This is a genomic window from Campylobacter concisus (assembly GCF_002913765.1).
GTDB lineage: Bacteria > Campylobacterota > Campylobacteria > Campylobacterales > Campylobacteraceae > Campylobacter_A > Campylobacter_A concisus_BB.
The window spans coordinates 1-115,343 of the sequence record NZ_PPCH01000022.1; the positions used below are offsets into that span (position 1 = coordinate 1).

Annotated in this window: 102 protein-coding genes, 3 tRNA genes and 3 pseudogenes (1 of these 108 running past the window's edge); 58 read left to right on the forward strand and 50 right to left on the reverse strand. The window is 38.8% G+C overall.

Annotation, left to right across the window (positions count from 1 at the left end):
- The first annotated feature begins 324 nt into the window (after positions 1 to 324).
- The 3 genes from CYO89_RS05815 to lpxD are packed head-to-tail and all read left to right on the forward strand — an operon-like array spanning position 325 to position 3,439.
- On the forward strand, positions 325 to 2,019 hold the full coding sequence (locus CYO89_RS05815) for an acetolactate synthase large subunit (protein ID WP_258032544.1): 1,695 nt from the start codon (positions 325 to 327) through the stop codon (positions 2,017 to 2,019).
- A 5-nt stretch (positions 2,020 to 2,024) separates the two neighbouring features.
- Entirely contained in the window at positions 2,025 to 2,486 is a 462-nt protein-coding gene (gene ilvN / locus CYO89_RS05820) for an acetolactate synthase small subunit (RefSeq protein ID WP_223227413.1), read from the forward strand.
- On the forward strand, positions 2,486 to 3,439 hold the full coding sequence (gene lpxD / locus CYO89_RS05825; RefSeq protein WP_103597522.1) for a UDP-3-O-(3-hydroxymyristoyl)glucosamine N-acyltransferase: 954 nt from the start codon (positions 2,486 to 2,488) through the stop codon (positions 3,437 to 3,439). Before ilvN ends, lpxD begins: the two co-directional genes overlap by 1 nt.
- Before the next feature lie 481 nt (positions 3,440 to 3,920).
- On the opposite strand, the gene CYO89_RS05830 is transcribed toward lpxD, so the two are convergent.
- Genes CYO89_RS05830 through CYO89_RS05855 form a run of 6 tightly spaced genes read right to left on the reverse strand, consistent with a single transcriptional unit; the run spans position 3,921 to position 8,785 of the window.
- Positions 3,921 to 4,595 (reverse strand): lysophospholipid acyltransferase family protein, encoded by a 675-nt coding sequence (locus CYO89_RS05830; protein WP_258032540.1) that lies wholly within the window; start codon positions 4,593 to 4,595, stop codon positions 3,921 to 3,923.
- Positions 4,576 to 5,883: an SH3 domain-containing protein gene (locus CYO89_RS05835; RefSeq protein WP_103597526.1), complete on the reverse strand. Its 1,308-nt coding sequence runs from the start codon at positions 5,881 to 5,883 to the stop codon at positions 4,576 to 4,578. Before CYO89_RS05835 ends, CYO89_RS05830 begins: the two co-directional genes overlap by 20 nt.
- A complete protein-coding gene (purQ, locus tag CYO89_RS05840) occupies positions 5,877 to 6,542 on the reverse strand; it encodes a phosphoribosylformylglycinamidine synthase I (RefSeq protein ID WP_103597528.1) in 666 nt (221 codons plus the stop codon). Before purQ ends, CYO89_RS05835 begins: the two co-directional genes overlap by 7 nt.
- Positions 6,539 to 6,775, reverse strand: coding sequence for a phosphoribosylformylglycinamidine synthase subunit PurS (gene purS / locus CYO89_RS05845; protein WP_002941745.1), 237 nt, complete (start codon positions 6,773 to 6,775; stop codon positions 6,539 to 6,541). Before purS ends, purQ begins: the two co-directional genes overlap by 4 nt.
- 8 nt (positions 6,776 to 6,783) lie before the next feature.
- Positions 6,784 to 7,494 (reverse strand): phosphoribosylaminoimidazolesuccinocarboxamide synthase, encoded by a 711-nt coding sequence (gene purC, locus CYO89_RS05850; RefSeq protein WP_009293856.1) that lies wholly within the window; start codon positions 7,492 to 7,494, stop codon positions 6,784 to 6,786.
- Positions 7,495 to 7,510: 16 nt separating this feature from the next.
- Positions 7,511 to 8,785: a S41 family peptidase gene (locus CYO89_RS05855; RefSeq protein ID WP_258032545.1), complete on the reverse strand. Its 1,275-nt coding sequence runs from the start codon at positions 8,783 to 8,785 to the stop codon at positions 7,511 to 7,513.
- A 252-nt stretch (positions 8,786 to 9,037) separates the two neighbouring features.
- Between CYO89_RS05855 and CYO89_RS05860 the strand changes: the two genes are divergently transcribed.
- A complete protein-coding gene (locus tag CYO89_RS05860; protein WP_103597532.1) occupies positions 9,038 to 11,611 on the forward strand; it encodes an ATP-dependent Clp protease ATP-binding subunit in 2,574 nt (857 codons plus the stop codon).
- Between the two features lie 49 nt (positions 11,612 to 11,660).
- Here the strand turns inward: CYO89_RS05860 and CYO89_RS05865 are convergent, their stop codons facing one another.
- Positions 11,661 to 12,359 (reverse strand): CorA family divalent cation transporter, encoded by a 699-nt coding sequence (locus CYO89_RS05865; protein ID WP_103597533.1) that lies wholly within the window; start codon positions 12,357 to 12,359, stop codon positions 11,661 to 11,663.
- Complete coding sequence (tgt, locus tag CYO89_RS05870) at positions 12,349 to 13,479, reverse strand: tRNA guanosine(34) transglycosylase Tgt (protein WP_103597535.1); 1,131 nt, start codon at positions 13,477 to 13,479, stop codon at positions 12,349 to 12,351. The genes CYO89_RS05865 and tgt overlap by 11 nt, the downstream gene beginning before the upstream one ends.
- A 79-nt stretch (positions 13,480 to 13,558) precedes the next feature.
- On the opposite strand from tgt, the gene CYO89_RS05875 reads away from it, so the two are divergent.
- The 10 genes from CYO89_RS05875 (at position 13,559) to mog (ending at position 24,463) form a co-directional block, all read left to right on the forward strand.
- Positions 13,559 to 14,665 (forward strand): MlaE family ABC transporter permease, encoded by a 1,107-nt coding sequence (locus tag CYO89_RS05875; RefSeq protein ID WP_012001686.1) that lies wholly within the window; start codon positions 13,559 to 13,561, stop codon positions 14,663 to 14,665.
- Positions 14,662 to 15,402 (forward strand): ABC transporter ATP-binding protein, encoded by a 741-nt coding sequence (locus CYO89_RS05880; protein WP_103558128.1) that lies wholly within the window; start codon positions 14,662 to 14,664, stop codon positions 15,400 to 15,402. Before CYO89_RS05875 ends, CYO89_RS05880 begins: the two co-directional genes overlap by 4 nt.
- Positions 15,403 to 16,338 carry an MlaD family protein gene (locus CYO89_RS05885; RefSeq protein WP_103597537.1) on the forward strand — a complete coding sequence of 312 codons (936 nt, stop codon included), beginning with the start codon at positions 15,403 to 15,405 and terminating at the stop codon, positions 16,336 to 16,338.
- Entirely contained in the window at positions 16,335 to 16,895 is a 561-nt protein-coding gene (locus tag CYO89_RS05890; RefSeq protein ID WP_103597539.1) for an ABC-type transport auxiliary lipoprotein family protein, read from the forward strand. The genes CYO89_RS05885 and CYO89_RS05890 overlap by 4 nt, the downstream gene beginning before the upstream one ends.
- 93 nt (positions 16,896 to 16,988) lie before the next feature.
- Positions 16,989 to 18,407 (forward strand): COG3400 family protein, encoded by a 1,419-nt coding sequence (locus CYO89_RS05895; RefSeq protein WP_103597541.1) that lies wholly within the window; start codon positions 16,989 to 16,991, stop codon positions 18,405 to 18,407.
- Positions 18,408 to 18,409: 2 nt separating this feature from the next.
- Positions 18,410 to 19,447: a 3-dehydroquinate synthase gene (gene aroB, locus CYO89_RS05900; RefSeq protein ID WP_103597543.1), complete on the forward strand. Its 1,038-nt coding sequence runs from the start codon at positions 18,410 to 18,412 to the stop codon at positions 19,445 to 19,447.
- A complete protein-coding gene (locus CYO89_RS05905; RefSeq protein ID WP_103597545.1) occupies positions 19,444 to 21,033 on the forward strand; it encodes a mechanosensitive ion channel domain-containing protein in 1,590 nt (529 codons plus the stop codon). Before aroB ends, CYO89_RS05905 begins: the two co-directional genes overlap by 4 nt.
- On the forward strand, positions 21,033 to 22,271 hold the full coding sequence (mtaB, locus tag CYO89_RS05910) for a tRNA (N(6)-L-threonylcarbamoyladenosine(37)-C(2))-methylthiotransferase MtaB (protein WP_103597546.1): 1,239 nt from the start codon (positions 21,033 to 21,035) through the stop codon (positions 22,269 to 22,271). Before CYO89_RS05905 ends, mtaB begins: the two co-directional genes overlap by 1 nt.
- Entirely contained in the window at positions 22,258 to 23,910 is a 1,653-nt protein-coding gene (locus CYO89_RS05915) for an ATP-dependent metallopeptidase FtsH/Yme1/Tma family protein (RefSeq protein WP_103597714.1), read from the forward strand. Before mtaB ends, CYO89_RS05915 begins: the two co-directional genes overlap by 14 nt.
- A 13-nt stretch (positions 23,911 to 23,923) precedes the next feature.
- Entirely contained in the window at positions 23,924 to 24,463 is a 540-nt protein-coding gene (mog, locus tag CYO89_RS05920; RefSeq protein WP_002940911.1) for a molybdopterin adenylyltransferase, read from the forward strand.
- 110 nt (positions 24,464 to 24,573) lie between these two features.
- Here the strand turns inward: mog and CYO89_RS10385 are convergent, their stop codons facing one another.
- Positions 24,574 to 24,729 (reverse strand): hypothetical protein, encoded by a 156-nt coding sequence (locus tag CYO89_RS10385; protein ID WP_180999405.1) that lies wholly within the window; start codon positions 24,727 to 24,729, stop codon positions 24,574 to 24,576.
- 49 nt (positions 24,730 to 24,778) lie between these two features.
- Between CYO89_RS10385 and CYO89_RS10390 the strand changes: the two genes are divergently transcribed.
- Both CYO89_RS10390 and htpG read left to right on the forward strand, forming a co-directional pair.
- A complete protein-coding gene (locus CYO89_RS10390) occupies positions 24,779 to 25,033 on the forward strand; it encodes a hypothetical protein (protein WP_181001894.1) in 255 nt (84 codons plus the stop codon).
- A gap of 472 nt (positions 25,034 to 25,505) precedes the next feature.
- Positions 25,506 to 27,362 (forward strand): molecular chaperone HtpG, encoded by a 1,857-nt coding sequence (gene htpG / locus CYO89_RS05935; RefSeq protein WP_103597549.1) that lies wholly within the window; start codon positions 25,506 to 25,508, stop codon positions 27,360 to 27,362.
- 105 nt (positions 27,363 to 27,467) lie between these two features.
- Here htpG and CYO89_RS05940 read toward each other — a convergent pair whose 3' ends face one another.
- The 3 genes from CYO89_RS05940 to rpmB form a co-directional block, all read right to left on the reverse strand.
- Positions 27,468 to 27,674, reverse strand: coding sequence for a DUF465 domain-containing protein (locus CYO89_RS05940; protein ID WP_021089071.1), 207 nt, complete (start codon positions 27,672 to 27,674; stop codon positions 27,468 to 27,470).
- Positions 27,675 to 27,800: 126 nt separating this feature from the next.
- Positions 27,801 to 28,931 carry a potassium channel family protein gene (locus tag CYO89_RS05945; RefSeq protein ID WP_009293929.1) on the reverse strand — a complete coding sequence of 377 codons (1,131 nt, stop codon included), beginning with the start codon at positions 28,929 to 28,931 and terminating at the stop codon, positions 27,801 to 27,803.
- Positions 28,932 to 28,953: 22 nt separating this feature from the next.
- A complete protein-coding gene (gene rpmB, locus CYO89_RS05950; protein ID WP_002942221.1) occupies positions 28,954 to 29,145 on the reverse strand; it encodes a 50S ribosomal protein L28 in 192 nt (63 codons plus the stop codon).
- 151 nt (positions 29,146 to 29,296) lie between these two features.
- On the opposite strand from rpmB, the gene CYO89_RS05955 reads away from it, so the two are divergent.
- From CYO89_RS05955 to CYO89_RS05970, 4 genes are read left to right on the forward strand one after another with little or no spacing between them, the layout of a single operon-like run.
- Positions 29,297 to 30,043, forward strand: coding sequence for a hypothetical protein (locus CYO89_RS05955; RefSeq protein ID WP_103597550.1), 747 nt, complete (start codon positions 29,297 to 29,299; stop codon positions 30,041 to 30,043).
- Complete coding sequence (locus CYO89_RS05960; protein ID WP_103597552.1) at positions 30,040 to 31,413, forward strand: prephenate dehydrogenase; 1,374 nt, start codon at positions 30,040 to 30,042, stop codon at positions 31,411 to 31,413. Before CYO89_RS05955 ends, CYO89_RS05960 begins: the two co-directional genes overlap by 4 nt.
- 9 nt (positions 31,414 to 31,422) lie before the next feature.
- Complete coding sequence (rpe, locus tag CYO89_RS05965; protein ID WP_009293926.1) at positions 31,423 to 32,070, forward strand: ribulose-phosphate 3-epimerase; 648 nt, start codon at positions 31,423 to 31,425, stop codon at positions 32,068 to 32,070.
- Positions 32,067 to 32,870, forward strand: coding sequence for a 3'-5' exonuclease (locus CYO89_RS05970; RefSeq protein ID WP_021093221.1), 804 nt, complete (start codon positions 32,067 to 32,069; stop codon positions 32,868 to 32,870). The genes rpe and CYO89_RS05970 overlap by 4 nt, the downstream gene beginning before the upstream one ends.
- A 436-nt stretch (positions 32,871 to 33,306) precedes the next feature.
- Here the strand turns inward: CYO89_RS05970 and CYO89_RS05975 are convergent, their stop codons facing one another.
- The 4 genes from CYO89_RS05975 to CYO89_RS05990 all read right to left on the reverse strand — a co-directional run bounded on the left by CYO89_RS05975 (position 33,307) and on the right by CYO89_RS05990 (position 38,703).
- Positions 33,307 to 35,424, reverse strand: coding sequence for an RNA degradosome polyphosphate kinase (locus tag CYO89_RS05975; protein ID WP_258032546.1), 2,118 nt, complete (start codon positions 35,422 to 35,424; stop codon positions 33,307 to 33,309).
- A 163-nt stretch (positions 35,425 to 35,587) separates the two neighbouring features.
- Complete coding sequence (locus CYO89_RS05980) at positions 35,588 to 36,172, reverse strand: NUDIX domain-containing protein (RefSeq protein ID WP_103597555.1); 585 nt, start codon at positions 36,170 to 36,172, stop codon at positions 35,588 to 35,590.
- Positions 36,157 to 37,524, reverse strand: a complete 1,368-nt coding sequence (mgtE, locus tag CYO89_RS05985) for a magnesium transporter (RefSeq protein WP_103597557.1) — start codon at positions 37,522 to 37,524, stop codon at positions 36,157 to 36,159. The genes CYO89_RS05980 and mgtE overlap by 16 nt, the downstream gene beginning before the upstream one ends.
- Before the next feature lie 9 nt (positions 37,525 to 37,533).
- Positions 37,534 to 38,703, reverse strand: a complete 1,170-nt coding sequence (locus CYO89_RS05990; RefSeq protein ID WP_009293916.1) for a peptidoglycan DD-metalloendopeptidase family protein — start codon at positions 38,701 to 38,703, stop codon at positions 37,534 to 37,536.
- Between the two features lie 114 nt (positions 38,704 to 38,817).
- On the opposite strand from CYO89_RS05990, the gene CYO89_RS05995 reads away from it, so the two are divergent.
- Complete coding sequence (locus CYO89_RS05995; protein ID WP_002942758.1) at positions 38,818 to 39,540, forward strand: plasminogen-binding N-terminal domain-containing protein; 723 nt, start codon at positions 38,818 to 38,820, stop codon at positions 39,538 to 39,540.
- Between the two features lie 3 nt (positions 39,541 to 39,543).
- Positions 39,544 to 40,365 carry a YihY family inner membrane protein gene (locus tag CYO89_RS06000; protein WP_103597559.1) on the forward strand — a complete coding sequence of 274 codons (822 nt, stop codon included), beginning with the start codon at positions 39,544 to 39,546 and terminating at the stop codon, positions 40,363 to 40,365.
- A 75-nt stretch (positions 40,366 to 40,440) separates the two neighbouring features.
- Here CYO89_RS06000 and CYO89_RS06005 read toward each other — a convergent pair whose 3' ends face one another.
- The 7 genes from CYO89_RS06005 to CYO89_RS06035 form a co-directional block, all read right to left on the reverse strand.
- On the reverse strand, positions 40,441 to 41,466 hold the full coding sequence (locus tag CYO89_RS06005) for a hypothetical protein (protein WP_103597561.1): 1,026 nt from the start codon (positions 41,464 to 41,466) through the stop codon (positions 40,441 to 40,443).
- Positions 41,453 to 42,169: a metallophosphoesterase gene (locus CYO89_RS06010; protein WP_103597563.1), complete on the reverse strand. Its 717-nt coding sequence runs from the start codon at positions 42,167 to 42,169 to the stop codon at positions 41,453 to 41,455. Before CYO89_RS06010 ends, CYO89_RS06005 begins: the two co-directional genes overlap by 14 nt.
- A gap of 125 nt (positions 42,170 to 42,294) precedes the next feature.
- Positions 42,295 to 43,770: an aldehyde dehydrogenase family protein gene (locus CYO89_RS06015; protein ID WP_103597564.1), complete on the reverse strand. Its 1,476-nt coding sequence runs from the start codon at positions 43,768 to 43,770 to the stop codon at positions 42,295 to 42,297.
- 126 nt (positions 43,771 to 43,896) lie between these two features.
- On the reverse strand, positions 43,897 to 45,066 hold the full coding sequence (locus tag CYO89_RS06020) for a sensor histidine kinase (protein WP_103597566.1): 1,170 nt from the start codon (positions 45,064 to 45,066) through the stop codon (positions 43,897 to 43,899).
- Positions 45,059 to 45,721: a response regulator transcription factor gene (locus CYO89_RS06025; RefSeq protein WP_002940533.1), complete on the reverse strand. Its 663-nt coding sequence runs from the start codon at positions 45,719 to 45,721 to the stop codon at positions 45,059 to 45,061. Before CYO89_RS06025 ends, CYO89_RS06020 begins: the two co-directional genes overlap by 8 nt.
- A gap of 9 nt (positions 45,722 to 45,730) precedes the next feature.
- Positions 45,731 to 46,078, reverse strand: a complete 348-nt coding sequence (locus CYO89_RS06030) for a pyruvate kinase (RefSeq protein ID WP_103597568.1) — start codon at positions 46,076 to 46,078, stop codon at positions 45,731 to 45,733.
- 63 nt (positions 46,079 to 46,141) lie between these two features.
- Entirely contained in the window at positions 46,142 to 47,047 is a 906-nt protein-coding gene (locus CYO89_RS06035) for an AEC family transporter (RefSeq protein WP_021088201.1), read from the reverse strand.
- A gap of 463 nt (positions 47,048 to 47,510) precedes the next feature.
- Between CYO89_RS06035 and CYO89_RS06040 the strand changes: the two genes are divergently transcribed.
- Complete coding sequence (locus tag CYO89_RS06040; protein WP_087578710.1) at positions 47,511 to 48,689, forward strand: site-specific integrase; 1,179 nt, start codon at positions 47,511 to 47,513, stop codon at positions 48,687 to 48,689.
- A gap of 22 nt (positions 48,690 to 48,711) precedes the next feature.
- Here the strand turns inward: CYO89_RS06040 and CYO89_RS06045 are convergent, their stop codons facing one another.
- Both CYO89_RS06045 and CYO89_RS06050 read right to left on the reverse strand, forming a co-directional pair.
- Complete coding sequence (locus tag CYO89_RS06045; RefSeq protein WP_087578711.1) at positions 48,712 to 49,329, reverse strand: hypothetical protein; 618 nt, start codon at positions 49,327 to 49,329, stop codon at positions 48,712 to 48,714.
- Positions 49,330 to 49,367: 38 nt separating this feature from the next.
- Complete coding sequence (locus CYO89_RS06050) at positions 49,368 to 50,600, reverse strand: HNH endonuclease signature motif containing protein (RefSeq protein ID WP_087578712.1); 1,233 nt, start codon at positions 50,598 to 50,600, stop codon at positions 49,368 to 49,370.
- Between the two features lie 95 nt (positions 50,601 to 50,695).
- Between CYO89_RS06050 and CYO89_RS10595 the strand changes: the two are divergent.
- Positions 50,696 to 51,727, forward strand: a pseudogene (locus CYO89_RS10595) (DNA cytosine methyltransferase); the annotation flags it as partial.
- 78 nt (positions 51,728 to 51,805) lie between these two features.
- Positions 51,806 to 52,483 (forward strand): DNA-methyltransferase, encoded by a 678-nt coding sequence (locus tag CYO89_RS10600; RefSeq protein WP_223155820.1) that lies wholly within the window; start codon positions 51,806 to 51,808, stop codon positions 52,481 to 52,483.
- A gap of 32 nt (positions 52,484 to 52,515) precedes the next feature.
- Here the strand turns inward: CYO89_RS10600 and CYO89_RS06060 are convergent, their stop codons facing one another.
- From CYO89_RS06060 to CYO89_RS06105, 10 genes are all read right to left on the reverse strand, one after another.
- Positions 52,516 to 53,133 carry a YagK/YfjJ domain-containing protein gene (locus CYO89_RS06060; protein ID WP_087578713.1) on the reverse strand — a complete coding sequence of 206 codons (618 nt, stop codon included), beginning with the start codon at positions 53,131 to 53,133 and terminating at the stop codon, positions 52,516 to 52,518.
- 124 nt (positions 53,134 to 53,257) lie between these two features.
- A complete protein-coding gene (locus tag CYO89_RS06065; protein WP_087578714.1) occupies positions 53,258 to 53,530 on the reverse strand; it encodes a hypothetical protein in 273 nt (90 codons plus the stop codon).
- A 102-nt stretch (positions 53,531 to 53,632) separates the two neighbouring features.
- Positions 53,633 to 54,298 (reverse strand): Rad52/Rad22 family DNA repair protein, encoded by a 666-nt coding sequence (locus CYO89_RS06070; protein ID WP_087578715.1) that lies wholly within the window; start codon positions 54,296 to 54,298, stop codon positions 53,633 to 53,635.
- A gap of 10 nt (positions 54,299 to 54,308) precedes the next feature.
- A complete protein-coding gene (locus CYO89_RS06075) occupies positions 54,309 to 54,899 on the reverse strand; it encodes a siphovirus Gp157 family protein (RefSeq protein ID WP_087578716.1) in 591 nt (196 codons plus the stop codon).
- A gap of 11 nt (positions 54,900 to 54,910) precedes the next feature.
- Positions 54,911 to 55,726, reverse strand: coding sequence for a DUF932 domain-containing protein (locus tag CYO89_RS06080; protein WP_087578717.1), 816 nt, complete (start codon positions 55,724 to 55,726; stop codon positions 54,911 to 54,913).
- Positions 55,727 to 56,199: 473 nt separating this feature from the next.
- Positions 56,200 to 56,415 carry an FAD-binding protein gene (locus CYO89_RS06085; protein ID WP_087578718.1) on the reverse strand — a complete coding sequence of 72 codons (216 nt, stop codon included), beginning with the start codon at positions 56,413 to 56,415 and terminating at the stop codon, positions 56,200 to 56,202.
- 419 nt (positions 56,416 to 56,834) lie between these two features.
- Positions 56,835 to 58,259, reverse strand: coding sequence for a hypothetical protein (locus tag CYO89_RS06090; RefSeq protein ID WP_087578719.1), 1,425 nt, complete (start codon positions 58,257 to 58,259; stop codon positions 56,835 to 56,837).
- Between the two features lie 164 nt (positions 58,260 to 58,423).
- Positions 58,424 to 58,510, reverse strand: a tRNA-Leu gene (locus CYO89_RS06095).
- Positions 58,511 to 58,582: 72 nt separating this feature from the next.
- Complete coding sequence (locus CYO89_RS06100) at positions 58,583 to 58,885, reverse strand: HU family DNA-binding protein (protein ID WP_012001719.1); 303 nt, start codon at positions 58,883 to 58,885, stop codon at positions 58,583 to 58,585.
- Positions 58,886 to 59,009: 124 nt separating this feature from the next.
- The gene (locus CYO89_RS06105; protein WP_103597570.1) at positions 59,010 to 59,756 is read right to left on the reverse strand and encodes a YaaA family protein; all 747 of its coding nucleotides are present in this window, start codon (positions 59,754 to 59,756) and stop codon (positions 59,010 to 59,012) included.
- Positions 59,757 to 59,897: 141 nt separating this feature from the next.
- On the opposite strand from CYO89_RS06105, the gene CYO89_RS06110 reads away from it, so the two are divergent.
- From CYO89_RS06110 to CYO89_RS06120, 4 genes and pseudogenes are all read left to right on the forward strand, one after another.
- Positions 59,898 to 62,213 (forward strand): flagellin, encoded by a 2,316-nt coding sequence (locus CYO89_RS06110; RefSeq protein ID WP_103597571.1) that lies wholly within the window; start codon positions 59,898 to 59,900, stop codon positions 62,211 to 62,213.
- 143 nt (positions 62,214 to 62,356) lie between these two features.
- Positions 62,357 to 62,713 (forward strand): annotated as a pseudogene (locus tag CYO89_RS10740) (DNA translocase FtsK 4TM domain-containing protein); the annotation flags it as partial.
- Positions 62,714 to 62,986: 273 nt separating this feature from the next.
- Positions 62,987 to 64,450 (forward strand): annotated as a pseudogene (locus CYO89_RS06115) (DNA translocase FtsK); the annotation flags it as partial.
- 135 nt (positions 64,451 to 64,585) lie between these two features.
- Entirely contained in the window at positions 64,586 to 65,212 is a 627-nt protein-coding gene (locus CYO89_RS06120; protein WP_258032541.1) for a tyrosine-type recombinase/integrase, read from the forward strand.
- A gap of 47 nt (positions 65,213 to 65,259) precedes the next feature.
- On the opposite strand, the gene CYO89_RS06125 is transcribed toward CYO89_RS06120, so the two are convergent.
- The 4 genes from CYO89_RS06125 to CYO89_RS06140 form a co-directional block, all read right to left on the reverse strand.
- Positions 65,260 to 65,334 (reverse strand) — tRNA-Met (locus CYO89_RS06125).
- A gap of 27 nt (positions 65,335 to 65,361) precedes the next feature.
- Positions 65,362 to 65,436 (reverse strand) — tRNA-Gln (locus CYO89_RS06130).
- Positions 65,437 to 65,631: 195 nt separating this feature from the next.
- Entirely contained in the window at positions 65,632 to 66,063 is a 432-nt protein-coding gene (locus tag CYO89_RS06135) for a GatB/YqeY domain-containing protein (RefSeq protein WP_009293851.1), read from the reverse strand.
- A gap of 30 nt (positions 66,064 to 66,093) precedes the next feature.
- Positions 66,094 to 66,996, reverse strand: coding sequence for a disulfide bond formation protein DsbA (locus CYO89_RS06140; protein ID WP_103597574.1), 903 nt, complete (start codon positions 66,994 to 66,996; stop codon positions 66,094 to 66,096).
- Between the two features lie 130 nt (positions 66,997 to 67,126).
- Between CYO89_RS06140 and CYO89_RS06145 the strand changes: the two genes are divergently transcribed.
- The 23 genes from CYO89_RS06145 to CYO89_RS06255 all read left to right on the forward strand — a co-directional run bounded on the left by CYO89_RS06145 (position 67,127) and on the right by CYO89_RS06255 (position 90,156).
- A complete protein-coding gene (locus CYO89_RS06145) occupies positions 67,127 to 68,665 on the forward strand; it encodes an inorganic phosphate transporter (RefSeq protein WP_103597576.1) in 1,539 nt (512 codons plus the stop codon).
- 182 nt (positions 68,666 to 68,847) lie between these two features.
- On the forward strand, positions 68,848 to 70,071 hold the full coding sequence (locus CYO89_RS06150; RefSeq protein WP_103597578.1) for an argininosuccinate synthase: 1,224 nt from the start codon (positions 68,848 to 68,850) through the stop codon (positions 70,069 to 70,071).
- A 23-nt stretch (positions 70,072 to 70,094) separates the two neighbouring features.
- Positions 70,095 to 70,541 (forward strand): 50S ribosomal protein L9, encoded by a 447-nt coding sequence (gene rplI / locus CYO89_RS06155; protein WP_087583215.1) that lies wholly within the window; start codon positions 70,095 to 70,097, stop codon positions 70,539 to 70,541.
- A complete protein-coding gene (hslV, locus tag CYO89_RS06160; protein WP_002940451.1) occupies positions 70,542 to 71,075 on the forward strand; it encodes an ATP-dependent protease subunit HslV in 534 nt (177 codons plus the stop codon).
- A gap of 8 nt (positions 71,076 to 71,083) precedes the next feature.
- Positions 71,084 to 72,406 carry an HslU--HslV peptidase ATPase subunit gene (hslU, locus tag CYO89_RS06165; protein WP_012001741.1) on the forward strand — a complete coding sequence of 441 codons (1,323 nt, stop codon included), beginning with the start codon at positions 71,084 to 71,086 and terminating at the stop codon, positions 72,404 to 72,406.
- The gene (era, locus tag CYO89_RS06170; RefSeq protein ID WP_103597580.1) at positions 72,403 to 73,272 is read left to right on the forward strand and encodes a GTPase Era; all 870 of its coding nucleotides are present in this window, start codon (positions 72,403 to 72,405) and stop codon (positions 73,270 to 73,272) included. The genes hslU and era overlap by 4 nt, the downstream gene beginning before the upstream one ends.
- Before the next feature lie 60 nt (positions 73,273 to 73,332).
- On the forward strand, positions 73,333 to 74,853 hold the full coding sequence (locus CYO89_RS06175) for a C4-dicarboxylate ABC transporter (protein WP_103597581.1): 1,521 nt from the start codon (positions 73,333 to 73,335) through the stop codon (positions 74,851 to 74,853).
- Positions 74,850 to 75,497, forward strand: coding sequence for a hypothetical protein (locus CYO89_RS06180; RefSeq protein ID WP_012001744.1), 648 nt, complete (start codon positions 74,850 to 74,852; stop codon positions 75,495 to 75,497). The genes CYO89_RS06175 and CYO89_RS06180 overlap by 4 nt, the downstream gene beginning before the upstream one ends.
- Positions 75,497 to 75,907 (forward strand): hypothetical protein, encoded by a 411-nt coding sequence (locus tag CYO89_RS06185; RefSeq protein ID WP_021084606.1) that lies wholly within the window; start codon positions 75,497 to 75,499, stop codon positions 75,905 to 75,907. Before CYO89_RS06180 ends, CYO89_RS06185 begins: the two co-directional genes overlap by 1 nt.
- The gene (gene mshL / locus CYO89_RS06190; RefSeq protein WP_103595346.1) at positions 75,885 to 77,411 is read left to right on the forward strand and encodes a pilus (MSHA type) biogenesis protein MshL; all 1,527 of its coding nucleotides are present in this window, start codon (positions 75,885 to 75,887) and stop codon (positions 77,409 to 77,411) included. Before CYO89_RS06185 ends, mshL begins: the two co-directional genes overlap by 23 nt.
- Positions 77,404 to 78,231, forward strand: coding sequence for an ATP-binding protein (locus tag CYO89_RS06195; protein WP_012001747.1), 828 nt, complete (start codon positions 77,404 to 77,406; stop codon positions 78,229 to 78,231). Before mshL ends, CYO89_RS06195 begins: the two co-directional genes overlap by 8 nt.
- Entirely contained in the window at positions 78,224 to 79,099 is an 876-nt protein-coding gene (locus tag CYO89_RS06200; RefSeq protein WP_103597583.1) for a CDC27 family protein, read from the forward strand. Before CYO89_RS06195 ends, CYO89_RS06200 begins: the two co-directional genes overlap by 8 nt.
- The gene (locus CYO89_RS06205; protein WP_012001749.1) at positions 79,096 to 79,635 is read left to right on the forward strand and encodes a hypothetical protein; all 540 of its coding nucleotides are present in this window, start codon (positions 79,096 to 79,098) and stop codon (positions 79,633 to 79,635) included. The genes CYO89_RS06200 and CYO89_RS06205 overlap by 4 nt, the downstream gene beginning before the upstream one ends.
- Entirely contained in the window at positions 79,635 to 81,386 is a 1,752-nt protein-coding gene (locus tag CYO89_RS06210) for a GspE/PulE family protein (protein ID WP_103597585.1), read from the forward strand. The genes CYO89_RS06205 and CYO89_RS06210 overlap by 1 nt, the downstream gene beginning before the upstream one ends.
- Complete coding sequence (locus CYO89_RS06215; protein WP_012001751.1) at positions 81,383 to 82,618, forward strand: type II secretion system F family protein; 1,236 nt, start codon at positions 81,383 to 81,385, stop codon at positions 82,616 to 82,618. The genes CYO89_RS06210 and CYO89_RS06215 overlap by 4 nt, the downstream gene beginning before the upstream one ends.
- A gap of 27 nt (positions 82,619 to 82,645) precedes the next feature.
- Complete coding sequence (locus CYO89_RS06220) at positions 82,646 to 83,146, forward strand: PAS domain-containing protein (RefSeq protein WP_103597587.1); 501 nt, start codon at positions 82,646 to 82,648, stop codon at positions 83,144 to 83,146.
- 493 nt (positions 83,147 to 83,639) lie between these two features.
- Positions 83,640 to 84,404, forward strand: coding sequence for a methyl-accepting chemotaxis protein (locus tag CYO89_RS10745; RefSeq protein ID WP_374220071.1), 765 nt, complete (start codon positions 83,640 to 83,642; stop codon positions 84,402 to 84,404).
- A 182-nt stretch (positions 84,405 to 84,586) separates the two neighbouring features.
- Positions 84,587 to 86,683, forward strand: coding sequence for a TonB-dependent receptor domain-containing protein (locus CYO89_RS06230; RefSeq protein WP_103597591.1), 2,097 nt, complete (start codon positions 84,587 to 84,589; stop codon positions 86,681 to 86,683).
- Entirely contained in the window at positions 86,677 to 87,504 is an 828-nt protein-coding gene (locus CYO89_RS06235) for an alpha/beta hydrolase (protein ID WP_103597592.1), read from the forward strand. The genes CYO89_RS06230 and CYO89_RS06235 overlap by 7 nt, the downstream gene beginning before the upstream one ends.
- 33 nt (positions 87,505 to 87,537) lie before the next feature.
- Positions 87,538 to 87,783 carry an RNA-binding S4 domain-containing protein gene (locus CYO89_RS06240; protein WP_002940508.1) on the forward strand — a complete coding sequence of 82 codons (246 nt, stop codon included), beginning with the start codon at positions 87,538 to 87,540 and terminating at the stop codon, positions 87,781 to 87,783.
- On the forward strand, positions 87,783 to 88,181 hold the full coding sequence (gene tsaE / locus CYO89_RS06245; protein WP_103572319.1) for a tRNA (adenosine(37)-N6)-threonylcarbamoyltransferase complex ATPase subunit type 1 TsaE: 399 nt from the start codon (positions 87,783 to 87,785) through the stop codon (positions 88,179 to 88,181). The genes CYO89_RS06240 and tsaE overlap by 1 nt, the downstream gene beginning before the upstream one ends.
- Positions 88,174 to 88,902, forward strand: coding sequence for an LPS export ABC transporter ATP-binding protein (lptB, locus tag CYO89_RS06250; RefSeq protein WP_009293825.1), 729 nt, complete (start codon positions 88,174 to 88,176; stop codon positions 88,900 to 88,902). The genes tsaE and lptB overlap by 8 nt, the downstream gene beginning before the upstream one ends.
- 3 nt (positions 88,903 to 88,905) lie before the next feature.
- The gene (locus CYO89_RS06255) at positions 88,906 to 90,156 is read left to right on the forward strand and encodes an RNA polymerase factor sigma-54 (RefSeq protein ID WP_258032547.1); all 1,251 of its coding nucleotides are present in this window, start codon (positions 88,906 to 88,908) and stop codon (positions 90,154 to 90,156) included.
- Here CYO89_RS06255 and CYO89_RS06260 read toward each other — a convergent pair whose 3' ends face one another.
- Complete coding sequence (locus tag CYO89_RS06260; RefSeq protein ID WP_103597595.1) at positions 90,157 to 90,915, reverse strand: hypothetical protein; 759 nt, start codon at positions 90,913 to 90,915, stop codon at positions 90,157 to 90,159.
- Between the two features lie 115 nt (positions 90,916 to 91,030).
- Here CYO89_RS06260 and CYO89_RS06265 point away from each other — a divergent pair, with 115 nt between their 5' ends.
- Positions 91,031 to 91,765, forward strand: a complete 735-nt coding sequence (locus CYO89_RS06265) for an imidazole glycerol phosphate synthase (protein ID WP_103597598.1) — start codon at positions 91,031 to 91,033, stop codon at positions 91,763 to 91,765.
- Here the strand turns inward: CYO89_RS06265 and murG are convergent.
- The gene (gene murG / locus CYO89_RS06270; protein WP_103597600.1) at positions 91,757 to 92,779 is read right to left on the reverse strand and encodes an undecaprenyldiphospho-muramoylpentapeptide beta-N-acetylglucosaminyltransferase; all 1,023 of its coding nucleotides are present in this window, start codon (positions 92,777 to 92,779) and stop codon (positions 91,757 to 91,759) included. The genes CYO89_RS06265 and murG overlap by 9 nt on opposite strands.
- Positions 92,776 to 93,936, reverse strand: a complete 1,161-nt coding sequence (locus tag CYO89_RS06275) for an FtsW/RodA/SpoVE family cell cycle protein (protein WP_009293817.1) — start codon at positions 93,934 to 93,936, stop codon at positions 92,776 to 92,778. Before CYO89_RS06275 ends, murG begins: the two co-directional genes overlap by 4 nt.
- 91 nt (positions 93,937 to 94,027) lie before the next feature.
- On the opposite strand from CYO89_RS06275, the gene murI reads away from it, so the two are divergent.
- The gene (gene murI / locus CYO89_RS06280) at positions 94,028 to 94,816 is read left to right on the forward strand and encodes a glutamate racemase (protein ID WP_103597601.1); all 789 of its coding nucleotides are present in this window, start codon (positions 94,028 to 94,030) and stop codon (positions 94,814 to 94,816) included.
- Between the two features lie 69 nt (positions 94,817 to 94,885).
- On the opposite strand, the gene CYO89_RS06285 is transcribed toward murI, so the two are convergent.
- From CYO89_RS06285 to pbpC, 8 genes are all read right to left on the reverse strand, one after another.
- On the reverse strand, positions 94,886 to 95,476 hold the full coding sequence (locus CYO89_RS06285) for a DedA family protein (protein WP_035169914.1): 591 nt from the start codon (positions 95,474 to 95,476) through the stop codon (positions 94,886 to 94,888).
- Between the two features lie 158 nt (positions 95,477 to 95,634).
- Complete coding sequence (locus tag CYO89_RS06290; protein WP_103597604.1) at positions 95,635 to 96,414, reverse strand: MetQ/NlpA family ABC transporter substrate-binding protein; 780 nt, start codon at positions 96,412 to 96,414, stop codon at positions 95,635 to 95,637.
- Positions 96,415 to 96,489: 75 nt separating this feature from the next.
- Complete coding sequence (locus CYO89_RS06295) at positions 96,490 to 97,272, reverse strand: MetQ/NlpA family ABC transporter substrate-binding protein (RefSeq protein ID WP_087581668.1); 783 nt, start codon at positions 97,270 to 97,272, stop codon at positions 96,490 to 96,492.
- Positions 97,273 to 97,530: 258 nt separating this feature from the next.
- A complete protein-coding gene (locus CYO89_RS06300) occupies positions 97,531 to 98,205 on the reverse strand; it encodes a methionine ABC transporter permease (protein WP_002940443.1) in 675 nt (224 codons plus the stop codon).
- Positions 98,205 to 99,161, reverse strand: a complete 957-nt coding sequence (locus CYO89_RS06305; protein ID WP_103597606.1) for a methionine ABC transporter ATP-binding protein — start codon at positions 99,159 to 99,161, stop codon at positions 98,205 to 98,207. The genes CYO89_RS06300 and CYO89_RS06305 overlap by 1 nt, the downstream gene beginning before the upstream one ends.
- Positions 99,161 to 101,785 (reverse strand): valine--tRNA ligase, encoded by a 2,625-nt coding sequence (locus CYO89_RS06310; RefSeq protein ID WP_103597607.1) that lies wholly within the window; start codon positions 101,783 to 101,785, stop codon positions 99,161 to 99,163. The genes CYO89_RS06305 and CYO89_RS06310 overlap by 1 nt, the downstream gene beginning before the upstream one ends.
- 123 nt (positions 101,786 to 101,908) lie before the next feature.
- Positions 101,909 to 107,032 (reverse strand): alpha-2-macroglobulin family protein, encoded by a 5,124-nt coding sequence (locus tag CYO89_RS06315; protein WP_103597609.1) that lies wholly within the window; start codon positions 107,030 to 107,032, stop codon positions 101,909 to 101,911.
- A 1-nt stretch (position 107,033) separates the two neighbouring features.
- Positions 107,034 to 109,202: a penicillin-binding protein 1C gene (gene pbpC / locus CYO89_RS06320; protein WP_103597611.1), complete on the reverse strand. Its 2,169-nt coding sequence runs from the start codon at positions 109,200 to 109,202 to the stop codon at positions 107,034 to 107,036.
- 65 nt (positions 109,203 to 109,267) lie between these two features.
- Between pbpC and CYO89_RS06325 the strand changes: the two genes are divergently transcribed.
- The 4 genes in view from CYO89_RS06325 to CYO89_RS06340 are tightly spaced (at most 53 nt apart) and all read left to right on the forward strand, a layout consistent with a single transcriptional unit that may run on beyond the window.
- The gene (locus CYO89_RS06325; RefSeq protein ID WP_103597613.1) at positions 109,268 to 111,301 is read left to right on the forward strand and encodes an ATP-dependent helicase; all 2,034 of its coding nucleotides are present in this window, start codon (positions 109,268 to 109,270) and stop codon (positions 111,299 to 111,301) included.
- A 53-nt stretch (positions 111,302 to 111,354) separates the two neighbouring features.
- A complete protein-coding gene (locus tag CYO89_RS06330) occupies positions 111,355 to 112,551 on the forward strand; it encodes an efflux RND transporter periplasmic adaptor subunit (RefSeq protein ID WP_103597615.1) in 1,197 nt (398 codons plus the stop codon).
- A complete protein-coding gene (locus tag CYO89_RS06335) occupies positions 112,552 to 114,480 on the forward strand; it encodes a MacB family efflux pump subunit (RefSeq protein ID WP_103597617.1) in 1,929 nt (642 codons plus the stop codon).
- 1 nt (position 114,481) lies between these two features.
- A protein-coding gene (locus CYO89_RS06340) for a TolC family protein (protein ID WP_103597618.1) crosses the window boundary here: on the forward strand, positions 114,482 to 115,343 show its 5' portion. It continues 485 nt past the right edge of the window; only the first 862 of its 1,347 coding nucleotides appear in the window; the start codon lies at positions 114,482 to 114,484; its stop codon lies off the right edge, out of view.

Below are 115,343 nucleotides of genomic sequence, written 5' to 3' on the forward strand. Positions count from 1 at the left end.
TGGATTTGCTGGATTGGCTGGATTGGCTGGATTGGCTGGATTGGCTGGATTGGCTGGATTGGCTGGATTGGCTGGATTGGCTGGATTGGCTGGATTGGCGCCCCTCCGCTTTTTTAAATTTTGCTCTAAATTTGCCAAATTTATTAAAATACTAAAAATAATATGTATAAATATATGTAAAATATTTTGTATTTTTCGCTTTTTTAACTCAAAATTTTTTCAAAAAAATTAAGATAACGCCCAAATTTCGCTAAAAAGTTAAAATGGATTTAAAATGCTTTGGGATATAATTTGCGATAAATTTATCAAAAGGCTAAAGTGATGATAAAACAAATTTCTGGTTCGCAGATGATAAGCGAGGCCTTGCACGAAGAGGGCGTTGATATAGTCTTTGGCTATCCAGGCGGCGCAGCCTTAAATATCTACGATGAAACATACAAACAAACTTACTACAAACACGTTTTGGTTCGCCACGAGCAAGCAGCCGTGCACGCAGCAGACGGATACGCAAGGGTTAGCGGCAAAGTGGGAGTTGCATTTGTAACAAGCGGCCCTGGCTTTACAAACGCAGTCACAGGCCTTGCCACAGCCTACAGCGACAGCATACCGATCGTGCTTATAAGCGGTCAGGTGCCGACATTTATGATCGGTACGGACGCCTTTCAGGAGATCGACGCAGTCGGCATTTCGCGTCCATGTGTCAAGCACAACTTTTTAGTAAATAGCGTCGAGGAGCTGCCTCGCATCATAAAAGAGGCCTTTTACATCGCAAGATCAGGCCGCCCAGGACCAGTTCACATCGACATCCCAAAAAATATCACATCAAAGCTTGGCGACTTTGTATATCCAAAAGAAATTTCTATCCCAAGCTACAAGCCGACATATAAAGGCAACTCTAAGCAGATAAAAAAGGCGGCAGCTGCGATAAATGAGGCTAAAAGGCCGCTTCTTTATATAGGCGGCGGCGCGGTCGCGTCAAATGCGAGCGAGATCATCCGTAAATTTATGCAAAAAACAGGCATTCCAGCAGTCGAAACGCTGATGGCTCTTGGCGTGCTTGACGCAAAAGATGAGCTAAATTTAGGCATGGCGGGCATGCACGGCAGCTACGCTTCAAACATGGCTCTTAGCGAGTGCGACCTTCTTATCTCGCTTGGCGCTAGATTTTGCGATAGGGTCACAGGTAAAACTGACGAGTTTGCCAAGCACGCTAAGATCATCCACGTAGACATCGACCCAAGCTCTATTTCAAAGATCATAAACGCGCACTATCCGATAGTTGGCGACCTTGCAAACGTGCTAAATGAGCTTTACGACGAAGTCAAAGCAAAGCCTGAAAACTACGCGCCTTGGAGAGAAATTTTAGATAGATATTCAAAGCTAAATCCACTTAGCTACACAGACAGCGACACTGTGCTAAAACCACAATGGGTCGTCGAGGAGACTGCAAAAATAGCAGGCCCTGAGGCTATCATCTCGACAGACGTCGGTCAGCACCAAATGTGGGTGGCGCAGTTTTATCCATTTAATCGCGCAAGGCAGTTTGTCACAAGTGGCGGCCTTGGCACGATGGGATATGGCCTCCCTGCAGCGATCGGCGCAAAGTGCGCTATGCCGGATAATCTAGTCATAAATTTCACAGGCGACGGCTCGATACTTATGAATATTCAAGAGCTGATGACTGCTTATGAGACAAATGTCCCTGTTATAAACATCATCCTAAATAACAACTTCCTTGGCATGGTGCGCCAGTGGCAGACATTTTTCTATGAGAAGCGCTACTCATCGACTGACCTTAGCCTTCAGCCTGATTTTACAAAGATCGTTGAGGGATTTGGCGGCGTTGGCTTTGTTTGTAAGAGCAAAGATGAGTTTAAAAAGGCTTTAAAAGAGGCGATCAAGAGTAAAAAATCAGCACTTATCGACGTGAGGATAGACCGCTTTGAAGACGTGCTTCCTATGGTTCCAGCTGGGGCTGCGATTTATAATATGATATTAAAGAGCAAGGAAGAAAAATGAGCAGTATAAGAAGAACGATATCGGTTATAGTTTTAAATGAACATGGTGTTTTGGCTAGGATTTCTGGGCTTTTTGCGGGCAGGGGCTACAACATCGACACGCTCACAGTTGCTCCGATACCTGAGAGCAACTTCTCAAGGCTAAGCATCGTAACAAGCGGCGATGAGAGGGTTTTAGAGCAGATCGTAAAACAGCTTCATAAGCTCATCCCAACATACAAAGTCATAGAAAGTGGCGAATTTGTCGAAAAAGAGATGGCCCTTGTGAAAATCCCACTTGGCGAAAATTTCGCCGGCCTTGAGGCGATACTAAAGACATACAATGGCATCGTCACAAACACAAACGAAAACTACATCGTTGTCATGGTGGCTGATGATGCGAGCAGAGTAGAGAGCTTTTTAAAATCGATAAAGAAATTTAACCCAGTTGATGTCGTGCGCGGCGGATCTGTGATAATGGATATATGATGAAACTAAGCGAAATAGCCTTAAAAGTAGATGCTACTTTTAGCGGAGAAGATCTTGAAATTTTTGCTCTAAATTCTTTAAAAAATGCAAATAAAGCTGAGCTAACATACTGCGATGGCGAGAAAAATGCCAAATTTATAAGCACTTCAAACGCTGGAGCTATCTTGGTGACAAAATCGCTTTTGGACTTAGTGCCAGCTGGCATGGTAGCGCTTGTGTGCGACAACCCGCACCTTGCATTTGCTATCCTTAGTAAAATTTACGCTAAGCCGCTTTTTTGCGAGCCAAAACCATCAAATATCGCCAAGAGCGCCACTATAATGCCAAATGTCTATATAGGCTCAAACGTGAGCGTTGGCGAAAATACGATAGTGATGGCCGGGGCTTTTTTGGGCGATAACGTAACTATCGGCAAAAACTGCATCATCCACCCAAACGTCGTCATCTATAATGACTGTGTCATCGGCAATGAGTGCCACCTGCTAGCAAACTGCGTCATCGGCAGCGACGGCTTTGGCTATGCGCATACAAAAACTGGCGAGCATGTAAAAATTTATCACAACGGCAACGTTGTTTTGGGCGATTTTGTCGAGATCGGCGCTTGCACGACGATAGATCGTGGCGTCTTTGAAAGCACGATGATCGCAAACTACACAAAGATAGATAATCTCGTTCAAATAGGCCACAACTGCGAGCTTGGAAATGGCTGCCTCATCGTCTCACAAACTGGACTTGCTGGCTCAACAGTGCTAGGCAGAAATGTCGTCATGGGCGGACAAAGTGGCTCAGCTGGGCACGTAAGCGTCGGAGACTTCGCTCAGATCGCGGCACGCGGAGGTGTGAGCAAAGACCTACCTGGTGGCAAAAAATACGCTGGAGCTTATCCGATAATGGAGCTTTCAGAGCAGTTTAAACTACAAGCAAAGATATTGAGATTTTTTAAGAAAAACTAAATTTGGCGGAGCTCTCCGCCAAATAGTTGTCATATCTATATAATTTAAATTTTTCTTTTATTTTATTTCACCGCAATCCCAAACCATATTTATGGCTAATAAAAATAGCCAGCAAGAGATCTAATTTAAGCATTAGATTTAAATAAAATTTAACGCTCATAATAAAATGGCTGAACTAATATGAGCAAAGTGTTATAAGATGTAGTCATTTTTGTGTTAAATGATGTAGAGAGCAGCCCATCTACTAAAGCTTGTTTGCTCGTGGCGGTAAAAAGCAAATTTGGATACATGCTTTGATATATAAAAACTTCTAAAAGATATTAGCAAAACGCTGGTGGATAAAATTCTTTTTTACTAATATGATTTGCCTAAATTTATAAGGTAATATCACACCAACACTTGTTTTATCGCTTATTAATTTTAACTCTTTATGTGGTTGCTTAAAATGTGAAATCTAGAAAAGAAATTTACAAAGCTAAATTTATTTTCTATTTTCGTCTAGGACTTTTTGCATGCTCTCTCTAGTCGCCTCTAGCCAGTTTTCTTTCGAGGTATCGACTAGATCAAGACAAAAGAGCTTGATGTCAGCTTTTTTAAAGCTAAATTCTTTCACTTTCATCGCATCGCTTCCGACGATTACGATAGGCTGAACCTTTAAATTTAGCTTTTCAACTAGCAACTTTGCGCCACCTTTAAATGGCAAGAGCTCTTTGGTTTGAGACCTTGTGCCTTCTGGAAATATCGCTAAAACACGGCCATTTTCTACTCTGTCTTTTGCTTCGCTTAAAAGCTTTATTAGCGAGTGCTTATTTTCTCGCTCGACTGCTATCATCTTTGGAAGGCTCAAAATTTTACCGATGATCGGGATCTTGCCTATCTGTGCCTTTGCGATCCAGCAGATATTTTTAGGATGGATCTCTTCAAGTGCAATGATATCAAGCATGCTTTGGTGATTTATCAGCAAGATATTTGCTTCGTCGCTAAATTTACCGATCACTTCTAGCTTATATCCACCAAAAAATCTCTGCGATCTGCCCCAAAATTTTCTTATGGCTCTATTTTTTGAGTTAAAGAGCCACATAAAAAGTACGACAATAACGACGCTTATAACAAATTCAATAGAAAAGAAAAAAGCTCTAATTTTTGACAAGATCACCCTTTCTTACCCAGCCGATTTTACCATCTGCGAATAAAATTTTTGAGTAGTCATCTTTTGTGTCTAAAATTTCAACATTTTCATTTTTGCGAGATGTATAAAAAACGGTTGAATTTTTAGTTGGCAAGATAGTGACGCTCACATCTGGCTTAAGCACTGCTTTGCCAAAAGGATTGTAAGTGTAAATTCCAAGTGCTATAAAAACGGCCGCTACAAAGAAGTAGCTTAGCTTTCTACGCCAGATCGCTAGCAAGATAAAGATAGCGACCAAAGAGTAGATAGTGATATCTTTGTAGGTGCTAAATTCGCTTTGTTTTGGATTTAGACCGATTTGCGTGCTAACCTCGTCCTCTTCGACGCTTACAGGCAGTGAAAAGCTCTCAAATTTAGCTTTTTTTAGGTTGTAGTAGTTAAAGTCAAGTGTCTTTTTGTTTGGCTTAAATACCGCAAAATAATATGCACTTTGCGAGTTAAAGTCGCCATTTATCGTATCTACGCCTTGCTTTAGGATCGTTTTATTTTCGATATTAAAGGCGCTTAGATCGACATTGTTGCCGTAAATTTCAACGACCATGATGTTGTTTATGTCATCAAATTTAGTCGTTTTAAATTTCTTTACCTCAAGGTTGTCAGCGACGATGTGGTTGTAGTTCTCGTCACTTCTAAGCTCTTTTAGCTTTGGTAAAAAGATATTTATGTTTGAGTTTTGATAGTTCTCGCCATTTCTTTTTAGATCCAAGCTAACTCGTAAAGTCTTTGCATCAATGCTCGTTGCTTCAAGGTAGAAAGTGCCGATGTATTTGTTTTCTTCGCCTTTTACCCATTGAAAATTCTTCTTGTTTAGCCATTTGATATTTGTCTCATCTAGCTGTGTCTCAAACTCAAACTCAAGGTCACTTTGTGTATCAGCTACGATCTCAACGCTAAAAATTTCTCCTACGACGACATTTTTAGGGATATTTGTCGCTTTTAAAAGGAGGTCTTTTATTTTTATCTTGTCATAGACTTGATTATCAGGGACGCTGATGTCTGGTTCGTTTGTCGGCACGATATTTCGCATCTGCTCTGGAGTGATACGCTCTGGCTGTGGGGCGATAGAGCGTGGAGAGACGAGCTTTCTTGATATTTCTTCTTCGCTTGGAGTCTTTGTTTGTGGCTTTGAACCTGGGCTATTTACAAATTTATCCTCTCTTGCCTCATCCATCATGTCAAAAACGCTGACTTCATCAGTGTTTGCAGCAAATAAATTTAGCGCGAGTAGGGCGATAAAAAGTGTTCGTTTTACCAAACTAACCCTTTTAACATCTTCATGCCATCATCTGTGCCTAAAATTTTCTCGCAAGCGCGCTCTGGGTGAGGCATAAGACCAAAGATCCTCTTGCTCTCATCGCAAATCCCAGCTATGCTATCAACTGAGCCATTTGGATTTATCTCATTGCCGTGGCTGTCACAGTACTTTAGCAGGACTTGCTCGTTATCATATAGGCTTTTTAGCGTATCTTCGTCGGTGTAGTAGTTGCCCTCGCCATGAGCGATAGGTATATTTACCACTTCGTCTTTGGCTAAATTTGCTAGGAATTTATTGTTATTTGAGATCACTTTTAGATGGTGGTATTTTGAGACGAAATTTAAATTTTCATTTCTTCTCATCGCACCTTTTAAAAGTCCAAGCTCTAGAAGCATCTGAAAGCCATTGCAAATTCCCAATATGTAGCCACCTTTTTTTGCATGCTCTTTTACAGCTTGCATAGCTGGGCTAAATTTAGCTATTGCAGCTGTTCTTAGATAATCTCCATAGCTAAAACCACCAGGTAAAACGACTAGATCAGCATCGATCTTATCTTCTTTGTGCCAAATTATCTGCGTTTGGCAGCCAAGTAGCTTAAAAGCGTGAGCTGTATCTTCTTCGCAGTTTGTGCCAGGAAAAAGTATGATGGCTATTTTCATAGCACGATCTCGTAGTCTTCGATGACGGTATTTGCTAGAAGCTCTTCACACATAACTTTTAGCTGCTCTTTTGCTTTGCTTTTATCGCTCTCGTCGATATCTAAAACGATTTGTTTGCCTATCCTGACATTTGAAACACCGCTAAATCCAAGTGAATTTAGCGCGTGCTCCACTGCCTTACCAGCGGGGTCAAGGACCCCACTTCTTAATGCTATATTTACGACAGCTTTCATCTTTGTCCTTAAGAAAGAATTCTTCTTAAAACTTCTTCGTAAGCTACTTTTACGCTACCAAGGTCTTGTCTAAATCTATCTTTGTCAAGTTTTTCGTTTGTTGTCGCATCCCAAAATCTGCAGCTGTCAGGGCTTATCTCGTCAGCTAAGATGATGTTGCCATCTTTGTCGATACCAAATTCGACTTTGAAATCAACTAATTTTAAATTTCTCTCTGCAAAGAATTTAAATAATATAGAGTTGATCTCTCTTGCTGTGTGTCTTAGTGTTTGTAGATCTTTTTCGCTCTTTACTAGGCCCATGATGATGCAGTGCTCATCAGTAACTAGTGGATCGTGCAAATCGTCGTTTTTATAGTAAAACTCAACAAGTGTAAAAGGTAGAACCGTGCCTTCTTTTATGCCAAGCCTTTTGCTAAGTGAGCCAGTTGCGATATTTCTCACAACAACTTCAAGAGGTATGATCTCGCATTTTTTGACCACTTGCTCAGTGTCGCTGATGGTCTCAACAAGGTCAGTGACGATACCTTTGCTCTCTAGCAGTTTAAAAAGCTGAGTAGAGATTTTGTTATTTAGCGCACCTTTGCCAGCTTCGTTGCCTCTTTTTTGAGCGTCAAATGCTGTTAGATCGTCTTTAAATTCAGCCACAAGTAAATTTGGATCGTCTGTGGCGTACATTTTCTTGCCTTTTCCCTCGTAGATAAGCTCTCTTTTTTGCATGTTGTTCTCCTTTAGATTATTGTTGTTTTATCTTTAAAATTTTGATCGTATCAATCGCTGTTTTTAACTGAATGTCTTCATCGACTTTTTTCTGTGTGATTATATTTTTATCATCTTTTGCTTCAGTTTTATTGCCCTCGCTTGTTGGATTTATCTTGTTTAGCTCGCTTTTTAGGTGTGCTTTTAGTTCGCTCTCTTTGATGCTAAATGCGCTATCATCACTTTGTGGCACTTTGCCAGGATGCACGACTACATCTGGTGTTACGCCAACTGCTTGGATGGTTCTGCCACTTGGTAAGTAGTATCTTGCGATGGTTAGTCTTAGCGCTTCTGTATCGTCTATTGGTAGGATTACTTGAACGCTACCTTTACCAAATGTGTTTTCGCCAATTATCACCGCACGCTTATGATCTTGTAATGAACCGCTTACGATCTCGCTAGCACTTGCACTTCCGCCATTTACCAACACTACAAGTGGGAGTTTTGATAAGGTTTTGCTAGCGCTTGCTTTATACTCTACATTTTCAGATGCTTCACGACCCTTTTGAGATACGATGATGCCGTTATCTACAAAGAGATCCACTAGATCGACAGCTTGATTTAAAAGACCGCCAGGGTTGTTTCTAAGATCAAGTATGATGCCATTTGCTTTTGGATGCTCTTTGATCGCATCTTTTACCTTTGTGACAACGTTTTTGTCAAAATTTGTGACGCGTATATAAAGGATGTTATCGTTTTCTATCATTTTTGCATAGACAGACTCAACTTTTATAAGATCTCTTATGATCTTTACGTCAAATGGCTTTTGCTCGCCTTTTCGCAAAATCGTAATTGTTATCGGAGTTTTTGGCTTGCCGCGCATCTTATTTACAGCTTCATCTATCGTTGTACCGATAGTTGAGTTGCCATCGATCCTTAAAATGATATCGCCTGCCTTTATGCCTGCTTTATCAGCTGGAGTATCCTCGATAGGCGAGATAACGGTTAGTGCGCTATCTTTCATGCCAACTGTTATGCCAAGTCCGCCAAATTCTCCGCTTGTTTGCACCTGCATATCTTTATATGCTTTTTCATTTAAAAAGCTTGAGTGAGCATCTAAATTTTGCATCAAACCAGCGATGGCTTTGTCGATTATCTCTTTAAATTTAATATCATCAACGTAGTATTTTTCAACGGTTGAGATGGTTTTTGTAAGTTTTGAAAGTGCTTCAAGTTTCGCACTCGCCTCATCTTCGGTTTTAGCAAAAAGTGCATTTACTGCTACGCTTGAGATGAGTATGGCGCCTGTTATTTTTAGCGCAAAAGATCTAGTAAATTTGTTCAAAATATCTCCTATATTTTTTGGCTCAATTTTATTAACATTTGGCTAAAAAAAGCATAAATTTAACCTTATATTTTTATCTTTTGTCTATTTTTAACACAAATTTATAACAGCAAATTTTAGCAATTATATAAAAAGAGTGACAAAGGCTATAAAAATACTTGACAATATAAGACTAAAGTTATATAATGCCGCCATTATAAAATAACTTAAGGAGCTTTAATGGCTGACATAACAGAAAATTTAACAGCGCAGATGCAAGAGACACTTGAAAAAGGCGTTAGCTTAGCGATCTTTTCTAAAAATCCACAAGTTGTGCCACTTCACGTCTTTTGGGCTTTGCTTGCTGATAGCAATTCTATTTTAAATCAAGTATTTAATAAGATGAATATAAGCAAAGACGCAGTCGAGCTTGAGATAAAAAGCAAGATCTCGTCACTCCCAAGTAGCTCAAACGTTACAAAAGATAACGTTTCAGTTTCAAGAGAGCTTATAAATTCGCTTGAAAATGCAAAAGCTTTAATGGTAAGCATGGGCGATAGCTACGTAGCTGTTGATACTTGGATCATCTCTGCTCTTGAGCTTAGTGAGATCAAACAAATTTTAAGCAAATTTTGCGACATCTTAGAGATCAAAAAGAATCTTGAGAGCATAAGAGGCGGTAAAAAGATAGATAGCCAAACTGGCGATGATACACTTGATAGCTTAGAGAAATTTGGTATCGATCTAACGCAAAAAGCCCTAAATAAAGAGCTTGATCCAGTCATCGGACGTGATGAAGAGATCACTAGAATGATGCAAATTTTAATAAGAAAGAGCAAAAATAACCCTATCTTGCTTGGTGAGCCAGGCGTTGGTAAAACAGCTATCGTTGAGGGGCTAGCTCAAAAGATAGTGGCTCGCGATGTGCCAACAAGCCTTGCAAACAAGCGTGTTATCGCACTTGATATGAGCGCAGTTGTAGCTGGAGCAAAGTATAGAGGCGAGTTTGAAGATAGGCTAAAAGCTGTCATCGACGAGGTCAAAAAAGCTGGCAACATCATACTTTTTATAGATGAAATTCACACCATAGTAGGAGCTGGTGCTAGCGAGGGCGGAATGGACGCAGCAAATATCCTAAAACCAGCTCTTGCGCGTGGCGAGCTTCACGCTGTTGGTGCGACAACATTAAAAGAGTATAGAAAATACTTTGAAAAAGACGCAGCACTTCAAAGACGTTTTCAACCAATAGACGTCAAAGAGCCGAGTGTAAATGAGGCACTTCAAATTTTACGCGGTATAAAAGAGCGTCTTGAAGTTCATCACGGCATCACGATAACTGATAGCGCGCTAGTTGCCGCAGCAAGGCTAAGCGACCGCTACATCGCAAACCGCTTCTTGCCAGATAAAGCAATAGATCTTATCGACGAGGCAGCAGCTGAGCTTAAGATGCAAATAGAGAGCGAACCATACGAGCTTTCAAAGATAAAACGTGAGATCGTAACGCTTCAAGTAGAAAAAGAAGCTCTAAAGATGGAGGATGCGGATAAAAACAAAGAAAGACTTGGCGAGATCGAAAAAGAGATAGCTGATCTAAATGAGAAAAAGCTAGCGCTTGATACTAAATTTGAAAACGAAAAGGCCGTTTTTGGCGGAATTTCAAAAGCAACAAAAGAGATCGATAGCTTAAAATCACAAGCTGAGATAGCAAAAAGAAATGGCGATCTTCAAAAGGCTGCTGAGATAGAATACGGCAAGATAGCAGACGCCAAAAAGCACAAACATGAGCTTGAAGAAAAATGGGAGCACATGAAAAAAGAGGGCGTGCTTCTTAAAAATCAAGTCGATGAGGAGCTTGTGGCTGAAATTTTGAGCAAATGGACTGGAATTTCAGTTAAAAAGATGCTAACAAGCGAAAAAGAAAAATATCTGCGCATCGAAGAGCATCTAAGAGAGAGCGTTGTCGGTCAAGATGACGCATTACACGCACTTGCACGTGCTGTTAAGAGAAACAAAGCAGGGCTAAATGAGGGTCAAAGGCCGATTGGTTCATTTTTATTTCTTGGACCAACAGGCGTTGGTAAAACTCAGTCTGCTAAGGCTTTGGCTAAATTCTTATTTGACGATGAGAAGGCGCTTATCCGCTTTGATATGAGCGAATATATGGAAAAACATAGCGTGAGCAGGCTTCTTGGTGCGCCTCCAGGATATGTGGGCTACGATGAGGGCGGTCAGCTAACAGAGGCAGTTCGCAGAAGACCATACTCAGTCATACTTTTTGACGAGGTTGAAAAGGCTCACAAAGATGTATTTAACATACTTTTGGGAATTTTAGATGACGGACGTGCGACTGATAATAAAGGTGTAACGGTTGATTTTAAAAACACGATCATCATTTTAACTTCAAACATCGCTTCAAATTTCATCATGGAGCTAAAGGGCGAAGATCGTGATGTAGCTGTTAAAAACGAGCTTAAAAACTACTTTAAACCTGAGTTTTTAAATAGGCTTGATGACACTATCATATTTAATCCTCTAAATGAGCAAGGCTTAATATCTATCGTAGAGATCATGTTTAAAGAGCTTGAAAAAACTCTTCACAACCGCGGTATCAAGGCAGTTTTAAGCGAAGAGGCTAAGAAATTTATCGCAAAAGCTGGCTTTGACATAGTTTATGGAGCAAGACCTCTTAGAAGAGCGCTTTATGAGCTAGTTGAAGACAAGATCGCTGATATGATCTTGAAAGATGAGCTTGAAAGTGGCGATGAGATCACCATTGATAGCGACGGTGAGAAAATCATCATTAAGAAAAAATAACTTCAAATTTACTTGGCAGGTTGGATCAACTTGCCAAGCATAAATAAATTTAACTAATATCCTTATTTGATCTGTAATAAAATATAAAAAATAGCACGCAAAGCATCGCTATAAAGGCAAAGACTATCAACGTGCCATCTTTAAATGAGCTTAAAAACATGCCGTTTGTATTCATGCCAAAAAAGCCAGTGATAAAATTTAGTGGTAAAAATAGCACCGAAAGTAGCGTTAAAAGGTAGATATTTTTGTTGATCTTGTCGTTTTTGTCACTTTGTATAAATGTATAGATATCTTCAACTCTATAGGCGTATTCGTTGGCTATGGTTTTAAATACGCTTGCTTCATGGATGCTGTTTTTAAGCTCTTTTTTAAGCCCTTGTTGCTCGCTTTGGCAGATCGCAAGGGCTTCGTAAAAGTGCGAAATGCTATTTTGAAATTTCCTTATCTCATACTTTAAAAAGTGGTGTCTTTTTATAAATTTCTCAAAATTTTTCTTGCTAGCATAAATTTTCTCATACTCATTTAGCTCGTCTTGATGCTCTAAAATTTTATTTGCATATTCGTTACAAATCCCCTTAATAGCTACTTCAAACGTGCTTTTATCGCATTCATGCTCAAGATCTTCTTTGTAAATTTTGCCATCTTTAAATAAAAATTTAAAAACTTGCTTTTGTGATGACGAGATGAGCGTGATGTAGTCAAATGCATCTCCATAAAAATATCCACAAAGTGCGCTTTTATAGCTCATCTGCGCTCCTTTTTACGTAGAAATTTCGCTTAAATTTAGCAAATTCGCCGACCTCTATCGCCTCTCTCATCTCTTTCATTAAATTTAGATAGTAGTGCAGGTTGTGAAGGCTTGCAAGTCTAAAAAATGTTAGCTCCCTTGCCTTAAAAAGGTGGTTTAGATAGCCTCTGGAGTAACGCTTGCAGGTGTAGCACTGGCAAGCTGGGTCTATCGGCGCGTGGTCGTTTATAAATTTGGCTGATTTTATATTTATCTTGCCAAAGCTAGTAAAGAGCGTGCCGTTTCTTGCGTTTCTTGTTGGCATAACGCAGTCAAACATATCAACGCCTCGCTCCACGTTTTCTACAAGATCTTCAGGCGTGCCAACGCCCATTAGATAGCGCGGTCTAAGCTCATCCATAAATGGCATAACCGCCTCAACCGTCTCATACATCGCCTCGTTGCTCTCGCCAACACTAAGACCTCCTATCGCAAGGCCGTCAAATGGCATCTCGTTTAGTGCCTGCGCACAAAATTTACGTGCCTCATAGTCGGTGCCGCCTTGAACGATACCAAAGATATTTTGGTTTAGCCCAATGCCCTTGCTTTGCATAAATTTGTGATAATCAATCGCCTCTTTTGCCCATTTTATCGTTCGCTTTATGCTTAGATCTATCCTTTTTGGCTCAGCAGGCAAGGCGACTAGATCATCAAGTATCATCATGATGTCGCTGCCTAGCTCATACTGCGTGTCAAGGACGGATCTTGGCGTGAAGTAGTGCGTGCTGCCGTCGATGTGGCTCTTAAATTTTATCCCGCCATCGTCGTTTTTGGTGTTTGACCTAAGCGAAAATGCCTGAAATCCGCCGCTATCAGTTAAAAACGAGCGATCAAATTTAGAAAAGCCGTGAAGTCCACCAAACTCACGCACGACCTTGCTGCCAGGGCGCAGATACATGTGGTAGGTGTTTGCTAAAATTATCTTTGCGTCTAAAATTTCACTCATATCAAAGGCATCTAGGCTTTTAACTGCGCCAACCGTGCCAACTGGCATGAAAACTGGCGTTTGTATCACGCTGTGAGCGGTTGCTAGGACGCCTCGCCTTGCATTGCCATCTTTTTTTATAACTTCAAATTTCATCTAAGTCCTTAAAATTCTTGATTTTTTATTTTAACAAAAATTATAATATAATCCAGAAATTTTAAGGCAAAGGAACTTTTTGCAAAAGAGAAATGATATCGTTTTTACCGAAGCAAACGGCACTGCGACCATAAAATTTGCAGGCGAGTTTAGCTATAAAGACGCAAAAAATTTACAAAGCATTTTTAAAAAAATCCAAAAGCTTAAAGGCAATGTTAAATTTGACTTTAGCGAGCTAAAGAGCATTGATTATGCTGTTTTGATCCTTTTAAAAAACACGCTAAATGGCAAGAAATTTGAGATCATCACAAATGATGAGAAGATAAAGGCGATGAGCGATCTTTTAAATGACGAGAAGATCGATTTTAAATATATGCCGCCTCACAATAGCCTAAATTTTTTCTCACGATTGGGGGAGAAAATTTGCGAGGGATTTGTAAATTTGCTTGAGTTTGGCTCGTTTTTGGGCGAGTTTTTGATAAAGAGCGTAAGGATTTTATTTAATCCTGCAAATTTAAGGTTTAGAGAATTTAGCAACTATATAAAAGATGGCGGCGTAAATGCCGTTTTCATCGTATCGCTCACCGCTTTTTTGATAGGCGTTGTGCTTGCTTATCTTGGCAGTGCGATGCTTGCAAGCTTTGGGGCAAGTATATTTATAGTAGAGATCATGGGCATGCTAACGCTTAGAGAGGTGGCCCCGCTCATCGCTGCTATCGTCGTGGCGGGCAGGTCGGCCTCTAGCTTTACCGCGCAAATTGGCGCTATGAAGCTAACTGAGGAGATAGACGCGATGAAGACGATGGGCTTTGAGCCTTTTAACTTCTTGGTGCTGCCACGCATCATCGCCATGGTGCTTTGCGTACCTGTCATCATCTTTATAGCTGATAGCATAAGCATCTTAGGGCAGATGATCATTTGCCAAACGATACTTGATATCAGCTTTAGCGACTATCTAAATAGATTTCGCGAGATGGTCGAGCTTAGGCACTTTGCTGTTGGTATGATAAAAGCTCCGTTTTTTGGCGCGGTGATAGCGATCATTGGGTGCATGAGGGGATTTGGCGTTAGTCAAAACGCCCAAAGCCTTGGAGCTATGACAACCGTTAGCGTTGTAAATGCGATATTTTGGGTCATTGCGCTTGATGCATTTTTCGCGATAATTTTTATGTGGCTAAAGATATGAACGAGATAATAGTTGGAAAAAACATAACGACAAGTTATGGCGATAAAATAATGCACGATAATGTGAGCTGGAGCGTCAAAGAGGCTGAAATTTACGGCTTTTTAGGCGGCAGTGGCACTGGTAAAACGACGCTTATGAAGACGATGATATATTTAAAAAAGCCAAATAAGGGTGATATAACGTTTGATGGCGTCAATATGTGGAAAAGTAGCCAAAAGGAGCAGCAAGAGATAAAGCTAAAAAGTGGGACGATGTTTCAGTTTGGAGCGCTTTATAGCTCGATGACGATACTTGATAATGTGGGTGTTTTGCTTCATGAGTACTCTAAATTTAACAAGCGCCAGATCGATGAGATAGCGATGTTTTGGATACAAAAAGTGGGGCTTAAAAAAGAGGTTTCAATGCTCTATCCAAGCGAGCTAAGTGGCGGTATGAAAAAGCGTGCTGCACTTGCAAGAGCCTTGGTGCTAAGCCCTAGGGTGCTATTTTTAGATGAGCCAAACAGCGGCCTTGATCCTGTTAGCTCACGGCAGATGGACGCGCTCATAAAAGAGCTTCGTGATAGCATCGGCGTGACCGTCGTCATGGTGACGCATGATGCGGATAGTATTTTTGATATTTTGGATAGATTTTTGATAATAGATAACAAAAAGATAGCCTTTGAGGGAGATATAAAAGAGCTTGAGCATCTTGAAAACAACCCGCTTGAAGAGCTATTTAAAATGAGGAAAAAGTAGATGGAAAATAGAAATTCTTATACCATTGTCGGCATGTTTTTCATAGCCTGCCTTACAGCGTTTGCTATATTTATCTGGTGGATGACTAGCAAAAATAACACAAAAGTTGATTTTAAAGAGTATTACATCCACACGACCGAGCTGCCAAGCGGGCTAAAGGTTGATTCTACGGTTAAATTTATCGGCGTACCAGCTGGAAGCGTTAGCGATATAAATTTTGTCGATGACAAAAACGCTCTTATAAACATCACAATGAAGATAAGAGAGGATCTGCCTATCAAGGCTGATAGCGTGGCTAGCATCGAAGTTCAGGCTATCAGCGGCGTGGCTAGTATCAATATAAGCCGAGGCACGAAGGATTTTAAACCAGGCGATAAGCCTATCTTAAAGCTTGAAGAGAGCCTTCTTTCAAAGCTTGGAAACAACGCTGAGAACATCACTTTAAAGATAAATCAAACTCTTGATAAAGTTGATGGCTTTTTCTCAGCTGAAAATATCTCTCATATCGAATCAATCCTAAGAAATATCGATAAATTTACTCAGGTTTTAACCGATGAAAATGGCTTAAGCGAGGTTGATAGCATCGTTAAAAATGTAAAAAATTTCACTGATAGCTTAAACAAAACCGACACAAAAGAGCTTGCTAAAAATTTAAACACTCTAATAGCAAGCGCAAACTCAGTTTTTTCTTCAGCAAATTCAGCTGTAAATGGCTATAGCTCGCTACAAGAGCTCATCGCCAAAAAGGCAAAAGATGGCGAATATGACCTTAGAAACACGCTCTCGCCGCTGCTTAGAGAAGCTAGCGAGTTTTTAAATGGATTTGACAAGACGCTTCGTGAGTTTAGAGGTGCGCTTCAAAGGCTTGAGGATAACCCTTACGAGTTTTTCTTCACAAATCCAGTGCCAAATACAGATAAAAAGGACAAAAAATGAGAAATTTGATATACGCTGCGGCTGCATTTTTATTTTTTGGCTGCTCGCTAAAGACCGACGTGCCAGTGGCAACTATGTATGAAATTCACTACTCAAACAAAGAGTGCTCAGCTGAAAACAAGCAAAAAGAGCTAAAAAATGTCTTCATAGAAAACGTGAGCGCCCTTGATATGGTAGATACTAGAAAAATTCTAATAGTTGCTGAAAACAACAAGATAAGATACCTGAGCGACGCTAAATTTGTCTCTGAGCCAAGCGAGATGATCTATAAGTCGCTTGTAAAAGGGCTTTACTCAAACTGCGCTGCAAAGCCGATATTTTCGCCAAATGCGAAGGACTATAGGCTAAAAGTTAGTATCATCTCACTGCAAATAAGGGGCGACAAAGCCGAAGTTTCGCTAGCTTACGAGCTATTTAACGCAAACACCTCGCTAAAATCAGGCATGATAACAAAAGAAATTTTCTGCCCAGACCCAAGGTCAAGCACTATTTTTGACACGATAAATAAGGCTACAAATTTAGCCATCGACACACTTATCTCTGAAATAATCTCTTAAAAATTTTTTGGCTGTAAATTCCTAAATTTATAGCCAAAATAGCTTATTTTAAAGACCTTTTGTTATAATGTGGCTTTAAAATACGGAGAATTAATGAAAAAAATTTTAATAATCGCAGATGGAGCTTTTGCTAGAAATTTTTTAAGCAGACTTCTTGGAGCGAAATCAAATTTGCACCACTATATCGTCGTTTCGAGCGAAGACCTTAGCCAAAAGGCAAATTATGAAAATTTCACATTTTATCAGTTTGATCCAACGAGCCTTTCAAAGCTAAAGAGCATAAGCGACGGTTATTTTAGCCAGTTTTGTATAGTGAGCGACAACGAAAAAGAGGCGGTTGCTGTTTATGAAAATTTAAGACAGATCAGCACAAAAACTGAGACTATTTTCATGAACTCGTGGGAGCTAGACGAAAAGTGCAAGGAGACTTTCGCGAGCGACAAGCACCTAAGTGTGGTTGATATCAGAGATATCGCGGCTTCAAGGCTTATGGACTATCTGCCAGATATGCCAGTCTTTGCTGATAATATCGGCTTTAGCGAGGGTGAGATCATGGAGGTGAAGGTACCTATTGGCAGCTCATATATGTATCGTCACATTAGCTCAGTCGCGCAGAAAAAGTGGCGTATAGCGCTCATTTACAGGGGCAATGAGATCATCTTGCCAAAGCCAAATTTGATGATACAGCCAAGCGACATCTTGCTGATCGTTGGCGATCCAAACGTACTTCAAAACGTTTACCGCTCGATAAAACGCGAGAGCGGGCAGTTTCCAAGCCCATTTGGTAGCAACATCTACACGCTAATAGATATGAGATCAATGAGCAAAGAGCGAGTTAGCAAACTCATCGAAGATAGCCTGTATGTGCACTCAAAGCTAAATAACAAGCGCCTTATTTTTAGGGTGATAAACCCAACTTTGGGCGAAAATTTAGAGACGCTAAAGGCGATAAAAGAGAAAAATATTCTTGTTTTGATGGATTATTTTAATAGTGATAATAAATCGATAAAAGATGACGTTTTAAAGCACGACATCGGACTAATCATAAGCGACGATAGGTACTTTTTTAAATTTCAAAAGTTATTTTATGAGCTTAAAATCCCAGTGCTAAAAACTGGTAAAATTTTGCTCTCAAAGGTAAAAGAGGGCGTGATACTGGGCGATCAAAGCCAAGAGGTCGAAAACCAATCAGCCGTCATCACAGACTGCTGCGCGCAGCTTGATTTGGAGATGAAATTTTACTATTTTGACAACAAACATAGCGACGATGAGGCGCTAAAAGAGCACTTTGAGAGCATTAGCACGCTCTTTTCAAAGCGCATAAAGATAGAAAATCACAGCCTCAAAAACCCGCTAGTAAAGCTAAAAGGCACAAACGATCTGCTTCATTTTGTGATGTTTAGCAAGAGCGTGGCAAATGGCAGCGCTTTTGCCTTTTTATCGACAAATTTAAATAGACTTTATAAAAAACTAAGCCAAAACGCACAGCTTTTTGTGCCGGTAAGTGAGTAAAAATGCAGATAAATTTAAACCTTAAGAAAAAGGGCTCAAGCTATAAAATTTATATAAATGAGCTTGAAAAATTAGAGCTAAAAGGCAAGGTCGGTATCGTCACAAATGCCAAAGTGGCGGGCCTTCACCTTGAAAAGCTACTTAGCGTTTTAAAGTGTGATGAGAAATTTATCATAAGCGTGCCAGACGGCGAAGAGTATAAAAACCTTGAGACGATAGAGCAAATTTTAGAGCAGCTTTTTGTTAGTAAATTTGACCGCGCATCTACGCTCATAGCTCTTGGCGGTGGTGTCATCAGCGATATGACGGGCTTTGCTGCTAGCATTTATGAAAGAGGGATAAACTTCATAAATATCCCAACCACGCTTCTAGCACAAGTCGATGCTAGTGTGGGCGGAAAAACGGGCGTAAATAACAAATTTGGTAAAAATTTAATTGGCTCATTTTATCAGCCAAAGGCAGTTTTTTGTGAGATAAATTTCTTAAAAACACTGCCAAAGAGAGAATTTGCAGCTGGCGTGGCTGAGGCTTTAAAGATGGCGATAACATTTGATAAAGAGATGTTTAACTGGCTAAAGAGCGTAAATTTAGACGATGAAAATTTAGCTAAGCTGGTTGAAAAGTCGATAAATTTAAAAGCTCGAGTGGTCGAGCAAGATGAAAAAGAAAAGGGGCTAAGAGCTATCCTAAACTACGGTCACACCTTTGCTCACGTCATAGAAAATGAGACAAATTACAAGGAATTTTTACACGGCGAAGCGGTGGCTATAGGTATGAATATGGCAAATCGCCTAAGCGTTAGACTAGGTCTCATGAGTGAGGCGCAGGCAGAAGAGATCAAGCAGGTTTTAGTGAAATTTGATCTGCCTGTAAGCTACAAAATAGAAAATGAATATGCATTTTACGAGGCGTTTTTTATGGATAAAAAGACAAAAGGTGATAAGATAAATTTCATCATCGCAGATAAAATCGGCAGTGCGATCATCAAAAATGACGTCAAAAAAGAGGATGTTTTAGAAACTTTGAGAGAATTTAAATGAAAAAGATCCTAGTTTTTTTAGTTTTTTGCTTTGCGCTTTATGCTGAAGAAAACGCTACGCTTGAGCAAAATGTCTCACAAAATTTACAAAATAGCGAGCTTATAAAAGAAATTTCAAACCTAGATAACTCCCTAAAAAATAACATCTGGATCACAAGATACGCCAACTACAACACCTATCAAAAGCTTCTTGATGAGCTAGAGCAAAATGAAAATGAGCTTAAAAAGCTTGATAAAGGCTCAAAAAGAGGTGGCGATCTCATAAAGAGAAGTCAAACTCTAAAAGAGCAGATAAATTTGCTAAAAGAGTATGAGAAAACGCCATTTTCAAATATGCTAGCAGCACCAGAAATGGAGACACCGCCTAGGATAAATAGCCCAGTTGCGCTAATATCTGGCTTTTCATACATCAAAAAGATAAGAAGCGACAAGATCGAGTACCAAAGGCACATCAAAGAGCTTGACACCTTGCTTGAGAAGCTTGAAGCAAAAGAGAATTTGCTAAATAGGCTAAATTTGATAGATGACAGCGAGCAAAATAGAGCAAGTCTAAACCTTGCAAAGCAAGAGATAGGCGACTTCAAAGCGGCAAAACAGATCGCTGATACCACTTATAGCGTCTATGAAAAAAGGGCGGACGAAGCGGTAAATATGACGACATCTGACATAAAGGCTCAGTTTTTAAGCATGGGCTACACAGCCATCGTCATCCTTTTAACGATCGGACTAACATTTATCGCTAAATTTATCGTTAAAAGAACGATCACTGATAACGAGAGATTTTACACGGTCAATAAATTTTTAAACGTGTTAAACATCACCGTTATCATCATAATCCTACTCTTTTCATACATCGAAAACGTCACATATCTAGTAACTGTGCTAGGTTTTGCCTCAGCTGGTATCGCCATCGCGATGAAAGATATGTTTATGAGCATGCTTGGCTGGATGGTTATCATGTTTGGTGGCACGATCCACGTGGGCGACCGCGTCAGAGTCTATCATGACGGTAGCGAATTTGTGGGCGATGTGATAGATATTTCACTGCTTCGCCTAACCGTTTTTGAAGACGTTAGCTACTCAACTTATAAGACAAACCGCCGTGCAGGTAGGATCATCTTTGTGCCAAATAACTATATCTTTACAGACCTCATCGCAAACTACTCGCACTACGGCATGAAGACCGTTTGGGACGGCATAGATGTCGTGATAAGCTTTGATAGTAATCACAAAAAGGCCGCCTATCTAGCAAAAAATATAGTAAAAAAATATTCAAAAGGCTACACTGATATCGCAAAACGCCAGATGAACAAGCTAAGAAGTCAGTACAGCATCAAAAATCCAAATGTAGAGCCAAGAATTTATACATTTTTTGAGCCTTATGGCATCAATATCTCATGCTGGTATATGTCTAACTCATACGCCACGCTCGCTCTTAGAAGCACGATAAGCGCTGAGATAATCGAGGCATTTTTGGCTCACGATGATATAAAGATAGCTTACCCAACGCAAACTATGTTTATAGGCAAGAAAGAAACGCCAAGCGATCATGTAGATCACGCTGAGCAAGAGGGTGAAAATATCTAATGCAAAAGATATTTTTTAAGACATTTGGATGCCGTACAAACATCTACGACACCGAGCTTTTAAAGAGCTACATCAAAGACTACGAGATCACAAACGACGAAGAGGTCGCTGATATCGTCGTGATAAACTCATGCACCGTGACAAACTCGGCTGATAGTGGCGTTAGAAACTATATAAACGGCGTAAAAAGACGCGGGGCAAAGGTCATACTAACAGGATGTGGGGCGGTTAGTAAGGGCAAGGAGCTGTTTGCAAGCGGAATTTACGGAGTGCTGGGAGCTAGTAAAAAGAGCGATCTAAACGAGCTTTTAAAACAAGAAAAGCCCTTTTTTGAGCTTGGAAATTTAAACTCAGTCGATAAAAACATCGTCACAAACTACGAAAATCATACAAAGGCATTTATAAAGATACAAGAGGGTTGCAACTTTAACTGTAGCTACTGCATCATCCCTTCAGTGCGTGGCAGAGCTAGGAGCATGGACGAGGCGATGATCTTAAAAGAAGCTAGAATTTTAGCTCAAAATGGCTATAATGAGCTCGTTCTAACTGGCACAAACATAGGCAGTTACGGCAAGGATACAAATAGCTCTCTTGGCAAACTGCTAGCAAATTTAGGCAAAATTTCAGGCATCAGACGCATAAGACTTGGCAGTATCGAGCCAAGCCAGATAGATGAGAGCTTTAGGGAAATTTTAAAAGAGGAGTGGTTGGAGCGCCATCTTCACATCGCACTTCAGCACACGAGCGAGGCGATGCTAAAGATCATGCGCAGGCGAAACAACGCATTTAGCGACTTAGAGCTTTTTAATGAGCTAAGCTCTCTTGGCTTTGCTTTGGGGACTGACTATATCGTGGGCCATCCAGGTGAGAGTGAAGAAATTTGGGCAGAGGCGGTGGAAAATTTCAAGAAGTTTCCTATCACGCATTTGCACGCTTTTGTCTATTCGCCTAGGCGTGATACGCACTCAGCGACGCTAAAAAGCGACGTTAGTGGCGACGTGGCAAAGAGTAGGCTCAAAATTTTACAAGGCATTGCTTTGCAAAATAATGAAAATTTTAGAAAAAAACGTAATGGGACTTTAAAAATTTTAGTCGAGCAAAAAAACGGCGACTTTTACGAGGGTTTTGATCAGTTTTACAACAAAGCTAAAATTTCTAGTCAAAACGACATAACAAAAGAGTGGTTGGAGGTAAGCGAATATGAAATTAAGCCAGATGCCAATTATGCAAAAATTTAAATTTAACAAGAAAAACATCCTGATAATAGCCGCTGTGGCTCTGATAATAGCGCTACTTTTTGCTGTGAGCAAAGAGCCACGAAACATCACCTACTCGCAATATATGCAACTAATGGATGGAAATTTCATCGATAAAGCGGTCATCGACGAAGATGAGGTCATCCTCTATGCGCAAAATAACCGCTTTGCCATCATAAAAGAGGGCATAGACATAAAAGAGCTCATCAAAAAGGTCCCAGTCGAGCGAAGCGTGCAGTATATCACTCCTGGCATGGTCTGGGGAAGCATCATCTTTGTTTGCCTTGTGCTTTGGTACTCCTATATTTTTAGGGCTATTAAGAAAAAAGAGGAGAGCCTTTTAAGCAAAAAGGACGGCGCTTTTGAGATAGAAAGCGTGCTAAATCAAAATGCGATGCCAGTCATCTCAAACGTGAGATTTAGCGATGTGGCAGGCATTAGCGAGGTCAAAAGCGAGCTTAGTGAGATAGTTGATTTTCTTAAAAATCCGCAAAAATATAGAAATTTTGGTATCAAAATGCCAAAAGGCGTGCTAATGATAGGCCCTCCGGGCGTTGGTAAGACGCTTGTGGCAAAGGCGGTTGCTGGCGAGGCAAATGTGCCGTTTTTTTACCAAAATGGCGCGAGTTTTGTGCAAATTTATGTCGGAATGGGCGCAAAAAGAGTTAGAGAGCTATTTAGCAGAGCCAAATCTTACGCACCTTCAATCATCTTTATCGACGAGATAGACGCCGTTGGCAAGAGCAGGGGTGGGGCTAGAAACGACGAGAGAGAAGCCACGCTAAATCAGCTGCTAACCGAGATGGACGGCTTTGAGGACAATTCTGGCGTCATCGTCATAGCTGCTACAAATAGGATCGAGATGATCGACGAGGCGCTGCTTAGATCAGGGCGCTTTGATAGGCGTATATTTTTATCAATGCCTGATTATAACGACAGGGTGGCTATCCTAAATACATATCTAAAAGACAAAAACTGCGAAGTGTCAGCTGAAGATATCGCTAGGATGAGCGTTGGCTTTTCTGGCGCGGCACTTAGCACGCTTGTAAATGAAGCAGCGATAAATGCCCTAAGAAACGGCGAAAGCGTGCTTAGGATGAGGGACTTTGAGGCTGTTTTAAACAAGGTCTTGCTCGGCAAAAAAAAGGTGCTAAGCTACAGCGAGAGCGAGAAGAAAATTCAAGCCATCTACCAAGGTGCAAAGGCGCTAAGTGCTTACTGGTTTGATGTGAAATTTGAAAAAATTTCGCTCATTGAAGACCGCTTTATGGCGACTGAGCAAGAGATCGAGTCAAAGTCGCAGATGCTCTCACGCATAAAGGTTTTAATCTCTGGCATGTGCAAGCTAGAGATAGATGAGAACGACATCTTTTCAAACTCAAGCAACGATCTAAATTTAGCAAAAGAGATCGCTTCAAAGATGGTTTATGAATACGGCATGGGAAATTCTTTCGTGCCAAATCCAAACGATGTGGAAGAAATTTTAAAACAAGCAAAAGATGAGATAATGTCCTTTTTAAAGGGCACGAACGAGCAGATCGCAAGGATAAGCTCATATCTGCTTGCTTATGAGAGCGTAGATAAAGAGACGCTTGCTAAAATTTTAAATGAAAACTACTAATAAAGGAGAAAAAATGAAAGCAAAAATAGGAATTCTAACTATGTCCGATCGCGCAAGCGAAGGCACATACGAGGATAAATCAGGCCCAGCGATTAAAGAGGTGCTTGACGGCTGGATAGTAAGCGAAAGAGAGTATTTTTACGAGGTGATCCCTGATGAGCTTGATCTCATAAAAGAGAGGCTCGTGCACATGATAGATGTGCTAGGATGCGACCTTGTACTAACGACTGGAGGCACAGGACCAGCAGTGAGAGATGTCACCCCAGAGGCTACTGAGGCAGTTTGCGAGAAGATGATGCCAGGCTTTGGCGAGCTAATGAGAGCTGCAAGCTTGCAATACGTCCCAACAGCGATCCTATCACGCCAAACAGCAGGCATCAGAGGCCACGCGCTAATTATAAATTTACCAGGTCAGCCAAAGGCGATAAAAGAGTGCTTGGAGCCTGTATTTCCAGCGGTGCCATACTGCATTGATCTTATAGAGGGTGCATTTATCGAGACTGATGAAAACGTGATGAAAGTTTTCCGCCCAAAACAAAAGAAAATCTCGTAAATGAGTTTGACAGATAGCCTAAATTTAAAAGCCACTGCCTTTGCAAATAGGTGGTGACTTGTTATTAAAATTTGGCTTGTTTTTTCTTTTTTATCCTATGCGCTGGCCTACTATCTTGGGTTAGAGGTTTTTGGCTTTATCTCTGCCATTTCTATCTTTGGCTGTGTTTGCCTGCTAGCCTTTAGCTCACTTCTTTGGTTTATCGCTAGCCTTGTATTTTTGCAACCTTTGGTATTTTTACTACTTGAAAAATTTGATGAAAGCATTACTGTTTATGCTTTAGCCTGCTCAATTTGGCTACTTGGCTGGATCACTTTGTCGCTTGTGGTCGATGATAAATTTGCAAGACCGGGAAATGACATCTTGCTAAAGATCACTCGTATAGTTCTTGTTGGCGAGTTTGCCTTGCTATATTTTTTTAACTACAACAGCAGCCTTGACATAGAGACTTTAATAAAGTCAAATTTGACAAAGTCGCTGCTTTTAGTGCTAAACTCCTATATGCTGCCATCGCTTGTGACGCTACTTATATTTGATATAAAAACATATATCGCTAGCAAAAATGAGTAAAATTTTACGTATTATTTTATGTAATTTATACTAAATTTAGCCGTTTTGCTCTTTACTATCTTTTTTATAAGCTCCATATCGCTGTTCATCGCTAAACTCATGAAGCAAATGCCGTTTGCGCCAGCTTTTATGGTCTCTTTGTAGTTCCCGCTGTCTAGTCCGCCAAGTGCGTAAATTTATTGGTTTTTGATCTTTGTTATACATTTATATCGGTATTTGTTTCTTATTTTGAAAGACAGACTAACAACATTTTGTAAAAGATTTATAGCTAAATTTGCATTATTTTAAATAAATACTATACAAAATAGCATTTTAAATAATAAAAATTAAATATATATTTTTATTTTATTTATAAATTATCATATATGCTTAAAAAATTGTTAAAAAACTTGATAGTAATGCTATCAAGGTTAAGTATATTTTTATCACTTTGTGCTATAATCTGCCAAAAATTTAAAACAAGGAAAAGAAAATGGCAGATAAATTTGAATTTCAAACCGAGGTCAATGACCTTTTAAATTTGATGATCCACTCTCTTTACTCAAACAAAGAGATATTTTTAAGAGAGCTCATATCAAACTCAAACGACGCACTTGACAAGCTAAACTACCTATGCTTAACTGATGAAAAGTATAAAAGCTTAAGCTGCACTCCAAGGATCGATATCAAAGTAGATGAAAAAGCCAAGACTTTAACCATCAGCGACAACGGTATCGGTATGGATAAAGACGAGCTCATCGCAAATTTAGGCACCATAGCAAGAAGTGGCACAAAAGGTTTTATGCAAAGCTTAAGCGGTGACGCAAAGAAAGATAGCTCGCTGATCGGCCAGTTTGGCGTGGGCTTTTACTCAGCATTTATGGTGGCAAGCAAGATCGAAGTCATAAGCAAACGAGCACTAAGTGAGAAGGCCTATAAATGGACATCTGATGCAAAAAGCTACGAGATCGAAGACGCTAAAAAAGATGGCTTTGGTACGGATATTATCTTGCATTTAAACAACGATGAATTTGCAAATTCTTGGCGTATCGAAGAGATAGTTAAAAAATATTCAAACCACATCCCTTATCCTATATTTATGGATAAAGAGAGCTATGTCGCACCAAAAGAAGGTGAAAAAGAGGGCACTTATGAGACTAAAAACGAGCAGATAAACAAGGCAAATGCGCTTTGGAGGCTAAGCAAATCAAGCCTCAAAGAGCAAGACTACAACGACTTTTATAAGCAAATTTCACACGACAGCAGCGATCCGCTACTTTATATCCACACAAAAGCTGAGGGTAAGATCGAGTACTCGACACTATTTTATGTGCCAAGCACTGAGCCGTTTGACCTCTTTAGGGTTGATTATCAAAGTGGCGTGAAGCTCTATGTGAAGAGGGTTTTTATAACTGACGATGCAAAAGAGCTTTTGCCGCCGTATTTAAGATTTATCAAAGGTGTGATCGATGTTGAGGATCTGCCGCTAAACGTTAGCCGCGAAATTTTACAAGAAAATGCGATCATGCGAACCGTTAAAGAGCAGAGTGTGAAGAAAATTTTAAGCGAGTTTGCAAAAGTAAAAGAGAGTGACCGCGATAAATACATAAAATTTTACAAACTATTTGGCAAGGTTTTAAAAGAGGGACTTTACGGTTTTAACGCTGAAAAAGAGCAAATTTTGGATCTTTGCCTATTTAAAAGTTCAAAAAGAGACGGACTTATCAGCCTAAAAGAGTACAAAGAGGCGATGAAAGAGGATCAAAAGTCGATCTACTACATCAGCGGCAACAACGAAAATATGCTAAGAAATTCGCCACTTCTTGAGAGCTTTAAGAAAAACGATATCGAAGTGTTAATAATGGACGAAGAGATCGATACGATCGTCATGCCAATGGTCAATGAATTTGATAAAACACCTCTAAAATCAGTCTCACACGCTGATATAAACGACGAGATCAAAAACGATGAGAAGGTCGATGAGAGCAAGGTTGCAAACACGCTTGTTAAGATGAAAGAGATCTTAAAAGACGAAGTTAAAGATGTTAGGCTAAGCTCAAGGCTCTCAAGCTCGGCTGCGGTACTAATATATGATAAAAACGACCCTGATTACGCTATGCAAGAGATGCTAAAACAGATGGGACAAGGCGCAAATGCTCCAAAAGTTAAGCCGATCTTGGAGATAAATGCTGATCATGAAATTTTTGCCAAACTTGAGAAAAACGAGGCGATGATTTATGACATAGCGCCTTTGCTTCTTGATATGGCAAGGCTAAATGAGGGCATGAGCTTAGAAAATCCAGCTAAATTTTCAGAGCTTCTAACAAAAGTGATGATAAAAGCTATATAAAATTTGTAAGCCCAAAGAAATTTGGGCTTTTTAAATTTGTAGACTAGTAAAAGCCTAAAATACGAGCTAAGTTAAATTTGGCTCCATTGTTAGTTTGGCTTTTACTTATTTTTGCTCTTTGTATTTTAAAACTTGAGCGTAAATTTCATCTTTTAGTTTTAATTTTTCTTTTTTCAAGGCATCAAGCTCAGAGGCTTGCGCTGCTTTGCTATCTATCTTTTCATTTAGCTCGTCATGCTTTTTGCAAAGTGCGGCAAAATGAACATCAGCTTTTTTCAACTCATTTATGAGATCAGTGTATTCGTGTAACATACGTAGCTCCTGTAAAAAATTTATAAATTTTAACAAGGCTTTGTAAATGTTTGGCTATCTAAATTTAGATCTATAAAAGCTTCTAGTATAAGTTGGTTAAGCCAAATTTATCACAAAATGCAAAAACTAAACGTATTTTAGCTCTTCTGGCTTATGTTTGCTCTTTACTAGGCGTTTGGTTAGCCGTATGCCATCAACTGTACCGATGACTAAAAGCTTTGTGCCTGTGCCAATTAGAGTGTCGCCATTTGGCATCGGGATAAATTTGTTATTTATGTCTCTAATGCCTACCACGTCAGCATTTGTGATATTTCTTAGGTGTGTCTCTTTTAGTCTTTTAAACCTTATCCAAGAGTAGTCAGGCACAAGAATTTCTTCTATATCGATAGGCGAGCTTTTTGTGTATAGAAATTGCTCGAGTAAATTTTCCATATCAGGTCTTACGCTCATGGCACTTAGACGCTGTGCGACTAGGCGAGATGGGCTGACTACGTTATCAGCACCAAGTTTTTTAAGCCTTTGTGTGTCATCTTCACTATCGGAGTTTGTGATGATATGGTAAGGTTTTTTGCGGCCTATCTCTTTTTCATAAAGTCTAACAGATGCGATAAGTGCGATATTGTCAGCGATATTTGGGCTAAGAGTGATTAGTCCTTTTGCACTTGATAGATGCGTTTTTAAAAAGGCGATTTGAGTGTGAGGCTGAGCTTTTATGAAGTATGGATACTTGTAAATTTGAGCTAGTTCTGCGATATCTTCTCTGTCATCGACCACTACAAATGGTATGTGATTTTCACGAAACTGAGCGCTAAGCTCGATTGTGTAGAGGTTGTGATAACAAATAACGAAGTGATTTTTTAGTCTTGCGATCTTGTAAAGCATACGCCTTTCCTTTAAAATGCTAATTAATGTGCCTCTTTTTAGAACTTCTACAACGATACCGATTGATAGCGTAAAAATAATGAAGCCAACAAGGATAAATGTTATAGTAAAAATTCGCCCCTTTGGAGTTATGGGCGCAACTTCGGTAAAACCGACCGTCGTGAAGGTCATACCTGCTTGGTAAAAGGCATCTATAAGAGAGAAGTTATCTATAAAGATATAACCCAGTGTTCCAAAAAGTAACAGTAGTACCACTGAAATTAGTGGAAATCTAAAAGGTTTTAGTTGTTCGTAAAGCTCAGTATCTAGGCTTATTTCTGGTTTTGCGGAGTTTGACCAGTTGAGGAATTTTAAAAGTCTTGAGAGAAAAGACATAAATTCCTCTTCATTTTATCTCTTAGTTTGACTGCTTTTTCATAGTTCTTAGAGTAGAAGCAGCAACTTTTATTCTTCTTGTTGTGCCATCTTCTAGAGTAACACGGATAGTTCTAAGATTTGGTAAAAATCTTCTTTTAGTTTTATTGTTGGCGTGGCTCACGTTGTTGCCTACCATTGGTCCTTTGCCAGTTATCGCACATCTTTTTGACATTTTTTTTCCTTATAAACAAAAATTTCTGCTGATTTTATCTAAACAAAACCAAAGTATTGCTTAAAATGAAGATTTATATTTATAAGTTTTGTTGATTTTTTATTTAATTAAGGCTAAAATAGCCCCAAAATAAAAAATCGGTAAAACAAAAATGCTAACTAAAAATCAAATAGATGAAATTTCAAATTTTATCTATACAATGCCCGATGTTTTTTATGAGTGCCAAAAGCACTTAGATGAGGGCGACATCACTGCTGCTATGGAGCTTTTTAGGGGTAGTGAGACTTTTAAAGCGTACTTTGCTACGATAGTAAATTTAGGCGATTTTGGCGTTCAAAACTACACTAGAGATATCTATGCGATGGCTTATCCGCTAGGCATAGACAACCTAAAAATGATAATTTGCTCTTATTTTGTTTTTATCAAATCTCCAAAAAGATATAAAAATTTTGGTGTAAATTTACACTCGATGATGGAGTTTAATGCCAAATTTCTATCTGACTGGAGCAAACTTCTAAACTATCTTGGGCTAAAAAATCAAAAAAATTTGTTTCTAGCTGCCTACGCGCTAATTTTGCTTATATTTTGCGAGCTGATCTTTTTGAAGTATCCACACTCGCTTAAACATATCGTTGGCTTTTCTGATATGAGCTTTGATAGGATCTTGCAGCGAAGGTTTGACATTTCGCTATTTGGAGTACTTTTAAAGCTTGCGGGATGGGATAGTGACAGGCTCAATAGAGAAGAGGTTTTGGCCTTAAAATACTTTAAAATTTTGCTCTCTTATGAGGCAAGCACTGCTAAATTTTTTGACTTTGGCATAGATAGGATCACCGATGTTAGCGTCCATGCTTCGGCTGATATGGTTATAAATTTAAAAAAGGCTCTTAGAAAATGAAAGTAACTTTTGAGGGCTCTTTAGCCATTGTTAGGCCATTTGGATTTTTAGAGGTTAATATCACCCCTTCAAGTATCAAAAAGGCCGATATAGAGCAAATTTGCGCAAGGCAGATAAGTGCCATTTTGCTTTCATTAAAAAATGTCACATTTTTTAGCCCACTTTGGCTAAATAGCACATGCGAGCATCTATCAAGCATCGCTAAGCAGATAGGCGCTGAGTTTGCAGTCTGCGACTATGACGATACTTTTTACGAGCTTGTCGCAAAGACTTCAAAAAATATTTTGAGATTTTCACTCTTTGAAAATGAAAAAGTTGCGACGCTATTTTTAAATGATACTTTAGCAGATAGCAGCGAAGCCATCGTGATTTATAACAAAAACGAGCAGTATAAAGACTATATCAACTCGCTTTTGGAGCAAAAGTGTTACAAGTGTAAATTTGTAAAAAGCGTAGAAGAATTTAACGCTGCCAAACAAGCTTACAAATACACCATCAGCACCTTAAACCACATCGTTTTAGGCAAAAAAGAGTTTAGCACCTTTGTAAGAGGTGACGTTGTCATTTACAAGACGGCAGGTCTCATAGATAGCTCTTTTGTGCAGAAATTTGACTATAAATTTCACGAAAGGTTGCAAAAGATAGGCTTTAAATTCTTTGTTTTTTGGTCTGATTCGGTTGGCGCTTTAAATACCATAGGTGCTAGCTTTTTGATAAAGCTATCTGAGCTGAGCCAAAAAAGTGGCGCTATAGTGGCAATTTGTGGCTTAAATGAGGGCAACATCTCAGAGACACTTGCGTCAAATTTAAAAGCGGCAAAGATACTTTTATATAAAAAGATGGATGACTTTTTCAAAGATGACTCGACGCTCTATTTTAAAAAGCGCCTTATCGACATAGAGCCCACAAAGATGAATAAAAGCTTGGTTGAGTTTTTGCCACTTGTGATCTCAAGTGTCACAGACGTGCTCTCGCCTTTGATAGAGAGTGAAATTTTATGCCTTGATGCGAAGATCAGCAACTTTAATGTAGAGGGCGAAAATGACTATTTGCGGGCTTGCGTGCTCTTTTATGGCGACGTACAGATGAGAATTTTGCTTGGTGTTAAAAAGGACAAGCTTGGTAAAATTTGCTCTATTTTTTCAGATAATGGCGATCTGGAGTGTGGCTGTTTAAGCGGATTTTCTCAAATTTTTAGTATCATTGCAAGCAAAATTTTAGATATTTTCATCGAGAGAAATTTAAAGGTAAAACTTAGCAACTTTAAATTTTTCGAAAATGAGATGTTTTTTGACAGGGCAAGCAGTGGAATTTTTGCCACATTAAATGCAAAAGAGAGCCAAACTGGCGTGATTTTTATAAGTAAATAAGGATTTAAAATGTACGTTGCACCTAGTATTTTGTCGGCTGATTTCGGAAATTTAGCAGCTGAGATAAGAGCCATTTGCGAGGCTGGGTGCGATCTGGTGCATGTTGATGTTATGGATGGGCATTTTGTGCCAAATTTAACCATCGGGCCAGTCGTGGTAAGTGCCGTTGCAAAGGCTGCTACAAAGCCACTTGATATTCATTTGATGGTTGAAAATAACTCATTTTTTGCTGACCTTTTCTTGCCGCTAAAGCCAAAATTTCTAACCTTTCACATAGAAGAAGAGAAGCATCCAATGAGACTCATCGATCACATCAGAAAAAATGGCGTTAGCCCTGGCATCGTGCTAAATCCGCACACGCCAGTTAGCGCGATCGAGCATATCATAGATGAAGTCGATATGGTGCTTTTAATGAGCGTAAATCCCGGCTTTGGTGGTCAGAAATTTATGCCAGTCGTGCTTGAGAAAACAAGGGCGCTAAGGGAGCTAATAGAGCGCAAAAACGCCAAGTGTCTCATCGAAGTAGATGGCGGCGTAAATGGACTAAATGCGCCTGATCTTGAAGAGGCTGGAGCTGATGTCTTGGTGGCTGGCAGCTATATCTTCTCATCAAATTCTTACGAACAAGCCATTCGCGCCATAAAGCTTGAGTTTTGAAACCAAAAAAACAGCGTTTAGAAAATAGCATTGAAATTTTAGCTAGGCAAAATTTAGGCTATCACGAGTTTATCTTAAAATTTAGCGATATCGAGGAAATTTCATCGCTCATTGACGTGCGAGACCTTGATATGTGGCGAACTCTCGGGCTTGACATCACTAGAAATGAAAGCAACGAGATCGAGCTTGGCACGAGATTTAGAGATATTAGCGAGCAAGAATTTTGCGTCGTGGATATCGAAACGACTGGTGGCACGACAAATGGCCAGATCATAGAAATAGGCGCTATAAAAATGAAAAATGGCACCGAAATAGGGCGTTTTGAAAGCTTTGTAGCAGCTAGTGCGGTGCCTGAAAATATCACAGAGCTAACTGGTATAAGAGCAAGCGATCTAGTCGGTGCGCCAAATTTGCTAAACGTGCTGGAGCGGTTTAAAATTTTTCTTGGAACTAGCGTCTTTATCGCGCACAACGTAAATTTTGACTACGGATTTATCTCGCATAGTCTAAATGAGATCGGCCTTGGCATACTGCTAAATAGAAAACTCTGCACCATCGATCTTAGCCGCCGAACAATAGCTTCGCAAAAATACGGCCTTGGCTCGCTAAAGGAGCTTCTTGGCATAAACAACACCCACCACAGAGCCCTAAATGACGCAATAGCAGCAGCCGAAATCTTTAAAGTCTGCCTCAAGCGCCTACCTTTTAGTATCCAAACGACAGAGGATCTCATAAGCTTTAGCAAAAATGCCCCAAGCGTAAAGCTAAAACCAGAGCCAGTTTTAAAAGCTTTGGAGTAGGGTGAGTTTTAAATTTAAGCCACTTGGCTGGGAATTTAGAAATTTGATTTAGCTATGACCTATTTAAGCGAGATCGTCTGTCTTTTCGCGGTTTGCGATCATTGTGTTTTTCAAAACGCCGCGATCTATCCGCGCACACGCCAATCTTTACAAAATCTCCTAAAACAAAGTTGCCATTGTGATAAATTTCTCGTGAATGCCAGTTTCTGTATGCGCATAGCCAAGCCATCGCTACTGATGACGCAGTTTGCTAGGCGGTTTTGCTTTTGTAACAAATTTAGAGTTTGTATTAATCTGAATAAATTTATTTTCGCTAAAACTGCGGGTTAAATTTGGAGTTAAATTTAGCTAGAAACTAAAATTAGTCTTTGGATTTAAGATTTAGGATTTATGGTAAAAATGGCTTTTAAATTTAAGTTTAAAAGCCATTTATCTTTTAGCTCTCTTTTAAAAGCTTGCTTGCAAGCATATCTGCTTTGGCTTTGTCGGTGTCTTTTTTTACGGATTTATAAATTTTAGAGATATAGTTTTCCAAAATTTCATGGCAAGAGATCACTTTTTCACCCTCGCGTCTAGCTACTTTTGTGTATTCGCCGTTATTTTGTAGCTCAAATGCTAGGTCGTTATCGCTTAGCTGAAGCTCTAAAATTTCAAGCAGTCTCTCTTGCAGTCTTGGCTCAAAGATAGGTGTCATAAGTTCCAAGCGGCGCTCTAAATTTCGTGGCATCCAATCAGCGCTTGAGATGTAAATTTTTGGATTGGCGTGTTTGAAATATAAAATTCTAGCATGCTCCAAGTATTTGCCGATGATCGAGCGAACTCTGATGTTTTCACTTTTGCCTTTTACGCCAGGCCTTAGTCCGCAAACACCTCGGACGATTAAGTCGATCTTTACGCCTGCGTTTGAAGCACGGCTAAGCTCGTTTATCACGTCTTCGTCTATTAGCGCGTTCATCTTAGCGATGATCCTGCCCTCGCTGCCTTTGCTAACCTCCACTCTTATCTTTTCGATGATGCGCTCTTTTATCTGAAAGGGCGACATGCTAAGGGCGTTTAGACGGCGGTTTTTGTTATATCCTGAGAGGATGTGAAAAAACGAGGTCGTATCTTGGCTAAATTCCTCTTTGCTCGTAAATAGGCTAACGTCAGTGTAAATTTTTGCTGAGCTACCGTTGTAGTTGCCAGTGCCAAAGTGCATGTAAAATTTGAGTTTATCGCCGATCTGGCGGATCACTTGGCTAACTTTTGCATGGACTTTAAAGCCTGTGATGCCATATATCACGTGTGCGCCAGCATCTTCAAGTGCCTTTGCCCAGTGGAGGTTATTTTCTTCATCAAATCTCGCTTTTAGCTCGACCATCACGGTTACTTGCTTGCCGTCGCTTGCAGCGTCTATCAGGCTTTGGATGATCGGTGAGTTTTTATCGACCCTATAAAGCGTCATGCGTATCGAGATCACCTTTGGATCTTTGCTAGCCTCTCTTATAAAGCTAACGACTGGATCAAAGCTCTCAAATGGATGAACTAGTAGCACATCTTCTTTGTCTATGGCGTCAAAAACTGAGATGCCGTTGCCAAATGGAGGCAGGGTTTTTGGGGCGTAGGGCGGGTTTGCTAGGTGGCTAAAGTTCTTGCTCCCAGCTATCTCCCAAAGAGAGCTAAGTGTGAGCGGGATGCTTGAAAAGTAGATATCTTTGTGAAAAATTTTCATGTGAAAATTTAAAAACTCTAAGATATCAGCGTCTGCATCTTTATCTATCTGCATACGCACAAAAGCCCCTTTTCTACGAAGCTTTAGCCCTTGCTCAAGTATCATCATAAAGTCATCCGCCTCTTCTTCTTCGATGACGATATCAGCGTTTCTTGTCACTCTAAAAGCAGCCGAGCTAATAAGCTTATATCCTGGGAAAATTTCTTCTGCGTGGCGGTGAACGATCGTTTCTATTGGCACGAAGACGTTGCTACTTGGCTGGGTAAATCTTGGCAATACTCTTGAAATTCTTATCATGCCGTATTTTAAAATTTCAGGATGCTCTATGTCAGCAAGCTTAACGGCAAGCGAGAAGCTAAGGTTGTTTAGGTGAGGGAATGGATGTGTCGCATCAACAGCGATAGGCACGATAACTGGCAGGATGTTTGAGAAAAAGTATTCGTCGCATTTTTGCTTTAAGCTATCATCAAGCTCGTCATAGTTTTTGATAAAAAGACCCTCTTTGCTAAGCGCATCAACGGTGTTTTTGTAGTGAGCCTCGACTAAATTTTGCTCATCTTGCAGGTACTTTCTGATCTCACGTAGTTGATCAAGTGGACTCATGCCATCACTACTACTTGTCGTCACTCCAGCTGCAAAAAGCTGCTTTAAACCAGCCACTCTTATCATATAAAATTCATCAAGATTTGTCATATAAATGGCTATAAATTTTAGCTTTTCAAGTAAAGGTATGCCCTTTTCACACTGAGCGAGCACCCTTGAGTTGAAGCGTAGCCAGCTTAATTCGCGGTTGATAAAAAGAGTTTCATTTTCGCTCATCATTTTCTCCTTATAATTTTTGATTATTTTACGATATGTGCGGTTATAAAGTTCTTATTTTGTTAAAAATTTAGTTACAATAGTGCAAATTTTAAACGTAAAGGTTTCTTATGTCGGATTATATTATATTAGTTGGCATTTTTGTTGTGGCGGTTGTTGTCTTTGCGCTTATCAAAAAGGTCTCTTTTTAGCCTTTAAATTTCTCCCACCACAAGTAGGCAAAGATGAGCCCAAAGCCCTTGACCTTGCTCTCGTCAAAGGCAAATTTCATCATATCTTCTCGTTTTATAAAAACTAGCTCGATATCCTCGCCATCGACGCCACCGCCCGCATTTACCTTCATGCTCTCATTGATCTTTGCGTAAAACATCGTTTGCATGTTGCCGCCAAAGCCAAAAGCGCCATACGTCATCGTGATGCGCTCCATCTCTTTTAGCTCGTACCCGACCTCTTCGACTGCCTCTTCTCTAGCGGTCTGCTCTTCGCTTAGCCCCTTATCCATAAGCCCTGCGCAAAGCTCATAAGTAAATCCTTGCTCGCTTGTTTTGATACCTTCTTTTTCTTGCGAGTACCAAACGGCTGGGCGAAACTGCTTTACAAACAAAAATGCATCTTTTTGCTCGTGATATAAAAATATGCTGACGCTATTCATCACTTTGACGCAGTCCCAGTCTCTTTGTAGGCCATTTTGCTTAAATTTCATCTTAAATGGCTTTAGATATTTTGACTCACCAAGAGGTAAAATTTCTAAATTTGTTATAGTAGTATCCATTTTGCAAGTCCTAAAAAGCTAAAAAATCCTATCGCATCGGTAAATGTAGTAAGAATGACCGCCGAGCCAACAGCAGGATCGATGTTAAAGCGCCTTAGCGTCAAAGGTATGATCGTGCCAAAAAAGCCAGCAAAGAATAAATTTGTAACCATACTAAGGCCAATAACCACGCCAAGCATACCTTTATCAAACCAAACAGCGGCGATGACGCCCATGATAGTGCCAAAGATGAGGCCATTTACGAGTGAGATCGTCACCTCACGCTTTAAAACGCTCTTTGCATCTTTAAATTCTATCTCGCCAAGTGCCAAACGACGAACCGTAACGGCAAGTGCTTGCGTGCCAGTGTTGCCACCCATTGAAGCAACTATTGGCATAAGCACGGCAAGTGCGACGTAAGCTGCGATCGTCTCATCAAAAAGTCCGATGATAGATGAGCTAAAAAGTGCTGTTAGTAAATTTACACCAAGCCAAACCGCACGGCCACGACCAGCTTTAAATAGCGTATCGTCCTCTTCTGACTCGTCATCAACGCCAGCTAGGTTATAAATTTGCTCTGTAGCGCTTTCTTGGATGTAGTCGTGGATATCATCATACGTGATACGACCTAGCAAAATTCCAGTGCTACTTGTAACTGCGATAACGTTTAGATCGTACTCTTGAAACATATCAGCGACATCTTGCATGAGATCCATATCGTTTGCCATGTGAGGCTTGTAGTGGTCGATCTGGGTTGATTCGATATTTTGTTTTAGTGTCTTTGTGAAGTCAAAGAGGATGAGATCTTCAAGCGGGATGGCGTATTGTAAGACACTATTTTTATCGATGATGAAAAGCTGTGAGACGTTTTCTAGTTTGCCTTCTTGCTTCTCTTGTCTTAGTCTTGCGACTGCGCTGCCAAGCTTCTCTTCAAGATGAGCTGAAAATAGCTCTGTTTGCATGTGCGCACCAGCTCTATCCTCATCGTAGCTTCTAAGTCTTAAAATTTCGTTTTGATTTTCTTTATCTAGCTCGTTAAAAAGCTCTCTAGCCTTGTCCTCATCGATATCCTCGATGTATTGAAGTAGGTCTGTCGCATCGTCACTCTCTAGCTCTTCAAGCGCTTCTACGATCTTTTCAGCTGGGAGCGTGTCGATCACGTCTTTTAGCATGTGATCAGGCAACTCTATCGCCACATCACCCAAAATTTCAGGATCTAGTTTTTCAAGGTACTGAGCAAAAAGCTCTTCATCGTGCTTTTTAAGTGTTTTAAGATGCTGGGCAAGCTCGTAAGCAGAGAGCTCGCCGTCTTCTAAATTTTCATCTAAGTGCTGATCTATCAGCTCTTTTGCTTCTTCTAGTTCTTGGCTCAAGTTTTACCTTTAAAAATCTATTACGTTAGGGAAAAATTCCACCTTATGATACTCTTTGTCGTTGCTTAGAGCTTGTCTTATCAGCTCGTCATCTCTATTTACGACTGCTTTAAATTTAGCCGACTCTTTTTTATCTTCTATATTTTTTACGACCTTGATGGCGCTTTCTGGATTGATCGGCTTGCCGCCTAGATAGAGGCCAAAGTGTAGGTGAGGGCCGGTGCTCATTCCGCTTGTGCCAACGTATGCTATTAGCGTGCCTTGTTTTACTTTAAGGCCGCTTCTTATGCCCTTTGCAAAGCCGTTTAGGTGGGCATAAAGTGTCTCGTAGCCGCCAGCGTGAGAGATGATGACGGTTCTGCCATAACCGCTCTTTTGACCGACAAATTTGACCGTGCCATCGCCTGCAGCCTTGATCGGTGTGCCTTTTGGAGCACCGTAATCAACCCCAAGGTGCGCTCTATATCTTTGAAGGATAGGGTGCCATCTTTTTAGAGTGAAATTTGATGTGATCCTAGCGTTTGCAAGAGGGCGAACGAGCAAAAATTTATCATTTTTCTTGCCGTTTTTATCATAAAATTTATCTTCAAATTTATACATCACATAGCGTTTGTTTTTAGTCTCTATCATCGCTGCGTAAATTTCAGGCGTACCAAAAGAGCGCCCCATGCGTAGTTTTTGGTTATAAACGATAGCGATCGTATCGCCTTTGTTTATCTTTTTAAAATCGATCCCGCTACCGCTAAAAACCTCTTTAAAACCAAGTGCTAGCGTGCCAGAGCCAGTGTAGTCAAAGATATCTTCAGAGACTGATTTATCGACTTTTAGGGCTAAAACTTTATCTTCGCTTTGGTATAAGATCGGGATAAACTCAAGCTGAAATTTACCCTTGTCATCTCTATAAATATGTATCTGAAGCTCGTCACTAACGGGGATGAGAGCTTGTTTAACCTCGCCGTTATCGTCTTTGTAAATTTGATATTTTGTGCCAGCGATGATCTCTTCTGTTAGCTCTTGATCTTCGCTTGCTAGGTTGTAGTAAAGTGAAAGTGGGATTTTATTTGTCTCTAGGAAATTTAAAAAGCTGCTGCCATTTGGCCAACTAAGCTCGTCAACAGTTGGTTTTATGGCATATAAATTTATACATAATATTGCAAAAATCACAAAAATACGAGGCATCGATATCCTTTTAAAAAGCTGGGAGGGATTTTAACTAAAACTTGCTTTAATTTTGCAAAAGATAAAGCATTTTAGGCTATAATCGCTCTAAAAATTTAAACTTAGGAGATATTTTTGAAACGTATAATCGTGATTTTATCGCTGTTTTTTGGCTTTGCTTTTGGGGCTGATTTTTCTTTAAATGAGTATAGAACTCCTCTCATTAGCGTCGAGAGTGACGGCACAGCAACGATAGTTGATAGTCCTGAAATTTTGATCGGATCAAGTGGCGTCGTGCTTCATAAATTTGACACTGATAGCTCTATCATCGCAAGAGTGAGCGTTGTCTCAAAAAATGCCGGCTTTGCGAAGGTTAGATTTGAGGTGTTTGACCTACTTGAGCAAAAGGCTCTCCCACTCCCTGGCATCGCACCTGCAAGTGGAGATATAGTCGTGCTAAACTACCTTTATAACCGCTCACTAATCGTCGTGCCAAATAAAGAAATTTATGAAGAGGTTTTGGGCGCATTTCCTAATATGATATTTATCCATCCAGACCTTGTCGGAGCATACTTAAGCTACGAATACAAGCCAAATCCAAGCAGAGATGACTTTAGAAAAATGTGCGCTCAAAGTGCAGCTGGCCTTATCTTTGTCGCTATGGATGGCAGAAGCGTTTTTGCTGATTGCCAAAGCTTTAAGGTGCTAAAAGAGTTTAAAACTGGCGAGGTTGAGTACTATCAACTACCATTTTACACAAGAGTTAGCGACATAGACACTGTATTTTGGAAGCTAAATAGCGAGCACATCAACAACTACGACGCTCACTACGAAAAACTTTTTGAAGAAGATAACTGATAAATGAGCCGTTTGTCCTTAAGCAAGAGCGATTTAAAGAGTGGTTTAAATTTGCTAGCTGCTCTTAAGGACAAAGAGCTCTTTCACTACGCAGCAAGCCTTAGTTTTCACACGATCTTATCGATCATACCGATACTTCTTATATCGTTTTCTATCTTTACAAAACTTCCTAGCTTTGAGGATTATTACGCCAAAATTCAAGACTTTGTCTTCTCGGCTCTTTTGCCAAGCAACCAAGAGATCATCTCAAACTACTTGCAAAATTTCCTCCAAAATAGCGGAAATTTAGGCATAGTTGGCTTTGTGGCGATGATATTTACTTCAGCTATGTTTTTTAGCGATTATGAATACGTAGTCTTAAAAGTGACAAGAGCTAGTAAGGCTAGGGGATTTTGGTCGGCACTTAGCTCGTACTGGACGCTTATCACGCTTGCACCGCTCGGACTTGCTGGCAGTTTTTATCTCTCAAGACTTGTGCAAGATATGCTAAACTCGACTAAATTTACAAGCTGGATAAATTTCTTAAGCATCGTGCCATATCTCATCATCTGGGTGATATTTTGCATCACATATCTCATCTCTGTAAATGACGAGATAAAATTTAAAAGCGCATTTTTTAGCTCGTTTGCAGCCTCGCTCGTTTGGTATCTTGGCAAGTCAGCCTTTGTCTATTATGTCCTTTACAACAAGACCTATCTAAGCGTCTATGGCTCATTTTCAGCTGTGCTTTTCTTCTTTGTCTGGATCTACATCTCGTGGATCATCTTTTTATATGGGCTTAAATTTTGCGCCTATCTCTCAAATAGCTCTAAATTTAAAGGATAAATTTATTGCCAGCTGGCAATTTGTAAATTTACCAGCTAGCATGATTTGTATTATTTTACGTGAAATTTTATGTATCTAGCGTTTAAACTCGCAAATTTCTATCTTTATATCAAGCTCTTTGCTAAATTTACTAACAGCCTTTTCAAGCTCGTCTTTGTCAAAGCATATAAGATCAACATAAGAGTGCTTAGTGCCAGTCGCTGCGCCCATGCCCTCGCAAAAAGTACTACCTTCAAGCTCATCTTCTATCTTATTTTTACTATCAACGCCAAACTGGACGTCGCCGCCGTGATACAATACTAAAAAGCAGAAATTTATACCAAGCTCGTAGGCTTCATTATAGATATCGCTTTTGCCGTCATAGTACTCATTTAGTAGCGAGGTTAGGCTCGTATAGCCCATAAATACATCATCTCTTAGCGCATCTGAGCGAGGCTCTAGCTCGTAAAAGCTAAACTGCTTTAGCGGCTCGCTTGATGCCTCTTTGCCAAATTTATCATCTATAAGATCGGCAAAGTCGGTAAGTGCGACGCCTTTTTCTCTTGGCTCATCTACGATCTCAAACTCCCCAAGCGTGTTTATCATCGCCGTCTCGCCAACAACGTTGTCGCAAAGTATAAAAGCTAGTGTGTAGGCCTTATTTTCATCTTCGCTTTTTAGCTTGCTTAAAGTCTCGTTGTATAGGCACATATCCACGCTTTTTTCTTCAAAATTTGCATAGACCATGACCTCGTTTGCATCAACACTCACGCCATACATCTGTATAGTTGCTACTTCGCGTGGTGCACGTGGTTTGCCAAGCGTGCAAGTAAGCTTTGCCTCATACTCTTTTGGCATGCGTGATTTGATAAATTTAAGCCAAAAAAGCCTATATTTCATCCCTTCTGGGGTGAGCACTAGATCGATCTTGTCATTAACAATACCTATCATAAAGGTTGGATCTACTAAACATAAATTTAGCGCCTCTTCAGTCATTTTGCTCGCTGTATCGTACTCTTTATCCTCTAAATTACGCTTTATAGCATCTAAATTTTTACCAAGCTCGCTCCAAAATTTATCAACCCTACTAGCAAAGCTAGAACTCTTTTTAGAAAACCACATCTTTATCCTTTTTGTTAAAATTTTCAACATTTCTTTGCGTATAAATTTTCATCGATGGAAACTCTAACGCACTTAGTTTATCAAAACCAACTTCGTTAAAAACACAGCCTGTGTCGATATCTGCGCTATTTTTATAAAATTTTACCTCTCTTACTGGCGTGTGTCCATAGACGTTAAATATGCCACTAACTTGCAACTCATCGCCTCTGCCTGAGAGTAGGTGCCTTTTAAACTCTTCGCTAGCATATTTGTCGTTTCTTAGCTCCCACATATTGCCAACGGCTGAGTGAGAGACGACTAGATGCTCGCCATTTTGGGTTTTATAATCTTTAAATTCCAGATAAACTGGCCTGCTTTCTAAAAAATCCACATGCCTTTGCTTAAACTCTACGCTTTGTCCAAGATAAGATCTATATGTCTCTTCGCCGCCGTTTCCAAAGAACCAGCTCCTGTCAAATGGAACTTTGTTGTTTAAAAATTCAAATTTATTGCTAAGTAGCCTTCGCTCGTGATTTCCCATTACCATTTTATAGTCATTTTGCATGATAAGCTCGACCACGTCGCAGCTAAAAAGCCCCCGATCTATCACGTCGCCAACAAAGCAAATTTGAGATCTTTCTTTGTTTGGAAACTGCTTGATAAGCTCTAAAAGCGTGTTAAAACAGCCGTGAACGTCGCCGATAATGTAAATTTGCTCGCTCAAATTTTCTCCTTTGCGCCAAATTTTAGTCTATTAAACTTAAAAATAAAGATTGTTATTTGCTGATAAATTTAGAAAGAAAAATTATTTATGAAATTTAAAGCAGTAGGGGGCAAAACCCCCTAAAATCATTGTGCGTAAAAGCCGCTAACCTTGCCAGTAAGGTCAATCATGATGTTTTTCATCTGAGTGTAGTGCTCAAGGATGATCTTGTGTGTCTCACGGCCGATACCTGAGTTTTTATAGCCACCAAATGGGCTTCCTGCTGGAATTTGGTTGTAAGTGTTGATCCAAACCCTGCCAGTCTCCATAGACCTTGCAACGCGAAGCGCTTTTGTGATGTCTTGTGTGAAAATTCCGCCACCAAGGCCGTATTCGCTGTCATTTACCATTTTGATAAGCTCGGCTTCATCTTTAAATTTGATGACAACGCCAACTGGTCCAAAGATTTCCTCCTGAGCCACTCTCATATCGTTTGTCACATCAACTAGCAGCGTTGGCTCGACAAATGCGCCCTTGTCGCAACCATTTGCGGTGTAGGCTTTGCCGCCGACTGCCACTTTTGCGCCTTCTTTTTTGCCGATCTCGACGTAGTTTAAGATTTGCTCAGCTTGTTTTTTATTGATCTGAGAGCCCATTTGAGTGCTAGGATCTAGCGGATCGCCAACTTTTATAGTGCTAAATTTCTTAACCGCAGCCTCTATAAATTTCTCATAAAAGCTCTCTTCTACAAAAATTCTCGATCCCGCGCAGCAAACTTGACCTTGGTTAAACAAAATTCCAAGCTGAAGACCGTCAAGCGCCTTGTCTAAATTTGCATCGCTAAAGAAGATATTTGCGCTCTTACCGCCAAGCTCAAGTGTGGCTGGGATGATACGGCGAGCCGCAGCTATGGCGATATCACGGCCGATCTCGGTTGAGCCAGTAAATGCTAGCTTATCAAGACCTGGGTGGTTTTTGATCCACTCGCCGCTCTTGCTGCCTCTGCCGGTTACTATGTTTATAAGCCCTTTTGGCAAAATTTTATCTATCAGTCTAAATAGCTCAAGCACGCTTAGGCTTGTCTCGCTTGAAGGTTTAAACACGCTCGCGTCGCCTGCTGCGATCACTGGAGCTAGCTTCCAAGCTGCCATTAAAAATGGAAAATTCCAAGGCACGATCTGACCCACGACGCCTATTGGCTCGCGTAAAACGATAGAGAGTTGCTTCTCGTCAAGCACGTTTGCGCTGCCTTCTTCGCCCATGATAACGCCAGCAAAGTACCTAAAATGCTCTGCTGCAAAAGGGATATCGACATTTAGCGTCTCACGGATTGGCTTGCCGTTGTCCATGCTTTCAACTTTTGCTAAGTGCTCTTTGTGCTCATCGATGATATCAGCGATCTTGTTTAAAAGCTTTGCACGCTCGCTAACTGTGGTGTGTTTAAATTTATTAAAAGCCTCACGTGCAGCACGAACTGCGTCATTTACATCTTCTTCGGTAGCATCAGCGATCTTTGCAAGGTGCTCGCCGTTTGCTGGATTTTTGGCATCAAGTGTAGCGCCGTCTTTTGCGTCACGCCACTCACCATTTATGAAAAGCCCGTATTTTTCAAGTAGTTTCATACTTTTCTCCTTGATTAAGATTTTGTAAAAGGATTATAATATTAATAAAATTTATCAAAAATAAATTTTGGATATAAATTCTCTTTTTTAATAAATTTTATTATTTAGAGTAGGGTGGTTTTAAATTTAACTCTGCCAAGTGAGTAAAAACGTAGTCTCGCCATCAAGCTCGCTTGTGCATTTTACGGCGATGCCATTTTTCTTGCAGCACTCTTTGACTAAATTTAGTCCTATGCCAAAGCCGCCTTGATCGTCGTTAAATCTCGTGTAGCGATCAAAAATTTTCATCTGATCCTCTTTGCTTATGCCGCGTCCAGTGTTGCTTATGCTAAAGAAATTTGGCTCTAAAACGATGCTAACCTTTGAATTTGGCGCTGCGTATTTTGAGGCGTTGCTTAAGAGGTTGTCTAAAATTTTACTCACATCCTCAAGGTCTGCGTTTATGAAGCTTGGCTTTAGGCTAGCATCTATCTTAAGCCCGCGTTTAGCAAAAAATGGCGAGAAGTAGCTAAGTCTTTGTGTGGTTAGTAAATTTAGATCGATTAGCTCTTTTTTGCTTGGTTTATCTAGGTTAAAGCTTAGATGAACGAGCGCGTCATAGATGCTGCCTAGGCTCTTTGCAGCAAGACTGATGTTGTTAAAACGCTTTAAATTTCGCTCATTTAGGTTGTTGCGATCAGCCGTTTCTATGCTCATCGAGATGACGCTTAGGGGCGTGTTTATCTCGTGAGTTGAGTCTTTTATGAAGTGATTTAGCGTATCTATCTTTTCATAAAGCGGTCTTAGGCTTAGTTTTGCTAGATAAAAGGCGACAAAGAGCAGGGCAAAGAGGAAAAATGCAGCCTTTAGTGTGGTCGAAATTTGCAAGGATAAAATTTCGCCGTTGATATTTTTGCCAACTAGAAAGATGTCTGCGCGTGCGAGCTCGTCTGTGGCGTTGTCCTCCATATACTGGATCTTTTCAAAGATCGCTACCTTGCCGTCTATCAAATTTACATTTTTGCCTTTGTTGATATTTTTGCACTCAAAATCTTTATAAATTTTCTCACCATTCTCCAGCACGATACAAGCATGTACGCCCTTTTCGTTTGTGAGGCTTGAGACCGAGTCTAGGCCATTCATCCTGGCTTTCATATATATGCCCATCTTGATCTCTTTTAGGCTTTTTACCTCGTTTAAGATGAGTGCTTCTTTTTTATTTTGGTAGTCGTGTATAAAAAAATAGCTCAAAAATAGCACAGAGCTAACAAGATAGAGGGATAAAATTTTAAATAAAATTTGCGTCTTTTCAGACATAGATGTAGCCGTCTCCACGCTTGTTTAAAATGGCATCTTTGCCTAAAATTTGGCGTAAATTTTTGATATATACACGAAGGCTAAGCTCGCTTGGCTCCTCGTCAAATTTCCAAATTTTATTAAAAATTTCATCTTTGGTTAAAATTTTGCCCTTGTTTTGCAAAAATAGGGCGAGCAGGTCGCTCTCTTTGCTCGAGATATTTACATTTTCGCCGTTTTTACTTAGAGTTTTGCTCTGTGGGTGAAAGCAAAGATCATCTAAAATTTTGATATCTTCGCCGTTTTGGTGTGAGAAATTTCTTTTTATGAGAGCTTGCATGCGGATAAGTAGCTCTTTTAGCTCAAATGGCTTTTTTAGATAGTCATCGCAGCCGCTTTTGTAGCCTTTTTCAAGGTCGTCTATGGTGTTTAGCGAGGTGGTAAATATGCTAGGTGTTGTGACGCCAAGCTCACGTAGCGATGAAAGTAGGGAGAAGCCGTCGCCTTGCGGGAGTTTGACGTCTAGTATAAGTAGGTCAAAATTTCGCTCGTATGCAAGATCTAGTGCGTCTTTGGCATTGTTTGTAGTGGTGACATCGTAACCATTTTCGCCCAGATACTCGCTTATTAGATCAAGTAATGTTTCATCATCTTCAACAAGCAAAATTCTGACCATCAAGTGCCTTTACATGCCTTTTTTCATTTCGTCTTTCATGCCCATGTCGTCTTTTTTCATACCCATGTCATCTTTTTTCATTTCGTCTTTCATACCCATGTCGTCTTTTTTCATACCCATGTCGTCTTTTTTCATACCCATGTCGTCTTTTTTCATTTCGTCTTTCATGCCCATGTCTTCTTTTTTAGCTTCGTGTTTTTTGACAGGATGTTTTTTAGACATATCATCTTTCATCATCTGCTCTTTCTTCATCATCTCATCTTTGCCCATCTTGTCCTTTTGCATCATTTCAGTAGCATTTGCAAGACCGCCAAACATAAACATAGCACCAAGTGCAACTAAGATTAACTTTTTCATAAAGTCTCCTTTAAATTAAATTATGTTGCAATTGTAGTCACTTAGTGTGAAATAAGTGTGAATTTACGCAAATACAAAATAGATAACTGGAAGCGTGATAAATGAAAAAAGCACGCCAATAGCAACTGATGAGATGGCTAGTGAGCTATCAAGTCCAGCTTTTATGACCATCGCACTTGCAAGAGCTGATGTTGGCATCGCACATTGAAAGAGACCAACGACCCAAGTTTTGCTCATCTGGATGCCTGAGACTTTTAATATGATGAAAAATACGATAGCTGGCAATATCATCTTACACAAAAGCACGACGCTAACGCCTTTATATGAGCTTGTGATACTGCTAAAGTTAAGACCAACGCCGATCGCAAAAAGTGCCACTGGGGTGACGCTACCTTCAAACATCCTAAGTGGCGCAAAGATAAAATCTGGAAGCGGGACTTCTTTTAAGACAAGACCCATAATGAGCGCGATAAATGGTGGAAATTTTAAAATTTTCATTGTATTTTGAAATAGCGAAACCTTCTCAGGTGCGGCAAAAGATAGGATGAGTGGTCCAAGGATCGAAAGTGGGATACCAGTGGCTATTTGATCATAAAAGATGACCTCATTTACCATCGCATCGCCAAAGAAGCCCTGAATGACAGGCATACCGACAAATAGTGTGTTACCAAAAAGGCTTAGCATGATCATACTGACGGTTGTTATTTTGGTAAATTTAAAAATCTTACCTATGACAAATGCCAAAGCGGCGCTAATGGCGGTTGAAGCAAAGCCAATAAGGATCGTGTTTATAAGCGAGGCATCGACATTTACGTGGTAAATTTTATCAAAGATTAGCGCAGGCATTGCAAAACAAAGGACAAAATCCACAAATGGGATCGAGTGCTTTTGCTCAACAATGCCGACTTTTTTAGCAAAAAAACCAGTTGCGATTATAAAAAATATTGCAAAAAGTGGTGTGAAATTCATAGCAGTCTCTTTTAAGTTTGGAATTTACAAAAAATTGATTATATGCCCCAAAAGATTAAATTACAATAAACTTTTTCAAAAATTTATTGTCTAGTTTGTGTTTAAAAGAGCTTTTTACACAAAATTTATCTTTTTACTTTTTATTTTGAAGTAACTTGCAATATAAAATTTTATATTTGTATCTATATTTTAAATTTATTCGTATTTTTGTTTTTTAAATTTGATGTAGTTGAGAAAAATTTAATGGTGCCCGAGGTCGGACTCGAACCGACACAAGGTTGCCCTTATCAGATTTTGAGTCTGGGGTCTATACAAATTACAACTAACTATAACTTTTTATAAAAGCCCTGTATATCGCATTTTAAAAACTGTCATAATTTTTTTGTAAGTGATAAATATATATAATATGCTATAAAAGTGTGTACCCTAATGTGTACCCTAGTAAAATTTTAGGCGAAATAAAATGGCGGATAAGCTTATAAAGATAGACCTTGATAATGCAGATTGTAAAAATATATACTTTGTGAATAATGATGATTTGTTTAGCGGTAAGACGATAAGAAAGGCTCCGACTTATATCAATAGGGATTATAAAATAGTTTTAAGAATTACTATCGTAAATATAAGTGGTATGCGAGTTCAAAACAAAAAGACATTTTCATTTAGTAAAAAGATTACATTTTTACAGGCTATAAAAGAGGTGGCTTCAAAAAGGGAGGGGTTATTAGCGAAGCTAAAAGAAGGTAAGCATAAAGAGGTAAAAGTGCGAATACCTACGCTAAGTCAAGCGTGGGACAGATATATGGCTATGAAGAAAAATCAACTATCGGCAAATACGCTCGCTTCTTATAATCTCTTTACGCAAAAGTGGCTTCTGTCTGATAGCAATCTAGCTAAAAAGCCGATAACTCACATCACGACTGAAATGTTGCAAAACATCGTAAATAAAATGCTAGATATGGGTAAAAGTCCTAGAACATCGCAGTCTGTTAAAGAAACCCTAAGACCGATGTTTAATCTATATGTTTTAGATGGCACGCTTAAAACAAATCCAGCCACGCTTATACAGATACCAAAATTCGACAACCAAATCAATGTCGAACTAGATGAAAACAAGCTAAAAGAGCTATACGATACGCTTTATAGCTATCCAGTTGAGCCGTTTAGAAGTATTTTCGTGTGGCTCTCACACGGTAGGCGACTAAATGAAGTTCTTAGTTTGGAGTGGCGAGATATAAATTTTAGTAGCAAAACATATAATATAAGGTATGAGAATAATAAGGTAAGAAAGCCGATGACTTATAAGCTAAGTGATGAGCTTATAAATACGCTTAAAAATATCAGTAGGCGTGATAGTGGGTTAGTGTTTCACGCAGTAACTGATAAAGATAAAAAGATGGATAAAGGCACCATCAGGGGCCATTGGCAAAAGCTTATAAAAAAACTTGGGATAAAAATTCGCATTCACGATTTGAGACATTTGATAGGTGGAGTGCTTGTTTCAGAAGGCAAGACATTAGAACAGATAGCTTCTATCTTGGGTCATACGACTACGAGCGTAACCAAACGCTATTCAAAAGTGAGACGCGAAGTGGCGGCTGAGAGCCTAGATGAGTTTTTTAAAAGGGTAAAAAGCAATTAAATGCACATATCTCTTAAAAAATTTAGCAGTTTAAATATTTTTTTATATCACTTTTCTTGCTAATTAGGTAGGATATTGAGCCATAATAACACGAAGCACTTTGCACAAGTTGTTCTATATTTATAGGAATAAATGCAGATCCGTGTTTATCCCCAAGCTCTTCTTTGTGATTTAATTTTAGTGTTTTTATAATATTTGGTATATTGCTGTTTAAATATCCTAATAAATCATCTCTCTTGATGATTAAAATTTTATCTGGCATACTATTGTCTTGTATTAATTTATTATTATAAAAAAGAATAATTACGGCATCTAAATAATCGACCTGAAAGTATTTACCTACTTTATCTACTTTAAAGCCATAAAACGATTCAAAATTTTGAAATATTGTATGGTTATGATAAAAATTATTTCTACATCCAATGGAATATGCTGAAACAAAATCTATTCTTAAATCACCATATTTTAAAAAATCCTGTGAATACTGAACATCAATTCTAATGTTTTTATCGCCGGCTAACAAATCTACATTTGTTATATTATTAAGATTGTTTGGCTTTGCTACTATATCAAGTTTTTTTAAAATTTCTATTGCTAAGTTTTCAGAATATCTTGTGTTGCTTACCATATAATTACTCATATGCTACTCCTATACTTTTAAGAATATTTTTTTTATGGTTATTTTAAGTTCTCATATACTTTTTGAATTAAATAATCTTTATCGTCGCTTTCGAATATAAGACTAGCAAATTCTAAATTGTGCTCATTTGCATTTATGATATTTTTAATTAACTCTTTTTGGTATTGTTTGCTTGCTTTGCCACGCCCTAAAGCCCTATGGCAAGTTGGGCATAATTTTGTTAAATTTTCTATAACATCTAATTCTTTTTCTTTACCTACTGATACGAAATGGTGAATTTCTGTATAATATCTCTCTGGGAATTTTCTCAGTAAGAAACTTCTGTCTGCAATGTTGTATTTGTTTTTACAAGCAGCACATTCATCTTTTGTTTGGTATCTTACGATTTGTGTTATATTCATATTTCTTTTAAAATCATTGCTTATATCTTCGTCAAAGTTTAGCTCTTTTCTAAGGTTGTTAATATCTCTTTCCGTTAAGTCGTTATCCAAAATACGAGTAGAGTAGAAGTTTATTCTCTCTTGAAAACTATTTTGGTTAAATGCTGGCGCTTCACAATCAAATTTATAGTATCCTTTTTCACTATCTACATAATTAATTCCAAAATTTTTCTTTACGATTTCTGCTTTATAAATATTCATAAGCCCCATTTTTTCTAAGTACCAGTACAGATTTACTCTTAGCTGGGTGTTTCTACGATTTTCGCCAGAGACATATTGAGCTTGTAAATTTCTAAAATTTATATTTAAAACATTTATAGATAAACCTATATTATCTAGAAATAGACTTATTCTTTTTAACTCTGGAATGCTGTTATAAAAATAATCCTGTGCTAATAATGGTCTTGTTGTGTCAATGCTTCCCCTTAACTCGAAAAACGCTCGTGTAAATTTTTGTCTATCTTGTAAGGCTTTATTGTTGCTTGTAAAGTCGCTTAATAAAATTTTAGTATAAAGCCTAGCAAAAAATTGGTGCTGGGTTAGCCCTAGGTCATTTTCTAGAACAAATACAAATTCTGCTCTCTTTATATTTTTATTGTTATTAATGTGCCACTGAGAGATTTCACTTTGAAAATTTAGTCGCTCCAAATAGTCAATTTTGCTTTTTTTGTAAAAGGCTTCATCTGGTACATAAGATGATGTCTTGTATGTGGATAGAGTATATATAAGAGTATTGTCATCTGTAAAGCAATACCTGCCATAAAAAGCACCGAGCAAAAATGGCATTTCTGTTTTAGATGTTAAAAAATCCGATACTTTTAAATATTTCATATTCTATCCTTAGTTTTTTGTAATTGTTGGATTTTATAAAAAATAAAGAAAATATACAATAAAATTGAGGGACAAAAAAGTTATCCCTCAGGAGTATGGCAGTGTATAGAATTTTGGATTTGTTCTGCGGAGCTGGTGGTTTTTCATATGGTTTGGAGCAGAATAACGGGTTTAAAACTGTTATAGGTCTTGACTTTGAAAAAGCAGCAATAGATACATTTAGTTATAATTTTAAAGAAGCGGTTGGTATTTGCGGCAATATAACAAATAAAGAAGTTAAAAATAGGGTTGTAAATTTAGCAAAAGAGTTAAAAGTAAATATGATAATAGGTGGTCCGCCTTGTCAAGGTTTTAGTTTAAAAGGTAAAAATTTAGGTCTTGATGATGAGAGAAATTTTTTATTTTTAGAGTATTTAGAGCTAGTAGAGAGAGTAAATCCAGAAATTTTTATAATAGAAAATGTAAAGAATTTATACAATGCAGTAGGTGGTTATTTTAGAGAAGAGATTATAAACAAGATTAAAAATATGGGCTATGCAGTAAATTGCAAAATTCTAAATGCAAAAGATTATGGTGTTCCTCAAAATAGAGAAAGAGTTTTTTTTATAGCACATAAAGAGTTATTTTTGGATTTTCCAAGTAAAAGTAGTAGCTTAGTAAATGTAAGAGATGCCATTAGCGACCTTAGCTATTTGGAAAGTGGAGAAGGGGCAGTGGAAACAGACTATAAAATGAAGCCACAAAGCGAATATCAAAAGATGATGAGAGCAACTAAATTGCAGTATCATATAGCATCTAATCACTCTAAAATGGCAATAAACAAGCTAAAAATGATACCACCAGAATGCGGTAAAGAGCATTTGCCACAACATCTACACGGTAAGCAAAAATTCTCTACAACCTGGGGTAGATTAGTCTGGGATGATGTTAGCCCTACGATAGATACCAGATTTGATACTCCAAGCAACGGTAGAAACTCGCACCCAGTGCTTCATAGAGCAATAACACCAAGAGAGGCTGCAAGAATTCAGAGTTTTAGCGATAATTTTTACTTTAAAGGGACAAAAACACAAGTGTGTAAGCAGATAGGAAACGCAGTTCCGCCGTTACTAGCCAAGGCATTAGCAGATAGTATTGCAAACCAAGTAAATCAAGAACAGCGTATAGAAAAAAACTTCACTATATACAATTCAAATGCCTACTCTATGGTGGAGAGTTTTATAAAACAAGGACTTAAAGTAAATCATATCATTACAGACCCACCTTATAATATCTCAAAAGATAATAACTTTTCGACTATGAATAAAGCAAAACGACAAGGGGTTGATTTTGGAGATTGGGATAAGAACTTTGACCTTTTTAGTTGGATAAAAAGCTATTCTAAAATTTTAGACAATAATGGTTCTTTTATAATTTTTTGTTCTTATAGGTTCTTAAGTCATATTTGCGATACTCTTGAAAATAGCAATTGTGAAGTTAAGGATATCTTGGTATGGCAAAAAAGCAATCCAATGCCTAGAAATATTGACAGAAGATATGTTCAGGATATGGAATTTGCCGTTTGGGCGATAAAAAAAGGTGCAAAATGGGTTTTTAATAAACCAGATGATAAAAAATACCTACGTGCAATATATACAGCACCTGTTGTCAGTGGCTCTGAGAGAACAGAGCACCCAACCCAAAAAAGTTTAAAGGTTATGCAAGAAATAATGCAGATACACACAAACGAAAACGACTTGGTGCTAGACCCTTTTATGGGGAGTGGCAGTACAGGTGTTGCCGCTATTAACAATGGTAGGAAATTCTTAGGCATTGAACTATCTGAAAAATACTACAATATAGCTTTAAATAGATTAAGTAATCAATCACTTTTGGTATATTAATGGAAGCACAGCAGACTACGTACGGCTTTGTTTTATATATCGCTTGCACCTTGTTTTACAAAACGTCTAGGTCTGCCTTTGTTCGTCTTTTTAGGTATTAAACCACGTCTTAAAGCTTTAATACTACTGCCGTCAGGTGTGGTTATGCTTTGTTCGCCTTTGCAAAGATAGCTAACTACATTTTGCTTTAAGATTTCTATCTTTTTATGGTCGTCGTAGTTAATCCTGCCTGTCGCATTGTGTTTGTATTCGTTTAAGTTACAGTTATGATATGCACCTTTACCTTTGGTAATGACATCGTTCCAGTATCTGCCTATCTGATTGGCTTTATTTGCAGCATTTTGCTCTTTGTGTTTTTGTCCGTTAATGAAAAACAAAGCGTGTGCGTGTAGGTGGTTGTTTCCTTTATCACCTTGTTCTATCTTAATGATATATCCTTTGATGTTGTCAAATATGGCATTGCTACGCTTGTTAGAGTTAAGATGATTTATATCATTACTAAAACTTTCTAAGCTTATCTCATCTCTGCTTTCTTGTTTGTAATATAAATCAAGTCTAACTATGTCTAGTCTAGAGTTAGTCTCTATCATCTTATCTATATATCCGTTTAAACTCTCTTGTCTTCTTTGTATCTTTCTTTTCTTAGACATCTTATATCCTTTATATTTAATTTATATTTAAATTAAATAATATTTATTAAGCTAAATTCTAAACTCTTGACAGGGTGGAGCAGGTGTATATAAAATGAAGCTTAAAATATTGATGTTTTAAATATCAAAGATATACAGAGTTATGACAAAAAATAAAATGGAGATACAAACTGGGGTATTTGCCCCAGTTTTGAGTATTTAAAATTTCAATATAGTTAAAATCTTTTTCATTGTTTGTGATAAGCGTTAGATTATTTGCTATGGCGGTTGTTGCTAACTGCATATCTATCTCGCCTGCGTTTCTATTTTTATCTTTTACTGCTGTGGACTTTTGCGTAGGCTTTGGCATGCGTATAGCCATGGAGCCACCACTTTTAAATATCTTTGCTGTTCGCATTTTAAGTCTTTATATATATTTTTAAAAGTATATACAAATAAATATAAAATTTAACGAAAAAATAAATACACTCAAAGCCTTTTTAGACTTTGAGTGTATTGCCTACGCGGCATTTGCGATGGTTTTATACCATTGCTTTGTGCTATTATCCCACTTAAAACCAAGTAGCTTTATCTCGTCTCTTTTGGCAAACACATCTTTGCCATTTAGTAGTAAAAAGCCGTCTTTTTCTATCGCTTGTAAGCCTAAATTTCGTAAGGCTATTTGGTCGTTTGCTTGTCTTTGGGCTTGTATCCTTGCGCTTTGAGTTGGCTGTGTTTTGTTTTGTTGTGTTTGACTTTGTCTGCTTTTGTCGTAAAGCGAGTTACCAAACTGATTGCCAAAGGTTCGTAAGCTCCTTTTTAATGCATCTGTTACTGCTTCTTTGGCAGCGTTTTCGTGTGCGTCCGCTGGGCTTCGTGCCACACCAGTACCAAAGCCTACATCTTGACGGACTACAAAACTAACGTGGTCTATGCTAAAAACTTCAACTTTTACTATCGCTTTATAGCAGATAACTAAATTTTGATTATTGTTTATTTCCTGCGATACTTGTTCTAGTGCCATGATACTATAATTCCAATTACCAAAGCCAAATATGGCATTTGCACTCTCTATAACATCAAAGCCTTCTAAGTATGAAAGGCTTACGTTGGCTTTTTGTCTAGTTTTTATCCTGCTGGTGTCTAGCTTGCTGGCTAGAATTTCACTCTGCTTTTCGTTAAACATCTTTGCTCTCCTATACTGCCACCGCAAATGGCTCATCTAGTGGCGAAATCTCAGTTATTTTAGTCTTTGTTTCTCGCTTTTGATTGATTTTAACCCTAGCTGGTGTTATGGTTCTAGTGCTTAAAACTTCGGCAAATTTGCTTATCTTGGATCTTTTATCGCCTTTTAAAGCTTGCTCGACGGCTTCTAAGTCAAGCTCATGCTTAACATAGCCAAGCGTTAAAAGTGCGTTTTCGTCTATAATTTTTACTTCGTCCTTGACCCTTACACTCTCTTTTGTTAAGGTTAGTGATGATATGATATTACCGTCAATTCTGTCAATGCCATTTTCCATAAAAATCTCAGCCGTGATTTGTTTAGCGATATTTAAGGCTTGTGCTAAGTTTCGTTTTAGTTCTCCTAGCTCTTGTATATCGCGTGATATGCTGTCAATTTTATTTTGCACTTCGGCTAGGGATAAACCTACATAGTCGCACTTTTTAAAGTAGCTTGTGCTTGTATCTTGTAAAATACTTCTAAGATGCTCTTTAAAATATTGCGTTGGCTTGTCTGGACTTAACCGTTCTATATCGGTTTGTAGTTGAAAATTTAGTAGTTTCACACTATTTCCTTTTATGCTACTTGTCTGTTTGCTGTTGATTTTATCTTGGCGATATTTTCTGCTAGACTCCAAAGTCTTTGATTTATCTGCGTATCAGTGCTGATAGACTTTATTTCCTTACTTGTAAAACGCCTATTTGTCTGCGTATTTGTGCCGCTTAGATTACCTCTGATGAGGTGCTCTTGTATGGTGTTAAACGTAGTATATAAGTCGTCTTTTTCATCTTCTACCCTATGTGGTACTAACAAATCGTTAAAATCAACTTGTAAATGACTTTCAAACCTAAGCGGTATGACTGCTTTTGCAAAACTAGCTTTGTCATCTTTGCTTAACTCTATTTTGCTAAACAAATCTATCTTATCTAAAATTTGATGCTTAGCTTGGGCTATATGCTCAATGGCAAATGACACGTCATTATCTCTTTCGCCCAAATGCCTAATCTGATACGAGCCAAAAATTTCATCAGCTACCACCAAGCCATTAGCACACACAAACCTAAACACACCCAAGCTTATACTAAAACTTTTGCTTCTATCGTGAGAGTTAAAGAGCAAAAGCTCAACTGAATTTTCGCTAGGCTTTAAAAGGTCATCTAGGTGGCGAAACCTAACGCAATGTTTTTGAAAGCCGTCTTTTTTCTCGTCTCTCACACTTGCTTCGCTAACACCTACTGGATACCACGAATGCTCTCTAATAGCTTCTATAACATCAATTGTAGATATAAAGTGATACTTCTCACTTGCTTCAAAATATGGCTCGTCCGCAAACAAAGACGGAGCCAACTTCTCTAACTGCTCGTTACTTAATGCTTCGTTAAAAATTTTCATATCTTATCTCCTGTGTTCTTGTCCAAATTTTCTTTTATAATCTCTGCGACAGCTATCGCTATTGTTAAGATTAAACCCATTTTACACTCCTTGTATATTTATTTTTGCCTTTTTGTTAAATGAAAAAATTCCAAAACCTAAAACCCTAAAATTAGCCACTTCTAGCTCGACAACGTCAAAGCTCATATCTGTTGTCTCCACATATTTTGCGTACTAATTTACAAAACAGCTCTTTAAGCCAAGACCTTCGCTTTCTCGGATAAAAGCAACCCTTTTTCATTTTTGCTCCTTTTAAAAGATATTTGGCGTATGCCTATATAAATAATATATAATTGAAATTTTTTCACTTTGCAGTTTTGCACCACTCCTACGGCAAATAACGCCGCAGGAGTGGATCTGCACTAGGCAGAAAATACTTTTGTAATGTAATATGTTTGGGATTGTGTATAAAATTAGGTTATGAAAATTTTGGTTTAGTTTAGGGCGGCTATGGTATTTTTCTCTAAAAACATTATAAGCACCTGTCTGCTTATAAAATTCTTAGTGCCTATCTTGACAACTTCTATCTCTCTATTGTAGATTAGCTTTTTTAGCATATCAGATTTTATCAAGCTCATGTCTTCAATATCCTTTATGCTAAATAGCAAACCCTTTGGGAGTAATAAATCATAGTCTGTGTAGTTTTCCATTTTAAAATCCTTAGATTTGATTTTATCAATGGAAGTGTGTTTGTAAAAATAAAAAAAATATATAACTTTTATTTACGTTATATATTAATATAACAATAGTATTGTATTTTATATTTAGATAAAATATGGCTAAATAGTTGTATTTTTATATATATTTTATGCTGTGATATATTTTTATAAAAATAGAAACAAAAAATAATAAAATTACTTATACATAGATATTTACAACATATTTCTATTTAATTTCTTAAATATTTCTATTTTAATATAGAAACAAAATTTTTGTTTCTATTATATTTTTAGAAACTATATAAAAACAATCAAAAAACACCATAAAAAACAAGACAAATTGTTTCTTATAATGTAATATCTTATAAATATTTGTTTAATATAAAATTACTAGCTGCTTAGTTAAATTTTCAAAGTATAAAACATTTTGCTCCGCCAGGAGCTTTAACTGTCTCAAAGGAGATTGCGTCTATTTGAGCCAAATGTTTATATAAAGCAGTGGCACTAATATCGTAATCGTATCTGTATTTAAAAAGTTGATATATATGTTTTCTTTCAACTTTTTTGTGTCTTTTGTAAAGTTTTGCTATTTTTATATAGTCTTTTTCAGAGCACAACTCTTGTAGCTTGGTAAATAAATTGTGGTCATTTTTAAGTTCATCTGCAAATTTGGCAATACTATCTTCCAGACCTGGTTTTTTTGTTATATCTATGTCTTTTGGTTTTGTAAGTGCAGTATAATCTGTTAGGATATAGGCTCTTAAAATATTAGCAAAGTTACTTACATCTATAAAAGTTTTCGTTTCCAATTCTTCAATTGTGCTGATGCCAAAATTTGGTAAAAAATCATCTATACGATTAGAAATTTTAAAAGTAGCATACTCCCATTTGATATTATAAGGCAAATAATTTTCTTTGGTAATAATAATTTTGAGATTATTATTAAAAAAAAGATTATCAGGGCAGATAATTTTTTCTAGCAGTTCCTTCTTGTTTTTATTTGCTATAGTTTTTTGGCTTATATCTTTAATAATATATAAAATTTTATTTTTTATTTGTTCTTTTGTGTCTTTTTTGCTTATTGTGTCATCGTTTATTTCTACACAATTATATTCCCCGAACAGGGGAATTAAAATTTTATTTAGTAATATTTCTATTCCAGTATATTCATTTGCAACAAAAATCAATATATTATTTGTAGGATGGTCAGTAGGTGTATCCGTTACCATACTTATGCGTTTAACAAAATTAGATAGCCAACTCATAATATGATTAAATTTGTTTATATTACGATTAGAGATATAATATAGATATTCTATAATAATCGAAAATTGTATATCGCTTCTTTTGTTTGTATTTAGATACATAGAACGTATAAAAATATTTCTAGAATAAACATTATTTACAAAAATATTATTTATAAAGCCTGAGTAGTTATCAATAGTAAATACATATTCATCTACAATACGAAGAGTAGACACAAGAAATATGCTGTTTAACGGCAACTGTTTCTTTCTTGCTTTGTTTTCTAATTCCAGCTTATCTCTAAAAACATATATATCCCTACCGAGAAGCGACGACAAAAGCTGAGATAAGTCATTTTTATTAACGATTTTAACTATATTATTACTGCAATGGCATATCTTACCTGCCTTATCAAGCCAAAAAATGCTAAATTTTTGTTCTAATTCCATTAAAATATTGTGGCTCGCTTGAATAGCGTCAATCAGTGTGTTGTAATATGGAAAATTATAAAGTGGTACAGAGCTATATACTATTGTATTATTGTTTGTTTTCAGTTTGTATCCAGTATATTCTACCGAGTGTGATTGCATATATTTTCCTTAAAGCCAAAACATAAAATTATACAACATTTATTTTTAATCATTATAGCCAAAATTAGAAAATACCAAAAAAAAGTGTACCCTAATGTGTACCCTAGATTAATTTTTAGAATTTTTAAAAGTTGCTGAAAACATTTGGAAGCCGATTTTATCGATGGTGCCCGAGGTCGGACTCGAACCGACACAAGGTTGCCCTTACCAGATTTTGAGTCTGACGCGTCTACCAGTTTCACCACTCGGGCTAAGTTAAGATTGAATTTTTAGGTTTGTGAGAAGAAAGAAAAAAGGGGAGACTTGCTCCCCGAAAAAGAAAATTATTTCTTTTTACCTTTTTTAGCAGCACCAGCAGCAACTGCTTCTTTAAGTTTTTTGCCAACTTTGAATTTGACTGCTTTGCTAGCAGGAACGTCGATTACTTTCTTAGTTCCAGGAACTCTAGCTTTCCTTGCAGCTCTGTCAGCAGTACCGAAAGTACCAAAGCCTATAAAGCTAATTGTATCGCCTTTTTCAAGAACCGCTTGGATTGTCTCCAAAGTAGCATCAACAACTTTTAGAGTATCTTTTTTTGAAAGACCAGCCTTGTCGGCAACCGCTTGAATAAATTCAGCTTTTTTCATGAACCATCCTTTTAAGAAGTTATGCGGCAATTCTACACTCTTTTAAAAAAAAATACAATACTTTTTCCCTAAATTTAGCTCTTTTTTTGCATTTTTTTAGTAAAAAAGACCAAATTTTAAACTTTCACTCGCAAATTTCAAACGTAAGCTCGTTTTTTAGCCCTATCTTTTTCATATCTACAAGCTTTAAATTTTCAAAATTTAAAGCCATTAGCTCATCTTTGTTTGCCACTTTAGCATTTGCGATCTGGCGCAAAACCTCACCTCTATAAGCTTTTGCATGGTGGCTTAGTATCTTTTTGTTTTTCAAAAAGCAAAATGTCGTAAATTCTTTCTTTACCGCATAAAATTTCTCATAAAATTTAGCCCTAAGATCTAAAATTTCATCATTTTCTAAAAAGCTATCGACTGCCTTGCTAAAATTTTGCTCATAAAATTTACAAATATCAAAGCCAGCTAGCTTTTCGCCTTGCTTTAGTTTGTACTCAGCTATCTCATCTTTTGCTAAAATTGGTCCAAATAAATTTGAAAATATCAAAACATTATTATCTATATATTTTTGAGCCTCAAAGCTTAGTCCGCAGTAGTTTAGGTGTTTATAGGCAACGCCGTCATATCTTAAGATAGCTTTTATGCTACCTTTTTGAAAAAGGCTTTCTCGCAGTTGCTCGCTATCTTCAAGCTCTTTTAGTCCAAAAAGCTTTTTTATCTCGTCTAAATTTGCACTTTTTAAAAACTCATCATATCTTTTTAAAATTTCGGCCCTTTTGTTAAAAAGCTCAGAAAATATCAATTTTTTACCATCAAATTTATCATTTGTATTTAGAGAAATTTTGCTTTCGCTTGGTGAGAAGAGGATTTTTAACGCCATTTTCTTTCCTATTTTATATATGTAAATTTTGGCAGATTATACAATAAAACTTTTTTGCACTAAAAAAAATCAAATTTTCACCGATATATCACAAAGCGGAATTATTCTTGCTTAGAGTGAATAAAAATTTAGGGAAAAATTATGAGAATTACAAATCAACTACGTTTTAGTCAGACTTTGCACGACTATCAAAAAAATATGGTTGGCGTAAATAAAAGCTATCAGCAGCTCTCAAACGGACTAAAAATTCAAGATCCATACGACGGTGCTGCGGTTTATAACGATGCTATGAGGCTTGATTATGAAGCGACCACTCTCACTCAAGTGGCTGATGCTACTGGTAAGTCAGTAAATTTTGCAAAAAACACGGACAATGCGCTGAAAGAATTTGAAAAACAGCTTGAAAATTTTAAAACAAAAGTCGTTCAAGCAGCCAGCGACGTGCATAGCACAACATCTCTTGAAGCTTTGGCAAACGACCTTCAGGGCATCAAAAACCACCTTGTAAATATCGCAAATACCTCTATAAATGGGCAGTTTTTATTCTCAGGAAGTGCTGTGGATACTAAGCCGATCGATGGCTCAGGTAAATATCAAGGCAACCGCGACTATATGAAAACTTCAGCCGGTGCGCAGGTTGAGCTACCTTACAATATCCCAGGATTTGATCTATTTTTAGGAAAAGATGGCGACTACAACAAAATTTTAACAACAAACGTGATGCTAGCTGATCAAACTAGAACAGACATCGCTTATGCGCCAAAATATCTTGATGAAAATAGCAAGATAAAAAATATGATCGGTCTAAACTACGCAAGCGACTCAGTTGTGGGCAGTGACGGCTCTTACAAAGGCACGATCGAGCCTGATTTTGACTTTTTGGATACTTCAAATGTAAATTTCCCTGACACATACTTTTTCATGCAAGGCAAAAAGCCAGACGGCACAACATTTACTAGCAAATTTAAGATGAGTGCTGATACGTCAATGGCTGGTTTGATGGAGAAGATCGGTATGGAATTTGGCAACACAAAGACGACAAAAGTTGTCGATGTGAGCATAAATAACGACGGACAATTTAATATAAAAGACCTTACTAAAGGTAATCAAACGATAGACTTTCACATGGTTGCAGCTACTTCTGTGGCGGCAAATCGTGGCGCGATAGCTCCAAACAATACACTTGATACGATAAATTCGCTACAAAGTCTTGAAAATATGGCAAATGCTGTGCCAAAAACGGTTCATATAACTGAATTTACAAAGAGCAAATACCTTGATAAAGATGGAAATTTAACAAACGCATTTGACTATGACAAGGTTAGATTTGAGCGAAAAGACAATGAATTAATAGCAAATTTACCTCAAGTAGCTAGAAGAACAGGCGAGTTTGCAACTGATCAGACCAAACTAAGTGAGGTTTCTGGCACAAAAGAGAGCTACAATAGAAATTTATACCCAAAAGATGTCGATGCTAGAAAAAGAGAGCTTTACAACATAGATAATCAAGAGATAGGTCTTCAAGTAAAATCAATCACTGGCACGACCTACGACATCAAAGTAAAAATGGGCGAAGCAGGTGGCGTAAATACCCCAGTGCAGTTTCAAATAACATCAACAACAGCTGCTGGTGTGGTATCTCCAACTAGAAATTTGACCGTCTATAACTCAGATGAATTTGGCAGTTACAGAACCTATGCAAGCGACTTTACATATCGTCAGCTAATGGATATCGTAGCGATGGCTGCAAGCGATAACATCCCTGATCCTCAAAACGTAGAGAATGCAAACTTTGATACAGATATCGAAAAGGTAAGAAGAGATCAAAACTACAATGCCTATAAAGACGCTTTGTCAAAGACTAAAGGCGCAGTAGAGGTAAATTTAGATGATAAAGGCAGGATGGTTTTAACTGACAAGACAAAATCTGTCACAAATATAGAGCTTACTATGTATGATGCGAAAAATGGAGATATATTTGACGGAGATAGCACTGGCATGAACACCGCTGGTGCTGCAAGCCACCCTCAAGGCAAGGGCTCAGTATTTAGCTTTAACGAAAATAATGCTTTAACTATCGATGAGCCAAGCACAAGTGTCTTTCAAGACCTTGATGATATGATATTTGCCGTTAGAAATGGCTACTATAGAGCAGACGCTAACAATCACGACCCACGAAATACAGGTATGCAAGGCGCTTTAAAAAGGCTAGATCACTTGGTAGATCATGCAAATAAAGAGCTTACAAAGATAGGCTCTCAAACAAAGCTTCTAACGGCGACAAATCAGCGTGCAGAGGTTATGAAAGTAAATGTGCTAACTGTTAAAAATGACGTCATAGACGCAGACTATGCAGAGTCATACCTTAAATTTACGCAGCTTTCACTCTCATATCAAGCTACTCTTCAAGCAAGCGCTAAGATAAATCAACTAAGCTTGCTAAACTACCTAAACTAAAATGATAAATCAGCAGGCCTAGCTTGCTGATTTTTTAAAAATTAAACTCAAGCGTGCTATAATAAGCCTTTTTAACAAAAGGATCTAAAATTTTAAGACATATATTATTTACTATTTTTGTTTGTTTTTTTGTATATTTTGGCATCGCTACGGCTGCTCCGACTGCTGATTTTGTAGGCTCACTTGGACAAAGTCTTGGTGTTTTTAATATTAAATATTTTGGACTTATCGCCTATGTTTATCCATTTTTACTTATCGTTCTAGGCTATTTTGTATATAAAAATTTTAAGAAATTTGACTTTGATTTTGCTCAGTTTGTGGTTGGGATTTTTCTATTTTTTATCGCATTTTTGATGTTTCAAGCGCTAACCACTTCTGGAGCAAATAGCGGCGTGATAGGTGGCTTTATAGTCTCAGCGCTAAAAGAAGTCATCGGCGCTATCGGCACTGCGGTTGCTATACTTATGATATTTATCATCTCTCTTGGGCTTGCTTTTAGAGAAAATTTTATCATCGTTTTAAGAAAGGCTTTTGTAGATAAAGAGCCAAATAGCTATGAAGAAAAAAGCAGAGGCGTAAAAGAGGTAAGGGCAAAGCAGATACCAAAGATAGAGCGCAAAAAGCCAAAAGCCGAAGATATAAGAGAAGAAGAGCTTATAGACGCTCAGGTGCTAAATGACGACGAGCCAAATTTAGAGAGTGAGCCAGAGCCAGAGATGGAGCCGGCACAAGAGAGCAGACCTGCAACTATAAGCGGGGTTGAAATTTTAAACGAAGTGGCTGAAAACAAAAAACTTCTTGATCAGATAGAGCGCGGCAAGGTCGAAAAGCCAAAAGACTTTGTCTTGCCACCGCTTAAATTTCTAAACGACCCTCCAAAGCGCTCGCACAATATAAATGAAGCCGAGATCGATCAGCAAATTTCAAATTTACTCGACAAACTGCGTAAATTTAAAATAGATGGCGACGTGGTGCGAACTTACACTGGCCCTATCGTCACGACATTTGAATTTCGCCCAGCCCCACACATCAAGGTGAGTAAAATTCTCACTTTGCAAGATGACCTAGCTATGGCACTAAAGGCTCAAACGATCCGTATCCAAGCGCCGATCCCTGGCAAGGATGTCGTTGGTATCGAGGTGCCAAATCAAAATTTAGAGACGATCTATCTAAAAGAAATTTTAGAGAGTGAGATATTTAAAAATGCTAGCAGCCCGCTAACTATGGCTCTTGGCAAGGATATCGTGGGTGCTCCTTTTGTGACTGACCTTAAAAAGCTCCCACATTTACTAATCGCAGGTACAACTGGATCGGGCAAGAGTGTGGGTATAAATGCTATGCTTTTAAGCTTGCTTTATAGAAATAGCCCACAAACTTTGCGCTTAATGATGATAGATCCAAAGATGCTTGAGTTTAGCATATATAATGACATCCCGCACCTTTTGACACCGGTTATCACAGAGGCTAAAAAGGCGATCACAGCGCTTTCAAACATGGTCGCTGAGATGGAGCGAAGATATAAGATAATGAGCCAAACTCGCACAAAAAATATAGAGAGCTACAACGAAAAGATGAAGAGTGAGGGCGGCGAGCAGTTTCCATACATAGTCGTGATCATCGATGAGCTAGCCGATCTTATGATGACTAGCGGCAAGGATGTGGAGCTTTACATAGGCCGTCTAGCGCAGATGGCAAGGGCTAGTGGCATACACTTGATAGTGGCGACCCAGCGCCCAAGTGTCGACGTCGTGACCGGTCTTATCAAGGCAAATTTACCAAGCAGGATAAGCTATAGAGTAGGGCAGAGGATCGATAGTAAGGTCATCTTAGACCAAATGGGTGCTGAGAGCTTACTAGGGCGTGGGGACATGTTATTTACGCCTCCTGGAAGCCCTGGAGTGATCAGACTGCATGCGCCATTTGCTAGTGAAAAAGAGATCGAGACGATCGTAAATTTCTTAAAAGAGCAGCAAGACGTGATCTATGATGAGAAATTCTTAGCAGAAGAGGGCTCTAGTGCAGGCCCAGCTGCTGGTGCGTTAGGTGAAGAAGAGCTTGATGAGCTTTATGAAGAGGCAAAAGAGATCATCTTAAGCGAGCAAAAAACATCGATCAGCTACCTACAAAGACGCTTAAAAATAGGCTACAACAAAGCTGCAAATATAATCGAACAGATGGAAAAAATGGGCGTTTTAAGCCCAGTAAACGCAAAAGGCCAGAGGGAAATTTTAGTTTAAAAATGTTTTGACGACTAAAAGGTATTCAAATTTACTTATAAATTTGAATACTGTGTTGCTTGGCAATGCCTCTATAATACTCTTATATATAAAAAGCATTTTAAAAAAACTCACAAAGTTATCTTTAAACTAGGTATGAAGCTGGAGCTAATAAATAAAAATCCTTGTGACTTTATAGAGCTTCCAAAATTTGACAATAAAAGATACTTTGATTATCCTATATCTATTCAAAAACGTTTTATAAAAGCTATTTGCGAAAACACTGATGATAACTCTGATATATTCTTTTTCTTACTTCACGGCAGGCGTAAAAATGAAGTATTAAGCCTTAAATTTAGTGATATAAATTTTAAAACAAGAACTTATACTATCCCCTTTAAAATCAATAAGGCTAAAAGAGATATGATCTATAAGATGAGCGATGAGCTATATTCTAGGCTATATAAAAGGTATATAGTAGCCAAAGAGCAAAAACGTCTAAATGATTATGTATTTATCAATCCTATGACTGATGATAAATTTAAAGATTTACGTAAAAGCTGGGCTTCGCTTCTTAAAAGAAATAATCTTCCAAAGATAAGATTACATGATATTAGGCATTTAATAGGCACATACTCAATTAATTATCTTAAAATTCCTATTGAGCAAGTATCATTTACATTAGGGCATACAAATATAATTACTACTCAAAAATATATTACTGCAAACATCAAAAAATCTCAAGAAACTATCGAAATTTTACTTAATTCAATTTCAGTTTAATTTAAGCGTTTTAAAAAGTGTCTTGTAGTGCCGATAAAATCGTTATTTGGTTGCGGAGGACGGATTTGAACCGCCGACCTTCGGGTTATGAGCCCGACGAGCTACCACTGCTCTACTCCGCGATAAGAGTTGTTTGGGATTTTTAAAAGTGGATGGGGTAAGAGGATTCGAACCTCTGAATGACTGGACCAAAACCAGTTGCCTTACCGCTTGGCGATACCCCAATGTTTTTAAGAGTTGTAATTATATAGACTTTAATGCCATTTGTCAAGGTTTTTTTAAAAAAATATGTAAATTTATTTTATTTTTTCAAAGTAGCTTTTTTAAAATTTAAAAATAAACAAAATACTTTTATAGCATATAAAATTTAATTATAGCTTTTAAAACCCATGCGAAAATTTACATGGGTTTATCTAGTTTTATGCCAAAAGCTCTTTTGCGATCATGCTTATGCGTTTTGCTTCAGCGCTCGCTCCGATCTCATCTTTTGCCATTTTCATCACAGCGCCTAAATTTTTACCAACCTTTTCAATTATGCTTTTTATCTTCTCTTTTAGCTCATCATCACTTAGCTGAGCTGGTAGATATGCCTTGATCAGCTCGATCTCGCTCTGCTCTTTTTTGGCGAGATCCTCTCTTGCTCCCTTTAGATAGAGCTCAACCGAGTCAGCTCTCTTTTTGATCTCTTTTTGAAGTAGAGGTAGCACGACCTCGTCGGTCATCTCGATCCTTTGATCGACTTCAACCTGCTTAAGTGCTGCATTTAGCGTCCTTAAGGTGTCTCTTTTAAACTCATCTTTTGCCTTCATAGCCTCTTTTATATCGGCTAAAATTTGCTCTCTTATGCTCATTTTCTCTCCTTTAAATTTTTGAAATAATAACTAAAATTTTGTGATAATTTCTTGAAATATGCCTTTTAAATAAGCCGCCCCAACGCCCTCTCTAAGCCCATCGTCGATAACTATAAATTTCGCTTTTTGCCCGTTTAGTAGCTCCTCTAAAAGCAGCGTTCCAGCGATGAGCGGATACTTTCTACTTCTTCCAACCGCCACGTCAGCGCTTTTGTCATCCATCTTTAAAAGCTCATTTACAAACCAAGCAAGATCGTCATTTTTAAGCTCATATCCACTCACTTTTTTTGGATCATAGCTCTCGTAGTTTAGCCCAAGCTTTAGCGCTGCGATGGTGGTCGGCACACCAGAAGTTAGCACGATAAGTCTATTGTCAAGACTTGTTAGAAATTCCCTTGCCTCTTTTGTATAAATTTTTGCATTTTCTTGCATCAGATCAAGCATCTTAAACCTCTCGTAAAATGTGATGATGCCAAATTTAAAGCTTATAAATTTTCCCTCTTCGCCTATCTCGGAGCTTGCACCGCCGATGTCGATGATGCTAAATTTATCATTTATGCCAAGCTTTCTTAAAGCATTTTGCACGCCTAAAAATGTAAGTTTTGCTTCAGCTTGCCCGTCAATGATATGAAAATTTATGCCAAATTTCTCTCTTATCTCGCCAAAAATTTCTTCGCTATTTGATGCCACTCTAAAAGCCTCAGTCGCGACTGCCACGCACTTAAATTTGGCAAAGTCAAATTTGCTTTTAGCCTCCGCTATCGCCTCAAAAAGCCTATTTTTAGCCTCCAAACCTATCTTGCCACTTTCGTTTAAGCCCCTTGCAGCTCCAACTATCTTTTCATAAATTTGCTCGTTGCTAAAGCCATTTTGCTCTTTTTTTATAAGCGCCACGCGAAAGGTATTTGAGCCAAGATCGATCGCTATAACCAAAATTTATCCTTAATATTTTTGCCAAATTCTAACATATGATAATTTAGTATCATTTAAAGTGAGAAAATTCTAAAAACTTTAATAATTTTCAAGATATAATTTTGTTAAAAACTCTTACAAGGGGGCTTGATTGCTTCGAGATAACTTCTTGGCGTTAGTTATTTTTGCGATTTGCAGCGTTGGATTTTTCGTTTGGGGCTATCAATACATCCCGGTAAATAACTACTTTTTATTCTTGATCGCTGGCATGTTTGGTCTTTTTATGGCGTTTAATATTGGCGGAAATGACGTTGCAAACAGCTTTGGCACAAGCGTCGGCGCAAAAACACTCACACTAAAACAAGCTCTTGTAATCGCCGCCATTTTTGAGCTTAGCGGCGCGATATTTGCAGGATCTGAGGTTACAAATACGATTAGAAACGAGATCGTGAAATTTCCAAGCGATCTAAACCCGATGAAATTTGTCATCATTATGATCTCAGCCCTTCTAAGCTCAGGTCTTTGGCTATTTTATGCCTCTAAAAAAGGTCTGCCAGTCTCGACCACTCACTCGATAGTTGGTGGCATCGTTGGTGCAGGACTTGCTATGGGATTTATGATAAAAGATCCAGAGCCATTTAATATGGTCTCTTGGGGTGAGATCGGAAGGATCGCCGTTAGCTGGGTCATCTCGCCACTGCTTGGCGGCGTGATGTCTTACATTATATTTGGCTATGTAAAAAGCAAAATAATCGAGCCAACACACGAGCTAAAGACAAATTTAAAAGCGTTAAAAGCTGAGAGAAAAGCCTATAAAGAAAGCTTCATAAAAGCGCTTAAAACAAAGCCAGCTGAGGAGCAGATAGCCACTCTTTCAAAGATAGCAGTTATCGACGAGGACGAGATCGAAACCACTGAATACAGCGAGTACCGCTCAAAAATTCGCATCATGAAAGATAGCGAAAAAGAGATAGATACCTTTAAAGCGATGAAAAAGCACATCCCGATCATCGCTGGGTTTGCCGCAATGGTCATCTCATCAATGATGCTTTTTAAAGGGCTTGAACACATAAATTTAGCCTTTAGCATCATCCAAACAGTCTGGATCATCTTCGTCATCGGAGCTCTAGCGTATCTTGCAAGCCTTGCTATTATAAACGTCATGAGTAAAAACGACAGCGAAAAGAGCATCAATAGAATTTTCTCATGGTTTCAAATTTTTACCGCTTCATCTTTTGCATTTTCACACGGCGCAAACGACATCGCAAATGCAGTTGGACCATTTGCTGCTGTGCTTGATGTGCTAAAAACTGGCTCTATAAACGAAAGCTCGCCGATACCTAGCATCGCAATGGTAACCTTTGGCATCTCGCTTGTCGTTGGACTTTGGTTTTTAGGCAAAGAGGTGATCACTACTATCGGCTCAAAACTAGCCGAAATTTTACCTACGACTGGCTTTAGCGCAGAGCTTGCCTCAAGTATCGTCATACTTCTAGCTACAAAGCTTGGCATACCAGTTAGCTCGACGCATATCCTAATAGGCGCGGTTTTGGGCATCGGCATCGTAAATAAAAATGCAAACTGGAAAATGGTAAGACCTATCATCCTAGCTTGGCTCATCACACTACCTGCGGCTGCGATATCATCGGCTATATTTTATTTTGCTCTTGCTAAATTTCTAGGCGTTTAGAAAAACACTTTGCTTGTAAATTTAAAATTTGCAAGCAAATTTCATTTAAACTAAAATTTCTAATTTCTACGGATAAAAAACTATTAGAAAAGTAAAATTTTACTTACATTATTTAATAGATTAATTTATTAAAGATTAATCAATTTAGGCTAAAATACGACCATTTCAACAAAAGGACAGCTATGAAAAAAGATGTAAAAAAAGTTGTTTTAGCATACTCAGGCGGACTTGACACAAGTATTATTTTAAAGTGGCTTCAAGACGAATACAAATGCGAAGTAGTCACATTTACAGCTGACATCGGACAAGGTGAAGAACTAGAGCCTGCACGTAAAAAAGCCCTAGCACTTGGTGTAAAACCTGAAAATATTTTTATAGAAGATTTAAGAGAAGAATTTGTACGTGATTATGTATTTCCAATGTTTAGAGCAAATGCAATCTATGAGGGCGAGTATCTACTTGGTACATCAATCGCGCGCCCACTTATAGCAAAACGCCAAAGCGAGATCGCAAGACTTGTTGGCGCTGATGGTGTGAGCCACGGAGCAACAGGCAAAGGCAATGACCAAGTTCGCTTTGAGCTTGGCTACTACGCACTTGGCGACAACCTAACTATCATCGCTCCATGGCGCGAGTGGGATTTAAACAGCCGTGAAAAACTTTTGGCATACGCTGAGAAAAACGGCATAGACATCACCAAAAAACCAGGCAAGAGCCCATACTCAATGGATGCAAATTTGCTTCACATAAGCTATGAGGGCCTAGTGCTTGAAGACCCAAGCCACGCACCAGAAGATGATATGTGGAGATGGACAGTAAGTCCAAAAGATGCTCCAGATAAGAGCGAGATCATTGAGATAGGCTATGAAAAAGGTGACCCAGTGAGTATAAACGGCAAAAAAATGAGCCCAGCTGAAATTTTAACCGAGCTAAACCGCCTTGGCGCAAAACATGGCATCGGCAGACTAGACATCGTAGAAAACCGCTCAGTTGGTATGAAGAGCCGTGGCTGCTACGAAACTCCTGGCGGCACGATAATGCTAAAAGCTCACAGAGCGATAGAGAGCATCACACTTGACCGCGGTGCAGCTCACTTAAAAGATGAGATCATGCCAAAATATGCCGAGCTAATCTACAACGGCTACTGGTGGTCACCTGAGCGAAATATGCTCCAAGCTCTTATCGACAAGAGCCAAGAGCACGTAAATGGCTCTGTAAAAGTTGAGCTTTATAAAGGCAATGTAACCATCCTTGGCAGAAGCAGTAAAGATGATAATCTATTTAGCGAGGCATACTGCACATTTGAAGAAGATAGTGTTTATGATCAAAAAGATGCAGCTGGATTTATCAAACTAAATGCGCTTCGTTTCATCATCGCACGCAAAAATGGGCGAAAATTTGACTAAAAATAAAATTTAAAAGGATAAAAATGAAAGTATTATTAATAAAAGATGTAAAAGGACTTGGTAAAGCTGGCGAGATAAAAGAGGTAAAAGACGGCTACGGCAACAACTTCTTAATCGGCAAAGGCTTTGCAAAAGCTGCCACTCCAGATGTCCTTCGTCAATACGAAGCAGCTCAAAAGAGAAAGGCTGAAGAGCTAAAATATGAGATCGCAAATTTAGAAAAGCTTAAAGAAGAGCTTTCAAAAGTGACAGTCGTCGTCAAGAAAACTCTTGGCGCAAATGGCTCTCTTTTTGGCTCAGTTTCAAAAGAGGAGATCGCAGCAGAGCTTGAAAAGACGCATCATTTGGTGGTTGAGAAAAAGGCTATCGACCTAGACACTCACCTAAAAACAGTTGGTCTTTATGACGTCTCTATAAAGCTTGGACACTCTATAAATGCGACCTTAAAGGTTGATGTGCAAGGAGAGTAGATGTTTCATGCGACAACCATCTTAGCCTACAAAGGCAAAAATAAAGCGGTCATCGGCGGCGACGGGCAGGTTAGCTTTGGCAACACCGTCTTAAAGGGCAACGCCGTAAAAATCCGCAAAATTCATAACGGCAAAGTCCTAGCTGGCTTTGCTGGCAGCACTGCTGATGCGTTTAACCTCTTTGATATGTTTGAGAAAAATTTAGAGCATACAAAGGGGGACTTGCTAAAGGCGGTGATAGAATTTAGCAAAGAGTGGCGCAAAGACAAGTATCTAAGAAAGCTTGAAGCGATGATGCTTGTGCTTGATAGGGATAAAATTTTCTTACTTAGTGGCACTGGAGATGTTGTTGAGCCAGAAGATGGTAAGATAGCAGCTATCGGAAGCGGCGGCAACTACGCCCTTTCAGCGGCCCGTGCCTTAGATAAATTTGCTGATATCGACGAAGAGGAGCTAGTCAAAGAGAGCCTCAAGATCGCTGGCGAAATTTGCATCTATACAAATACAAACATCAAAACTTATGTTTTAGAATAAGAGAGAAAATGAACTTAACACCAAGAGAAATTGTTAAATTTTTAGATGACTATGTGATCGGTCAAAAGGACGCCAAAAAGATCATAGCGATCGCACTTCGCAACCGCTACCGCCGCATGAAGCTTGAAAAGAGCTTACAAGATGACATCATGCCAAAAAATATCTTGATGATCGGCTCAACTGGCGTTGGTAAAACTGAGATCGCAAGGCGACTTTCAAAGATGATGGGGCTGCCATTTATAAAGGTCGAGGCCAGCAAATATACCGAGGTTGGCTTTGTTGGTCGTGACGTTGAGAGCATGGTAAGAGACCTTGCTATGGCTTCATATAATCTCGTAAAAAACGAGCAAAGTGAGAAAAATCAAGATAAGATAAATGCCTACATCGAAGAAAAGATCGTCTCAAAGCTACTTCCGCCACTTCCAAAAGGTGCTAGCGAAGAGAAACAAGCAGAGTACGCTAAGAGCTATGACAAGATGCTAAATAGGCTAAGAAATGGCGAGCTTGATGAGCTAAGTATCGAGATCGAGGTGCAGCAAAACCCACTTGAAGCTGGCTCAAACGTGCCACCTGACATGGCTCAGATGCAAGAGAGCTTTATCAAGATAATTGGCATCGGTGGCAAGAACATCAAAAAAGAGATGAAGGTAAAAGACGCTAAAAAAGCCCTTCAAAGCGAAGCAAATGATAAAATTTTAGACCTTGAGAGCGTAAAAACAGAGGCTTTAAGAAGAGCTGAAAACGAAGGCATCATCTTTATAGATGAGATCGATAAAGTAGCTGTTGGCTCAGGTAGCTCAAATAGGCAAGATCCTAGCAAAGAAGGCGTGCAAAGAGACTTGCTACCTATCGTTGAGGGCTCAAATGTTAATACTAAATTTGGAAATTTAAAGACAGATCACATTTTATTTATCGCAGCTGGCGCCTTTCATATAAGCAAGCCAAGTGATCTCATCCCTGAGCTTCAAGGCCGTTTTCCACTAAGAGTCGAACTTGATAGCCTTGATGAGGACGCGCTTTATCAAATTTTAACCCAGCCAAAAAATTCGCTTTTAAAACAATATATCGCACTTCTTTCAACTGAAAATGTCGAGCTAGAATTTGACGATGAAGCGATAAAAGAGATAGCTAGGATAGCTCACGCAGCAAATGAAAAGATGGAAGACATCGGTGCTAGACGCCTTCACACGGTGATCGAGCGCGTGATAGAAGATATCAGCTTTGAGGCTAGCGAAAAGAGTGGCGAAAAGATAAATGTCACAAAAGAGCTTGTAAAAGAGCGCTTAAAAGACGTGGTTGAGGATCAAGATCTAGCGAGGTACATACTTTGAAATCGGGCTTTGTTAGCATCATAGGACGCACGAATGCTGGCAAAAGCTCGTTTTTAAATGCCTTATTAAACGAAAAGATCGCCATTGTCTCGCACAAGCAAAACGCAACTCGCAGAAAGATAAATGGCATAGTTATGAACGGTGAAGATCAGATCATCTTCACCGACACGCCAGGGCTTCACGAGAGCAACAAGGCGATAAATCAACTGTTAATCAGCCAAGCTATAAAATCGATGGGAGACTGCGATCTCATCGTATTTTTAGCGCCTATCCATGATGATACAAGCGACTACGAGAAATTTCTAGCTTTAAATCCTGAAAAACCACACATCTTAGTGCTAACAAAAGTCGATGAGAGCTCAAATGCTAAAGTCTTAGAAAAGATCACCAAGTATCAGAAATTTCAAGATAAATTTGCAGCTTTGCTTACTTTTAGCACCAAACAGCCTACCTATAAAAAGCCGCTTCTTGATGAAATTTGCAAGCTTTTGCCAGAGCATGAGTACTTTTATGATCCAGAATTTCTCACACCGACAAATGAAAAAGAAATTTTTAGAGAATTTATACTTGAAGCGATCTATGAAAATTTAAGCGATGAGATCCCATATCTTAGCGATGCGATCATAAAAAGCGTAAAAGAAAAAACAGGTATAACTGAAATTTATGCGAGTATCATCACGGAGCGTGACATCCACAAAAGCATGATCATCGGAAAAAATGGTGAAACTATTAAAAGAATAGGAATTTTTGCAAGAAAGTTAATACAAAATTTAACAAACTCAAAGGTCTTTCTAAAGCTCGATGTAGTCGTTAAAAAAGGCTGGAGCAAAGAAGAAAAGAGCCTAAATCAGATAATCGGCTATTGATTTTTTATTTTAAAGATATTAAAATACCCAATATAAGCGTTTAGGAAGGTTTTTTGATTCATGATGAATATTAAAAAAAATAGTGAAATTTCTATAGTTGCACTAGATCCGTATGACTATAAAGGATTTCGTTATCACAACAGCAATGTAGAAGCTTTTAACTTTTCAAAAACAGTCAATAAACGCGACTTTTTCATCTCATACATAAAATTTAAAGACTTAAAAACAACAACTATTTTTATCCCTAGAAGCGTTGATAACGACACCCTTTATGAGGAGCTTTACTCAAAGGTCTATGCGGAGCTCTCACTTGATCCAGCGCTTGATAATAAGATATTTTTTTCAGAAGGCACTACAAAAGCTCAAGAGAGAATTTTTACTGTTTTTGCTATCACAAATGAAGATATAAATTCGACCTTTAAAGCAGTTGCAAAAAAGGTCCCTTATATCGACTACCTAGCACCTGAGCCTTTGATCTACTCTGCTATTTATAAAAAGGGCTTGCTGCCTAGCACACAAGCAGACTGCTTTATAGCGCTTAGAAAAGATGAATCATTTTTAAGTATATATTTAGATGGTGATTTTTTTACTGCTAGAGAAATTCGCTATAACTTAAACTATCTTAAAGATAAATTTTTAGAGCAAAGCGGCGATCGCTTGAGTGATGAAAAATTTATCGAAGTTTTGTCTCAAAGAGGACTTGTAAATAAAGACGATGATGGCTTTAACTACGATCTAAACACAGTTTTTGAAGATTATATCTTTTACTTTAACGATATTTTAAACATTATAAATAGCCAAAATGGCATAGTCATAAAGAAAATTTACATAGATTGTGACTATGAGATCAAAAATTTTGCAAATTTTATCTCAACCAAACTTGGTTTGGATGCAGAGTATATAAATATAAAAGTTGCGATAAACAACAAAAACTATACTATAAACGAGCGTTATAACGTTATGGCTTTATTTGGTAGATTTTATACCAAAGAGCCATTTTATGAGAATTTTAACCTCTCAAATATGCTTCGCCCAGATCCATTTGTCAAAAGAAAAAGTGGTAAATTTTTGCTCACTTGTGCTGCGGCATTTGCGCTAAGTATGTTGTATCCAGCTTACAACTACATAGCTGGTCTTGTTTTAGAAAAAGACAGCGCAAGACTAAATGACGAATATAGCGTCCTAAACGCACAAGAGATGCAGATAAAAGAGACGCTAGCTAAAATTTCAAGAGAGCAAGAGGCGGTAAAAGAACAGACTCAAAAAGAGAATGAAAAGCTAAATTTCAGAAAAGGTCTGCTTGCTGAGATCGAAAATAAAAAAGATAATTACGCTATGAAGGGTTTAAATCTTTTTAAAATTACCGATATTTTAAATCTAAACGCAGTTCATATCACAAACATCGTAAATAACGATAGAAATTTGACTATAACTGCAGTTAGCGATAATGAAAAAAGGATAACCCAGTTGATCAAAGATATCAGCAAAGATGAAAAATACTTGGTAAATACTAAAAAAATTCGTTCAGATGACGCTAAACACGAGTATGAAAGCAATATAAGCATAGAGATTAGACAATGAGACAAGATATTTTAAGCAAAATAGATCAATACTTTGATAGCAAAAAGCCAAACGAAACAAACCTTATTTTTCTTGGCTCAGCGCTTATCATAGCTTATCTTGTTTATATGCTATGCTTTGATCCTGCGCAAAATTTCTTTGATGAAAAGCTTGATAAACATACGAGAATTTCTACAAAACTAGAAAACACTAGAAACTATCTAGCCTCAGTTAGCTCTCCTGATGGCGATAGAAATTTTAAGATAAATGAAGAAAATAGAAATTTAAGCAATCTAAAACTTCGCTACACGAATATTTTGAAATTTAATACCTATTTTGACTCAAAGCTTAAAGAGCTTTCATTTTTGCTTTTTGACAATCAAAACTGGGCAAACTATATAGATAGTATCGTGCTTTTGGCAAAACAAAATAATATAAAAATTTTAGAGCTTAAAAGCGATATAAAAGAGCCAAATTTCCAAAAGATAGAGCAAATTTTAAATATAGATGTCACTTGCCTCGGAAATTTTAAAGATATGCTTAGCTATATAAACGGACTTGAAGAGTCAAAACTCGTAGTAGATCTTCACAAAATGGATATAAATTCCACTCAAAAAGATCTAGGAGCTAAGCTCTCTATCTCTGTGTGGGGTATGAAGTACTGATGAAAAAATTTGGTTTATTTTTAATTTTAGCTCTAAGCCTGTTTGGCAGTGAGTTTGAAGGCGAGATGAAAAACTATGATGAAGTTTTTGTTAAGATAAAGGAGCAAAGAAAGGGGCTTAATAGCGGTGAAATTTCTAGCTTGCAAGATCCTTTTAAGCTAAATTTGCCAGTTGCTCCAAAAGGTGATCAAAACACTACAAAATACTCTTCTGCAAGGGGGTTTATGCTAAAGGCCATTTTGCTAAATAAAGCAAATATAAATGGCAAGTGGTATAAAGTGGGAGATATGATTGATGATTACAATATCACAAGTGTTCAAGGCAGCAAGGTTATCATCGTAAAAGATGATGAAAAACAAGAACTAACTCTTAAAAATGGAAGTAAAAATGTTGGTATCAAAATTAAGTAAATTTATTATAACTGCGGCGTTAGCTTCATTTTTAGCTACCCCTATAATGGCAAAACCAAGCACATGCTTGAGTAAAAATTTTAGTATGAAGATCACAGACGATATAAGTCTTGGCGATGTTTTAAATCAGCTCTCTGAAATGTGTGATTTTAGTATCGTTGCAAAAGATGCTTATAGCAAAAAAGAGCTTGATGATAAAGTCTTTGGCGTAAATATTAGAAACATGAGCCTAAGCGAGGTCTTTGATCTGCTTTTAAACGAGAAAAATTTAAGCTATGAGTTTTCAAATAATGTCTTAAAAATCTCATCACTTCAAACAAAAATTTTTAAAATAGACTATATCACCTCTATCCGTGAGGGCACAGCTATCACAAAAGCTTCGGTTGATGCCTCTCCGTCAGAAGTAGGCAATAGCTCAAGCAGTGATACTAGCTCAAATGACATAAAAAATGAAAATAACTTAATAAGAACAACTGAGAAATTTGACTTCTGGGAGAAGCTTGATGCTGAGCTAAAAGCCATCTTAAATAATAGCAGCGAGCACATCACGGCGCCAGATCCTATCATAAATCAAAATGCTGGACTTATCACGGTTACAGCTACCCCGTCACAGCTAAAACGTGTTGAAAAATATATAGCTGAGATGCAAAGAAGGCTTAAAAAGCAAGTCATCATCGATGTTTCTATCATTGCAGTTGATCTAAATAATGAGTATAAGCAAGGTGTTGATTGGAGTAAATTTGAGCTTGGATTTAACTCATATATAGGTAATTCAGGCACAAATGCAAGCTCAAGTGCAAGCTGGACAAACAAGGGCAACAGCTTAAGCGATGGCTTTGGTCGCACACTAAATATCGCTGCAAATTTAAACTTTAGCCTTGATGGCATGATAAATTTCCTTGAAACAAATGGCAAAACAAAGGTCGTTTCAAGTCCAAAAGTAACCACTCTAAACAACCAACAAGCGCTAATCTCTGTGGGTGATAATATAAACTACCGCGTAATGGAAGAGACGGATAATGGCAGCAACAATAACAATAACAACAGGCTTACAACAACTTATAAGCAATACTCTGTATTTATCGGTATCTTGTTAAATTTACTTCCAGAAGTTTCAGATAACAACAAGATCATGCTTCGCATCAACCCAAGCTTAAGCAGCTTTAAGTATGCAGAAGACGATATAAGATCACAAAATACAGCCATTAGAGAGATCGCCCCTGATACAGTTCAGAAAAAACTCTCAACCGTAGTTCAGGTAAATAGTGGCGATACGATCATACTTGGCGGACTTATCGGACAGACTAAAAATAAACAAAATACAGCCGTACCACTTCTAGCTGACATACCTTTGATAGGAAGCGTCTTTAAAAGCACAAGAGATGGCGTAAAAACTACTGAGCTTATCTTTGTCATCACGCCAAGAGTTGTTGATCTTGAAGATCCAAAACCAGTTCAGCAGTCGCTAAAAGATCTAGGATTTTCTAAATCGATCTATGAGTAACGAAAATATTTATACACATATAAAAGATGTTTTCATAGATGAAGACGAGAGTTTAAATTTCGTAAATTTAGACAACTCTATAAGCTGCTACAACAAGATAGTTTTAGCTCTAAAAAAGCCACTTAAGCTCATCTTGTTTTATGGCAAGCCAGGTAGCGGCAAGACCTTTTTGCTAAACAAGATCGCAAATGATCTAAAAGAGGATAAAAGTCTCATCTTTTTCCCGCATCCATTTTTTAGCGAGGCGACATTTATCGAGGCGCTTTGTGAGCAAATTTATGGAAAAAAGCTTGAAGATATAAATAACTTCGAGAGCTTTATAAAATTTTATTCAAAAGACTTTAGCAGTAAAGATGAAATTTTAAAAAATCAAATGACGGTTATCCTAGATGAAGCGCAGCTCTATCCGACTGAGCTTATCGAGAAGATAAGGCTTATGGCTGATACTAGGATGTTTAAATTTCTCTTTACGATACATAAAACCGAAAACGAAGATATTTTGGCAAAAGATTATTTTCAGACTAGAATTTGGGAGAGCATCGAGCTAAGTAGCGCTGATGTAAATGAGATCATCATCTACTTGCAAAGAAAGCTTAGTCAAAAAAACTATGACAAATATCTTAAATTTGAGAAAAAAGACTACGAGTGTGCCTACTCATTTTGCGGTGGAAATTTAAGAACGCTAAACAAGATCATGTATAAATTCTATGAAATTTGCGAATACTACGAGCAGTATCAGCCTTCAAAGCTTAGCGGTGATAAGGCAAATATCATGATACTCACCATGGCTGCACTTGATGCGGGGCTAATCGATGCTTGAACCACAAGAAATTCAAAGACTAGAAAAGCTTTATGAGAGCTACAAGAAAAAAAATGGTGGCTTTTTGCATAAAATTTTTAATGCCAAAAACTCTAAAATTTTAATCATCGAGCTTTTGCTTATCATTATTTTGCTGGCTGCATTGATAGCGCTAAGTATAGAGAAAACTCCAAGTCTTGCTAGTAAAAGCGATAAAGTTTTAGCCAAAAATGCAACCGCTGTAAAAATGGTAGAAAAAAACGAGACAAATGCAAGCATGCTTAGCGAGCTAAAGCAAAAGAGCGAGGTTGCTAAGGCTAAATTTGAAGAGGGCAAAAAGCAAGACGAGCTAGCTGACAAGATAGCTAAAAAGCTCGAAGAGGTTGTAAAGATAAACGAGACAAACGATACTTCAAAAAATGACCCAAAAAGGCAAAGAAGCTCACAAGGTTGGCTTAAGCTAAATATCCCTGATGAAGAGCCACTTAGCGAACAAAATGGCATAAACGGCATGAGCGTGCCACAAGATGAAGTGATAGACCTTGAGTCAAAACCAGCTAGAAGGCGTGTAAATATACAAGTAACTTCAGCATCAAATGAAGAGAGCGTGCTAAGAGATCAATTTCTAAAAACAAACAATCCAACTATCGCACTTGAGCTTGCTAGATTAAATTTTAGAAATAATAATTTCAAAGAAGCTATAAAGTGGTCGCTTGCAGCAAACGATATAGATAATAGCTTAGAGGAGTCGTGGATCATCTTTGCAAAGTCAAAATATAAGCTAAAACAAAGCGATGATGCCGTCAAAGCTCTAAGGGAGTATAATAAAAACTTAAACAAAGCTTCGATAAATGAGCTTATAAATAAGATAAAAAGTGGAACATTATGAAATTTTTTGTTATTTTTTTGGTTTTTGTTTGTGAAGTTTTTGCTGTTAGTCTGACCGAGATAAGGGATGACTTTAACAGTGCAAACTATGCAAAAGTCTGCAACCAAAAGGTTGAGGACTTTTTAAAAACACAAAATAACGAAGAGCAAATTTCTATGTTTGGCATCGCTTGCATAAAGATGAACGATCTAAACAGGCTAGCAACTCCGATCGATAAGCTAGTAAAGAGCGAAAAATCAAGAGAAAATGCTGCCTATTTTGCTGACATCTTATTTAAGAAAAAGCTCTTATTTCACGCTATGATAGATGGCGTTGATATAAGCTATATCAGACTTCCAAAGAGTGATTATATACTTTCATTTTTGTTTGATAAATTTGTAAAAAAAGAGTATGTCGAAGAGCTTGGCACATTTATCTTTGAAGAGCCAAATTCTGACACAAGATATGAGATAAGCCCAACAAATGGGCAAATACCAAAGCTAGTGCTTAAAATTTTTAAAAATAACGACCTGAAATCACAAATAGAGTATAGATAATGAAAAATGTAGAAAATGTAATCTTAAAAAATATAGAACAAAACGGCAAACTAAGCACATCAGATATAGAAAAGATAAAGCAGATAAGCGAGCAAGAAGGCAAAGGCCTTGTTAAAATTTTAAGAGATGAAAATTTACTAAATGACGATGACTTTATGGAAATTTTGTCTGATATTTATAGGAGAGGGCATGTAAATATCGATGAAATTTCAAACGATCTTGAGCTTGATATCAAGGCTTTTGTTAAATTTATAAGCGAGAAATTTAAGGTTTTATACTTTGACCTTGATGATATCGACATCGACTACCGCATCAGCGAAAAGCTAAGCACCGCTCAGCTAAAGACATATAGTGCGATCCCAGTCAAAGAAGATGAGATAAGCGTATATGTCGCTTTTAAAAATCCATTTGACGTTATCGCTCAAGATAAGGTGCAAAATTTATTTAATAGAAAACTACTAAAAGTTGCCATCGCTCAGCCAACCCAGATAGAAAAATATATAAGCAAGCTAGCACTAAATGAGAGCATAAAAGATGTGATAACAGAGATCAGAAGAGAGCTTTCAAGCTCGGCTAGCCAAGGGCAAAACAGTGAAAACTCTGGAATTTTAAAGCTAATAGAGATCATCTTAAAAACATCTATCCAAAGCAGAGCCAGCGACATCCACATCGAGCCAACCGAGACAAACTGCATCGTAAGAAGCAGGATCGATGGCATGTTAAGCGAAACATTTATATTTGATAAAGATATCTATCCGCCGATGGTTAGCCGTATGAAGCTACTATCAAACATGGACATCGCAGAGCGCCGCCGACCACAAGATGGTAGATTTTCAGCTCAAATTTTAGACAAAGAGTATGATTTTCGTATCTCGACGCTACCTATCTTAAACGGTGAAAGTATAGTATTAAGAATTCTTGATAAGTCAAAGGTCATTATAAATTTAGAAGATCTTGGCATGCACCCAGACAACTTTTCTAAATTTAAAAAGAGCATGAAAGCACCTTATGGTATCATTTTAGTCACTGGTCCAACAGGATCAGGTAAGACTACGACACTTTATGGTGCGCTAAATGATATAAAAAGCGTAAAAACTAAGATCATAACAGTTGAAGACCCGGTTGAGTATCAGCTAAATATGATCCAACAAGTGCATGTAAATGAAAAGGCTGGACTTACCTTTGTCTCAGCCCTTCGCTCTATCTTGAGGCAAGATCCAGACGTCATAATGATAGGCGAGATCAGGGACCAAGAGACGCTTCGCATAGCGATACAAGCGGCACTTACTGGTCACCTTGTCTTTTCTACACTTCACACAAATGACGCCATTAGCGCGCTTCCTCGTATGATAGATATGGGCATCGAGCCATATTTAGTAAGTGGCGCGCTCGTTTGCATAGAGGCTCAAAGGCTTGTTAGAAAGCTCTGCCCACACTGCAAACAAAAGATCACTCTATCTCAAAAGGCATTTGACGAGGTTAAGAAATTTGTCCCTGAAAACTACCAGTTTTACAAAAGCGTCGGCTGCCCGCAGTGCTCACAAACTGGATATTTGGGACGTGAGATGATAAGCGAAATTCTGCCTATCAGCGATCACATCGCAAGCCTTGTTGCAAATGGCGCTTCAAAAGATGAGATCAAAAAGTCGGCCTACGAAGATGGCTTTATAGATATGTTTCATGACGGCGTCATACGCGCTGCAAACGGCGTAACAACGCTTGAAGAAGTTTATAGAGTTGCTAAGATATGAAATATTTTGAAGTAGAATACATCCAAAACGGCAAACGCCATAAGATGAGCCTAAGAGCGAACAATAAAAGTGAGATCAAAGACAAAGCAAATGTTACTGGCATGATCGTAAAGATCAAAGAGACGCAAACTTCTAGCATAAATAACTTTGAAAATTTACAAAACGTGATCGCAAAGGCTTTTACTAATCCAAAGGTGAAAATCCCAAATTTAGTAGCCACCATAAGGCAGCTTAGCGTTATGACAAATGCTGGAATTTCTATCCACGATAGCATTAAAGAGGTTGCAAACTCCACTGAGGATAAGCGCCTTAAATTTATATTTCAAACTATAGATGAGGAACTAAATCAAGGCTCAAGCCTCACAAATAGTATAGAAAATTTTAAAGAAGAGCTAGGCGACGTGACGCTAGCGATGATAAGACTAGGGGAAAGCACTGGTAATATGGCTGACGCGCTTGCAAAGCTCGCCTCTATCTTGCAAGAGGTCTGGGACAATCAGCAAAAATTTAAAAAAGCTATCCGCTATCCGATAACAGTCATTTGTGCGATCATCATAGCTTTTGTCATCCTTATGATACTTGTTGTGCCGCAGTTTAGAGAAATTTTCGAGCAGTTAAATGCAGAGCTACCACTGCCAACTAAAATTTTGCTAAATATCGAATACGTCATGACAAACTACGGCTTTTATATCCTTGGGGCACTTGCATTTATCGGATATTTGCTTAGAAAATACTACCTTGAGAGTGAAGAATTTCAAGATAAGGTCGATAAATACCTTTTGAAAGTCTATCTCATCGGCAAGATCATATTTTATTCGAATATGAGTAGGTTTAACCTCATCTTTACAGAGCTTGTTCGAGCTGGTTTGCCTATAGCAGATGCCCTTGATACAGCTGTGATAACGGTTTCAAACAAGGATATCAAAAAGAAGCTAAGTGGCGTTAAGATACTTGTTGGTAGGGGTGTTAGCCTAACAGAGGCTTTTAGAGATACAAATTTATATGAAAATATGCTCATACAGATGATAAGCGCTGGCGAGCAAAGCGGTAGCTTAGACGATATGACTGGAAAAGTAACTGACTATTACAGGATGAAATTTAACGATATTATTGATAACATCTCAAACTATATCGAGCCTATCTTGCTCGTTTTTATAGCAGGTATGGTGCTTTTACTAGCTCTTGGTATATTTTTGCCGATGTGGGATCTATCAAAAGCCGTTAAAAACTAAAATAATTAAAATCTTAAAGGAGAGAAGATGTCTGAAAACAAAGAACACATGGTCGAAGAGAGCGCCTTTTTGGTCTCAAAGACCGACTTAAAAGGACGTATTACATATTGTAACGAGCCATTTTTAAAGATAGTTGGAGCAAAGCAAGCTGAAGTCTTGGGTAAGCCTCACAACATCATAAGACACCCAGATATGCCAAGAGCTGTTTTTAAGCTACTTTGGGAGCGCATAAAAAATAAAGAAGAAATTTTTGCTTATGTTAAAAACAAAAGCTTTGATGGTGGATACTACTGGGTCTTTGCAAATATCACAACTTCGCTTGATGTACAAAATAATCCAGTTGGCTACTACTCAGTTAGACGCAAGCCAAATCCAAAGGCGATTGAGGTAATAGAGCCTATATATCAAAAGTTATTATCGGTAGAAAAGAGCGGTGGCATGGATGCTTCGATGAAATTTTTAACTGAATTTTTAAAAGAAAAAAATATAAGTTATGATGAATTTGTAAATAACCTACAAAGGCTATAATATGTTTGGAAAAAAACTTGACTCTATAAATGAAATTTTAAGCGTAGTAGGCTCAGCTAGAAACGGTATCTTAGAGCCTAGGATAGTAAATGTAAAAGAAAATGACCCACTTTATGAAGTAGCACTTGGTATAAATGACTTGCTTGATCAAGTTGAGGCACTTCAAAGAGAAATTTCAACCTCAATAGACGCTGCTCAAAGCGGACTAACATATAGAAATATCTTTACAGAGGGATTTCGCGGTATATTTAAACAAAATGCCATTTCTATGAGTAATGGCGTAACTGGCATAAAAGATAGTCACAAAAGTAAAGTAAGAGGTCTGCTTTCAAAAGAACTTGACACACTTGGCAATGGCAACGACGGCATAGAAGATGTTAGAAATGATCTAAATGAGAGTATCAAAAACCTTAGCCAAATGGCACTCATGGCAAAAGATACGGCTAGAATCGCCGAGGATACGACGCAAAGCATCAATGAGCTAAGCGTAAATATGAGCTCGCTTGAGGAGCTGATAGAGGGCTCAAGCCACGCTATAAGCACGCTAAATAGCAGAACAGATGACATCACTTCGGTTGTAAATTTGATAAAAGATATAGCCGAGCAGACAAATTTGCTAGCTCTAAACGCAGCTATCGAAGCAGCACGAGCAGGCGAGCATGGACGCGGCTTTGCAGTTGTTGCTGATGAGGTTAGAAAACTAGCTGAAAATACCCAAAAAGCAACACACGAGATCGGCGTAAATATCCAAACACTTCAGCAAGAAGCCAAAGATATCGATGAAAATTCTAAAAAGATAGATGAAATTTCAAAGATCGCCACAGCAAATGTTGAAAATTTCAAACAAACTTTAGCTAGCTTTAACCAAAATGCAAAAGAGACAGCCCAAAGATCAAAATATGTAGAAGATAAGACCTTTGGCATCATCGCAAAGATAGCTATCATCGTCTATAAAGTGGGTGTTTATTCCGACACTGTAAATGAGCAAGGTTACGGCGACGATATAGCAAAAGACGCAGACGATCTTGTAGCGTGGTATGAAAATGAGTGTGCAAAGAGCTTTAGCCACACTAAAACATACGAGAAATCACGCCATTTGGTAGATGAGTTTAACAAAAACATCAAAGCCATCTTGACAGAAGCTGGCAAGGGCTATAACGAGAAAAATTTAAAACATTTTGTCACTGAATTTAGAAAGCTCGAAGATCTTAGTAGAGAGATATTTAACTCATACAACGAAATGGTCGCTTCAAAATAACTTCAAATTTGCTAGACTCGCTTTGGGTCTAGCTCCTCTTAGATTGATTTAAATTTTATTTTCATAAATTTTTTCTACATTGTTGTTTAAAATTATGATAATTAATATTGTTTTTATGCTTGCTTTGTTAAATTTGCGTTTCGCTTTCATTATCAAAGATTAAATTTAACAAAAGGATATCCGTGAATAGATCAAAATTTATCGCCATTTGCCTTAGCGCTTGTGTGGCAAATTCTCTCTATGCAGTAGAGAAAGATAATAACGAAACCAAGCTAGATGGCGTCGTAGTAAGTGCGAGTGGCTTTTCGCAGCAGATTAAAGAAGCTCCTGCAAGTATCAGCGTGATAAAGGGCGACGAGCTTACAAAAGATAGTTTTACTTCGCTTCATTCAATCGCCCAAAAAGTCCCAGGTGTAAATGTCATAGGTGGTGAGGATGGTCCAGCTAGTGGTATCTCGATACGTGGCATGGAGAGTTCTCAAACGCTAGTTTTGATAGATGGCAAAAGAGTAAATTCAAGCAGCGCAAATCCAAAGGGTGGAGCAGGGGATATGAACTCAAATTTCATCCCGCCAGCCGAGGCGATCGAGCGTATAGAGATCATCCGCGGTCCTATGAGCTCGCTTTATGGTAGCGACGCGGTTGGAGGCGTTATAAATATCATTACTAAAAAAGACTTTTCAAAATTTAGCGGCAACGTCGGCATCTCAACCACGATAAACACTCACAAAGGCATAGGCGACGGCAGGCAGGGCGACTTTTATCTAAATTTACCTCTTTATAAAGAGTTTTTAGCGCTTCAGCTTTGGGGCTATAAAAAGCTAAGAGATGAGGATAGTTACGTTGGTGGCTACCAAAAAAGCGATAAGAGAAATTTGAGTGCAAAGCTTTGGATCACGCCAGATGAACACAATAAATTTTTCATCCTTGGTTCAAACGAAAGGCATGACTACTCGCGCACCCTTGGCAAAACAGCCGATCCAGACCCAAGAAGAAGACCATTAGATAATTATGACTACGAGAAAAAGAGCTATGGCGTGGGCTATCTTGGCGAGTTTGATAGCCTAAATGCTGATCTTAGCTACATTTATGATGAGACCCAAAGAAGTAGCCTTTTTGACAAATTTATACCAGCAAAAGCTAAAAATCATAACTTTAACTCAAAATTTACAACCTTTTTTGGCGCACACACTCTAACTTTTGGCTATGACTTTAGCAAACAAAATGTCGGCACGACCTTCATCATCTCAAACGCTTCAAAAAACGGCTTAAAAGACCCAAAGACCTACTCGATGAGCGAGCATGCGGGATTTATCGAAGACGAGTGGCAAATTTTAGATGAGAAGCTCTTTTTAACGCTTGGCTCAAGGCTCACACACAACGAATTTTTTGGCAACCACCTCTCGCCAAGAGCCTACCTAGTCTATAACGCTACAGATACGCTAAGCCTAAAAGGCGGCGTAGCAACTGGCTATAAAACCCCTGACGTCAATCAAATCTCCCCAGAAGTAGGCACTATCCAACGTGGCTGGACGATAGTCGATTTTGGCAACAAGGACCTGAAACCAGAAAAGAGCACGACTTACGAAGTTGGGGCATATTATGACAATCAGGCTGATTTTAGAGGCTCGGTGACGCTTTTTAGAAATGAATTTAAAGATAAGATCCTAGACACAGACGGCAGTAACGTCAATAAAATTCCTGCCTTTGGCGCTTGCCCAGTAGGTGTGCGGGGTTGTCCTGGCTGGGGAACTTACTTTAATATAGAGGGTGCGACCGTTTGGGGCGTGGAGCTAAGTGGCGACTATGACATCCTTTCAAACCTAAATTTAAGCTCAAACTACACCTATAATAAGTCAAAGATAAAAACTGGCAACCCAACGATAAACACACCAAGGGGCGCTATGAAATTTAGCGAGACAAATCTTGCCAGACTTGACGCAAAAAGCCTTACCGCAACGCCAGAGCACGCACTTCACGCCACGCTTACATATAAACCTGTAAAAAGCGTTAAGACATTTTTTGGTGCAAACTACGAGAGCAAGCTAACAAGCGTACAATTTGGCCCTGGTAACAGAGTAAGAGAAAATGAGAAAAATTTACTTACATTTGATACAGGCGTCAGCTGGGACGCAAACAAGCACCTAACGCTTAGTCTAAACGCCTACAACATCTTTGATAAGGTAAGATACGAAGAAGCGCAAATAAATGACAAAGACTACTACTGGTATCCGCAAGAGGGCAGGAGATTTTGGTTTAAGGTCGCTGCAAAATGGTAAGAGCCTTTAAATTTTTACTTTTTACGCTTGGTGTGACGCAGACTTTGCACGCAGGACCTAGCCAAACGCCTGAGCCACTTAGCCAAAAAGCAGCTAGTAAATTTGAAATTTCAACCTTTAAAATGAGCGCAAATGATGAAATTTATAAAATTTTCACAGCCAAGCTAAAAGGGCAAAATGAGTTTAAAAATGTGCTTTTCTTACTTGACGCAAATGCCCAGTTTAACATGCTCTTAAATGAATTTGATGGCAAGACTGCCCCGCTAATAATAGGCGTAGGATATGACAGCGACAAAAGCTACGAGGTAGAAAAACGCACAAGAGATCTCACACCAAAAGCAGAGGGCGAGGAGTTTATCAAGGGTGGGGGCGCAGATGCGTTTTACCACTTTTTAACTAGAAATTTAGTGCCACTAATCGATGAGAAATTTAACGTGCAGGGTAGCCAAAAGAGCCTTTATGGACACTCTTTTGGCGGGCTTTTTACGCTCTATGCTTTGCTAAAAAATGATGGCGTATTTTCAAATTTCTTTATCGCTTCGCCATCTCTTTGGTGGGGTGAGTCTGAAATTTTAAAGCAAAATGTGAGCGAGGGTAAATTTAAAGAGAAAGTAAAGGCTAAATTTGTCTTTCTTAGCGTTGGCGAGCTTGAAAAGAGAAAGGGCAAAACAGACAAAGCTGGCATTTTAAAGGCGAGCGATCTAGCCCAAATTTTAAAGCAAAGTGGCGTAAATTCTCACTTTGAGCTTTTTAAAAATGAAACCCATGGCAGCGTCATACCTCTAAATTTAAAAGAGCTTTTGAAATATATAAAGGATTAAAAATTTAAGGCTATTTTTGTTAAAATCCGCCGCATGAGAGTAGATAAATTTTTAAACGTAGTAAATATCACCAAAAGGCGTGCCGTTAGCGAAGATATGTGCAAAAGTGGCGTTGTGAGCATCAACGGCGTGCAGGCAAAAGCGGCAAAAGATGTTAAGATAGGCGACGTTATCACTATCAAATTTCTAGCTCGAGAGGCGAGATACGAGGTGCTAGCGATCCCAACTACAAAGAGCATACCAAAAAGCGCTCAAAGCGAATATGTAAAAGAGCTTTGATGGTTTTTGAGCTTTTAGAAAATGAGCTTGATCGGCTTGTGCGGGTGCTGCCAAAAAGTGGCGTGGTGCTACTAAGTGGCGATCTAGCAAGTGGCAAAACTACTCTTGTAAAGGCGATCATCAAGGCTCATGGCATAGATGAGAGCGTGACGTCGCCGACATTTTCTTTGATGCAAATTTATGGTAAAGATATCTACCACTACGACATTTACCAGATCGGTTTTGACGGAATGGCAAAAAATGGCCTTTTTGAAAATTTGTTTGAAGAGGGGCTTCATCTAGTAGAGTGGGGCGATGAAAATTTAGAAAAAGCTCTAAAGAAAAACGGCGAAAGCTATACGTTAGTAAAAATTTCTCCTAGCAAAAATGGCAGAAAATACGAGGTTATAAGTGCATAAACTAGAAGTAAAAGATCTAAAAAAGACGATTAAGAAAAGTGAGATCATAAAAGGTATATCTTTAGAGGTAAATAGCGGCGAAGTCGTGGGGCTTCTTGGGCCAAATGGCGCTGGAAAGACGACTACTTTTTATATGATCTGCGGGCTCATCTCGCCAACTAGCGGAGATGTCTTTTTAAACGACGAAAAGATCACAAATGTCCCACTTCACAAAAGAGCGCACCTTGGTATTGGCTATTTGCCGCAAGAGTCAAGCATATTTAAAGAGCTAAGCGTTGAAGAAAATTTGCTCCTTGGGGCTGAAATTTTAAATCAAAGCAAAGAAGAGATCTCTAAAAGAGTAAATGAGATGCTAAATATGCTAAATATCGAGCCTATCCGCCTAAGAAAGGGCGTTAGTCTAAGTGGCGGCGAGCGCAGACGCTGTGAGATCGCTAGAAGCCTCATCATAAAACCAAAATTTTTGCTGCTTGACGAGCCATTTGCAGGCGTCGATCCTATCGCAGTTAGCGACATCCAAAGCATCGTTAGAGACCTTAAAAAGCTAGGTATCGGCGTTTTGATAACTGACCACAACGTCCGTGAGACACTAGCCATTTGCGACAGAGCCTACGTCATCAAAGATGGCTCACTGCTAGCAAGCGGCAGTGCGAGCGAAGTGGCAAACAACAAGCTCGTTAGAACGCACTATCTTGGCGAAGAATTTAAGCTACTTGAGTAGATGATGCTAAGGCAAAAGCAAACTTTAGCGCCAAAGATCAAACTAAACCAAACGCTAAGAAGCTGGCTTCCTATCCTTCAAAGCGGGCTTGATGAGCTAAAAGAGACACTTGAGCCTTTTATAAAAGAGAATCCATTTGCTACGATCGAACATAAAATTTTAGAAAAAAGCGAAAAAAAGCGAAATTTTTTCGAGCAGGTTAGCAAAAACTCGGTTAGCGAGAGTATCGAGGCTTTAAGCATCTATAAAGAAAGCCTCTATGAAAAGCTCGTTAGCCAGATAAATCCACCACTTTTCCCCACACAAAAGTCCCAAGATATCGCATATAAGATCATCGAGTGTTTAGATGATGAGGGATATTTTTCTTATGATGATGAAATTTTTGCTGGTTTTAATGAGAATGAGGTGGAGCGAGTTAGGGCGAGATTTGCCTACCTTGAGCCCTGTGGCGTGGGTGCGAAGGATCTCAAAGAGAGCTTTTTGTTTCAGCTTGGCGAGATAGAGGCGAGTGAAGAGATCATAGAGTGTGCAAAAAAGATCATCTTAAATTTTGAAAATATAGAAAAGCTTAGAAAGCTTAAATTCTATGACGACGCGCTAAAGGTCATAAAGAAATTTAAAAATCCCCCAGCCATTGAGTATCTTGAAGATGAAAAAGAGGCAGTGCCTGATATCTTCGTGCTAAGCACAAGTAGTGGCATAAGCGTGCAGATAAATGACGAGTACTATCCTGAAATTTCGATAGACACCGAGGGGCTAGACGAGAAAGAGGCCTTTGTAAGCTCACGCATAAAAGAGGCAAGTGAGCTCATAGACGCCCTTGAGATGAGAAAGGCGACACTTTATAAGATAGGGCTCATGATAGTTGAGTATCAGTACGACTACTTTTTGGGCGGCGACATAAAGCCTATGAAGCTAAAAGACCTAGCTGACGAGCTTGGACGCAACCCTTCAACCATCTCAAGAGCGATCGCAAACAAATACTTAAGCTCCCCAAGAGGCACGGTCGCACTTAAAAATTTCTTCGCAACTGGCTTTGATGAGGAGACTTCAAACGCTGCGATAAAGGAATTTTTACTAGAGCTTATCAAAAATGAAGATCATAAAAAGCCACTTTCTGATCTAAAAATCCAAGAGCTCATTCAAGCTAAATTTAACATCCAAATCGTTCGCCGAACTATCACCAAATACCGCAAAATTCTAAACATCGGCAGCTCAAGCCAGCGAAAAAAGATCTATCAGATAAACGGCTAGCTACCACTCATTTATAGCAAAAAGTGTAGCCTTTCGCATCTGCGTAAAAAGCTCACTACTAAGCTCATCATACTCTTTGCCTCGTTTTTTATGCTGTGCCAAGCCTGCTGCGTCGTCGTTCCAAGAGCCCATACCACCAAAGACATCAGCCGCACTTGCCGCAGTAAAAAGGGCTAAATTTAGCTTTGGCATAAGTGGCGCATTTAGGACATTTTGCTCTATATTTTCTGGCTCGTTTAGCGCTTTTAGCCCTTTTCTAAAGCAGTCGCCAAAGTTCTCACACTCTATCTCATCTGCAAATTTAGAGGTCCTAGTTAGGATATCTTTAAACTCCAAAGTGTTGTCACTAAATTTTTGAATTTCTGGCGTGCTATTTAGGCTAAATTCTTTATAGACTATATCCCAGCCCTTTTTATTTTCTTCAAAGCTCCAGTGCGGCACGAAGTAGCTCATCTTATCTTTATAAATGCAAAGAATTGACTTGTGGCTTACATTTGAAAAGCCTTGCAGCGAGCGTTCCTTCGATGAGACGGCTAAATTTGTAGCAAATCTCACGTCGCTTAACCCAAGCTTTTTGGCGTGCTTAAACCACTCATTTATGCTAGCTTGCTCTCTTTTTTCTTGCTCATCCTCCAAAATATAGTCAAAAACTAGGCTTTTTATATATTTTTCGCCTTTGTAGTCTAGCTCTAAATTTGACTTTAATGCTTGCTTTATAGAGGCTACGATAATGCAAGAGTTAAAAACTTCACCATTCATTTTTGCTCCTTTTTTGAGATATTTTATTAAAAGAAGTATAAATATCTTTTTAAGAATTGCAAGCGAAAACTTCAGTTTTTTATAGTAAAATAGCCAAAAATTTCAAAGAGGCAAAATGGATTTTAATGAGATTGAAAAGCTGATAAGCACGCTTAAGAAAAACTTGGAAGTTATCGAAAACAACGGCGTTGTCGAGCCAGAAACAAAGATCGATGCGCTCACTTTTAATAAAAATGTCGAAGAGATCAAAAAAAGACTTTATAGCACAACAGACGAGGGCAGTTTTTTTAAAAATGTCTTTAATACTGAAGATTACTACGAAAACATTAGCTCATACCTCGAGCAGACAAACAAAAGCCTATACTACAAGATAGAAAAGGCTGGCGTGAGCCTAAAGGCTAATCAAAATTTGCAGGAGAGCCTGACAAACATCTCAAACATCATGCAAATTTTAGTCGCTGAGTATCAGATACAAAATAAAAAAAAGAAAAAGAGTATCTTTTCAAGAAGTGGTGACACGACGATGATAAGAGGGCTACTTGCAGAGCTAATGGAGCTACAAAATAGGATGAATAAAATTTTACATCTCGACTCTCAAATCGTCTCAAACGTAGTTTTGGAAAATTTTAAAACTATCTACACATTTTTTTACAACTGCATAAGGGTTGCCAAACAAAGGGGCGACGAGCTACTTTTGGTTGAGATCGCAGGTATCACAGATAGGATCATCGAGATGATAAGACCAGTGCTTTCAGGCAAGAGCCTAAAGACAAATGAGCTTATATATCACTATCTCATTTACGAGCTACGAGAGCTAAAAGCCTACGCCATAGGCGAGGATCTAGCTTAAAATTTTATCCATTATCTCTTTTGCCCCATTTGGCAAAAGGATCTCTTTTAGGGCTTTGCTGCTTTTGTTTAGATCAAAGTTCTCGATCATTTTTATGACTTCATCTTTGTCTAAATTTTCGCCATTTTGCAGGCAAATTTCAGCTATGCCTTTATCTTTTAGAAATTTAGCGTTATAAAACTGGTGATTGCCAGCGGCATAAGGAAATGGCACAAAGATAGATGGCAGGGCGTTTGCGCAAAGCTCCCAAAGTGAGCTAGCTCCAGCTCTTGATATGGCAAGATCAGCCTCGCTCATCTTTTTTTCTATCTCTTTGCTAAAGTCAAAAATTTCTAAATTTGCCTCGCTAAAGCCAAGCTCATCATATCTTTTTTTAAGCTCATCAAGGGCGTTTTTGCCGCATTGATGAATGATTTTTATCTCTTTTTCTTTAAGATATGGGGCTAAATTTATAGCTAGCTCGTTTATCGCTTTTGCGCCTTGTGAGCCACCTAAAAATAGTATAGTTTTTAGCTCATCTCTAACTCTTTGGCTTTCAAAAAATTTATTTGCCACAGGGTAAGGGCAGGGCGAGAGCTCATCATAAGAGCTAAAAAAGCCCTTTGCGTATGGCTTTAAAATTTTATTTAGCTTGCCAGTTACGGCATTTTGCTCGTGGATGAAAAGTGGCGTTTTTGAGATGATGGCCGCTATGGCTGCTGGCGCTGCTGAGTAGCCTCCCACGCTAATGACTGCTTTAACGCCATTTTCTTTAAAAATTTGCCTGCATTTTAGAGCTAGGCTTATGATATTTGTTAGTGATTTTAGCTTGGCAAGACCTCTTTTATTTACTACGCCACTGCTTGGCAAAAAGAATTTCTTTGCAAATTTATCATCATTTTCAAACCAAAATTTATCCTGACCGCTAGTTGAGCCGATAAAAATAGGCTTTATGCTTCGTCTATTTAGCTCCTCGCAAAAGCTTCTAGCGATCGCCAAATGCCCGCCAGTGCCACCACCACAAATAACTATCATAGTTTCGCCTTTTTACTAACCATCAAGACCATGCCGATGCCGATGCATATAGCAAGCACGGAGCTACCGCCGTAGCTTAAAAATGGCACAGCTATACCTTTTATCGGCGTGATCGATGTGATGCCGTAGCTATTCATCAAAAACGAAAACGACAAGATAAGACCGATGCCTAGCGAGAATAGGTGATAGACCTTGTTTTCGCTCCTAGCTGAAATTCTAAATATCCTATAAAGTAGCGTGATAAAGATCGCTGTGATGCATAAAATGCCAAAAACGCCGACCTCTTCAGCTATGCCAGCTAGCACAAAGTCTGTATGCACCTCGCTTAAAAAGCCAAGCTTAAATATCCCAGCTCCAAGCCCCTCGCCAAAAAACTCGCCGTGTTTGATCGCATTTAGTGAGTGAGAAATTTGATATGGCTCTGGTGCGTCTGCCACTCTAAGCACGTTTGCCACGCTATCTGGCAAGAAAGAGAGAACCATATTTTGTATCGTGCCCCACCATGACTTTATACGTAAAATTCTGTGCTCAGAGCTAACTATCGCCACCGTCATGACAAAGGCAGCGCCCAAGATACCGATACCAAAGAGCCTAACGCTAGCCCCTGCAAAAAGCGCCATCGTCACAAAAGTAAGCGCCAAAACTACAACCTGACCAAGGTCGTTTTGCATAACGGCGATAAGAAAGATAGCGATACCAAAAAGAATGATATAAGGCAAAAGTATCTTTAACTCAGCCATCAAAGTCCTCTTGCCGTCACTAAATTTTCTAGTAAAGCTCCATGCTAAAAAATAGACAAAACCGACTTTGAAAAACTCAACAGGCGCAAGTGAGAAGCCAGGCAGCCTGATCCAGCGTCTAGCACCTCCAGAGTCAGTCACCATCGAAGCTGGCAAGGCGTGCATGAGCCCCATAGCGATACCGCACGAGATAAGCAGTCCAAAGCCTATCCAAACGAGCGCTTTGTCGGGATTTAGCCTTGAGAGCCACCACATGAGAAAAATTCCTATGCAGCCGACTGCAAACTGGCGGATGAAAAAGTGAAATTCGTCGTAGTTAAAAAATAAAACTGTAAAAACTGGCAAGGATAGTGAAAAAATGATGCTTATGGCGATCAAAGTCGCGCAAAGATAGAAAATAACCTTATCAACTGCCAAATTTAGCTCCAACTTTAAAATGAGCCAAAGTATAATAAAAAACGGCTTACAAAGATATTATTTGCTATAATTGCAGGCTTTAAGGATGGGCATGAAGATAGGTATATTTGACTCTGGGCTTGGCGGACTTAGCGTCTTAAACGAAGCTTTAAGCAAGCTTAGCGAGCATGAATTTTTATATTACGCAGACGTGAAAAATGTCCCATACGGACAAAAGAGCAGGGATGATATCTTAAAATTTAGCTTTGATGCGGTGAAATTTCTTGTCAAAAATGGCTCAAAAGCTGTCGTTGTAGCGTGCAACACTGCAACAAGCGTGGCGATAAAAGAGCTTAGAGCAAATTTAAGCGTGCCGATCATCGGTATGGAGCCAGCTGTAAAAAAAGCTCACGACCTAAGCCATGATAATGCCCTAAAAACGCTAGTCATCGCCACTCCAGTCACCGTAAATGGCGCAAAACTAAAAGAGTTAATAACAAATTTAAACGCAAAAGATAAAACCGAGCTGCTAGCTCTGCCTCGCCTTGTAAATTTCGCTGAAAAGGCTGAGTTTGAGAGCGAAAACGTTAAGTCGTATCTAAAAGATGAGCTAGCTAAATTTGATCTAAGTAAATTTGACTTTTTGGTGCTTGGCTGCACGCATTTTAACTATTTTAAAGATAGCTTAAGAGAAATTTTGCCTCCAAATGTAAGTATAATAGACGGCAACGAAGGGACGATAAAGCGCCTTATAAGTGAGTTTGGGCTTGCAGTTTCAAATGCAAATTTAACTCCAAATGTGAAATTTTTTTACTCTGGTGACGAGGTTTACGAGCAAAGTGAGCTGGAGAAAATTTCAAGGAATTTAGCTAGATTAGAAAAAATGAGAGCTATTAGTTAGGCTAAATTTATCTAAAAATTTGAGCCAAATTTAGCAAAATACACTAAATTTTACATATTTTTATATGTATTATCTCTTTCTTTGCTTTATTATATAGATAGCACTTATTATCGCAACCACCGCCAAAAGAGCGATCGTGATCGTTAGAAGTGTCTGTTTGTCAGGATTTGAGCCTAGAAAGTAGCCAACTCCAAGCAAAACCGCGCACCAAATCCCAGCGCCAAGCGTGGTAAATAGGCAAAATCTAAAAATATTCATCTTAGCAAGCCCAGCAGGCAGGCTGATATACTGACGAATTCCTGGGATGAGGCGTGAGTTAAATGTTGAAATTTCGCCATGTTTATTAAAAAATGCTTCAAATTTATCCATCTTTTCGTGAGTGATGCCTACAAATTTGCCGTATTTTAAGACGATCTCGCGTCCAAAAAAGTAGCAAAGATAGTAGTTAAAAATGGCTCCAAGCAAGCTGCCAAGCGTGCCAGAGATAAAGGCAAGCGCTAGGCTCATCTCGCCTTTGTGAGCTAGATATCCAGCCGGTATCATCGCCACTTCGCTTGGAAATGGAAAAAATGAGCTCTCTAAAAACATCATTACAAATATACCAGCATAGCCCCAGCTGCTCACGCTTGAGACTATAAAATCAATAATGTCATGTAGCATTTTTACTCCGAGATTTATCTTAAAATGAGGCATTGTAGCAAAGCTTTATTTACTAATAGTAACTAACAAAAGCGATAAATTTTAAAAAAGATAGTTAAAACGAAAAGCTATAAGGTTTAAATTTAAAGGCAAAAGTAGGGCGAAAGCTCGCCCAGTTTTTAAAATGCAGGTATGACCTCGCCTTTATAGCGAGTGATGATGAAATTTTTAGTATCAGGGCTAAGCACCGCATCGACTAAAGCTTTGATCTTAGGATTGTTCTCGTTGCCAGCTCTTGTGACGATGATGTTGGCGTAAGGGCTGTTGGCATCTTCAAGTAAAAGTGCGTCTTTTGCCACGCTCATGCCAAGATCAAGGACGAAATTTGTGCTAATGGCAGCGATATCGACGTCATCAAGTGTTCTTGGGATCTGAGCGCCTTCTAGCTCGACAAATTGTAAATTCTTAGGATTTTTAGTTATGTCATTTACAGTTGCAACTTTTACGTTTTTATCGATCTCGATAAGACCAGCTTTTTCTAAAATTCTAAGCGCTCTGTTGCCATTTGACGGATCGTAAGCGATCGCCACTTTTGCGCCATCTTTTAGCTCTTTTATGTTTTTTATCTTTTTAGAGTAAAAGCCAAGTGGCTCAACATGGACATTTGCAACGCTTACAAGATGCAGGCCTCTAGCCTTGTTTTGCTCCTCAAGATATGGCAAATGCTGAAAGAAATTTGCGTCTAAGCTGCCATCTTCTGTGGCGACATTTGGGATAGAGTAGTCTGAAATTTCAGAGATAACAAGGTCGTAGCCCTTATCTTTTAGCTTTGGTTTTACAAATTCTAAAATTTCAGCGTGTGGCACTGGTGAGACGCCAACAGTGATAGTGTGGTCTTTGTCGGCTGCGTGAAGGCTTAGAGCAACTAAAGATGCGGTTAAAAGTTTGATAAATTTCATTGTTTTTCCTTTTTTTGTTTTGGTAAAGCGACGCTAAAAAGGTAAAAGCTTTTACGTCGCTTTTTATAAATTTAATTAAAACGCTGGGATGATAGCGCCGTTATATTTTGTCTCGATAAATTTCTTAACTTCTGGTGAGTTGATCGCTTTATCAAGGGCTTTAGTTTTTGGGCTGTTCTCGTTGCCAGCTTTAACAACTACGTAGTTTACGTATGGGCTATCTTTGCTCTCGATCACAAGCGCGTCTTTTGTTGGATTGAGATTTGCATTTAGTGCGTAGTTTGTGTTGATAACTGCGATAGTAACGTCATCAAGCGTTCTTGGCACTTGAGCAGTCTCGATCTCTTCAAATTTAAGTTTTTTAGGGTTATCAACTATATCAAGCGGGGTTTTTAGTGGGTTGTTGTTTAGCTTGATAAGTCCAGCACTGGCTATGATGTCAAGTGCGCGGCTCTCATTTGTTGGATCATTTGGGATAGAGACAACTGCGCCATCTTTTAGCTCTTTGATATCTTTGATCTTTTTAGAATAAACGCCCATTGGCTCTAGGTGCACGCCAACTGTTTTTACAAGGTGAGTGCCTTTGTTTTTGTTAAATTCTTCAAGATATGGGATGTGCTGAAAGAAGTTTGCGTCAAGGTCGCCGTCCTCTGTCGCAAGGTTTGGCGTGGTGTAGTCGTTAAATTCTTTGATCTCAAGTGTGTAGCCATCTTTTGCCAAAATAGGTTTTACAACCTCTAAAATTTCAGCATGTGGGATAGGTGTAGCACCGACGATTATTGTTTTTGATTTGTCAGCAGCATTTGCGCTAACGCTAAGGCCTAGGGCAACTAAAGAGGTAAGAAGTAGTTTTTTCATTTATTATCCTTTTTTAAAATTTGCCAAGCACCAAAAAAGGATAAATTTAAGCTAGAAGGTTAAATTTCTTTTTAAGCGCTTAAGCTATTTCTAAGCACTTAAAAAGAAATTCTGTGCTTAGAGATTAGTCTTTCGACGACGCGTTTTTTAGTAGGTGGCACATCTGGCACATATCTGATTTCATCTTTTATCCTTTCAGCTAAAATTAATTTTGCAATTTTAAGAAAAAAAGCTTAAAATCAGATAAAAAATGTGGCCTTATTTTTTTGAAATTTTATAGAGATAGTTGCCTAAAACTTGGAAAATTTGAACCATAATGATAAGAATAACCACGGTGTAGAGCATGATATCTGGGCGAAATCTCTGATATCCGTAGTTTATAGCGACTGATCCTAGTCCGCCACCGCCAACTGCACCAGCCATCGCTGAAAAGCCGATATTTACGATAAGCGTTAGTGTAAATGCCGAGATGATGCCAGGAAGTGCCTCGACAAACATCACGCGGAAAATGATCTGAAATTTCGAGCTACCAAAGCTTTGCGCTGCTTCAATGATGCCTTTATCAACCTCTTTTAGAGCATTTTCAATGAGCCTTGCTACAAACGGAGCCGCTCCGATAGTTAGCGGAACGATCGCAGCTGTGGTGCCGATACTTGTACCTACGATCATTTTTGTGACTGGAAATAGCACGATGATCAAAATGATAAACGGAAAGCTTCTAAGCACGTTTATAACGATATCTAGCACAAAATAAAGCTGCTTGTTTGGCTTTAGGCCGTTTTTGTCTGAAAGGATGAGCAAAACCGCTGGTATAAGGCCTATGGCAAAAGCGAGCAGGGTTGAGACGATGCTCATATATAGCGTTTCGCCGATAGCTGGCAAAAGTATCCTAGAGAAAACATCAGGAAATTTAGAAAAGTCAATACCAAACATCAAGCAACCTCCCACAAAACGCCACTTTGCTTGATATAGTTAAGCACGTTTTCTTTATCTTTTTCATCTATGTTTATGACAAGCGAGCCAAGGACGTTATCGTTTAGCTTTTCAAGCTTGCCCCAGACTATGTTAAAGTCGATATTTAGGCTTCTTGCCATGTGCGTGATCACGCTGTTTTGAGCCACTTCTTTTGGGAAAAATAGCCTGATATTTGTCCCAGTGCTTGGCAGAATTTCCACCTCGCCTAAAAATTCTTTCATCTTCTCGTCTGGCTTTAAAAATAGCTCTTCGATGCTTCCAGAGCCTATGATCTTACCGCCTTCTAGCAGTATCGCTCGTTTTGCGATCGATTTTACAACCTCCATCTCGTGCGTGACGATGACGACGCTGATGTCTAGCTCTTTATTTATCTTTTCAAGCAGCTCTAAAATTTGATTTGTCGTGTTTGGATCAAGAGCCGAAGTCGCCTCGTCGCTTAGTAAAATTTTAGGATTTAAAGCAAGCGCTCTGGCGATCGCCACACGCTGTTTTTGACCGCCACTTAGCTCGCTTGGATAGCTTTTTGCCTTGCTTTCAAGTCCGACTAAATTTAAAAGCTCTCTCACTCTTTTCTCGGTTTCATCGTTTTTGTAGCCCCAAAATTTAAGTGGAGTAGCGACGTTTTCAAAGACGTTTTTTCTAGCCATCAAGGCAAAATGCTGAAATATCATCCCAACATCTCGCCTTAAATGTCTCTGCTGCGTCTCATCTAAATTTTTTATCTCTTGATCAAAGACTTTTAGGCTGCCACCTTGATAGCTCTCAAGCCCATTTATGCACCTTAAAAGCGTTGATTTACCAGCGCCGCTGTGCCCCACGATAGCAAAAATTTCACCCTTTTTAACCTCTAAATTTACATCAAAAAGGATCTGCGTATCACCATAAAATTTGGTTAAATTTTCTATTTTTATCACTATTTTTCTCCAAGAGCTTCTAACTCTTCGCATACTTTTTTAAATTTAGCCTCAGCGCTCTGCAAGGCCTCTTTGTTTGTCTCTATGACCTCTTTTGGTGCGTTTGCTACGAAATTTTGGTTATTTAGCATGCTTGAGAGTTTGGTTATTTCTTTTTCAAGCTTTGTCTTTTGAGACCTTAGCCTTGTGATGATACCGCTCATATCAAGCCCTTCAAGCGGGACAAATGCCTCTAAATTTTCGCTCACATCTCTGATAGAATTTTCGATTTTCTCATCTACAAAGCCGATCTCTTCGCATTTTGCAAGCAGCTTGATATACTCTTTAACCTCGTCAAGATCTATTTTTTCGTTAAATTTAACAAAGGCTTTTGCAATCTTTGAGTTGCCAAGATCAATAGTAGCTTTTGCACGGCGAATAGCCACGATCGCTTCTATAACTAGCTCAAATTTCTTCTCAACATCTAAATTTCGCTCTTTTACCTCTGGATAGCTCATCACCATTATTGATTTTGCATTTTCAAGCTGTGTGCCGCTAAGCTCTTGAAATAGATACTCTGAAAGAAACGGCATGAAAGGATTTAGTAGTTTCATCGCCTCTTTAAATATACTTCCAAGCTCTTTTACACTCGCTTTGTCAGCCTTGCTTAGCTCGATGCCCCAGTCGCAAAACTCATCCCAAAGGAATTTATAAAGTGTGTTTGCAGCGTCATTAAAGCGGTAGGCATCGATGTTTTCGCGCACCTCTCTCACGCACTCGCTAAAGCGGCTATTCATATAAATTCCAAGCTTTGTTTGAAGCTTGATATCCTCTAAATTTGCAAATTTGCTCTCATTTAGCATGAGATATTTGCTCGCGTTATAAAGCTTGTTGGTGAAATTTCTTACCTGCTTCATCTTGGCGTCACTTAGCTTGATGTCGCGTCCTTGAACGGCTAGAAGCGTTAGCGTAAAGCGCAAGATATCGGCGCTATACTCATTTATGCTATCAAGCGGATCGATGACGTTGCCAAGGCTTTTACTCATCTTTCTGCCAAACTCATCTTTTACAAGCGCGTGCAGGTAGATGTCGTCAAATGGCAGCTTGCCAAGGGCATTTTCACCCTGAAACATCATCCTAGCAACCCAGAAAAATAATATATCAAAGCCAGTTATGAGAAGGTTATTTGGATAAAACTCAGCCAAGTCGCCTTCAAACCATTTTTCATTTTTTAGCTCATTTTCATTGCCCCAGCCAAGCGTGCTAAATGGCCAAAGACCAGAGCTAAACCACGTATCTAGAACGTCTGGGTCTTGGTGGATGTTTTTACTTTTGCACTTTTTGCACTCGCACGGCTCTCCCTCGTCAGCCCACATATGACCGCAATCATCGCAGTAAAATACTGGAATTTGGTGTCCCCACCAAAGCTGGCGTGAGATACACCAGTCTCTTAGCTCTCTCATCCACGCGTTAAAGCTGTTTATCCAGTGCGGCGGGTAAAATTTAGCAAGGTCCTCTGAGACCTTTTGTATCGCTTCGTCTGCGATCTCTTTTTTGACAAACCACTGCTTTGAGATGTATGGCTCGACGACGTTTTTGCAGCGGTAGCAGTAACCTACTTGATTTTCGTAGTCTTCTATCTTTTCGACATTGCCAAGTTTTTCAAGCTCGGCCACGACGATATCTCTAGCCTCAAGCCTCTCAAGTCCTGCAAATTTATCGCATTTGTCGTTTAAGATGCCTTTTTCATCAAAGACGGTGATAAACTCAAGGTTGTGTTTTTTGCCTACCTCATAGTCGTTTTGATCGTGCGCAGGCGTGACCTTAACAAGGCCTGTTCCAAACTCCATATCAACGTGCTCGTCTGCAATGATCTCAATCTCTCTATTTATGATAGGTAGCACAACTTTTTTGCCGATTAAATTTTTATAGCGCTCATCGTTTGGATTTACCATTACCGCCGTATCGCCGAAGTATGTTTCTGGCCTAGTGGTCGCAACAACAACAAATTCGCTTGGCTTGTCTGCAAAGTAGTATCTCAAATGATAAAGCTTGCCTTTATTTTCTTTGTGCTCGACCTCGATGTCAGAGAGTGCGCCATCATGCGTACACCAGTTTATCATGTAGTTTTTCTGGACTATTAGCCCTTTGTCGTATAAATTTACAAAGGCTTTTTTCACAGCTTTTCTTAAGCCCTCATCCATAGTAAATCTCTGGCGTGACCAAGCTGGAGTGATGCCAAGTTTTCGCATCTGATGAACTATCATGCCACCACTTTTTTCCTTCCACTCCCACACTTTTTCTACAAATTTCTCGCGTCCAAGCTCTTCTTTTTTGATACCTTGAGCCAAAAGCTGCTTTTCAACGACGTTTTGAGTAGCGATACCAGCGTGGTCAAGTCCTGGCTGCCAAAGTGTCTTGTAGCCGTCCATCCTCTTGTAGCGAGTCATGATATCTTGAAGCGTGAAGGTTAGGGCGTGTCCGATGTGAAGCGAGCCAGTCACGTTTGGAGGTGGCATCATAATGCAAAATTTACGTCCATCTTTTTGGATATCTTTGTTTGCGTCTATCTCGAAGTATCCGCGTTCTTCCCAAATTTTATAAAATTTATCTTCTATCTCTTTTGCATTGTAAAATTCTGACACTTTTCTCTCCTCAGTTTCGTTTAAAAAATGCTTAATGTTATCTAAAATTTGTTTAAAAAAATCTTTGCAAAAGTGGGGGAAATATGGGCTTGGGGCGGTTAAACGCCCCGAAATTTATATGGCTTATTTGACAGTAAAGCTTCTCACGGCTAGGTCGTAGTCGTTTTGTCTTTCGTTATACATATTTTCAGTTGTGACTGCACCAAGCGAGCATTTACCACCAAGTCTTACGCGGTAAGGTGTGTAAAACACGGCGTCTTTTTCGTCGTTACTTAGCGTGTAAAAGCTTAGCACGCGGTCATCTTTTATGCTTTTATACTCAACTTGTAAGCTGTTTTTTAAGCTCTTGCTAAAGTTGCTTAAATTTTCATTTATCGGCTCAAAGCAGCTACTTACGATCTCGTTAATAACGCCATTTTTAACCATTGTTTTTGAGTTTATCACCACTTTTGAGTAGATGACGTCATTTACTTTTAGGCTGTCAAGACCCAGCTCTTTGCCTTTTTCATCGACAAATGTGCGGTAGATGTCAAGCTCTTTTGGCTCGATTTTGTGTTTGATCTCAAGTGGCAAATAAGCGTAGCTTAAGATAGTCGCATAAAGCTTATTTGAGCCTAGTGGAGTGATACTAAATTCGCCATTTTTTGTAGTAAAAGAGGTGCTTAAAAGACCGTCAAATTCTTTACTTTCGCCGTTGTAGCTAAGCTTAAATTTATTATTTTTCTCGCCGCTATCTTTGCCAAAGTAGGCATTTAGCGCTCTTAGCGTAAATGCACGCTCTTGCGTTGAGCTTAGCTCATTTAAATTTACTATCAAGAAATTTGCAAGGTCGTCTGAGTAGTCGTTTTTCTCAAAGTATTTTGCGTGCAAGTATAAGATAAAGGCGTTATCTCTTACTTTTGAGCTAAAATCAGATGGATTTTCTTCGCTTGTTTTGGCATTTTTGATATCTTTTAGCGCGACTTTTGCCTCGTCATTTAGGCCGTTTAGCTTTAGGGCTGCTGCCATTAGGTATTTACTTAGTGCTGTTTTATTGTAGGCTTTGTCGTCATAAATTTTATTTAAGATAGATCTGTCAGCCATACTTGCACGTGAGCTTACATAAAGAGCGTAAAGTGCCTCAAGGTCGTTGTTTGCGTATTTTAAAAGAGAGTTTAGCGCATTTTGTTTGACGCCTTTACTTACCTCATATCCTGCCTCGCTAAGATCAAGTAAAACATCAGTTGCAAAGATGCTTGCAAATGCATTTGTCTCGCCTAGATCGCTCCAGTAGCCAAAACTGCCATCTGGCTTTTGCATCTTGACTAGCTCATCTATGCCGCTAACGATAAATCTCTTTTGATCGCTTTTTTCAAGCTCATCTTTTGGTTTTAAATTTAAAAGCGCAAGCAGTCTTGAGCTCCTTTGCTCCGCGCATCCGTAAGGATACTGGACTAAATTTTTAGAAGCTGCTAAAAGCACGCTTGAGACCGAGCTTGAGGCATCAACGCTCACATCGTGATAGCCTTTTGGTAGTGAAATTTTACTCTCTTTGTCAAAGACGCTGCTCTTTGCGTAGGTGCTGATCGTATAAGGGCTAACGACATCTAGTAAATTTTGAAGCGTTTTTGAGCTATTTTTGTCGCTTATTGTGACATTGTATTCGCCAGCACCTGTTTCAAGGGCTGAAATTTTAAGCACAAACGCCTTGTTTTCAAACGGCTTTAGATTAGCATTTTCTTGCGTTTTGATGTTTAAATTTTTACTTGATGCTACATTTATCGTAAGGTTTTTGTCGGCATTTGTCGTATTTATAAGCCTTAAGTTTGCGCTTAATTCATCGCCTTTTAAAAGATAAACTAAAGCACTTGGCTTAATGATCACATCATCTTTTACTTTTATCTCGCTATTTACGGCGTTCATTGCAGTTGCGTCATTTGCCACAGCATCTACTCTAATGGCGCCATTAAAGCCATTTGGCGTTTTAAACTCGTATGAAATTTCGCCTTTGTCGTCTGCTTGAAGGCTCACTAAATTTGCATAAGTTTTTACATTTTTGCTATCAACTGGACTTGCATGCTTTGCCATTTTTGCCGCCACTGCCATCGCCGCAGCATCACCGCCAAAGCTTAGCGTTTTGCCCTCGACCTTGTAGTTTGTGAGCATATTATAGATGTCGTAGTCAAAGACGCCATCAGGTAAAATTTTGTCAAAAAACTTAAGCGGATCGGCTGGTTTTTGTGAAGTGATATCAAGCACGCCAACATCTGTGATAAATAAATTCAGATAAGCTTTTGGCTTTGTTTTTAGTGAAATTTTGATATTTTCATCGCTCTTTGCGCTTTTTGGCGCTTCTAAGCTAAGCTCTATTTTTCTTGAAGATTTATCGCCGTTTGCATAGACCTTGCCGTAGGTTCTAAATGGAGTTAGTCCAGCGTCAGTCATGCGGTAGATATTTGCGCTCACGTAAAGGCCATTAAAGTCAAAGTCAAGTTTAAATTTAACATTTGCTGAGTTGTTTTTGATTTTTACGACCTTATAGGCTTTGACGCCTGCGTCTTCAAGTGTGACAAGCGCGATGCCTTCTTTTATGGCTGAGCTTATGTCTGCGCTTAGTTCGTCGCCTTTTTTATAGACGCTTTTGTTTAGCTTTATCTGAGACTTACTAAGCTCTTTTGTAGGCGCTAGAGTTGAGTAGTTGTAGCCGCTTACGTCGATATCTAGGCTCGTGCTTGCACCACTTACTAAATTTGTAGCAGTGATGACGTATGAGCCACTTTGCGTAAATTTATAGCTAAACTCGCCACTATTTTTATAAAAACTATCCACATCTTCAAGCGTTTGGATCCATTTTATATAGCCGTTTGCGTCCCTTTGATACTGCCATGTGACACGTTTTATATCAAATTTCAAATTTGACTTCACTGCCTTTTGGCTTGGCATATCAACAACGACTGTTCTTATCTTTACATCTTCGTTTGGATCAGCAAATGCCGTGCTAGCAGCGATGCCAACCATATCTTTATAAGGATAGAGCGTAAAGCTTTTTGCGTCACTTACGTTTTTGCCATCGTCATTTACGTTGAAATTTATGACACCTTTTATTATTGAAGGTGCGTTTTTGGTGTTAAAGCTAAGATCTATCATCTGGCTTGATTTGCCATCTTTTGAAAGAGTTAGATCATTTTCCATGCTTGGATAGGCAGCCGCTTTTAGGGTGTCGTTTTTAAATTTATACTCTTTAAATTCGCTATTTTTATACTCATCATCAAAGAAACTAACCTGCATACTGCCAGCTAAGTCGCTAGCTGCTCCGCCAAAGAGATAGCTACTTGTTAAATTTACCTTTACTAGCTCGTTTGCAAAGAATTTATCCGCGTCTATGGCTATGTCATTTTTTATCTTGTTTGGCACGAAGCTCTCGACGTAAAATGGCACACTCGCTATCACTTTGCTAGTGTAGATTATCTGCATGTTAAATCTACCGCTTAGATCGCTTAAAATTTCTTTTTCAAAATTTATCATGCCGACATCATTTGTATTTTGCGTGATCTGGGCGCTACTTTTGCCTTGAGGATCGATAAATTTGATCTTAACTGGCATATTTTTAAGCGGGTTAAAGTCCCTATCTCTTAGATAGATAGCACCTTTTAAGCTCTCGTTTGGTCTTATGATATTTGAGGCAAAATGCGTGTAAGCGTCGATACTCTCGCTTGGATTTTGGCTGATGAGCTTTGCCTCATTTAGCGCTTCGCCATCTTTTATGATGAGGAAATTTTGCTCCTTGCCAAGTGAGACGACTATTGATGAGATCTCTTTGTAGATATCTTTTTTGTTAAATTTAAAGACGCCGACGTCATTTGTAGCGCCAACTGCGATCTCTTCGTTTCTTTTGCCATAAATTTTTACATTTGCGTTTGGTAGCATTGTGTTTTCGCCAAGGCGGTTTGCAAAGACAAAAATTTCATCCTTGCCAAGCTTTGCATTTATGGCGATGTCACTTAGATAGACGACCTTTGAGACGCTCTTATCTTTGCCGTAGTTTAAGCTTATCTTATAGACGCCGTCTCCTGCTCCTGCAAAGTCAAGCTTGATCTTGTTTAGTGAAATTTCGTTTAATGCACCCTCTAGCTTGTAGCTTTTGCTTGCTACTTTTGAGCTAAAATTGCTTAGATCTTCGCTATTGTCGTTGAAATTTAAAAAGTATCTAAAATTTTGATCGCTTAACTTTTCAACGCTTACATTTAGCTCAGGTAAATTTGCATTTCTGATGCCGATCTCGCCCACGCTTGAGATGTAAGGCTCTTCGTTTGTGAAATTTGCAAATGGAGTGAAGTTGCTAGCGACCACCTCGTAGGTTTTGGCCTCTCTTACGACATTTCTATCATCTCCAAAGCCTGGTTTTATCGTGATCTCGTAGCTATTTTGCGGTTTAAACTCATCGCTTGTAATATCGATGTAATAATCATACCCCTCAAGCTCAGAATTTGGCGCGCTATTTTCATCATCATTTTTATATGCTACGTCGCTTATACTAAAGCTTTTTACGCCTTTTATCTTGATAAATTTCTTTAGATTATTATCATCGCTTAGCCACTCTTTTAGATAAATTCTAAATGCCAAGATACCGTTATCAAGGCTTGTCGGATAAATTTTAGCTATCTCAAAGCTTTTAGCTTCAGCGTTTATATTTACGCTCTCACTGCTTGCTTGCTCACTAAATTTCACCACGCCATCGCCTGCTAGCTTAGCGCCAAATTTACTCTCAAAATTTTCTCCAAGATCAAAAGTAGGCTCGCTTATATTTTTATCAAGATCAAGCTCAAAGCTGTTTTGAGAGAGCTGCAAGGCATTAAAGCTTGCACCTTTTACGGCTATTTTTTTTACAAGCTCTTCACTAACTTCGTCATTAAATTTAAGGATAAATTTGCTATCAGAGAGCTTTTCTATCTTCTCAAGCGCAAATTCTTTCGTCTCAAAGCTAGCGCTGCTGCCATTTTCTAGCTTACAGCTGTATTCAGCACCTGCGTGCATATCTTTTGTAAAAAGCGTAAGGCTTTGAGCGTTAAATTTCACCGTGCCACTTAGCGCTGGCTCGCACGAGATAAGCTTTTTCTCGCTTAGCGTGCCTATGAGATTTTTGCTAACATCATCTTCTAGTCCAAATTCCACGCTTAAAGGCGACTTTATCTCGACACTGCCATTTAGACTTAAAGCATATAAATTTACTGCTCCTAAAAGTGCTAGAAGTAGCGCTTTTTGCTGCATTTTATCTCCTTAGTTTTATTGTTATTTCACTTTGATTTGAGTTTTGATCAAGGCATTTTAAAGTGTGCTCGCCAAGAGTTAGATCTAGCCTTTTTTCGCTTGCATTTTCTGTCTTAGAAAAGTTCAAATCATCTACTTTCAGGTAAATTTCATCACCTAAAAACGCGTAGCATTTTAGCATAATTTGTGTTACATTTTCATCTGTCACGATCTCTTCGCCGTTATACGGATAGGCAAAAACTGGCTTTTTATCTTTAAAAACTTCAGCACAAGGGCTATTTTTGACCTCGTCTTTGTCTAAAAAGCCATTTTTTATCAAAAACTCAAGCTCCTCGCCTCTTAAACTCTCGCATTTATCTTGCAGTTTAACTCCAACTATCCTATCATCAAGCGCCGTTTTTTTGCATGTTTCATAACTAAAAGCATCAAGGCAGGTTGGCACTTTTTCGATGCCCTCTGGCTCACTCATAAAGCTTAAATTTCTTTTTTGAGCGATGAGCTTAAACATATCAAAAACGATCTTTGAGACGTCATTTAGCCCAGTTAGTTTGTCAGTTTTTTCGGCGTTAAAGTTACCCACCCAGACGGCTATTGTGTAGTCCTCATCAACTCCTATGGCGTAAAGATCGCGTGAGTTTGCACTTGTGCCTGTTTTAAAGGCGATCTTTGGCGTGTTTTGCGCGTATTGCCAAGCATTTTTTAGATATGACCTTGAGGCTTCGCTCATCATTTTGGCAGTTAGATAGGCGCTTTGAGGCGAGATGAGGGTTATGTTTTTATCTTCATTTTTGTAGCTTTTGCCCGCAAACTCAAGCGGTCTATAAACCCCACCATTTGCGTATATCGTATAAAGATGCGCAAGATCAATCAGGCTCATCTCAGCGCTGCCTAAAACTATCGAAGAGCCGTAAAACTCCTTGTTTTCATCAACTAAATTTACCTTTTCAAGTAGCTCATAAAGTGAGTTATCTTTTAGCTTTAAGTCTAAATTTATAACTGGGATATTAAGGCTAAAATTTAGAGCGTCCTTTGCGCTTACAAGCCCCAAAAAGTCATTACTAAAGTTCTTTGGCACATATTCATTTATATAAATTTGCGTATCGATTAGTTGCGAATTTGGTGTGATAAGGCCACTATCAAGGGCTAGCGAGTAGATAAAAGGCTTTAGCGTGCTACCTGTGTTTCGCTTCATATTTAGGGCTGAGTTTTTGCCATCACGTGCGCGCTCATCATGCGAGCCTATGAAGGCAACAACGCTCATGTTTTTATTGTCGATGACCACAGCTGCTGCGTTATTTGCATTTTTAGCCTTTAGTGAAAACATCGCATCTTTTAAAATTTTAAGCATATCTTTTTGTAAATTTAGATCCAAGCTCGCCTTTGAAATTTGGTTTTTAAAAGCGACATTTGCGTAATCACCTGCATTTACGACGGCTCTTATCCTTACATTTTTAAATGGCTCAGCTTGAGCCCTTTTAAAGGCGCTAAGATCAATTAAATTTGCCTTATAAAGCATCTTTATGACCCTGTTTTTTAGCGCATTTATGTTTGAAACGCGGTCAAGTCTATTTTTATTTGGATTTTTGGGTATTGTGCTTAAAAGTGCGGCCTGAGCGTAGCTAAGCTCGTTTAGCTCCTTGCCAAAGTAAAAGAAGCTTGCCGCCTTTGCACCCTCGATATTGCCACCATATGGGGCTAAATTTAGGTATAAATTTAAAATTTCATCCTTGCTAAAGTGAAGCTCGAGCTGAAATGCTCTAAAAATTTCTCTTATCTTATTTTTATAGCTCCTGTCACTTGGCTCAAGCATCCTTGCCACTTGCATAGTGATAGTGCTAGCGCCTATGCGGTTGTCGCTTCTTAGGTTGTGGAAAAATGCTCTAAAAATGGAGGCAAAATTTACGCCAAAATGGTAGTAAAAGTATCTATCTTCAAAGAGAACGACGCATTGTTTTAGCGAATTTGGGAAGCTTTGCTCGTGAAATCTCCAAATTCCGTCGCTACTAAGCTTCATATTTATGATCTCGCCATTTTTATCAAGCAAAATTTTGGCTTCGTTTTTTTTGAGTGCATCTAAATTTAGTGGATAAATTTGATCTAATATCAAAAAAATAGCAACCATTAGAGCCAAAAATAGGGCAATAAATTTTAGAAATTTAAACTTTTTCATCCGCGTGATTATAGCTGTTAAAGTTTAAGTAGCTATAATTAGGCCTTTTTAAAAAAGAGGAAACAATGCCCTTATCTAGGTTAAACAAAGAACAATACACCGCCGCAACTGCGCCATTTGGACACAATCTCATCATCGCTTCAGCTGGCACTGGCAAGACTAGCACCATAGTCGCTCGCATAGCACATCTTTTAAATTTAGGCGTAAAGCCAGAGAAAATTTTACTTCTAACATTTACAAACAAAGCAGCGAGCGAGATGATAGAGCGGTTAAATAGATATTTTGATAAACAAATCACCTCCAAAATCACCGCAGGCACCTTTCACTCGGTCTCATTTTCGCTTTTAAAAAGCCTTGATAAAGGCGTCACGCTAAAGCAGCCAAGCGAGCTAAAGACGCTTTTAAAAAGTCTTGTTGAGAGGCGTAAATTTTACCACTTAAGCGACGTCAAACCTTATGGCGGGGCATATCTATACGATCTTTATTCGTTATTTCAAAACAGCGAGCAAGGCACTACTTTTGGCAAATGGATAAGCGATAAGAGCGAAGAGCAGGGCGTTTATGCTGAAATTTATGAAGATGTGCTAGAGGAGTTTGAGGCTGAGAAGGCTAAATTTTCTTACGCTGACTTTAACGACCTTCTTATAAAAATGCGTGATGAGCTAAAAAAGGGGGCAAATTTAGCTTATGATGAAATTTTGATCGACGAGTATCAAGACACAAACACGCTTCAAGGCAGTCTCATAGACGCATTTAAGACAAAGAGCCTCTTTTGCGTGGGCGATTTTGACCAGAGCATCTACGCATTTAACGGTGCAAATATCGAGATCATTGGCTCATTTAAAGATCGCTTCCCAAACGCAAATATCTACGCTTTAAATGTAAATTACCGCTCAAGCTCAAGCATACTTGCCCTTGCAAACAAGGTCATAAACAACAACCCAAGGCTTTATGAAAAGCACCTCACAGTTAGCCGCGAGGGAAATTTCAAGCCTCCAAGGCTGCTTGTCTATAATGAGCTTTTTGATCAGTATCAAAATATCGCTGATATCATCTCGTTCTCGCCATTTAATAGAGAAAATATCGCCATAATTTTTAGAAATAACTCATCAGCGGACGGCATAGAAGTCGCGCTAAAAGAGCGAGGCATCGGCTCAAAGCGAAAGGGCGGGGTGAGCTTTTTTGAGAGCCGTGAGATCAAGGCGCTCATCGACATCATGGGAATTTATGTCAATCCAAAAGATATAATGGCATTTATCCACATCTGCGAATACGCAAGGGGCGTTGGCAGCGCAGTTAGCAAAGAAATTTTTGATGCACTTCTTAAGCTTGGACATGGAAATTTGATAAAAGGGATAGTTGAGCCAGACGAGAGCGTAAATATCTCATCAAACAAAAGGCGAAACTACCAGCTAGGCCTTTTTGACGATCTTGACGAATTTGCCGAGGTTTCGAGGTTTTCTAAGCTTGGTTTTAGCGATAAATTCCTGGGCCACCCTGTGCTAAAACTACAAAAGCTAAGTGAGAGTGGGGCGCAGTTTTTATATGAAATTTACAACTTTTTAAGAGGCATGAGAAATATCTCAAAGCCAGCTACGATGATAAATGAGATAAAAACTAGCAAAATTTACTCGCTAATCGTTGAAAATATTAGCACAAAAAGGGCAACTCTAAAAAATGGCAACGTAGATCTGGCGCTAAAAGAAGAGGTCAAAGAGCGCATAATGGCAAAGAGCGTGGTGCTAAGCGAGCTAGCTAAAAAATATCAAGATATCAGTAAATTTTATAACTTCTTAGCCCTTGGAAGCAACGAGATGAGCGAAGGACAGGGCGTTAGCTTGCTTAGCGTGCATGCGAGCAAGGGGCTTGAATTTGACCAAGTCTTTATCGTCGATCTCGCGCAAAACCGCTTTCCAAATTTAAAGCTAATGAGCATGGGTGGTAGCCTAGAAGAAGAGAGGCGGCTCTTTTATGTGGCAGTAACAAGGGCTAAAGACGAGCTATATCTTAGCTATGCAAAATACGACAAGATAAAGAAGGTGAATTATCAGCCAAGTAGGTTTTTGATAGAGGCTGGCATGGCAAAAGAGGAAGCTTAGAGAGTATTTACTCTTGTGAAGTAGAATTTACCAATTTTTTACAAAGAGAAGCGATGAAAAAAACTAAAATTTTAATAATCCTACTTATTTTAGGCGTCGGTGGATACTTCGTCTATGATAAATTTTTCAATATAAAAGATGAAAAGGTGGAGTTTATCACCAAAAAGGCAAAGAAGGGCTCATTTAGCAAAAAGGTCGATGCAACTGGAGAAATTTTCGCCACCGAGCTAATCGACGTGGGAGCTCAGGTGAGTGGTCAGATAAAAAAGCTATATGTTAAGCTTGGAGATCAGGTAAAAAAAGGCGATATGATCGCAAGCATCGATAGCTCGACCCAGCAAAATAGCATAGACAATAAAGAAGCACAGCTTGCCATCTACAAAGCCCAGCTAGAAAGCGCAAAAGTGGCTCTAAATATCGCTAAAACGCAGTTTGATAGAGAAAATGCACTATTTGCCAAAAACGCCACTTCAAAGCAAGAATTTGAAAGTGCAAAAAACACATATAGTGCAAATAGCGCAAAGATAAAAGAGCTTGAAGCGCAGATCAAGCAGACAAATATCGAGCTAAGCACGGCTAAGATAAATTTAGGCTACACAAAGATCACAGCTCCAAGAGATGGCACCGTTGTAAGCGTGCAGGTTGAGGAGGGCCAGACTGTAAATGCCAACCAAACTACGCCAACTATCGTAAATATCGCTGATCTTAGCCATGTAAAGATGAAGATGCAAATAGCAGAGGGCGACATCACAAAGATCAAAGTCGGCACGCCAGTTGAGTACTCGATCCTCTCTGAGCCAACGAAGAAATTTCAAACGACTGTTAGCTCGATCGACCCAGGGCTCACCACACTAAGTGATGGCAGCTACGGCTCAAGTAGTAGCAGTAAGTCTTCATACTCAAGTAGCTCTAGCAGCAGCTCGGCGGTTTATTACTACGCGCAAAGTATCGTTGATAACAAAGATGGAATTTTAAGAATAGGTATGACCACGCAAAACGAGCTTTTAATAGCAAACGTCGAGGACGCCATCATCGTGCCAAGCATCGGCATCAAAAAGGATGAAAATAGCACTTTTGTCTATGTGCTAAAAGATGGCAAGCCAGTAAAAACAGCGGTCAAAACTGGCATAAAAGACAACCTCGATACGCAGATCATCAGCGGCATAAACGAGGGCGATGAGATCATCACATCTCAAGGCTCATCAAGCGAGATCGCTAAGATGATCGCAAAAGAACATAAGAAGTTTTAAGTGATAAGCCTAAAAAACATCACTAAAAGCTTTAAGCTAGGTGACAATGATATAGAGATCCTGCATGGCATAAATTTAGAGATAAAAAAGGGCGAGTTTATAGCCATCATCGGTCAGTCTGGCTCTGGCAAATCAACCCTGATGAACATCCTTGGCTGCTTAGACAGCCCAAGTGGCGGGCAGTACCTGCTTGATGGCAAAGATATATCAAAATTTGATAGCGACGCACTTGCTAAACTTAGGCGAGATAAATTTGGATTTATCTTTCAAAGATATAACCTGCTTAGCACGATGAACGCCCTTGAAAACGTAGCACTGCCTAGCATCTACGCAGGGGCAAACAAGAGCGAGCGAGAAAAAAGAGCTAATGAGCTTCTTGGCTCACTTGGTCTTAGCGAAAAGGCGAAAAATTTACCAAACAAACTTTCAGGCGGACAACAGCAAAGGGTCTCCATAGCAAGGGCGCTGATGAATGGCGGCGAGATCATCTTAGCAGACGAGCCAACAGGCGCGCTTGATAGCAAAAGCGGGTTAAGGGTGATGGAAATTTTAGTTGATCTTTACAAAAAAGGCCACACCATCATCATCGTTACGCACGACCCAAAGATCGCAGAGTATGCGAGTAGGGTGATAGAGATAAAAGATGGCAACATCGTAAGTGACAATGTCAAAAATGGCAAAATTTATGAAGCCAGCAAGCAAACCCAGCCAGAAAAGAGTAAATTTACCTACTATAAAGACCAGCTCATAGAGAGCTTTAAAATGTCGGTAAATGCGATGTTGGCGCACAAACTAAGATCGCTTTTAACGATGCTTGGCATTATTATAGGTATCACCGCGGTTATTAGCGTCGTTGCCCTTGGCAAGGGCTCGCAGGAGCAAATTTTAGCTGGTATCAGAAAGATCGGCACAAACACGATCGACATCATGCCTGGTAAAGGCTTTGGCGATATGCTCTCAGGCAAGGTCAAAACGCTCTCCATAAGCGATGCAAATATGCTTGCTAAGCAGTCCTTTTTAGACTCAGTCACGCCAAATACAAGCACTTCAGGCGTGCTAACCTATGAAAATATCTCGCTAAGTGCGAGCCTAAAAGGCGGTGGAGTAGGGAGCTTTGACGTAAATGGGCTAAAGCTAGAAGAGGGCAGAATTTACGATGATGACGAGGTTTTAAACTCCGCTTCAGTCGCACTAATCGATCAAAACACCAAAAATAGCATCTTTAAAAATGATGATCCTATCGGCAAGATCATACTTTTTAACAAAAAGCCACTTCGCATTATCGGCGTTTTGCAAAAGGATGATTTTAAGATGGGAGATTCAAGCACGCTTAAAATTTACGCCCCGTACACGACCGTGCTAAACAAGGTCACAGGGGATAAATTTATAAGCTCGATCACCGCCAAAGTAAATGAGGGCGTCAATGCGCAAATCGCCGAAAAAACACTAACTGAGCTTTTAGAGATCAAGCACGGCAAAAAAGACTTTTTTACAAGAAACTCAGACAGCATCAAGCAAACGATCGAAGAGACCATCTCAACAATGCGCCTTCTCATCTCAAGCATCGCCGTCGTCTCGCTCGTAGTTGGGGGCATAGGCGTCATGAACATCATGCTAGTCTCAGTCACCGAGCGCACCAAAGAGATAGGCATAAAAATGGCGATCGGAGCCAGACAGAGCAACATTTTGCAGCAGTTTTTGATAGAGGCGGTGTTACTTTGCCTAATTGGCGGAGCCATCGGCATCGTCCTATCCTGCGCTATTGGCTACATCTTTAACAACTTTTTAAACGGCTTTAGCATGATCTTTTCAAACGGCTCGATCGTGCTTGCACTTGTCACATCGATGGCTATTGGCATCATCTTTGGCTACATGCCTGCCAAAAACGCCTCAAAACTAAACCCAATAGATGCGCTTTCAAGGGAGTAATATGAAATTTCTAAGCCTAGCTTTAGTGCTCGTTTTAAGCGGCTGCGCTGTTAAAAATATAGATGAAAACTACAAGCAAATTTTACTTGAAGATAATGCCAGTAGTGAGCTAAATTTAGACACTTCTTGGTGGAAGCAGTATGAGCAAAGCTACCTTGATGAGCTTGTAGCACTTGCACTTAAAAACAACACCGACCTTGCAAAAGCTGCGATAAATGTAAATAAAGCACTCGCTCAAGCTGGCGTTTTGCAGGCAAATTTGATCCCTAGCTTTAATGCTGGCATCGAGGCAACAAGCAGCAAAAATATAAAAGAGGGCGGTGCGGTCACTAGAAGTTTTGGCTCAAGCATAGGGCTTAGCTATGAGCTTGATCTTTGGCAAAAGCTAGCAAACAGCAAAGACGCAGCGATGTTTGAAGCGGATGCTACTAAATTTGATCTGGAGGCTAGCAAGCTAAGCGTGATAAACTCAGTAGCAGATGCTTATTTTCAAATTTTATATTTAAACGAGAGCATAAAAACCTATGAGCAAATTTTAGAAATTTATAACAAGTTAAATGAGATAGTTGGGCTTAAATTTAAGCTTGGCAAAGAGGAGGCGCTAAGCCTAAAACAGATAAACTCACAGCTTTTAAGCGCTCAAAATAAGATAGAAAGTGCCAAAAAAGAGCTTGTGAGTGCTAAAAAAACGCTTAGGATTTTACTAAATGAGAGGCCAGAATTTGAGCTTAAATTTGATGGCCTCACGCTAAGTCCCGTTAAAAGAGTGGGCGTTGATCTAGATGTGCCAACAAGCGCCATAGCAAACCGACCTGATCTAAAAGCGGCCATTTACCGCATAGAAGAGGGCATCTTAAACTACA

What these genes read in the sequence shown, in the direction of transcription:
- lpxD (WP_103597522.1), top strand. Translation starts at nt 2,486, where the DNA reads ATGAAACTAAGCGAAATAGCCTTAAAAGTAGATGCTACTTTTAGCGGA.
- purQ (WP_103597528.1), bottom strand. Translation starts at nt 6,542, where the DNA reads ATGAAAATAGCCATCATACTTTTTCCTGGCACAAACTGCGAAGAAGAT.
- purS (WP_002941745.1), bottom strand. Translation starts at nt 6,775, where the DNA reads ATGAAAGCTGTCGTAAATATAGCATTAAGAAGTGGGGTCCTTGACCCC.
- purC (WP_009293856.1), bottom strand. Translation starts at nt 7,494, where the DNA reads ATGCAAAAAAGAGAGCTTATCTACGAGGGAAAAGGCAAGAAAATGTAC.
- CYO89_RS05860 (WP_103597532.1), top strand. Translation starts at nt 9,038, where the DNA reads ATGGCTGACATAACAGAAAATTTAACAGCGCAGATGCAAGAGACACTT.
- CYO89_RS05865 (WP_103597533.1), bottom strand. Translation starts at nt 12,359, where the DNA reads ATGAGCTATAAAAGCGCACTTTGTGGATATTTTTATGGAGATGCATTT.
- tgt (WP_103597535.1), bottom strand. Translation starts at nt 13,479, where the DNA reads ATGAAATTTGAAGTTATAAAAAAAGATGGCAATGCAAGGCGAGGCGTC.
- CYO89_RS05880 (WP_103558128.1), top strand. Translation starts at nt 14,662, where the DNA reads ATGAACGAGATAATAGTTGGAAAAAACATAACGACAAGTTATGGCGAT.
- CYO89_RS05885 (WP_103597537.1), top strand. Translation starts at nt 15,403, where the DNA reads ATGGAAAATAGAAATTCTTATACCATTGTCGGCATGTTTTTCATAGCC.
- CYO89_RS05890 (WP_103597539.1), top strand. Translation starts at nt 16,335, where the DNA reads ATGAGAAATTTGATATACGCTGCGGCTGCATTTTTATTTTTTGGCTGC.
- CYO89_RS05895 (WP_103597541.1), top strand. Translation starts at nt 16,989, where the DNA reads ATGAAAAAAATTTTAATAATCGCAGATGGAGCTTTTGCTAGAAATTTT.
- aroB (WP_103597543.1), top strand. Translation starts at nt 18,410, where the DNA reads ATGCAGATAAATTTAAACCTTAAGAAAAAGGGCTCAAGCTATAAAATT.
- CYO89_RS05905 (WP_103597545.1), top strand. Translation starts at nt 19,444, where the DNA reads ATGAAAAAGATCCTAGTTTTTTTAGTTTTTTGCTTTGCGCTTTATGCT.
- mtaB (WP_103597546.1), top strand. Translation starts at nt 21,033, where the DNA reads ATGCAAAAGATATTTTTTAAGACATTTGGATGCCGTACAAACATCTAC.
- CYO89_RS05915 (WP_103597714.1), top strand. Translation starts at nt 22,258, where the DNA reads ATGCAAAAATTTAAATTTAACAAGAAAAACATCCTGATAATAGCCGCT.
- mog (WP_002940911.1), top strand. Translation starts at nt 23,924, where the DNA reads ATGAAAGCAAAAATAGGAATTCTAACTATGTCCGATCGCGCAAGCGAA.
- CYO89_RS10385 (WP_180999405.1), bottom strand. Translation starts at nt 24,729, where the DNA reads ATGCTTTCATCAAATTTTTCAAGTAGTAAAAATACCAAAGGTTGCAAA.
- htpG (WP_103597549.1), top strand. Translation starts at nt 25,506, where the DNA reads ATGGCAGATAAATTTGAATTTCAAACCGAGGTCAATGACCTTTTAAAT.
- CYO89_RS05940 (WP_021089071.1), bottom strand. Translation starts at nt 27,674, where the DNA reads ATGTTACACGAATACACTGATCTCATAAATGAGTTGAAAAAAGCTGAT.
- CYO89_RS05945 (WP_009293929.1), bottom strand. Translation starts at nt 28,931, where the DNA reads ATGTCTTTTCTCTCAAGACTTTTAAAATTCCTCAACTGGTCAAACTCC.
- rpmB (WP_002942221.1), bottom strand. Translation starts at nt 29,145, where the DNA reads ATGTCAAAAAGATGTGCGATAACTGGCAAAGGACCAATGGTAGGCAAC.
- CYO89_RS05955 (WP_103597550.1), top strand. Translation starts at nt 29,297, where the DNA reads ATGCTAACTAAAAATCAAATAGATGAAATTTCAAATTTTATCTATACA.
- CYO89_RS05960 (WP_103597552.1), top strand. Translation starts at nt 30,040, where the DNA reads ATGAAAGTAACTTTTGAGGGCTCTTTAGCCATTGTTAGGCCATTTGGA.
- rpe (WP_009293926.1), top strand. Translation starts at nt 31,423, where the DNA reads ATGTACGTTGCACCTAGTATTTTGTCGGCTGATTTCGGAAATTTAGCA.
- CYO89_RS05980 (WP_103597555.1), bottom strand. Translation starts at nt 36,172, where the DNA reads ATGGATACTACTATAACAAATTTAGAAATTTTACCTCTTGGTGAGTCA.
- CYO89_RS05990 (WP_009293916.1), bottom strand. Translation starts at nt 38,703, where the DNA reads ATGCCTCGTATTTTTGTGATTTTTGCAATATTATGTATAAATTTATAT.
- CYO89_RS06000 (WP_103597559.1), top strand. Translation starts at nt 39,544, where the DNA reads ATGAGCCGTTTGTCCTTAAGCAAGAGCGATTTAAAGAGTGGTTTAAAT.
- CYO89_RS06005 (WP_103597561.1), bottom strand. Translation starts at nt 41,466, where the DNA reads ATGTGGTTTTCTAAAAAGAGTTCTAGCTTTGCTAGTAGGGTTGATAAA.
- CYO89_RS06015 (WP_103597564.1), bottom strand. Translation starts at nt 43,770, where the DNA reads ATGAAACTACTTGAAAAATACGGGCTTTTCATAAATGGTGAGTGGCGT.
- CYO89_RS06020 (WP_103597566.1), bottom strand. Translation starts at nt 45,066, where the DNA reads ATGTCTGAAAAGACGCAAATTTTATTTAAAATTTTATCCCTCTATCTT.
- CYO89_RS06025 (WP_002940533.1), bottom strand. Translation starts at nt 45,721, where the DNA reads ATGGTCAGAATTTTGCTTGTTGAAGATGATGAAACATTACTTGATCTA.
- CYO89_RS06030 (WP_103597568.1), bottom strand. Translation starts at nt 46,078, where the DNA reads ATGAAAAAGTTAATCTTAGTTGCACTTGGTGCTATGTTTATGTTTGGC.
- CYO89_RS06035 (WP_021088201.1), bottom strand. Translation starts at nt 47,047, where the DNA reads ATGAATTTCACACCACTTTTTGCAATATTTTTTATAATCGCAACTGGT.
- CYO89_RS06040 (WP_087578710.1), top strand. Translation starts at nt 47,511, where the DNA reads ATGGCGGATAAGCTTATAAAGATAGACCTTGATAATGCAGATTGTAAA.
- CYO89_RS06045 (WP_087578711.1), bottom strand. Translation starts at nt 49,329, where the DNA reads ATGAGTAATTATATGGTAAGCAACACAAGATATTCTGAAAACTTAGCA.
- CYO89_RS06050 (WP_087578712.1), bottom strand. Translation starts at nt 50,600, where the DNA reads ATGAAATATTTAAAAGTATCGGATTTTTTAACATCTAAAACAGAAATG.
- CYO89_RS10600 (WP_223155820.1), top strand. Translation starts at nt 51,806, where the DNA reads ATGGTGGAGAGTTTTATAAAACAAGGACTTAAAGTAAATCATATCATT.
- CYO89_RS06060 (WP_087578713.1), bottom strand. Translation starts at nt 53,133, where the DNA reads ATGTCTAAGAAAAGAAAGATACAAAGAAGACAAGAGAGTTTAAACGGA.
- CYO89_RS06065 (WP_087578714.1), bottom strand. Translation starts at nt 53,530, where the DNA reads ATGCGAACAGCAAAGATATTTAAAAGTGGTGGCTCCATGGCTATACGC.
- CYO89_RS06070 (WP_087578715.1), bottom strand. Translation starts at nt 54,298, where the DNA reads ATGTTTAACGAAAAGCAGAGTGAAATTCTAGCCAGCAAGCTAGACACC.
- CYO89_RS06080 (WP_087578717.1), bottom strand. Translation starts at nt 55,726, where the DNA reads ATGAAAATTTTTAACGAAGCATTAAGTAACGAGCAGTTAGAGAAGTTG.
- CYO89_RS06085 (WP_087578718.1), bottom strand. Translation starts at nt 56,415, where the DNA reads ATGGAAAACTACACAGACTATGATTTATTACTCCCAAAGGGTTTGCTA.
- CYO89_RS06090 (WP_087578719.1), bottom strand. Translation starts at nt 58,259, where the DNA reads ATGCAATCACACTCGGTAGAATATACTGGATACAAACTGAAAACAAAC.
- CYO89_RS06100 (WP_012001719.1), bottom strand. Translation starts at nt 58,885, where the DNA reads ATGAAAAAAGCTGAATTTATTCAAGCGGTTGCCGACAAGGCTGGTCTT.
- CYO89_RS06105 (WP_103597570.1), bottom strand. Translation starts at nt 59,756, where the DNA reads ATGGCGTTAAAAATCCTCTTCTCACCAAGCGAAAGCAAAATTTCTCTA.
- CYO89_RS06110 (WP_103597571.1), top strand. Translation starts at nt 59,898, where the DNA reads ATGAGAATTACAAATCAACTACGTTTTAGTCAGACTTTGCACGACTAT.
- CYO89_RS06120 (WP_258032541.1), top strand. Translation starts at nt 64,586, where the DNA reads ATGAAGCTGGAGCTAATAAATAAAAATCCTTGTGACTTTATAGAGCTT.
- CYO89_RS06135 (WP_009293851.1), bottom strand. Translation starts at nt 66,063, where the DNA reads ATGAGCATAAGAGAGCAAATTTTAGCCGATATAAAAGAGGCTATGAAG.
- CYO89_RS06150 (WP_103597578.1), top strand. Translation starts at nt 68,848, where the DNA reads ATGAAAAAAGATGTAAAAAAAGTTGTTTTAGCATACTCAGGCGGACTT.
- rplI (WP_087583215.1), top strand. Translation starts at nt 70,095, where the DNA reads ATGAAAGTATTATTAATAAAAGATGTAAAAGGACTTGGTAAAGCTGGC.
- hslV (WP_002940451.1), top strand. Translation starts at nt 70,542, where the DNA reads ATGTTTCATGCGACAACCATCTTAGCCTACAAAGGCAAAAATAAAGCG.
- hslU (WP_012001741.1), top strand. Translation starts at nt 71,084, where the DNA reads ATGAACTTAACACCAAGAGAAATTGTTAAATTTTTAGATGACTATGTG.
- CYO89_RS06175 (WP_103597581.1), top strand. Translation starts at nt 73,333, where the DNA reads ATGATGAATATTAAAAAAAATAGTGAAATTTCTATAGTTGCACTAGAT.
- CYO89_RS06180 (WP_012001744.1), top strand. Translation starts at nt 74,850, where the DNA reads ATGAGACAAGATATTTTAAGCAAAATAGATCAATACTTTGATAGCAAA.
- CYO89_RS06185 (WP_021084606.1), top strand. Translation starts at nt 75,497, where the DNA reads ATGAAAAAATTTGGTTTATTTTTAATTTTAGCTCTAAGCCTGTTTGGC.
- mshL (WP_103595346.1), top strand. Translation starts at nt 75,885, where the DNA reads ATGTTGGTATCAAAATTAAGTAAATTTATTATAACTGCGGCGTTAGCT.
- CYO89_RS06195 (WP_012001747.1), top strand. Translation starts at nt 77,404, where the DNA reads ATGAGTAACGAAAATATTTATACACATATAAAAGATGTTTTCATAGAT.
- CYO89_RS06200 (WP_103597583.1), top strand. Translation starts at nt 78,224, where the DNA reads ATGCTTGAACCACAAGAAATTCAAAGACTAGAAAAGCTTTATGAGAGC.
- CYO89_RS06205 (WP_012001749.1), top strand. Translation starts at nt 79,096, where the DNA reads ATGAAATTTTTTGTTATTTTTTTGGTTTTTGTTTGTGAAGTTTTTGCT.
- CYO89_RS06210 (WP_103597585.1), top strand. Translation starts at nt 79,635, where the DNA reads ATGAAAAATGTAGAAAATGTAATCTTAAAAAATATAGAACAAAACGGC.
- CYO89_RS06215 (WP_012001751.1), top strand. Translation starts at nt 81,383, where the DNA reads ATGAAATATTTTGAAGTAGAATACATCCAAAACGGCAAACGCCATAAG.
- CYO89_RS06220 (WP_103597587.1), top strand. Translation starts at nt 82,646, where the DNA reads ATGTCTGAAAACAAAGAACACATGGTCGAAGAGAGCGCCTTTTTGGTC.
- CYO89_RS10745 (WP_374220071.1), top strand. Translation starts at nt 83,640, where the DNA reads ATGAGCTCGCTTGAGGAGCTGATAGAGGGCTCAAGCCACGCTATAAGC.
- CYO89_RS06235 (WP_103597592.1), top strand. Translation starts at nt 86,677, where the DNA reads ATGGTAAGAGCCTTTAAATTTTTACTTTTTACGCTTGGTGTGACGCAG.
- CYO89_RS06240 (WP_002940508.1), top strand. Translation starts at nt 87,538, where the DNA reads ATGAGAGTAGATAAATTTTTAAACGTAGTAAATATCACCAAAAGGCGT.
- tsaE (WP_103572319.1), top strand. Translation starts at nt 87,783, where the DNA reads ATGGTTTTTGAGCTTTTAGAAAATGAGCTTGATCGGCTTGTGCGGGTG.
- CYO89_RS06255 (WP_258032547.1), top strand. Translation starts at nt 88,906, where the DNA reads ATGCTAAGGCAAAAGCAAACTTTAGCGCCAAAGATCAAACTAAACCAA.
- CYO89_RS06260 (WP_103597595.1), bottom strand. Translation starts at nt 90,915, where the DNA reads ATGAATGGTGAAGTTTTTAACTCTTGCATTATCGTAGCCTCTATAAAG.
- CYO89_RS06265 (WP_103597598.1), top strand. Translation starts at nt 91,031, where the DNA reads ATGGATTTTAATGAGATTGAAAAGCTGATAAGCACGCTTAAGAAAAAC.
- murG (WP_103597600.1), bottom strand. Translation starts at nt 92,779, where the DNA reads ATGATAGTTATTTGTGGTGGTGGCACTGGCGGGCATTTGGCGATCGCT.
- murI (WP_103597601.1), top strand. Translation starts at nt 94,028, where the DNA reads ATGAAGATAGGTATATTTGACTCTGGGCTTGGCGGACTTAGCGTCTTA.
- CYO89_RS06285 (WP_035169914.1), bottom strand. Translation starts at nt 95,476, where the DNA reads ATGCTACATGACATTATTGATTTTATAGTCTCAAGCGTGAGCAGCTGG.
- CYO89_RS06290 (WP_103597604.1), bottom strand. Translation starts at nt 96,414, where the DNA reads ATGAAATTTATCAAACTTTTAACCGCATCTTTAGTTGCTCTAAGCCTT.
- CYO89_RS06295 (WP_087581668.1), bottom strand. Translation starts at nt 97,272, where the DNA reads ATGAAAAAACTACTTCTTACCTCTTTAGTTGCCCTAGGCCTTAGCGTT.
- CYO89_RS06300 (WP_002940443.1), bottom strand. Translation starts at nt 98,205, where the DNA reads ATGTTTGGTATTGACTTTTCTAAATTTCCTGATGTTTTCTCTAGGATA.
- CYO89_RS06315 (WP_103597609.1), bottom strand. Translation starts at nt 107,032, where the DNA reads ATGCAGCAAAAAGCGCTACTTCTAGCACTTTTAGGAGCAGTAAATTTA.
- pbpC (WP_103597611.1), bottom strand. Translation starts at nt 109,202, where the DNA reads ATGAAAAAGTTTAAATTTCTAAAATTTATTGCCCTATTTTTGGCTCTA.
- CYO89_RS06325 (WP_103597613.1), top strand. Translation starts at nt 109,268, where the DNA reads ATGCCCTTATCTAGGTTAAACAAAGAACAATACACCGCCGCAACTGCG.
- CYO89_RS06330 (WP_103597615.1), top strand. Translation starts at nt 111,355, where the DNA reads ATGAAAAAAACTAAAATTTTAATAATCCTACTTATTTTAGGCGTCGGT.